Raw genomic sequence first — 113,946 nt, 5'->3', positions numbered from 1 at the left:
TGCCCGCCGCGCTCGCCGCCGTCCAGGCGTCGTTTGCCGACGGGGCGCAAGCGGCGGCGCGCGGCGCGATCCAGGACATCGCGTATCGCGCGGTGCGCCGTCGCGGCACGGCTGAATGGCTGATCGCGCAATTCGTCGCGAAGGCGCCGCATGCGCATGTGCATGCGCTTCTCGTCTGCGCGTTCGCGCTCCTCGTCGACGACGACGAACACGCCGCGTATGCGCCTTTCACCGTTGTCGATCAGGCGGTGAGCGCGATCGGCGCGCGCCGCGAGTGCTCGTTCGCGAAGGGGCTCGTCAACGCGGTGCTGCGCCGGTTCCTGCGCGAACGGGCCGCGTGGCTCGAGCGGATGCAGTCCGATCGCCGCGCACGCTGGAACTACGAGACGTGGTGGATCGACGCGGTCGAGCGCGCATGGCCCGACGCGTGGCAGCGCATTCTCGCCGCGGGCGACGCCCCCGGCCCGCTGACGCTGCGCGTGAACGCGCGCCGCATGACGGCCGACGCGTATCTCGATCTGCTGCGCGCCGAGCGGATCGACGCCGAGAGGATCGGCCGGCACGCAATACGACTCGCGTCGCCGCTGCCGGTCGAGCGCATTCCGGGCTTCGCGGACGGCGTCGTGTCGGTACAGGATGCGGGCGCGCAGCTCGCGGCCGAATCGCTCGGCGCGCGCGACGGCATGCGCGTGCTCGACGCGTGCGCGGCGCCCGGCGGCAAGACGGGCCATCTTCTCGAGCTCGCGGACGTCGAAGTCGTCGCGCTCGAAAGCGATTCGGCGCGCGCGCCGCGCATCGGCGAGAATCTCGCGAGACTGTCGCTCGCGGCCGACGTGCGCGTCGGCGATGCGGGCGATCCCGCGCAATGGCACGACGGCCGCCCGTTCGACCGGATTCTCGCGGACGTGCCGTGTTCCGCGTCGGGCATCGTGCGCCGTCATCCGGACATTCGCTGGCTGCGCCGCGCGGCCGACATTCCCGCGCTCGTCGCCGAGCAGCGCCGCATTCTCGCCGCGCTCTGGCCGCTCCTGAAACCGGGCGGCGAGCTGCTGTATGCAACCTGCTCGATCTTTCCGGAAGAGGGCGAGCAGCAGGCGCGCTGGTTTGGAGACGCCCATCAAGATGCGGTACGATTGGACGCGCCCGGGCAGTTGCTGCCGCAGGGGGCGTCAGGCGGGGCGCCGGCCGCCGGGGGATCGGGCGAGCCCGGCCGGCATGTCGATCACGACGGATTTTTCTACGCGCGCTTTCAGAAACGGTGACGATCAAACGCTTCTTTCCACTCCGGCTCGCGGCCGTGCTCTGGGCCGCGCTGACGCTGTGTCTCGCTGCCGTTCCCTCCGCGCACGCCGATCCGATCGCCGTGCAGCGCGCGTCGCTGCAGTCGGACGGCAACGGCTGGAGTCTCGACGCGCGTTTCGACTTCGAGCTCAACAGCAGCCTGGAGGATGCGGTCAACAAAGCCATCCCGCTTTATTTCACGACCGATTTCGAACTGAGCCGCGCGCGCTGGTATTGGTTCGACGAGCAGCCGGTGTCGGTGTCGCAGACGATCCGTCTGTCGTTTCAGCCGCTCACGCGCGAATACCGCGTGTCGACGGGCGGCTTGCAGCTCGGCTTTCCGACGCTGAAGGAGGCGCTCGCGGTGGTCAAGCACGTGACGTCCTGGCATGTGATCGACAAGAGCCAGGTGCGCCCGGGCGAAACGTACACGGCGTCGGTGCGGATGCAGCTCGACACCGCGCTGATGCCGAAGCCGTTCCAGGTCGACGCGGTGAACAACCGCGACTGGAACCTCGTTTCCGATTGGAAGCGCTTCACTTTCACGGCGGCCGAACGTGCTAAGTAAAATGCGCGTCCGCCGCGCGACGAGCGGAAAGAGCCTCCTCATACGCGTGATCGTGTCGACCGTCGCGATCACGGCGATTCTGTTGCTCGTGCTGCTCGCGGCCGCGAGCGCGAACACCGAGTTCTTCGATCGCTACTACTCGTGGCTCTACTCGGCGAACATCATCGTCGCGCTCGTGTTCATGCTCGTCGTGCTCGGGCTCGTCGGGATGATCGTCGCGCGGCTGAGGAAAGGCAAGTTCGGCACGCGGCTGCTCGCGAAGCTCGCGGTGTTCTTCACGCTCGTCGGCGTCGTGCCGGGCGGGATCATCTATATCGTGTCGTATCAGTTCGTGTCGCGCAGCATCGAGTCGTGGTTCGACGTGAACGTCGAGACGGCGCTCACCGCGGGCCTGAATCTCGGCCGCGGGATGCTCGACACGTCGCTCGCGGATTTGCAGACGAAGGCGCGCCTGATGGCCGAGCAGCTCGCGAGCGCCGACACCAACACGAACGGCACGACGCTCACGCTTCTGCGGCTGCGCGAGCAGATCGGCGTGCAGGACGCGACGATCGTCGAGCCGGGGCGCAGCACGGGCGCGTCGCCCGACGTGCACATCGTCGCGCAGGCGTCGGGCAACTTCGCCGCGCTGATCCCGGACGACATGCCGACGCCGCTGATGCTGAGCCAGGCGCGCGAGCATGGCGGCTATGCGGCGATCGAAGGCGAAGTGGACGGCGATCCGCACGCGCACGGCTCGAAAGGCGCGCTGCGCCTGCGCGTCGTGCAGCGCATTCCCGATTCGTCGACGTCGCTGCTGCAGCCCGACGAGCGCTTCCTGCAGCTCACGCAGCCGGTGTCGCCGACGCTTGCGCGCAACGCCGACGCGGTGCAACGCGCGTATCGCGAATATCAGGAGAAGGCGCTTGGCCGCAGCGGGCTGCGCAAGATGTACATCGGCACGCTCACGCTCGCGCTCTTCCTCGCGACGTTCATCGCGATGATGATCGCGCTCGCGCTCGGCAACCAGCTCGCGCGGCCGTTGTTCCTGCTCGCGCAGGGCACGAAGGAGGTCGCGGAAGGCGATTACACGCCGAAGCGCGAAATCAAGACGCGCGACGAGCTCGGCTTCCTCACGCAGTCGTTCAACGCGATGACGCGGCAGTTGTCGGAGGCGCGCCTCGCGGTCGAGAAGAACCGCGTCGCGCTCGAGCATTCGAAGACCTACCTCGAGAGCATTCTCGCGAACCTGACGGCGGGCGTGTTCGTGCTCGACCGCCAGTTCCGCCTGACGACCGCGAACCGCGGCGCCGAGCGGATTTTCCGTCAGCCGTTCAATTCGCTGATCGGCACGACGCTCGATCAGGTCGGCGTCGTCGCGGAATTCGGCGCGATGGTGAGAAAGGCGTTCGCCGATCGCGAGGCGGCGGGCCGGGGCAGCGGCGAGGATCGCGGCCACTGGCAGCAGCAGTTCGCGGTCGAGGTGCCGGGCGAGGCCGATCCGCTGACGCTGCTCGTGCGCGGCACGCGGCTCGTGTCGACGGCGGCCGCTCCGGGGCAGCCCGACGATCCGCAGACGTCCGGCTACGTCGTCGTGTTCGACGACATCTCCGACGTGATCTCCGCGCAGCGTTCGGTCGCATGGGGCGAGGTGGCGCGGCGGCTTGCGCACGAGATCAAGAATCCGCTCACGCCGATCCAGCTGTCGGCCGAGCGCCTGCAGATGAAGCTTTCCGACAAGCTCGCGCCGCCCGACGCCGACGTGCTCAAGCGCGGCGCGACGACGATCGTCAATCAGGTGGCCGCGATGAAGCGGATGGTCGACGATTTCCGCGATTACGCGCGCACGCCGCCCGCGGTGCTCGTCAATCTGCAGCTCAACGATCTGGTGAGCGAAGTATTGACGCTCTACGGCGTCGGCGAAGGCAAGAACACGATCGTCGTCGAGCAGGCGCCGCTTCCCGTGATCCGCGGCGATGCGACGCAACTGCGTCAGGTGATCCACAATCTGCTGCAGAACGCGCAGGATTCGGTCGCCGACGTCGAGCATCCCCGTGTGTTGCTCGAAACCAAGACAGTAGAATATGGCGATCCCGACGCGGACGGCAAAACGCGGGTCGCGGTTCGGTTGACCGTCTCGGACAACGGTCCGGGTTTTCCGGCGCGCATCCTGACGCGCGCGTTCGAGCCTTACGTGACGACGAAGGCGAAGGGCACGGGGCTCGGTCTCGCGACGGTGAAGAAGATCGTCGACGAGCATGGCGCGCGGATCGATTTGCGCAATCGCATGCACGGCGACGTCGTGGAAGGCGCGCAGGTCTCGATCCTGTTCCTGCAACTCGCGGACGATGCGGCGGGCGCCGGGGGCGGAGCGAACGGCGGCACGGCACCCGCCAAGACAAGAGCAACTGTGCAGACAAAGGCAGCGTAAATGGCAACCATCCTGGTGGTAGATGATGAAATGGGCATCCGGGAATTGCTCTCGGAGATCCTCAGCGACGAAGGGCATGTCGTCGACGTAGCGGAGAACGCGCAGGCCGCGCGCGACTACCGGCTGCGGCATGCGCCCGATCTCGTGCTGCTCGACATCTGGATGCCCGATACCGACGGCGTCACGTTGCTGAAGGAGTGGGCGAGCCAAGGACAATTGACGATGCCCGTCATCATGATGTCGGGGCACGCGACGATCGACACGGCCGTCGAGGCGACGAAGATCGGCGCGCTCGATTTCCTCGAGAAGCCGATCACGCTGCAGAAGCTGCTGAAGTCGGTCGAGCACGGCCTCGCGCGCGGCGCGGCGCCGCTGCCCGCGAGCACGGCGGCGAAGCCGGCGGCGGGGCCGTCGTCGGTCGCGTCCGCGGCCGCGCTGCCGACGTTCAACGACGACGCGTCCGCGGCGTTCGAGGGCCAGACGACAGCCGCGATTCCGTTCGACATTCCGCTGCGCGAGGCGCGCGACGCGTTCGAGCGCGCGTACTTCGAATATCACCTCGCGCGCGAGAACGGCAGCATGACGCGCGTCGCGGAGAAGACGGGCCTCGAGCGCACGCACTTGTACCGGAAGCTGAAGCAGCTCGGCGTCGAGCTCGGCAAGAAGCCGGCCGAAGGCGCGGTATAAATTTTTGCGCAAAGGGCTTGATCGGTGTTTTGCGCATTGCTATAATTTTTTTTCTTCGTGGCCCGGTAGCTCAGTTGGTAGAGCAGCGGATTGAAAATCCGCGTGTCGGTGGTTCGATTCCGCCCCAGGCCACCAGCAGTATTCCACCCCAAGAATCGCCAGATTCTTGGGGTTTTTCGTTTGTGGAGCGGCATGTCCGGCCTTCGGCCGATTTTGGGGCGGCGTGATAAAATCTCCGTCGACTCAAAGACTTAGAGGGCTTGAGGGCGCGCCCGAGCGGCGCCGCAAGTCCTTTTTTGTTTCGGCGCCCGAGCACGGCGCGAGAGCGTGCGCCGCCGCAGCGCGGCGCGATGAGCGACATAAGCGCCGCGCCGTTTCGGGCCGCGCGCTGCTGCCTATACTGGGTGGGCCGGCACTGCCGGCGCGCGTCGGGCCGCCGGCGCGCTCGCTCATCATTCACGGAGTATCACGGTGATTCGGACAGACGCTAAGGACGGCGCGCTCGTATTGTTTTCCGGCGGCCAGGATTCGGCCACGTGCGTTGCCTGGGCGCTCGAGCGCTATCAGAGCGTCGAGACGCTCGGCTTCGATTACGGCCAGCGTCATCGCGTCGAGCTCGAGTGCCGCGAGGGCGTGCGCGACGCGCTGAAGCGGCGTTTTCCGCAGTGGGCGCACAAGCTCGGCGACGATCACATGATCGATCTGTCGGTGCTGGGCGCGATCAGCGACACCGCGATGACGCGCGCGATCGAGATCGAGACGGCGTCGAACGGCCTGCCGAACACGTTCGTGCCGGGCCGCAATCTGCTGTTCGTGACGATCGGCGCGGCGATCGCGTATCGGCGCGGGCTGCGCGCGCTCGTCGGCGGCATGTGCGAGACAGATTTCTCCGGTTACCCGGATTGCCGCGACGACACGATGAAGGCGCTGCAGGTCGCGCTCAATCTCGGCATGGATGCGCGCTTCGTGCTGGAGACGCCGCTGATGTGGCTCGACAAGGCCGATACATGGCGGCTTGCCGAGCAGCTCGGCGGCCAGCCGCTCGTCGAGTTGATTCGCGTCGAGACGCACACGTGCTATGTCGGCGAGCGCTCGGAGCTGCACGACTGGGGTTTCGGCTGCGGCGAGTGCCCGGCGTGCAAGCTGCGCAAGCGCGGCTACGAGGCGTATCTGCGCGGCGAAAGCGTGACGGAGGCGCCCGTCTGAGGCGCGCGGCGCTCGCGTGGGTGCGCGGGTGCCGGTGGGATTCATCGAGTAATGGAAGGCGAACGGCGCAAGCCGGAACGAAGCGGCATGACGTACACGGTCAAGGAAATCTTCTATACGTTGCAGGGCGAGGGCGCGAACGCCGGCCGTCCGGCCGTGTTCTGCCGGTTCGCCGGCTGCAATCTGTGGACGGGGCGCGAAGAGGATCGCGACGGCGCGGTGTGCCGTTTCTGCGACACCGATTTCGTCGGCGCCGACGGCGAGAACGGCGGCAAGTTCAAGGATGCGGAATCGCTCGCGGCGAAGATCGCGTCGCTGTGGCCGCCAGGCGAGGCGCATCGCTTCGTCGTCTGTACGGGCGGCGAGCCGATGTTGCAGCTCGATCAGCCGCTCGTCGACGCGCTTCACGCGGCGGGCTTCACGATCGCGATCGAGACGAACGGTTCGCTGCCCGTGCTCGAATCGATCGACTGGGTCTGCGTGAGCCCGAAGGCGGACGCGCCCCTCGTCGTCACGAAGGGCAACGAATTGAAGGTGGTGGTGCCGCAGGACAACCAGCGCCTTGCCGATTACGCGAAGCTCGACTTCGACCATTTCCTCGTGCAGCCGATGGACGGCCCGTCGCGCGAGCTCAACACGAAGCTCGCGATCGACTGGTGCAAGCGCCATCCGCAGTGGCGGCTGTCGATGCAGACGCACAAGTACCTGAACATTCCTTGAGCCATACGCCTCATTCATCGTGCTGATTACCCGAAAACTCGAATTCGACGCGGGCCACCGCATTCCCGATCACCGCAGCCAGTGCCGCAATCTGCACGGGCATCGCTACGTGCTCGAAGTCACGCTGCGCGGCGATCTCGTCGAGACCGAGGGCGCGCCCGACCGCGGGATGGTGATGGATTTCGCCGACGTGAAGGCGCTCGCGATGGAGCACCTCGTCAGCAAGTGGGATCACGCGTTCCTCGTCTATGCGCGCGACGAGGTCGTGCGCTCGTTCCTCGAGAAGATGGCCGATCACAAGACGGTCGTTCTCGATCGGATTCCGACCGTCGAGAATCTCGCGGCGATCGCGTTCGACATCCTCGCGAACGTGTATGACGCGCATTACGGCGTGAATTTGCGGCTCGAGCGCGTGCGTCTGTACGAGACGCCGAACTGCTGGGCCGACGTCGAGCGCGAATCGCGCGCGTGATGCGGGCGGCGCGCGGCGCGATTGCGCCGTTGCGCGCGCTTCGACATGCATGCCGCACCGCGCGGCGGCCGATTGCGCCGCGCGTATCCTTTTCTTCGCCGAACCTGTCGGCTTCTCCGATTGCGCCGCGAGTCGCCCGGTCTTGCGCCGATATTCTCCGAATCCGCGTGCGGGCCGCGATCACGGTATGATCGACTCGTGAATCGTCCGCCGCGACGAACGAGCCGCGCCCCCGCCTGTTGCGGCGCAGCGCCCCGCCCGGCGGCCGCTTGCCCCCTCTTCCGAATCGCAGTCCGCTCGTGCGCAGCACGACAGGAGGCCGCCGATGAGCACGCTCACCAATTCCCTCAAGGCGCGCCTGCGCGACGGCGACGAGCCGCTGCTCGGCCTCTGGCTCACGCTCGCGAGCGCGGCGGCGACCGAGGCGCTTGCGCATGCAGGCTTCGACTGGCTGTGCATCGACATGGAGCATGCGCCGAACGATAGCCGCGACGTCGCCGCGCAGCTGCGCGCGCTCGCCGCCGCGCATTTGCCGAGCGAGCCCGTCGTGCGGGTGCCGGCGCGCGAGCCGTGGCTCGTCAAGCGGGCGCTCGACGCGGGCGCGCGCACGCTGATGTTTCCGAACGTCGAGACGGCCGACGAGGCCGCGCACGCGGTGCGGCTCACCCGCTTTCAGGCGCCCGATGCGCCGGACGGGCTGCGCGGCGTCGCGGGCATCGTCCGCGCGGCCGCGTACGGGATGCGGCGCGATTATGTGCAGACCGCGAACGCGCAGATCGCGACGATCGTGCAGATCGAATCGGCGCGCGGGATCGACGACGCCGAGCGGATCGCGGCGACGCCGGGCGTCGACTGCGTGTTCGTCGGGCCTGCCGATCTGTCGGCGAGCCTCGGGCATCTCGGCGATACGAAGCATCCGGACGTCGCGGCGGCGCTCGAACACGTGCTCGCGGCCGGACGGCGCGCCGGCGTGCCGGCCGGCATCTTCGCCGCCGACGCGGCGGGCGCGCGCCAGTATCTCGAAGCCGGCTTTCGCGTGATCGCGCTGTCGGCGGACGTCGTGTGGCTGCTGCGCGCGACGCGGCAGGCATTGCAGGAGGTGCGGGGATGAACGGGAAGCGTCGCGGCGCGCCGTGGTTCGCGCGCACGCGGCATGCGCATCGCGGCGCGGCGGTCGGCTCGCTCGTCGTCGCCGCGGCGTTCGGCGCGGCGGCGGGCGGCGCGTTCGCGCAGGCGTCGGGCGCGCAGAAGCGGCCGAATCCGGAGCGCGAGACGGAAGCGGCGGTCGCCGACTACAACGCGGGCAATCTGCGCGCCGCGCTCGTGCAGTTTCACGACGCGGCGACGCGCGGCAACCGCCTCGCCGCGTTCGATTACGCGATGATGCTGATCACGGGCGAAGGCGTGACGGCGAACGTGCCGGAAGGGCTGCGCTGGCTCAAGCGCGCGGCCGACGCGGGCATGTCGCAGGCGCAGTACGTGTACGGCCGGATGCTCGACGACGGCGAGTTCGTCGCGCGCGATCCGGCGGCCGCGCACGGCTGGTTCCTGAAGGCCGCGCGGCAAGGGCACGTACAGGCGGAGCTCGCGCTCGCGAACCAGTTTCTCGACGGGCGCGGCACGCCGCGCGACAACCGCCAGGCGTTCGAATGGTACAAGCGCGCGGCCGATGCGGGCGAGCCGGTCTCGCAATACGTGACCGCGTCGTTCTACGAGCGCGGCGGCGACGGCGTCGTGCGCAATCTCAACATCGCGCGCGCGTACTACGCGGCGGCCGCCGCGCAAGGCGACGACGCCGCGGCGCTCAAGTACCGCGAGCTGACGGCCGTGCTGAAGGCGGGGCCGGGCGGCGCGTCGGCGCCGAAGGCGCCGGCTCCGTCGAATTGATCGCGCGGGGAACCGCGAATCGACAGAGCATTCGAACCGGTGAACGGTGAACGGTGAACGGTGAACGGTGAACGGTGAACGGTGAACGGTGAACGGTGAACGGTGAACGGCGAACGGCGAACGGCGAACGGCGAACGGCGAACCGAGAACCGAGGTCCGCTCGACTTCGAGGCTTACCCGTTCGACATCGCGACACGCCGACGGCAACGGCACGCCGTCCAGCGGCCGTACATCGCCTCGATCCGCCCCATTCACCGCGCCGAGCGCCGCGCCCAGCGCCAGCCCGAACCGAAGCGGCACATAAAAAAGCGGCGCATCGCGCGCCGCTTCGATCAGCTTTTCATCAGCCGTTTTTGCCGTCCGACGCTCATGATGAGCCCGACGGCGATGCCGAGCGTCGTGAGCGCGGTGCCGCCGTAGCTCATGAACGGCAGCGGCACGCCGACGACGGGCAACACGCCGCTCACCATCCCGATGTTGACGAACGCGTAGACGAAGAACGCGAGCGTGAGCGAGCCGGCGAGCAGCCGCCCGAACAGCGTCGCGCCCTGCGCGGCGATGTAGAGCCCGCGCACGATCAGCGCCATGTAGAGCGTGAGCAGCACGAGCCCGCCGACGAGCCCGAATTCCTCGGAAAACACCGCGAAGATGAAGTCGGTGTGCTTTTCCGGAATGAATTCGAGGTGCGCCTGCGTGCCCTTCAGATAGCCCTTGCCGAGCGGGCCGCCCGAGCCGATCGCGATTACCGCCTGGATCGTGTGGAAGCCCTTGCCGAGCGGGTCGGACGTCGGGTCGAGCAGTGTGCAGACGCGGTGCTTCTGGTAGTCGTGCATCAGCGGCCAGACGACGTCGGGCTGGCAGATGCGCTCCTCGAACACGGCGATCGAGCCGACCGCGATCACGCCGGCAACGAGCACCGGCACGATCAGCCTGAACGACAACCCCGCCAGATAGATCACGAAGAGGCCCGCCGCGAATACGAGGACGGCGGTGCCGAGGTCCGGCTGCTTCGCGATCAGCCCGACGGGCACCATCAGGATTACGAACGCGACGACGAAGTCGTACCAGCGCAGGCTGCTTTCGCGGCGCTGGTAGTACCACGCGAGCATCAGCGGGGTCGCGATCTTGAGGATCTCGGACGGCTGGATCACGACGCCGACGTTCAGCCAGCGCTTCGCCCCCTTCTTCGTCATCCCGAATAGCGCGACCGCGACGAGAAGCGCGACGCCCAACGAATAGAGCGGCACCGCGAAGCGCATCAGCGTCTGCTGCGGGATGTTCGCGATCACCCACATCAGCACGAACGTCAGCATGATGTTGCGCAGCTGGTCCTCGACGCGGCCGGGCATGTCGATGCTCGCGCTGTAGAGCGTGACGATGCCGACGCACAGCAGCAGGAACACGATGAGCGCGAGCGGCCGGTCGAAGCCCTCGAACATCTGCTTGATCTTGTCGAGCGAGGCGCGCTTGTCGAATTGCATGCCTGTCTCCGTTACTCGTCGATGCCGCCCGCCGCCGGCTTGGCGGCGGTGGCGGCGCGGTTGTCGTCCCTCGGGGACTTCCGTTGGTCGGCTGGCGCGGCGGCGGTGGTCGCGGCGTCGCTCGCCGGCGCGCGGCGCGGCTTGCGCGGCGGCAGCCGGCGGGGCGCGGGCGGCGCGCTCGCGGCGCTGCCGGCCGTGGCGGCCGCGCTCGACGCACCGCCGACGGCGCTTGCTGCGCCCATCGCGCCCGCCGTGCCGGCGGCGCTCGCGCCCGTTGTGCGTCCGCTCGCGCTCCCTTGGCCGACATCCGTCCCGCTCGCGCCCGACGTCGAGTCCGCCCCGCTCGCCGCCGCGGGCGCCGGCAGCGGCAGCGCCCTGAAACCGGCCGCGACGCCGACGGGCCTCGTCGCGTCGCCGATCACGGGCGCGTTGACGGGCTCGGTCGCCGACGCGGCCGCCGCGACGGCCGCCGCTTCCGTCGCCGGATTCTTGCGGTCGAGCAGATGGAAATCGAGCACCCGCCGCGCGATCGGGCCCGCGGACTGCGCGCCCCAGCCGCCGTTCTCGACGATCAGCGCGATGGCGATCTGCGGATGGTCGACGGGCGCATATGCGATGAAGAGCGCGTGGTCGCGCAAATGCTCGGCGAGCAGGTGCCCGCGGTAGTTGCCGCCCTGCAGCGAGAACACCTGCGCGGTGCCGGTCTTGCCCGCAGCGAGATACGGCGCGCCGCGGAACACCTTGTATGCGGTGCCGGACGGGCTCTCGACCACGTTCTCCATCCCGCGCTTCACGACGTCGAGATCGTTCTGCTTGAGCGGGATCACGCCGCTTTCCTTCGGCACGGTCAGGTGCCGCGCGCGCGAGATCGGGTTCTCGATCTCCTTCACGAGGTGCGGCTTCATGATGACGCCGTTGTTCGCGAGCGTCGCCGTCGCGTGCGCGAGCTGCAGGATCGTGAACGAGTTGTAGCCCTGGCCGATCCCGAGGCTGATCGTCTCGCCGTCGAACCACTTCTGCTGCGCGGCCTTCTTGAACGTCTTCTTCTTCCATTCGGGCGACGGCAGAATTCCGCGCGCCTCGCCCTGGACATCGATGCCCGTCAGCTGGCCGAAGCCGAACGGCTTCATGAAGTTCGCGATCGCGGTCACGCCGAGATCGCGCGCGAGCATGTAGAAGTACGTGTCGTTCGACACCATGATTGCCCTGTTCATGTCGACCCAGCCCTGGCCCGAGCGCACGTCGTTACGGAACGTGTGGCCGCCGAACGTGAAGTAGCCGGGGTCCTGGAAGCCCCAGCCGGGCGTGCGCTTGCCGAGCGAGAGGCCCGCGAGCGCCATGAACGGCTTGTACGTCGAGCCGGGCGGATAGGTGCCGTGCAGCGGGCGGTTCAGCAGCGGCTTGTCGGGCGAGTTGTTGAGCTCGTCCCAGGTCTGCTGGTCGATGCCGTCGACGAACGAATTCGGATCGAAGCTCGGCGACGACACGAACGCGAGCACGTCGCCCGTCTTCGGCTCGATCGCGACGAGCGCGCCGCGCTTGCCGGCGAACGCCTGCTCGGCGACCTGCTGCAGCCCGATGTCGATCGACAGCACGAGGTTGCTGCCGGGCGTCGCCTGCGTGCGCGACAGCGTGCGCACGGGCCGCCCGCCCGCCGTCACCTCGACTTCCTCGAAGCCCGTGATTCCGTGCAGCTCCGTCTCGTAGCTCTGCTCGACGCCCACCTTGCCGATGTAGTCGGTGCCCTTGTAGTTGTTCGCGTCGCGGCGCGGATCGTAGGTTTCCGGATCGCTGTCGTTCTCGTCGCTCATCGCGTCGATCTTGTCCTGGTCGCGCTTCGAGATCCGGCCGATGTAGCCGATCACGTGCGCGGCCGTCGGGCCGAGCGGATATTGGCGGAACAGGCGCGCGCGCACGTCGACGCCCGGGAAGCGCCAGCGCTGCGCGGTGAAGCGCGCGACTTCGTCGTCGCTCAGGCGCGTGCGGATCGGCAGGCTCTCGAAGTTCTTCGAGTCTTCCTGCAGCTTCTTGAAGCGGCGGCGGTCGCGCGCGTCGATCTGCACGACTTCGGAGAGCGCGTTGATCGTGTTTTCGAGCGTGTCCGTGAGCTTCGACGGCGTGATTTCGAGCGTGTACGCGGAGTAGTTCTTCGCGAGCACGACGCCGTTGCGGTCGGTGATGATTCCGCGGTTCGGGACGATCGGCGCGACCGAGATCCGGTTCTCCTCGGCCTGCAGCGCGTACTTGCCGTGCTGCCAGACTTGCAGGTAGAAGAATCGCGCGGCGAGCAAGCCGAAGCAGACGAACACGAACACGCCCGCCGCCGCGACGCGCAGGCGGAACTTCGAGAGCTGCTGTTGAGTGTCCTTGAATTCGGTCATGCGATTACGGATGAAGGGGCGCGCTTTCGCCTCCGCGCCGGCGCGCCGGACATTGCCGAACACGGCCGGCGCGGTGCGCCCGCCAGGCCTGCGCGAGCCGCCGGGCCGGCGCGCTGCGGCCGCGGTGCGCAGGCGGCGAGCGGGCGGGCGGTTGGTCGGCGGGCGTTCAACGCGAAAATCCTGGCGGCGCGGCGCGTCAGATCGGCCGCGTGTCGTCCGGGTCGACCGGGCGGCGCTGCGGCATCAGCAGCAGCTGGCTCGCGATCGGCCACAGCGCAGCTTCGACGAAGCCGTCGACGAGATAGCTCCAGCCGGGGAACGCGGCGCCCATCAGCAGCCGGATCACGAACGGCACGAGCTGCGCGATCACGAGCAGCGGCGCGACGTAGAAGATCTGCACGCCAAGCGGCAGCCACAGCACGCGCCGGTGGATCGTGATCGCGCCGTACGACAGCAGCGTGTACGCGAGCGCGTGCTCGCCGAGCAGGCCCGCGTCGTGGACGTCCATCAGGATGCCGAGCATGAACGCGACGCCCATGCCGACCTTGCGCGGCTGATGGATGTTCCAGAACAGCACGACGAGCGCGACGAAATCGGGCACGCCCGGAATCCGCCCCCACGGCATCAGGTTCAGCAGGAACGCGGCCGCGAGGCTGAAGACGATGAAGTACGGGTTGACGGGCTGCAGGATGTACTGAGGGCGGCTCATCGCGGCGCTCCTTGCGACGGCGCGGCCGCGGGTTTGAGCGGCGCGGCGGGCTGCGCCGCGCCGGCCGGGCGATTCTGGGCGGCCGCGGGCGGCGGCACCGCAGGCTTCGCGCCCTTGTCGGCGCCCTTGCCCTTGTCCGCGCTTTTATCGGCGGCCTTCGCGTTCTTGTCCGCGCCCTTCGCCGCCTTCTTGCCCTTCGCCGGCTTCGCGTCGCTCGCGGCGTCGTCGGTGGCGGGCCGCGGCGGGATGTCGTTGCGGTAGTGCAGTACGAGCATCTCGCGCGCGCCGCGCACCGCCGCGATCGGCGCGCAGACGACGTGCGCGAAGGCCGTATCGGCGAGCTTGTCGACGCGCACCACCTTCGCGACCGGCAGCCCGGGCGGATAGACGCCGTCGAGGCCGCTCGTCACGAGCTCGTCGCCGGCGAGCAGATCGGCGCTCGTCGGCACGAAGCGCAGATCGAGCGCATCGCCCTTCGGGGTGCCGTAGATCACGCTGCGCAGGCCCGTGCGCAGCACCTGGACGGGAATCGCGAGGTCGCGATCGGTGACGAGCGTGACTTCCGACTGCAGCGGGAACACGCGCGTGACCTGGCCGATCACGCCGTCCTCGTTGACGACGGGCGCGCCGTCCTGGATGCCCGCCTGCGAGCCGTGGCCGATGATGATCTTCTGCGAGAACGGATCGCCCGTGTCGTACTGGATCTCGACGGGCGTCGCCTGCGCGGCGATCTGCTGGCGCAGCTCGAGCACCGCGCGCAGGTGCGCGTTGTCGGCGGCGAGCTGGCCCGCCTGGTTCGCCTGCAGCGACAGCTTCAGGTTGCGGTCGCGCAATTGCTGATTCTCGTGCCGCAGCGCCGAGCTCGTCGTCGCGAGCTCGGTGGCGCCGACGAACAGATCGCGCGGCACGAGCGCCGCGCGCTGCAGCGGATAAAGCACGGTGCCGAGTACGCCGCGGACGATTTCGAGCGTGTTGAAGCGCGCGTCCGAGACGAGGAGCGCGATCGCCAGGACGACGAAGAAGATCAGCCGCGCCAGTGCGGACGGACCTTGTTTGAAGAGGGGCGGCGGACTGTATTCCATGGTCGGCGCCGGGCGCGTGATCGATTTAGATGTTGCTCAGACGCGCGAACGGCGCGGCGGTTCGTTCTAAACGAGCGAGCCTGCCACGCCGCACGAGCGACATACGGATGCCTAGACGATCACTCGTACGAGAAGATGCTGCCGAGCTTGTCCATCCGTTCGAGCGCCATCCCCGAGCCGCGCACGACGCAGGTGAGCGGGTCCTCGGCGACGAGCACGGGCAGGCCGGTTTCCTCGGCGAGCAGGCGGTCGAGGTCGCGCAGCAGCGCGCCGCCGCCCGTCAGCATCATCCCGCGCTCGGCAATGTCGGCGCCGAGTTCCGGCGGCGTCTGCTCGAGCGCGATCTTCACCGACGACACGATCTGGTTCAGCGGATCGGTGAGCGCCTCGAGGATTTCGTTGCTGGAGATCGTGAAGCTGCGCGGAATGCCTTCCGACAGGTTGCGGCCCTTCACTTCCATTTCCTTGACTTCGGAGCCCGGGAACGCGGAGCCGATCTCCTTCTTGATCGCCTCGGCGGTCTGCTCGCCGATCAGCATCCCGTAGTTGCGGCGGATGTAGTTGACGATCGCTTCGTCGAACTTGTCGCCGCCGACGCGCACCGAGCCCTTGTACACGATGCCGCCGAGCGAGATCACGCCGACTTCGGTCGTGCCGCCGCCGATATCGACGACCATCGAGCCGGTGGCTTCCGACACCGGCAGGCCGGCGCCGATCGCGGCCGCCATCGGCTCCTCGATCAGGTAGACCTGCGACGCGCCCGCGCCGTGGGCCGCTTCCTTGATCGCGCGGCGCTCGACCTGCGTCGAGCCGCACGGCACGCAGATGATGATGCGCGGCGACGGCGAGAACATGCGCGACTCGTGCGCAGTCTTGATGAACTGCTTGATCATCTGCTCGGTGACGGTGAAGTCGGCGATCACGCCGTCTTTCATCGGACGAATCGCCTCGATGTTGCCCGGCACCTTGCCCAGCATCTGCTTCGCTTCCTTGCCGACTGCTTGAATCGTTTTCTTGCCGTTCGGGCCGCCTTCCTGGCGGATCGACACGACGGACGGCTCATCGAGCACGATGCCCTTGCCGCGCATGTAGATCAGGGTGTTTGCGGTGCCGAGATCGATCGCGAGATCGTTGGAGAAATAGCTGCGCAAAAAACCGAACATTCAGAATCCTGTTTCGCTCTGGGGCCGGCCCCATGCGGACATGGCGCGAAGGGCGGCAGCGGAAAAATAACAGCCTCGGATCGGGCGGGAGCGGCCGCCTGAAAACCGCGAAGCTGCGAATGAAATCTTCCGGGACCGGCGCGAAGCCCGCGCGGCTTCGTCAAAGCGGCGGCGGCGCGGCAAGGGCAGTCCGGGTCTGGGTCGAACGCGTAATGATACCTTATAATTTCGCTGTATTTGAACCGAAACAGGCTGTATTTTCGCCGCTTCGCCCCCGATTTTTGAGGGTTCGATCGAGCCTTCCAACCCCTGACGCAACGCAAGTTTCACGCTGCGCCAAGCCCTTGTTTTCCGGTGACCGCATGGCTTTGACCCTGACCGATGTGAAACGCATCGCGCACCTCGCGCGGCTCGAAATGGCCGACGCCGACGCCGAGCACACGCTGGCCCAGCTCAACGAGTTCTTCGGCCTCGTCGAGCAGATGCAGGCTGTCGACACGACGGGCATCGCGCCGCTCGCGCACCCGATCGAGCAGATCCAGGCCGTCGCGCAGCGACTGCGCGACGACGCCGTCACGGAGCGCGTGAATCGCGACGACAATCAGCGCCCGGCCCCGGCCGTCCAGGACGGCCTGTACCTCGTGCCGAAGGTGATCGAGTAAACGCTCGAATTCGGGCCGCATCCGTCGCCGCAATCGCAACCGCAATCGCGCCTTCGGCCCGGCCGCCCGATTCGCCAGCTTGTTCGCCCGGGCGCGCGCTTCTCGCCGCGCGCCGAAGAATCCAGGAAACCCACGCAATGCACGCAAAAAGCCTGACCGAACTGCGCGCCGCGCTCGACGCCAAGGAATGCTCGGCCGTCGAGCTGGCGCAGCACTATTTGAAACGGATCGACGCCGCGCGCGATCTGAACGCGTTCGTCCACGTCGACGCGGATCTCACGCTCGCGCAGGCGAAGGCCGCCGACGCCGCGCTCGCGCAGGGCGCGGCCGGCCCGCTGACGGGGCTGCCGATCGCGCACAAGGACGTGTTCGTCACGCGCGGCTGGCGCTCGACCGCCGGCTCGAAGATGCTCGCGAACTACACGAGCCCGTTCGACGCGACCGTCGTCGAGCGCCTCGCGAAGGCGGGCATGGTCACGCTCGGCAAGACCAACATGGACGAGTTCGCGATGGGCTCGTCGAACGAGAACTCGGCGTTCGGCCCGGTGAAGAACCCGTGGGACACGAGCGCGGTGCCGGGCGGCAGCTCGGGCGGCAGCTCGGCCGCCGTCGCCGCGCGCCTCGCGCCCGCCGCGACGGGCACCGACACGGGCGGCTCGATCCGCCAGCCGGCGTCGTTCGCCGGCGTGACGGGCATCAAGCCGACGTACGGGCGCGTGTCGCGCTACGGAATGATCGCGTTCGCGTCGTCGCTCGATCAGGGCGGCCCGATGGCGCAGACGGCCGCCGACTGCGCGCTCATGCTGAACGCGATGGCGGGCTTCGACGAGCGCGACTCGACGAGCCTCGAGCGCGATGGCGAGGATTTCGCGCGCCACCTCGGCAAGACCTGGTCGGCCGGCGGCGATGCGGGCAAGCCGCTCGCCGGCCTGCGCATCGGCCTGCCGAACGAGTATTTCGGCGCGGGTCTCGCCGACGACGTGCGCGCGGCGATCGACGCGGCGCTCAAGGCTTACGAAGCGCTCGGCGCGACGCTCGTGCCGGTGTCGCTGCCGAAGACGGAGCTGTCGATTCCCGTCTATTACGTGATCGCGCCCGCCGAGGCGTCGTCGAACCTGTCGCGCTTCGACGGCGTGCGCTACGGCCACCGCGCGGCGGAATACCGCGACCTGCTCGACATGTACAAGAAGTCGCGCGCGCAAGGCTTCGGCCCCGAGGTGAAGCGCCGGATTCTGGTCGGCGCGTACGTGCTGTCGCACGGCTACTACGATGCGTATTACCTGCAGGCGCAGAAGATCCGGCGCATCATCGCTCAGGATTTCCAGGAAGCGTTCAAGTCCTGCGACGTGATCATGGGCCCGGCGTCGCCGACCGTCGCATGGGACATCGGCGCGAAGGGCGACGACCCCGTCCAGATGTATCTCGCGGACATCTACACGCTGTCGGTGAGCCTCGCGGGCCTGCCCGGCATGAGCGTGCCGTGCGGCTTCGGCGCGAACGCGAAGCGTCCGGTCGGTCTGCAGATCATCGGCAACTATTTCGACGAGGCCCGGATGCTGCAGGTGGCCGACGCGTTCCAGCGCGCGACCGACTGGCATAAACAGAAACCGGCAGGAGTGTGAGCATGACCCAGTGGGAAGTCGTTATCGGCCTCGAGACGCACGCGCAGCTGTCGACCGTCTCGAAGATTTTCTCGGGCGCGTCGACGCAGTTCGGCGCGGAACCGAACACGCAGGCTTGCCCGGTCGACCTCGCGCTGCCGGGCGTGCTGCCCGTGCTGAACCGCGGCGCGGTCGAGCGGGCGATCCGCTTCGGCCTCGCGATCGGCGCGACGGTCGCGCCGCGCAGCATCTTCGCGCGGAAGAATTACTTCTACCCGGATCTGCCGAAGGGCTATCAGATCAGCCAGTACGAGATCCCGGTCGTGCAGGGCGGCCAGATCACGATCCAGGTGCCCGCCAACGAAAAGGCCGGCAAGGACGCGTATTCGAAGACGGTCAACCTGACCCGCGCGCATCTGGAAGAAGATGCGGGCAAGTCGCTGCACGAGGACTTCGCGGGGATGACGGGCATCGACCTGAACCGCGCGGGCACGCCGCTGCTCGAAATCGTCACCGAGCCGGAAATGCGCAGCGCGGCTGAAGCGGTCGCGTATGCGAAGGCGCTGCACGGCCTCGTCGTGTGGCTCGGCATTTGCGACGGCAACATGCAGGAAGGGTCGTTTCGCTGCGACGCGAACGTGTCGGTGCGCCCGGTCGGCCAGGAGAAGTTCGGCACGCGCGCCGAGATCAAGAACCTGAACTCGTTCCGCTTCCTCGAGGAAGCGATCAACTTCGAGGTGCGCCGCCAGATCGAGCTGATCGAGGACGGCGGCGAAGTCGTGCAGGAAACGCGCCTGTACGACCCGGACAAGCGCGAGACGCGCTCGATGCGCAGCAAGGAAGACGCGCACGACTACCGCTACTTCCCCGATCCGGACCTGATGCCGCTCGTGATCGGCGCGGACTGGGTCGAGCGCGTGAGGGGCGAGATGCCCGAGCTGCCGGCCGCGATGCAGCAGCGCTTCGTCGAGCAGTACGGCGTGTCCGCCTATGACGCGGGCGTGCTGACGTCGAGCAAGGCGATGGCCGCGTACTTCGAGGCGGTGGTCGCGAAGGCCGGCGCGGCGAACGCGAAGATCGCCGCGAACTGGCTGATGGGCGACGTGTCGTCGCAGTTGAACCGCGACGGCATCGAAATCGATGCGTGCCCGGTGTCGGCCGCGCAGCTCGCGCTCGTGCTGCAGCGGATCGCCGACGGCACGATCTCGAACAAGATCGCGAAGGAAATCTTCGTGACGATCTGGGACGAGAAGGCGGCCGACGAAGGCGCGGCCGACCGCATCATCGACGCGAAGGGCCTGAAGCAGATTTCCGACACGGGCGCGCTCGAGGCGATCATCGACGAGGTGCTCGCCGCGAACGCGAAATCGGTCGAGGAATTCCGCGCGGGCAAGGAAAAGGCGTTCAACGCGCTCGTCGGCCAGGCGATGAAGGCGACGAAGGGCAAGGCGAACCCGCAGCAGGTCAACGAGCTCCTGAAAAAGAAGCTCGGCTGAGCGGGCGGCGCCGGATTGAAGCCGAACTGAAGCAAGCGGGCCGCCGCCGAACCGGCGTTCGGGGCGGCCCGCTCGCGTTTCGCGAAGCGCCGGGCCGCGCTTCGTGCAACACGAAAGGAGGTGCCGATGGCCAAGCAACCGTCGCTTGACGACTACTGCGTGCCGTATCACACGCGCGAAAAAGAAGCCGCCGCATTCGCGCTCGACGCGTTCGATCCGGCCGCGAAGCCGTTTTCGAGCGGGGCGAAGGAAACCGACCGCGAGCGGCTCTCCGCCGTCGCGTTGCAGCTCGACGCGCTGCAGGAGCGCCTGCATACGCAGCGGCACAAGCGGATGCTGCTCGTGCTGCAAGGGATGGACACGAGCGGCAAGGACGGCACCGTGCGCGCGGTGTTCCACGAAGTCGATCCGCTCGGGCTGCGCATCGTGTCGTTCAAGGCGCCGACGTCGGTCGAGCTCGCGCACGATTTCCTGTGGCGCGTCCACGCGCAGGTGCCCGCCGCGGGCGAGCTGACGATCTTCAATCGCAGCCATTACGAGGATGTCCTCGTGCCCCGCGTGACGGGCGCGATCGACAAGGCCGAGTGCGAGCGGCGCTACAAGCAGATCCGGCAGTTCGAGGAGATGCTCGCCGAATCCGGCACGCGGGTCGTCAAATGCTTCCTGCACATCTCGAAGGACGAGCAGCGCGCTCGGCTGCAGGCGCGCATCGACGATCCGAACAAGCACTGGAAGTTCGATATTTCGGATCTCGAAGCGCGCAAGCACTGGGACGCGTATCAGGCCGCGTACCGCGACGCGCTCGTCGCGACGTCGGCCGAGCATGCGCCGTGGTACGTGATTCCGGCCGATTCGAAGACGCATCGCAACGTGATGATCGCCGAGCTGCTGCAGCGCGAGCTGACCGCGATGAAGCTCGAATATCCGCCCGCGAAGCCCGAGCTCGCCGGCATCAGAATCCAATAAACCGCAACGAAATCACTGGACGGAATTCACCATGCTGCGTGTCATCACCGCGAATCTGAACGGCATCCGCTCGGCCGCGAAAAAGGGCTTCTTCGACTGGCTTGGCGAGCAGAACGCCGATTGCGTTTGCGTGCAGGAAATCAAGGTGTCGGCGGACGATCTGCCCGCCGAGTTCGTCGGGCCGCACGGCTTCAGGAGCTACTTCCACCACGCGGAGAAGAAGGGCTACAGCGGCGCGGGCCTTTACTCGCGCCGCGAGCCCGACGACGTGATCATCGGCTACGGCAGCAGCGAGTTCGATTCGGAGGGCCGCTATGTCGAGGCGCGCTTCGGCAAGCTGTCGGTGGTGTCGGTGTACGTGCCGTCCGGTTCGAGCGGCGACGAGCGCCAGCAGGCGAAGTATCGCTTCATGGACGAGTTCATGCCGCACCTCGCCGAGCTGAAGGCGAAGCGCGAAGTGATCCTGTGCGGCGACGTGAACATCGTCCACAAGGAAATCGACATCAAGAACTGGAAGAGCAATCAGAAGAACTCCGGCTGCCTGCCGGAGGAGCGCGCGTGGCTCACGAAGCTGTTCGACGAAGTCGGCTATGTCGACGTGTTCCGCACGCTCGATTCGCGGCCCGAGCAGTACACGTGGTGGAGCAATCGCGGCCAGGCGTACGCGAAGAACGTCGGGTGGCGGATCGATTACCAGATCGCGACGCCGGGCATTGCCGGCACGGCGAAAAGCACGTCGATCTTCCGCGACGTCAAGTTCAGCGATCACGCGCCGCTCACGGTCGATTACGACTACAAGTGACGCGGCGGGCGGTCGCGCCGGCTCGCTTCTGCGAGAGCGGGCCGGGCGATCGTCGCGAGCGGGTGGCGACGACGGAAAGAAAAACGGGCCGCGCGTGCGGCCCGTTTTTTTTGCGGCTTGCGTTGCGGTGAGATGGGGGCGATGCTGCACGACGCACGACGCACGACGCACGACGCACGACGCACGACGCACGACGCACGACGCACGACGCACGACGCACGACGCACCGCGCCCGGCGTCTCGAACGGCGCGCGACGCGCCGGATCGATTCCGCTACGCGCCGGCGCGCCGGTCGGGCGAGCAGCCGCTCGTCACGCCGCGAGCTTCGGCTTGATCGACCCGATGTCGATCACGAAGCGGTACTTCACGTCGCTCTTCAGCATCCGCTCGTACGCTGCGTTGAGCTGCGACATCGGAATCACTTCGATGTCCGACGTGATTCCATGCCGCGCGCAGAAATCGAGCATCTCCTGCGTCTCGGCGATGCCGCCGATCAGCGAGCCCGCGAGGCGGCGGCGCTTGTAGATCAGGTTGAAGACCCGCGGCGACGGATGATCGTGCTCCGGCGCGCCGACGAGCGTCATCGTGCCGTCGCGCTTCAGCAGGTGGAGGAACGGATTCAGATCGTGCTGCGCGGCGACCGTGTTCAAAATGAAGTCGAAGCTGTTCAGATGCGCATTCATCTGCGCTTCGTTCTTCGAAATGACGACTTCGTGCGCGCCGAGCCGCTTGCCGTCCTCGATCTTCGGCGGCGATGTCGTGAACAGCACGACGTGCGCGCCCATCGCGCGCGCGAGCTTCACGCCCATGTGGCCAAGGCCGCCCAGGCCGACGATGCCGACCTTCTTGCCGGGCCCCGCGCCCCACTGGCGCAGCGGCGAATACGTGGTGATCCCCGCGCAGAGGAGCGGCGCCGCGCCCGCCGGATCGAGCGTGTCGGGCACGCGCAGCACGAACGCCTCGTCGACGACGACCTGCGTCGAGTAGCCGCCGTACGTGATGTCGCCCGTCGCGCGGTCGCGGCCGTTGTACGTGCCGACGAAACCGTTCTCGCAATACTGCTCGAGCCCTTCCGCGCAGCTCGGGCACGTGCGGCACGAATCGACGAGGCAGCCGACGCCGACGAGCTCGCCCGCCTTGAAGCGCGTGACCTGCGGGCCGACGGCCGTCACGCGGCCGACGATCTCATGGCCCGGCACCACCGGGTACGTCGTGTTCTTCCATTCGTTGCGGGCCTGGTGGAGATCGGAATGGCAGACGCCGCAGTAGAGGATCTCGATCTGCACGTCGAGATCGCGCAGCGCGCGGCGCTGGAATTCGAACGGCGCGAGCGGCGTCGTGGCGCTCGTTGCCGCGTAAGCGTAAGTCGTGCTCATGAAGGCTCCTGACTCGAAAAGACACGCGCCGCGCGCGGCCGCGGAATGCGGAGGCGCAGCGGCACGGGGCACATCGTAAGCACGGGGGTACGCGCGCGGAATACCTGAAGATCTCGAAGGTTTGCCTATTTCTCTCGAATGCCGGGCAAAGTGCGGAAAAAAGGCTTGTCCGGTGCTAGATAGCAAGCCTGATTCTCTTGCAGTCCGAAGGAAGTCCGATGAGCTTCGAACCCCTTTTCCACGACGGCGGCGCGCATCTGCGGCGTCGCATCCTCGCGCTGTTCGACCGGCTCGCGCCGAACGAAGGCTATACGCACGCCGCGATCGACGGCGTGCGCTTCATTCGCTCGAACCGGCCGGTGCCGCGAATGCCGGTGCTGTACGAGCCGAGCATCGTCGTCGTCTGCCAGGGGCGCAAGCGCGGCTATGTCGGCGAGCAGACCTTCGTCTACGACGCGCAGCAGTATCTGGTGCTGTCGGTGCCGCTGCCGTTCGAATGCGAGACGTTCGCGACGCCGGAGGAGCCGTTCCTCGCGCTGTCGATTCGCATCGATCTCGCGGTGATCGCCGAGCTCGCGATCCTGCTCGACGAGACGCACGGCGCGTCGATCAGCGAGCCGCGCGGCGTTTACTCGACGCCGCTCGACGCGCCGCTCGCGGACGCGGTGCTGCGCCTGCTCGAGACGCTCGCGTCGCCCGCCTACACGCGCGTGCTCGGCCCGGCGATCATGCGCGAGATCGGCTACCGCGTGTTGACGGGCGCGCAAGGCGACGCGATTCGCGCGGCGCTCGCGCAGCAACATCACTTCGGCCGCGTCGCGAAGGCGCTGCGGCGGATTCACGCGGACCTGAGCGGCGAGCTCGACGTGGAGACGCTCGCGAGCGAAGCGGGGATGAGCGTCGCCGTGTTTCATGCGCAGTTCAAGAGCGTGACGGCGAGCTCGCCGATGCAGTACGTGAAGGCGACGCGGCTTCATCATGCGCGGCTGATGATGGTGCAGGACGGATTGAGCGCGGGCGCGGCGGCGGCGCGGGTGGGCTATGCGAGCGCGTCGCAGTTCAGCCGCGAGTTCAAGCGGCTGTTCGGACGCAGCCCGAGCGACGAAGTGCGCTGGGTGCAGGCGGGCGGCCGGCAGCCGATCGCGCTCGAGGCGGGGGAATGACGGAGGGGCGTGACGGGCGGCGCGAACGCGCTGGGGGACTCGCGCAAGCGGCTCGACCAAGGCGGCCTGCCGGCCCGGGCTGCGGGCGCAAACCGCGGAGCCGACCGCGGGCGCGACGCGGTGCGGGAGAGTTCGTGAGGCGCGTTGCCCGGCCTTCGCCGATCAGCCGCGGCCGTTCAACTTTCGCCGTTCAACCTTTGCCGTCTGGCGATTCACCGTTCGGCGATTCATCGCCTAGCGATTTCCCGCCGCGGTGCCGCGCTGCTTCGCGCCGTCCGCGCCCGCGGCGCTCGCGTCGGCATGCTTGTCGAGCGCTTTCTTGTAGAGCGGCATCAGGTCCGCAAGGCGCTTGCGCAGATCGTTGCGGCGTCGCGTATCGTACGGATGCGCGTAGATGAAGCCGCTTTCCTTGTCGGCGCGCGTCGCGACCGCGAGCTTGTCCCACAGCGTGATCGCCGCGCGCGGATCGAAGCCCGCGCGCGCGGCGATGTCGCCGCCGATCACGTCGGCTTCGGTTTCGTCGGTCGGATCGTAGCGGACCGATGCGAAGCGCTCGACGACGCCGAGCGGCGCGGGCAGCGGGTCCGACAGTCCGAAGAGCGGCGGCAGCGGCGTCGCGCCGGTGCCGAGCGACGCGGCCTGCTGCTCGCCGAGGCTCGAGCGCGCGTGCTCGCGCAGCGCGTGCGCGATCTCGTGCGCGAACAGCACGCCGAGTTCGTCGTCGGTGAGGCGCAGCCGGTCGAGCAGCCCGCTGTCGACGAGCACCTTGCCGCCCGGCAGGCAGAACGCGCGAATCGAGCGCGAGCGCAGCACCTCGATTTCCCAGCCCCAGCCCTTCACGCGCTCGCTCCACTTGACCGCATACGGCGCGAGCCGCGTGACGATCGCGCGCAGCCGCTTCACGCGCGCGCTGTTCGGCGGCAGCAGGCGGTCGCGCTGCGCGGCGTCCTGCACGGTCTGCCGGTATTCGTTGTCGGTCAGCTGCTCGAGCAGCGGCGACGGAATCAGGCTGCGGAACACGATCGCATTGCCGTAGCGCACCTGCTGATCGCCGAGCCCGTACGGCTGCGGGCTGCCGGCTGCGGGCGCCGCGGCCGGAGCCGCGGGCGTGGCGACGAGCGGCGCGCTCGGCGGCGGCGCGGACGGCGCGCCGTTGTCGGCGACGATGACCGGCTCGGCCATGCACAGCTCGAGCCCGAGCGCCGGGCCGGCTACGCCGAGCGCGACGCCGCCCGCGAACGTGAGCGCGGCGCGGGCGGCGCGCAGCTTAGCCTGCACGGGCGGCCTCGTTGCGGGGCATGCTGCCGTTCCACGGCGCGATCTTGAACAGCAGCAGCATGCCGGGGATGCCGAGCGCCGCGCAGACGAGGAAATAGTCGAACCAGCCGATCTGCGACACGATGAAGCCGCTCGACGCCGACGCGAGCGTGCGCGGCACCGACGCGAGGCTCGTGAACAGCGCGAATTGCGTCGCCGTGTAGCGCGGGTCCGTCGTGCTCGCGATGTACGCGGTGAACGCGGCGAGCGTGAGGCCCGTGGAAAATGTCTCGAAGCCGTAGATGGCCGCCATCAGCACGGCGTCCGGGCCCGCCTTCGCGAGCCACGCGAAGCCGAGCGTCGACACGATCTGCAGGACCCCGAAGATCCACAGCCCGCGCGCGATGCCGATCTTCACGAGCCACACGCCGCCGATGATGCCGCCCGCGAGGCTCGCCCAGAACGCGGTCGTTTTCGCGATCACGCCGATCTGCGTCTTGTTGAAGCCGAGGTCGAGGAAGAACGACGTCGACAGCGTCGTCGCCATCGTGTCGCCGAGCTTGTAGAGGAAGATGAAGCCGAGCACGAGCAGCGCGCCGCGCCAGCCGTCGCGGCCGATGAATTCGCGAAACGGCAGGACCACCGCGTCCGACAGGCTCTTCGGCGGCGCGCCGTGCACGTCGGGTTCGCGCACGACGAGCGTCATCAAGATGCCGGGCAGCATGAACGCGGCCGTGAGCGCGAACACGGCGTCCCACGGCAGGTGATCGGACAGGATCAGCGACAGCGAGCCGGGAATCAGCGCCGCGACCTTGTACGCGTTCACGTGCACCGCGTTGCCCAGGCCCTGCTCGGTATCGCGCAGCAATTCGCGGCGGTATGCGTCGATCACGATATCGGCGCTCGCGCCGAAGAACGCGACGAGCGTCGTCAGCGCGGCGACCGTCCAGATCGATTCGCGCGGCGACACGAAGCCGAGCGCCGCGATCGCAACGGCGACGAGCAACTGCGTGACGAGCATCCAGCCGCGCCGCCGCCCCGGCCGCCAGCCGGGCAGGCGCGGGATGAAGCGGTCCATCAGCGGCGCCCACAGGAACTTCCACGTGTAGGGGAACTGAATGAGCGCGAAGAGGCCGATCTCCTTCAGGTTCACGCCTTCCGAGCGCAGCCAGGCTTGCACCAGGTAGACGAGGGTGAAGAGCGGCAGTCCCGACGTGAAGCCGAGAAAGACGCAGATCAGCATGTGCGTGTTCAGAAACGCGCGCCAGCCCGGGTGGTCCTCGTGGGCGTTGAGGGCGGGCGCGTCGTGCGGTGGTTTGGTCATCGAACTAAATACTAGGGTTGTCTCCGCTTGACGCGGTAGACCGCAAGACTACCACGCCAGTTCACTCCCCATCGAATCGGCTGCCCTTCGTGCAGCACCGCGCGGTCGAGAATCTCGACGCCGACTTCGGGCGCGAGCGCCTCGAAATCCTTGATCGTCAGCACCCGCACGTTCGGTGTGTTGTGCCACTGGTAAGGCAGCGATTTCGATACCGGCATGCGGCCGCGCAGCACCGACAGCCGGTGCGCCCAATAGCCGAAGTTCGGGAACGACACGATGCATTCGCGGCCGACGCGCGCGGTCTCGCGCAAGATCGCGGCCGTCTGGTGGATCGTCTGCAGCGTCTGCGACAGGATCGCGAAATCGAAGCTGTGATCCTCGAAGAGGCGCAGGCCGTCCTCGAGATTCTGCTGGATCACGTTGATGCCGTTCTTCACGCTCGCGAGCACGCCGGCATCGTTGATCTCGACGCCGTAGCCCGATACTTCGAGCTCCTCGGAGAGGAGCGACAGCAGCGACCCGTCGCCGCAGCCGAGATCGAGCACCGTCGAGCGCGGCTCGACCCAGCGCGCGATCGCGCGAAAGTCCGCGCGTGCGGACAGCGTGTTCAGCGCCTGTTGGTTCATGCGCCCACCTCCTCGGCAATTCGTTCGTAATAGGCGCGCACCAGGTTGTGATAGCGCGCGTCGTCGAGCAGGAACGCGTCGTGCCCGTGCGGCGCATCGATCTCCGCGTACGACACCGCGCGCCGGTTGTCGAGCAGCGCCTTCACGATCTCGCGCGAGCGCGCGGGCGCGAAGCGCCAGTCGGTCGTGAAGCCCGCGACGAGATACTTCGCCTTGGTATGCGCGAGCGCCGCCGTCAGGTTGCCGTCGAACGCCTTCGCCGGATCGAAGTAGTCGAGCGCGCGCGTGATGAGCAGGTACGTGTTCGCGTCGAAGTAGTCGGCGAACTTGTCGCCCTGGTAGCGCAGGTACGACTCGACTTCGAACTCGACGTCGAAGTTGAAGTTGTACGCGTCGAGCGCGCCGTCCGAGCGGCGCAGCGCCCGGCCGAATTTCTCGGCCATGTCGTCGTCGGACAGATACGTGATGTGGCCGATCATCCGCGCGACGCGCAGGCCCCGCCGCGGCTTCACGCCATGCGCGTAGTAGTCGCCGCCGTGGAAATCGGGGTCCGACAGGATCGCCGAGCGCGCGACCTCGTTGAACGCGATGTTCTGCGCGGACAGCTTCGGCGTCGACGCGATGTCGATGCAATGCGCGACCCGCTCCGGATACAGGAGGCTCCACGCGAGCGCCTGCATTCCGCCGAGGCTGCCGCCCATCACCGCGGCGAAGCGCTCGATGCCGAACGCGTCGGCGACGCGCGCCTGCGCATGCACCCAGTCCTCGACCGTCACGACCGGAAAGCGCGCGCCGTACGGCGTGCCCGTTGCGGGATCGATGCTCATCGGCCCGGTCGAGCCGAAACACGAGCCGAGATTGTTGACGCCGATCACGAAGAAGCGGGTCGTGTCGAGCGGTTTGCCGGGGCCGACCATGTTGTCCCACCAGCCGGTGTTGCGCGGATCGTCCGCGTAGACGCCCGCGACGTGGTGCGACGCGTTGAGCGCGTGGCAGACGAGCACCGCGTTCGAGCGCGCGGCGTTGAGCTCGCCGTAGGTCTCGACGACGAGCTGATAGTTGCCGAGCACGCTGCCGCTTTGCAGGCGCAGCGGTTCGGCGAAATGCATGGTTTGTGGAGCGACGATGCCGATCGATTCCATTCGTTCCGCCTTATGACTGGGCGGCTAAATGGTTGTCGGGCGTGCGCGGGAAGCGGGGAGCCGGCTGACGACCTCTTTAGCCGCATTTGTACTGAACCGCCGGGACGGAGCCCCGGCCGGTTCGCGCGCCCGCAATCGAGTCAGCAAATCGGCGCGCTTTCCGAGCATCGCCGCGAAGCGACGACGACAACAACAACAATCGGGCAAGTATAACGGAAAAACTTCGGCGTCGCGGCGAGGGCGTGCCGAGCGCCAGGCGTTTGGCTTCGGGCGCGAAGCGCGGTAATGCCCGCCGTTTCCCTCGTGCTCGCCGCGTCCTCCATGTTCTTCATGTTCTCCATGTTCGCGGCGGCTTCGCGCCTGCGCCGCTGCAGCGCTACTGCAGGATCAGCCGCAACTGCGCGTCGGCGTGTTCGCCCGGCGCTTTCGTGAAGCCGCTCTTCGCATAGCGGTGCCAGCGGCCGAGCACATAGCTGACGACGAGGCTCGCGCGCAGCGCCGGATCGTAGTCGTCCGGCAGCGGCACGGAGGGCGGCGGCGCGGCGGCACCGGCGGCGTCGGCGCGCGCGCTCGCTTCGAGAAGCGCGACGCGCAGGCTCTGCTTGATCGACGCCTCGATCCGCTCGAGCATCTGATTGACGCGCTCGGCGAGGCGCTCGTGCTCGCCGACGAGCGCCTCGCCCGTCAGCACGCGCGTCATGCCGGGATTCTTCGCCGAAAAATTGAGCAGCATCAGCGCGATCGAGCGCGCCTGCAGCACGCCGTTCGGCTCGTTCGCGGCGATCTGGTTGACGAGCCCGAAGAACGTCTCCTCGATGAATTCGATGAGGCCTTCGAACATCTGCGCCTTGCTCGCGAAATGCCGGTAGAGCGCGGCCTCCGACACGTCGAGACGCGCGGCGAGCGCCGCGGTCGTGATCTTCTCGCTCTTCGGCGATTCGAGCATCGACGCGAGCGTCTGCAGAATGTGCACGCGACGCTCGCCCGGCTTCAGGCGCACGCGGGTGCGGGAGGCGGGGTTGCGTTCGTCTTCCGCCGCTGCGGTTACTGCCGGGTCCTGCGGGTGAGTCGGCTGCATTTTCGTCGCCCCGATCGAGTGCCCAATCGCAGCGATTTTAGCGAACCAATGCGACGATCGACATAGTGCGGCCGCCCGTAGCTTGGCAGATGACCGGGCAGGTGCCCCGTGATCCAGACCGTTCGGATGCCGAGCCGCTTGTAGCGCTTCAGGTGGCCGCGCGTATCCTCGACGAGGATCGCGTCGGACAGGCGCACGTGCGCGGCGCGCATCGCCCGGCGCAGCATCGTCGCGTCGGGCTTCGCGCGCCACGCGCGGCGGTCGCGCATGTGCTCGATCGCGATCACGCGCTCGAACAGGCGCTCGATCTTCAGCTCGCGCAGCACCGCGCGCGCGTACGCCTCGGGCGCGTTCGTCAGCACGATCTTGCGGCCGGGCAGCGCCGCGACGAGCCGCGCGAGCCCGCGCTCGGCGCGCACCATCGACGGCAGGTCGGCGAACGTGTGGACGACCTTCAGGAAATCGTGCGGATCGATCGAATGATGGCGCGCGAGGCCGAGGAGCGCCGCGCCGTAGCGGCGCGAGTAGTAGGTGCGCAGGTGATCGGCGTGCGCGCGCTCGACTTTCAGCGTGTCGGCGATGTATTGCGTCATCGCCTGGTTGATCACCGGGAAGATCGCGTGCGACGCGTGATGCAGCGTGTTGTCGAGATCGAAGAGCCAGACGGGGCTGCCCGCGTGCGGACGGGCGCGCCGCGCGCGACGGCGTCCGGGCGTCTGCTCGCCGGCTGGCGGCAAGGCCGCGCGGGGCGGCTGACGGCGCGCGCTCAATGCGAGCGGATCATCGTGCCGAACGGCTGCTCGGTCAGGATCTCGAGCAGCACCGAGTGCTCGATGCGGCCGTCGACGATGTGGACCGACTTCACGCCGCTCTTCGCCGCGTCGAGCGCGGACGAGATCTTCGGCAGCATGCCGCCCGAAATCGTGCCGTCTTCGAAGAGGGCGTCGATCTCGCGCGCGGACAGGTCGGTCAGCAGGTTGCCTTCCTTGTCCATCACGCCGGGGATGTTCGTCATCATCACGAGCTTCTCGGCGTTCAGCACGGTCGCGAGCTTGCCGGCGACGAGGTCGGCGTTGATGTTGTACGACAGGCCGTCCTCGCCGAAGCCGATCGGCGAGATCACCGGGATGAACGCGTCGTCCTGCAGCGCCCTCACGACGGCCGGGTTGATCGCCTCGACCTCGCCGACCTGGCCGATATCGACGTACTCGCCCGGGTTGTCGCGGTCCGGCATCATCAGCTTGCGCGCGTGGATGAGGCCGCCGTCCTTGCCCGTCAGGCCGACCGCATGGCCGCCGAAGTGGTTGATCAGCGTGACGATGTCCTGCTGCACCTCGCCGCCCAGCACCCATTCGACGACTTCCATCGTCTCTTCGTCGGTGACGCGCATCCCCTGAATGAACGTGCCCTGCTTGCCGATCTTCTTGAGCGCCTGGTCGATCTGCGGGCCGCCGCCGTGCACGATCACCGGATTGATGCCGACGAGCTTGAGCAGGATCACGTCGCGCGCGAAGCCTTGCTTGAGCCGCTCTTCCGTCATCGCGTTGCCGCCGTATTTGATCACCACGGTCTTGCCGTGGTAGCGGCGAATGTACGGCAGCGCTTCGGCGAGAATTTCGGCTTTCAGGACGGGGGAGATCTGCGAGAGGTCGATCGGCTCGGACATGGCGGCGGCTCTGGTGCGAAACGGTTGAAACAGGCGGAATTGTACAGGAGTGGCGCACCGCAGCATGGGGTTTTTGGCCGTTCGGACGATGGGCGGCGCGGGTGCCGCAAGCATGCGCCGTCGCCGGAAAAGTGACGTTTTCCTGCGCGATCCGCATGCAAATTCCGCGCGCGGCGCTTATGCTTGGCACGTGGTGCTCGGCTGCCCGCCGCGAGGCGGTGGCCGGGCAGCCGCCTCGCGGCGGCGAACCGGCTGTGCCGGCCGCCGGCGCTCGCTTTTTGTCCCTTTCTGCCCTTTCCGGCTTGACCCGGCCTATTCGAGATGACCGAGCCCGCCGCTACGTCCGGCCTGATCAGCAAGCGTTGCCCGCGCTGCGGCAGCGCGTTCGACTGCGGCGCCCGCACGCGTCCGTTCACCTGCTGGTGCGCGGCGATGCCGAGCCTGCCGCCCGGCGCGCAGCCCGCGACGGGCGCGCGCTGCCTGTGCCCGGAATGTCTCGCCGTCGAGATCGCCCGGCGCGTCGCCGCGGGCGCGGGGGCCGGCCGGCCCGAGCGCGAAGACTGAGAAGGTAAACTGCGCGGATGCAACGAATCACCACCACCGGACGCGTCAACCTGAGCCATCTGTTCTGGCTGCGCAATCTCGCGATCATCGGCCAACTCGTTACGATCGCCGTCGTACAGACCTATTTCGGCGTCCATTTGCCGTTACCGGCGATGCTGATGGTAATCGCGCTCGAAATCGTCTTCAACGCGCTGACGTGGGTGCGCGTGCTGCGTGCGCGGCCCGAGACCAATTTCGAGCTGCTCGGCCAGCTATGGGTCGACCTGGGCGCGTTGTCGGCGCTCCTGTTCCTGTCCGGCGGGACGACGAACCCGTTCGTGTCGCTGTATTTGCCGTCACTCGCGATCGCGGCCGCGGTGCTGCCGTGGCACCTGATGATCTGGCTCGCGGCGTTCGCGGTCGCGTGCTATCTCGCGCTCGGCTTCGATTCGGTGCCGCTCAACCTGGATAATCCCGCGAATCTGTTCGATTATTTCCGGGCGGGCATGTGGGTGAACTTCATGGTGAGCGTCGGGCTCATCGCGTGGTTCGTCGCGCGGATGTCGAGCGCGCTGCGCCAGCGCGACGCGGCGCTCGGCGAGGCGCAGCAGGCGCTGCTGCGCGACGAGCGCGCGGTCGCGCTCGGCGTGCAGGCGGCCACGGTCGCGCACGAGATGGGCACGCCGCTGTCGACGATCGCGATGCTGACCGAGGAGCTGCGCGAGGCCGCCCGCACGGATGCGGGGCTCGCGCGCTACGATGCGGACCTGAAGGTGCTCGAGGAGCAGATGTCGCAATGCACGTCGGCGCTCGCGCGCCTCAGGAGCCGCGCGTCGGAGCGGCCGAGCAGCGAGCCGGTCGGCGAATGGCTCGACACGTTCGTCGAGCACTGGCGGCTGCGCCATCCGCACGTGCTGTTCGAGCAGTTGGGGCCGCAGCCCGCGGGCGTCGCGCTCGACGATACGGTCGCGGTCGGCCAGATCCTGACCATCCTGCTCGACAATGCCGCGCGCGCGAGCCGCGATCGCGTTACGCTGGCGGCAACGATCGCGCATGACGGCGCACGCGACGAAATCGAGTTCGAAGTCTGCGACAACGGGCCGGGCATCCCGGCCGCGTTGCGCGACGCGCTCGGCGCGGCGCCCGTCGACAGCACGCAGGGCGGCCACGGGGTTGGCCTGTATCTGGCGTTCAGCGCGGCGGCGCGCCTCAGCGGCTCGATCGAGCTCGCCGACGCGCAGCCGCGAGGCACGCGGGCGATCCTGCGGCTGCCGGTCGCGCGCCAGGTGGCGGCCGAGATGGCGAACGGTAACGGATAGACAAGACGGAGTGATGCAAATGAGCGACAAGAATTTCCTCGTGATCGACGACAACGAAGTGTTTGCCGGCACGCTGGCGCGCGGGCTCGAGCGCCGCGGCTACACGGTGCGGCAGGCGCACAACAAGGACGAGGCGCTCAAGCTCGCGGGCGCCGAGAAATTCCAGTTCATCACGGTCGATCTGCACCTCGGCGACGATTCGGGCCTGAGCCTCATCGCGCCGCTGTGCGATCTGCAGCCCGACGCGCGAATCCTCGTGCTGACGGGCTACGCGAGCATCGCGACCGCGGTGCAGGCGGTGAAGGACGGCGCGGACAACTATCTCGCGAAGCCGGCGAACGTCGAATCGATCCTCGCCGCGCTGCAGACGAACGCGAGCGAAGTGCAGGCCGAAGAGGCGCTCGAGAATCCGGTCGTGCTGTCGGTCGACCGGCTCGAATGGGAGCATATCCAGCGCGTGCTCGCGGAGAACAACAACAACATCTCGGCGACCGCGCGCGCACTCAACATGCACCGCCGCACGCTGCAGCGCAAGCTCGCGAAGAAGCCGGTGCGGCAGTAAGAGCGGGGCGCGCGCCGCGGACGCCGGGCGTCGCGCGGCGCTTGCACCGCGCGTTGCGGTGGCGGCGAGGCGCGCCGGGCAATCGGCTTGGCAGTCGGCTTGGTAGGCGGCTTGGTAGTCGGCTGGTAGTCGGCTGGTAGTCGGTCGGCGGTCGGCATGCAATCGGCCGGCGGTCGGTCCGTGGTCGGTCCGTGGTCGGTCCGTGGTCGGCGCGGCCGGCTTCGAGCGATCGACGCGAAAGATTCGCAGCCGGCGGCGGGCGATAGATGCCGAGCCGCAAGCGGCCGAGATCGATGCCGCGCCGCGCGCCGAAACGAAAAACGGGCAGCCCCGCAAGGGACCGCCCGTTTTTTTCGGTCGGCAAAGCCGCTTCGCGTTACAGCACGTAGCGCGACAGATCCTCGTCCTTCGACACCTCGCCGAGCGCACGGTCGACGTACGCCGCATCGATCGTCACGCTCTGGCCGGCGTGGTTGCCCGCCGCGAACGACACTTCCTCGAGCAGCTTCTCGATCACCGTGTACAGGCGCCGCGCGCCGATGTTCTCGGTCTTCTCGTTGACCGCGTATGCGATCTCGGCGAGCCGGCGGATGCCGTCGTCGGCGAACTCGAGCTTGACGTCCTCGGTCGCGAGGAGCGCCTGATACTGCTTGACGAGGCTTGCGTCGGTCGCGACGAGAATCGCTTCGAAATCCTTCACCGACAGCGATTCGAGCTCGACGCGGATCGGGAAGCGCCCTTGCAGCTCGGGGATCAAGTCGCTCGGCTTCGCGAGATGGAACGCGCCGCTCGCGATGAACAGGATGTGATCGGTCTTCACCATCCCGTACTTCGTGTTGATCGTCGTGCCCTCGACGAGCGGCAGCAGATCGCGCTGCACGCCCTGCCGCGACACCTCGCCGCCGCCGCCTTCGTGGTTTCTCGACGTGATCTTGTCGATCTCGTCGAGGAACACGATGCCGTTCTGCTCGACGTTCTGCACGGCCTTCGTCTTCACTTCCTCGTCGTTGAGCATCTTCGCCGCTTCCTCGTCGGTGAGCAGCTTCAGCGCTTCCTTGATCTTCACCTTGCGGCGCTGCTTCTTGCCGCCGCCCAGGTTCGAGAACATCGAGCGGATCTGCTCGGTCATCTCTTCCATGCCCGGCGGCGCCATGATGTCCATGCCGACGCTCGGCTGCTCGATGTCGAGCTCGATTTCCTTGTCGTCGAGCTGGCCTTCGCGCAGGCGCTTGCGGAACGTCTGGCGGGTTGCGTTGTTGTCGTCGTTCGCGTGCTCGGCGTTCGCGCCGAAGCCGACCGCTCGCGGTTGCGGCAGCAGGGTGTCGAGGATGCGGTCCTCGGCCTGGTCGGTCGCCTTGCTGCGCACCTTGCGCATCTCCGCTTCGCGCGTCTGCTTGACCGAGATCTCGATCAGATCGCGCACGATGCTGTCGACGTCGCGGCCGACATAGCCGACTTCGGTGAACTTCGTCGCTTCGATCTTGATGAACGGCGCGTCGGCGAGCTTTGCGAGGCGGCGCGCGATCTCAGTCTTGCCGACGCCCGTCGGCCCGATCATCAGAATGTTCTTCGGCGTGATTTCCTGGCGCAGCGGCTCGGCGACCTGCTGGCGGCGCCAGCGGTTGCGCAGCGCGACCGCGACGGCCTTCTTCGCGTTGTCCTGGCCGATGATGTGCTTGTCGAGTTCCGAGACGATCTCGGCAGGGGTCATGGTGCTCATTGCTTCGTCCTTACTCGATAGTCTCGATGACGCGATTGTGGTTCGTGTAGATGCACATGTCGCCCGCGATCTCGAGCGATTTTTCGACGATCTCGCGCGGGGACAGATCGGTGTTCTCCGCGAGCGCGCGCGCGGCGGCCTGCGCGTAGGCGCCGCCCGAGCCGATCGCGCAGATCCCGCCTTCCGGGTCGAGCACGTCGCCGTTGCCGGTGATGACGAGCGTCGTGCTCGCATCGGCCGCGATCAGCATCGCTTCGAGGCGGCGCAACATGCGGTCGGTGCGCCAGTCCTTCGCGAGCTCGACGGCGGCGCGCGTCAGGTTGCCCTGGTGCTTTTCGAGCTTTGCCTCGAAGCGGTCGAGGAGCGAGAAGGCGTCGGCCGTGCCGCCCGCGAAGCCGATGAGCACCTGGTTGTTGTAGATGCGGCGCACCTTGCGCGCACCGCCCTTCATCACGATATTGCCGAGCGTGACCTGGCCGTCGCCGCCGAGCGCGACCTTGTCGCCGCGCCGCACGGAGACGATCGTGGTGCCGTGAAATTGCTCCATCTGTAATCCTCGAGAAAGACGGGGGATGCGGGGCGCGCGGGCGCCGCCGCGTGATGCGGCGCGCGCAAGCCGTGGCGTGGCCTGCCGGCTTGACGCGCATGGACTTCATTTTAGGGCGGGCGCCGCGATATCAAGAGCGGCGTGCGTCGAGCGCCGTCGCGAGGGGGAAGCGGGCGGCAGCGGAAAAACAAAAGCGCGCGGCAGGCCGCGCGCTTTGTGCAAAGCGTGTGAGGCGCGGAAGGCGGGCCGCGCCGGGAAGGTCAGTCGCCGAACAGCTTCTGACGCAGCTCGCGGCGCTCTTGCGCCTCGAGCGACAGCGTGGCCGTCGGACGCGCGAGCAGACGCGGAATGCCGATCGGCTCGCCCGTCTCTTCGCACCAGCCGTATTCGCCCGATTCGATGCGGGCGAGCGACTGCTGGACCTTCTTGAGAAGCTTGCGTTCGCGGTCGCGCGTGCGCAGTTCGAGCGCGTGCTCTTCCTCGATCGTCGCGCGATCGGCGGGGTCCGGCACGATCACCGTTTCGCGCAGATTCTCGGTCGTCTGGCCCGCATTGCGGAGAATTTCCGCCTGCAATTGTTCGAGCCGATTTTTGAAGAAGGCGAGCTGATCCTCATTCATGTAATCCTTGTCGCTCATCTTCAGGATTTCGGCTTCGGTCAAGAGTTTCTTCGTCATCTGCTTGCTTCTTCAATGTGCGGCGAATCTGTAGATATTGCCCGCACTTTGGGATTACCCGCAACAGCCCTTGCAATTGTTTGCCATTCGCTGCGGCGGGGCCGAAAGCCTCCGGATACCGGGCCCATTTCGTTCAGGACTCCCCTTGGGAGGACCGGATTGCGCGCGACCGGCGGGCGGCCATCCCCGGCGCTCCACCGAGCCGCCCACGCTCATGCAAGGATCGGGCCTGCCGCCGCCCTTCGCTCTCCAGCGGGCAGGTATTGTAACTGAATCGCAAGTCCTCGCCGTATCGGGTCGATCCCCTGCCGGTCAAGCGGTATCCTGAAAATATAACCCGCAAATCAGGAAAAAGCGATGACGACTGCACGCCGGCGCGCGGGCGGCGCGGCGGTCTTCGCCGCGGGTGCGGGACGCGACGCGCGCGGGCTCGATAGCGGCGTGCGATCGGACGGCGAGTGTCGGGCGGCGAGTGTCGGGTGGGGCGACGGTGAGCGGCGAGCGCGCGGGCCGCGTCGCCGTCGCCCCGCGCGCAATCGCGCCGGCGCGCCCGGACCGAGCCGCGCGCCGGCCGCGCGTGGGCGCGTTACGCGAGGCAGGCGTCGAGGCCGTCGGTGATGAGGTCGCGCGGCAGGTCGACGCCGATGAACACCATCTTGTTGGTCTTCTTCTCGGCCGGCAGCCACTTCGCGGCGAGATCGCTGCCCATCATCTGGTGCACGCCCTGGAACACGACCTTGCGGTCGACGCCCTTCATGTACAGCACGCCCTTGTAGCGCAGCATCCGCTCGCCATAGATCTGCAAGATCCCGCCGAGGAAGTCCTCGAGCTTGTTCGGATCGAACGGGCGATCGTTGCGGTACACGAACGACTTGATCTTGTCGTCGTGGTGCGCATGGTGATGATCCTGATGGCCGTGCTCGTGATCGTGCTCGCAATGGCCGTGATCGTGATCGCAATGCGCGTGATCGTGCTCGTGGTCGTGGTGATGCGCGTGCTCGTGCTCGTCTTCCGCGAGGAAGTCCGGATCGATCTCGAGCTTCGCGTTCAGGTTGAAGCCGCGCAGGTCGAAGATCTCCTTGATGTCCGCGTCGCCGAAGTTCACGACCTTGATCGCCGCCCTCGGGTTCATGTGCAGCAGGCGGTGCTTGAGCTCCGAGGCCGTCTCGTCGTCGACGAGGTCCGCCTTCGTGATGAAGAGGCGATCGGCGAAACCGACCTGGCGCTGCACGACTTCGTGCTCGTCGAGCTGCATGTCGGCGTGCTTCGCGTCGACGAGCGTGATGACCGCGTCGAGCAGGAATTCGTCGGCGATCTCGCTGTCGATGAAGAACGTCTGCGCGACGGGGCCCGGGTTCGCGAGGCCCGTCGTCTCGATCACCACGCGGTCGAAGTCGAACTTGCCGTCGCGCTTCTTCGCGGCGAGGTCGGCGAGCGCGCGCGCGAGGTCGCCGCGGATCGTGCAGCAGATGCAGCCGTTGCTCATCTGGATGATCTGCTCGTTCGAATCCTGGACGAGGATCTCGTTGTCGATGTTCTCCTCGCCGAACTCGTTTTCGATCACGGCGATTTTCATGCCGTGCTGTTCGTTCAGGATGCGCTTGAGCAGCGTCGTCTTGCCGCTGCCGAGGAAGCCGGTGAGGATGGTGACGGGAATGGCCATGTCGTCGGTCGCCTGTGGTTCGTGAAACGGGGTCAAAACAGTGGGAAAACAGCGCGCCCGGCAACTTCCCGGGCGCTCGATCACTTATTGAAACATATCTGTCAAGCCCCCGCTGCCGGCCGGATGGCCGGCGCGGCGCGGGCGCGCACTGCGCCGCCCGTTCAGATCGGGGCGATCACGCGATTTGCAACAGCAGGCCCTTCAGATATTCCCCTTCGGGGAACGCGGTCAGAAGCGGATGGTCGACGCCCGCGCCGAGCCGCTTCAGGATGCGCGCGTCGACCTTCGCGTCGGCCGCCGCGCCCGCGACGATCTTCTGAAACAGCTCCATGTCGATCGCGCCCGAGCACGAATAGGTGAACAGCAGGCCGCCCGGGCGCAGCAGCTTGAAGCCGCTCAGGTTGATGTCCTTGTACGCGCGCGCGGCGCGCTCGACGCTGTCGCGCGTCGGCGCGAACTTCGGCGGGTCGAGCACGACGAGGTCGAAGCGCTCGCCTTCGTCGACGAGGCGGCGCAGCGTCTTGAATGCGTCGGCGTCGAGCCACTCGGCGCGCGCGGCGTCGAAGCCGTTCGCGGCGACGTTGCGCTGCGCGAGCGCGAGCGCGTCGCCCGACGAGTCGATCGACACGACCCGCTTCGCGCCGCCCTTGAGCGCCGCGAGCGAGAAGCCGCCCGTGTAGCAGAAGCAGTTCAGCACGTCGCGCTCGCGCGCGTACTGCGCGACGAGCGCGCGGTTGTCGCGCTGATCGACATAGAAGCCCGTCTTGTGGCCGTTGCGGACGTCGACGTGGTACAGCACGCCGTTCTCGTTCGCGATCAGCGTGTCGGGCGGCGGATCGCCCGCGAGCACGCCCGTCGTCTGCTCGAGGCCTTCCTTTTCGCGGATCGACACGTCCGAGCGCTCGTAGACGTTCGGGCAGCCGGTCGCGGCGACGAGCGCCGCGACGATCGCGCCCTTCCAGTGCTCGACGCCCGCCGCCATGAACTGGCAGACGAGCTGGCCGCGGCCCGCGCCCTCGCCGGAGGCCGGCGGCTCCGCTGCGTGGGCGGCAGCGCGTTGCGCGGGAACCTGCGCGGCGACGTAGTAATCGACGACGAGCCCCGGCAGCCCGTCCGCCTCGCCGAACACGAGCCGCACCGCGCCCGTGCCGGCGATCATCGTGTTGCGATGCGCAACCGCGCGCTGCACGCGCCGCTTGAAGAACGCATGGTCGATCGGCTCGTTCTCGTCGAAGCTCCACACGCGCAGCCGGATCTGCGAATGCGGGCTGTACGCGGCGCGCGCGAGGAAGCGGCCGTCGTGCGAGCGCACGACGACGGTCGCGCCGGGCGCGGGCTTGCCGTCGACGCGGTCGATCGCATTCGCGTAGATCCACGGATGGCGGCGCAGCAGGGATTTGTCTTTCGACGGCTTGAGCGTAACGGTATGCATGTCGGGATCGAAAAAGCCGCGTCGGACGCGGCGAAGGGTGATTCGTCGATTGGGTGATTCGGTGAGCGCGGCGGCGCGCGTCAGTCACGCTTCTTCGCGCGCGGATGCGCGCTGTCGTAAATCTTCGCCAGATGCTGGAAGTCGAGCGACGTATAGACCTGCGTCGCCGAGATGCTCGCGTGGCCGAGCAGCTCCTGCACCGCGCGCAGGTCGCCGCTCGATTGCAGCACGTGCGTCGCGAACGAGTGGCGCAGCACGTGCGGATGGACGTTCGCCGGAATGCCCGCCGCGAGCGCCGCGCGCTTCACGCGCTCGCGCACGACGCCGGGCGACATCCGGTTGCCGCGCACCGACAGGAAAAGCGGGCGCGGATCGCGTTTCACGAACTCGCCGCGCACCGCGAGCCATGCGTTCAGCGCGTCGATCGCCTTGCGGCCGACGGGCACCTTGCGCTCCTTGCCGCCCTTGCCGTGCACGGTGACTTCCGCTTCGGCGAGGTCGAGCCAGCCTTCGGAGCGATAGTCGCCGTCCTTCGCGTATTCGATGTCCAGACCGATCAGCTCGGCGAGCCGCAGCCCGGACGAATAGAACAGCTCGAGGATCGCGTGGTCGCGCAGGCTCTCGGCGGTGCCGGCCGTCGGCGCGTCCATCAGCGCGGCCGCATCGTCGACGGACAGCGCCTTCGGCAGCGTCTTCGCGCGCTTCGGCGCGCGGACCGCCGCGACCGGATTCGCGTTCATCTCGACGTGCTGCGCGAACCAGCGGTAGAACGCGCGCCACGCGGACAGCCGGTGCGAGATCGAGCGCGCGGACAGGCCGCCCGCATGCGCGCGCACGACCGCGCCGCGCATGTCGACGGCCGTCAGGCTTTCGAGCGGGCGGCCGTTCGCGAGTTTCTTCAGCTCGTCGAGCTCGTGTGCGTACGCGCGCAGCGTGTGGTCCGACAGCTTCCTGACGTGCCGCAGGTTCGACAGGTAATCGGCGGTCGGGTCGGCGATCATGGCGCGTGTCGGGCGGGCGGGCGAGTGGCGATGCGCGCTGCGCGGCCGTCAGTGCGGCAGGAGGCGCGTGAGCGCCGCGCCGGCGAGCGCGCCGATCTGCGTGAGGAAATCGGTGCCCATGCCGTCGTGGAAGCGGCGCGGATCGGGCGAGCCCAGCACGAGGAGGCCGAACGCGCTCGCGCCCTCGCCCGCGGCGGGCGTGCGCAGCGCGATTAGCGCGACCGATTCGGCGGCGCCGCTCGCGGCGGGCGCTTCGCCGTCGCCCGCGGCCGGCGCGGGGGCGACGGGCGCGAGCCACTGCGCGGCCTCGAAGCCGGTGTTCGCGCCGCAATATGGGGTCGCCAGACTGTTCGTGAACAGGCGCACTTCCTCGCCGGCGTTGCGCGCGAAATCGGCTTGCGCATAGGTGTCGGCGACGTCCCAGAGCCTGAGCGCCGTCTGCGGGACGTCGAACACGTCGGCCAGGCCGCTCGCGATCGCGCGCGGCAGCGCGTACGGATCGCGCTCGGCGATCACGCGCGCGGTCCAGCGGTTGAACTTCGCGGCAAGCCCGTCGTTCTCGTGGCCATAGCGCAGCAGCTCGGCGAGCCGGCGTTCGAGATGCTTGTTCTTGTCACGCAGCATCTCCATCTGCCGCTCCTGTAGCGACACCGCGGCCTTGCCGTGCGGATTCGCGAGCTTGATCGTCGCGAGCAGCTCCGCGTGCTTGGCGAAGAATTCGGGATTGGCGAGCAGGTAGTCGGCGACTTCGCGATCGTTCATGGCGCTTCGTTGGGCTTCGGCAAATGAAAGGTCAGACAACAGGAGATCGGACGGGCAGGTCGATCACGCCTTCGAAGACGGTCGTCGCGGGGCCGGCCATCAACAGCGGCGCGCTTTCGTCGCGCGTGCCGTCCCACGAAATCGTCAGCGTGCCGCCATGCGTATGGACCGTGACGGGCGAATCGAGTTGCCCGCGCCGGATGCCCGCGGCGACCGCCGCGCACGCGCCCGTGCCGCACGCGAGCGTCTCGCCCGCGCCGCGCTCGTAGACGCGCAGGTTCACTTCGCGGCGCGACACGATCTGCATGAAGCCCGCGTTCACGCGTTGCGCAAAGCGCGGATGGCGCTCGATCGCGGGGCCGTCGACGCCGACCGGGAACGCCTCGGCGTCGTCGACGATCTGCACCGCGTGCGGATTGCCCATCGACACGACCGAGATCCAGCGCGTCGCACCGTTCACGGGCAGCGGCCAGAGCGTGTCGGCGCCTTCGCGGCGGCCGTCGAGGCCGCTTGCGTCGAACGGCACGCGGGCCGGTTCGAACACGGGCGCGCCCATGTCGACGACGACCTCGCCGTTGGCCTGCATCGTCAACGTGATCACGCCGTGCTTCACTTCGACGCGCACGCTCGCCTTGTCGGTGAGCCCGTGGTCGCGGACGAACTTGACGAAGCAGCGCGCGCCGTTGCCGCAGTGCTCGACCTCGCCGCCGTCGCAATTGAAGATCCGGTACTTGAAGTCGGCGCCTTCGACGGTGGGCTTTTCGACGAGCAGCAGTTGATCGGCGCCGATCCCGAAGTGGCGGTCGGCGAGCGCGCGCACCTGCGCGTCGGAGAGCGGGGGCAGCGCGCGGGTGTAGCCGTCGAGCACGACGAAGTCGTTGCCCGCGCCGTGCATCTTGGTGAACGAGAGTTTCATGGGCGCTATTGTATGCCGGGGGTATGCCGCGGCGGCGGAGTCAATAGAAGCCCGGCTCGCCGGGCGGGCGCGTCTTGAAGCGCTTGTGCACCCAGTAGTACTGCTCGGGCATGAGCGGAATCTGCTCCTCGAGGAACGCGTTCATCCGGCGCGCGTCGAGATCGTCGTCGCCCGTCGGATAATTTTCCCAAGGTTTGAAGACTTTCAGCCGATAACCCTGGTAATTGGGCAGCACTTCGCCGATGAACGGCACCACCTGCGCATGGCCCGTCTTCGCGAGCCGGCCGACCGCGGTCAGCGTGCACGCGGGCACGCCGAAGAACGGCACGAACGTCGAGTTGCGCAGGCCGTAGTCCATGTCGGCGCCGAGCATCACCGGCTTGCGGTCGCGCAGCCAGCGCAGCACGACGCGCGCGCTGTCGGCGCGGCCGACCATCTCGGCGTCGAAGCGGCCGCGCGCGGCCTTGGCGACGGCTTCGAGCGCCGGGTTCGAGAACGGCTGGTACAGCGACCCGCAGCGGCGTTGCAGCGACCGGTTCAGCCAGATCGAGCCCGCCTCGATGCCGACGAAGTGCAGGCCGAGGAAGAGCGTCGGCGGCAGGCCCGGATCGGTGAGATCGATCGCGCTGTCGACCTGGATCAACTTTTCGAGCTTTTTCGCGGAGCCGAACCACTGGACGCTGCGCTCGACGTAGCTGCGGATCGCGTGCCGGAAGTGCAGGCCGGCCACCTCCTCGCGGCGAGCGTCGCTCCAATTCGGGAAGCAAAGTTTCAAATTGATGTGTACGATGCGCTTTCGCCGGCTGGGGATTCGATAGAGCAGCCAGCCAAGGCCGTCGCCCAGGCGCGCGGTCAAGCCGTAGGGCAGGATCGCGAGGAATTTGAGAAACGCGACGGCGAGCTGTGTGCCGAGACGGCCTAGCATGCGAATCCTCCGTCGATCCGGACGGCCGGCGCGATGAAAGCAGGGTTGAAGGACAGCGGAAGGAGCAGCACGATCGACGCTCTGTAACAATTCGAGAAAGCCGCTATAATACGGGCTTCGCCGAGTTAACTGACAACTTGCGGGGCGAAGCCGGCGGGCGCTATGAGCGCTCACGGTGCAGGAAATCCGCTAAAGCGTCGCCGCTTCGGGCCTCTGGAAGCTGGCTACGTGAACTTCAACCGTAACCACAACAGGAGCCTGAGAACGTGGCAAACGATTATCTCTTTACGTCCGAATCCGTATCCGAAGGCCATCCGGACAAGGTCGCGGACCAAATCTCCGACGCGATCCTCGACGCCATCCTCGCGCAGGACAAGTACTCCCGTGTCGCAGCCGAGACGCTGTGCAACACCGGCCTCGTCGTGCTGGCCGGTGAAATCACCACGACCGCGAACATCGACTACATCCAGATCGCACGCGACACGATCAAGCGCATCGGCTACGACAACACCGATTACGGCATCGACTACCGCGGCTGCGCGGTGCTCGTCGCGTACGACAAGCAATCGCCCGACATCGCGCAGGGCGTCGACCGCGCGCATGACGACAACCTCGATCAAGGCGCCGGCGACCAGGGCCTGATGTTCGGCTACGCGTGCGACGAAACGCCCGAGCTGATGCCGCTGCCGATCCACCTGTCGCACCGCCTCGTCGAGCGCCAGGCAAACCTGCGCCGCGACGGCCGCCTGCCGTGGCTGCGTCCGGACGCGAAGTCGCAGGTGACGGTTCGCTATGTCGACGGCAAGCCGCACTCGATCGATACCGTCGTGCTGTCGACGCAGCACGCGCCGGACATCGAACTGCCCGCGCTGCGCGAAGCGGTGATCGAGGAGATCATCAAGCCGACGCTGCCCGCCGACCTGATCAAGGGCGACATCAAGTTCCTCGTGAACCCGACCGGCCGCTTCGTGATCGGCGGGCCGCAAGGCGATTGCGGGCTGACGGGCCGCAAGATCATCGTCGACACGTACGGCGGCGCAGCGCCGCACGGCGGCGGCGCGTTCTCGGGCAAGGACCCGTCGAAGGTCGACCGCTCGGCCGCTTACGCGGGCCGCTACGTCGCGAAGAACATCGTCGCCGCGGGCCTCGCGTCGCGCGCGCTGATCCAGGTGTCGTACGCGATCGGCGTGGCAGAGCCGACCTCGGTGATGGTCAACACGTTCGGCACGGGCCGCGTGTCTGACGAGACGATCACGAAGCTCGTGCGCGAGCATTTCGATCTGCGTCCGAAGGGCATCATCCAGATGCTCGACCTGCTGCGTCCGATCTACGAGAAGACCGCCGCCTACGGCCACTTCGGCCGCGAAGAGCCGGAGTTCTCGTGGGAAGCCGCCGACAAGGCGCTCGCGCTCGCCGAAGCGGCTGGCGTCGAGCCGGCCGTGCAGGTCGCCTGACGCAACGCACGTTCCCGACGGCAAACGAAAACCCCGGCCTTGGCCGGGGTTTTTTATTTCGGTTCTGCATCGGCTTCGCGCGCGTTGCGCGCCGGTGCCGTTCGCGTTCGCCGGGCATGCACGATGCGCGCGGGCGCGGCGAATTGCCGCGCGCGTGTCGCGCTCAGCGCGCGGCGAACACGAACCAGCCGGTGCTCGCCGCGAGGCGGCGCGGCCGGTTGATCCGGCGCGGCGCGGCGCTCGCGCGATGCAGCGACGGCGCGCGCAGCCGCAGCGACGGCTTTTGCAGCAGCGAGCGCAGCGCGATGCGCCGCGCCGCAGCATGGGCGCTCATCAGCGACAGGAATGCATGCAGCCATGCGCGCAGACCATCGAGCCGCGGCTGGTGCTGGCGAGCGCGCTCGGCGAGCACGCTCGCCCGCGCGCTGTGGTGGCGCAACGCGCGCACGATTCGCGGCGGCGCCGACGGCGTGCTCTTCGGGGTGCGGTGAAGACGGGAAGTCAGTCGGAAAGGCATGACGAAAGTAATTCGCTCGTAGATTGCGTCCATTTCAGGGCGCGAATGTCAAAACGGCCGTTGTGCGGCAAGGGTCGAACCCATCGTACCGAAGGCATCGGTGCGCCGCTGCCCGCGAAAACTAGCAGGTGCGTCGAGACTACAGGCGATTCGTGACGCCAGAAAGTCGCGCTAACCCTTGTGCGTCGGGCACATCGCATCCGGGCGGCCGTAGTTAGTGACGTGCGCGCGCCCGACAGTTCCTTTGCGTTACATCAAATTCGCCGCAGCGATTGCGCGCTGTTTTTCACTTCGCGGCATCGTTGCCGAGCATGTCGCACAGGCCGGCTTTACAATCGATCGTTGATAACAATCATGTCGAACTTCCCATGTCTTCCTTGCACCCGGAGTTGATTCACACGCAGGTCCAGACGCTGCGCGCGCGCGGCTTCGTTGTCGCACCGGGGCTCGTCGCGCCCGAGCGGTGCGCGCAGTTGAAGGCGATCGCCGAGCGTCAGCTGCACGAGGCGGCGCAGCCGCTCGAATTCGAAGCGGACTTGCGCTATCCGGGCGCGCCCGAATCGCGACACGCGCCGGGCGGCCACACGGTGCGGCGCCTGCTCGACGCGTACGCGCGCGACGAAGCGTTCGCCGAGCGCGCGACGGCGCCCGAGATCGCCGCGTGGATGCGCGCGTACTTCGGCGAAACGCCGGTGCTCTCGCGCGCGCATCACAATTGCGTGATGACGAAGCATCCGGCGTACGGCAGCTTGACCGGTTGGCATCGCGATGTCCGTTACTGGTCGTTCGAGCGTCCGGACCTCGTGTCCGTGTGGCTCGCGCTCGGGCCGGAGACGAACGAGAACGGCGCGCTGTGGCTCGTGCCGGGCTCGCATGGCGAGGAATTCGGGCCGGAGCGCTTCGACGAAGCGAAGTTCTTCCGCAGCGACGTGCCGGGGAACCGGCGACTGATCGAGCAGGCGGTGTGCCCGGAGCTCGCCGCGGGCGACGTGGTGTTCTTTCATTGCAACACGCTGCATTCAGCGGGGCAGAACCGCACCGATCAGGTGAAGTTCTCGCTCGTGTTCACGTACCACGGCGACAGCAACCGGCCGATGCCGGGCTCGCGCTCGGCGTCGACGCCGGAAGTGCGCTTCTAGTTCGTCGCGCGCGCCGGCGGGATGCGGCGCGATTCGCGATGCGTCGCGTGTCGCGCTTCGTTCGATGCGCGATGAAACGTGCGCGACTTCGCGGCGCGCGCAAGCCGACGATGATCGAAAGAAGCGGGCGGCACGCATGCGCGCCGCCCGCTTTGTTTTTGGGGGGCGAGACGGAATGCGCGGGCGCGTCAGCGCCTGCCGCTCGGCATCGACACGCCGATCAGCCCGATGAGCGTTGCGACGACGCCGCCTGCGATCAGCATGATCGTTTTCGTCGAAGGCGAGCCGGTGAAGAAGCGCGCGACGCCGTCGTTGATCGAATGGAACGACTGGCCGCCGAAATACAGCAGCACGACGCCGCCGACGATGAGCGCAACGGAAATCGCTCGGGTCATGAAAATCCTCGCTGAAACGGATGGTGAAGACGCCGCAGTGTAGGGGAGCGCCGCCGCTGCGTCCATCGCGGCGCGTGTTGCTGCACGATTCGCGATCGTTGGCTAACATGGCCCGCTGAGGTTCGTCCGGCCGGGTCGCACCGGCCTCGTTCAACGTCTCGATGGGAATTCAGATGGCCTACGAAGCAGCTTCCGAACGCTATGCGGACATGCAGTATCGCGTATGCGGAAAATCCGGGCTCAAACTGCCGGCGCTTTCGCTCGGCTTGTGGCACAACTTCGGCGACACGACGCCGATCTCGACGCAGCGCGAGATCCTGCGCACCGCATTCGATCTCGGCATCACGCATTTCGATCTCGCGAACAACTACGGGCCGCCTTACGGCAGCGCGGAAATCAACTTCGGGCGTTTGTTGCGCGAGGATTTCAAGCCGTATCGCGACGAGCTGCTGATCTCGACGAAGGCCGGCTGGGACATGTGGCCCGGCCCGTACGGCAGCGGCGGCGGCTCGCGCAAGTACGTGCTCGCGAGTCTCGATCAGAGCCTGCAGCGCATGGGGCTCGACTACGTCGACATTTTCTACTCGCACCGCTTCGACGCGCACACGCCGCTCGAGGAAACCGCAAGCGCGCTGGCCGCGGCCGTGCAGCAGGGCAAGGCGCTCTACGTCGGGATCTCGTCGTATTCGGCGGCGAAGACGCGCGAGATCGCGAAACTGCTCGCCGAATACAAGGTGCCGCTCCTGATTCACCAGCCCGCGTACAACATGCTCAATCGGTGGGTCGAGCGCGAGCTGCTCGACGCGCTCGACGAGACGGGCTCCGGCTGCATCGCGTTCACGCCGCTCGCGCAAGGGCTCCTGACGTCGAAGTATCTGAACGGCGTGCCGGCCGATGCGCGGGTCAACAAGCCGGGCGGCGGATCGCTGAAGGCGGATCACCTGAGCGCGGAGAACCTCGGGCACGTGCGCAAGCTGAACGAGATCGCGCAGCGGCGCGGCCAGAGTCTCGCGCAGATGGCGCTCGCTTGGGTGCTGCGCGATTCGCGCGTGAGTTCCGCGCTGATCGGCGCGAGCCGCGCGGAGCAGGTGCGCGAGAACGTCGCGGCGCTCGGCAAGCTCGCGTTCAGTGACGATGAGATCGCCGAGATCGACCGCCATGCGACGGAAGGCGGGATCAACTTGTGGGAAAAGCCGTCCACCGATCAGGCAATCTGATCGGTAGTCATCCTGACGATGCGCCTGCCGCCCGCTTTCGGCGCGCCGAAAGCGGTGCGAGCGCGACAGCTAGATCAGCGCAGGGAGCCCTTCGACGAGCAGCACGGCCACGGCCACGCCGAGCATCGCGCCGAGCACGCGCAGCACGTTGTGACGGAATTCGGTCGCGCACGGGACCGCGCCGAGGAACAGCGCGCCGGCGAGCGCCATCGGGATCAGCAGGATGAAGTCGCCAATCGTGAAATAAGTCGACATGCGTGTCTCCTTTCTTATCCGATCCGGCCGCCTGCTGGGCGGCCGGTTGTTTCGAGTATAGGAAACGGCCGGCGTTTTTTGGTTATCCGAAGCTTCGCAGCGCGACGAAAAAGCGCAGATTGCTCCGTTTGTCGCAAACAATCCGACGATATGCTTTCGTAATTGCTTTCTGAATGCTTTCTTGTGTTGCGATGCCATGAGAAAGGCGCCCGCATGCTGCAGTGCGGGTGCTTGTCTTCATGCCGTCGTCACGCGTGCGCGGGGCGCTGGAACACGAGCGCAAGCCCGGCGAGAATCGCGACCGCGCCGACCATCTCGAAGGGCGCGCGGCGATTGCCGCGCCACGCCGTATTCATCGGCGCGGTCACGACCGGTACGAGGTAGAAGAGACTCGTCACGTTGACGAGATCGCCGTGTTGCATCAGCCGCCAGAACAGCAATTGCGTGAACACCGAGATCAGGACGCCGAACCACGCGAGCGGCCGCGAGAGCGACGAGCTCGCTTCGGACGAGAGCGGCTCGAACGGCGCGATCAGCGCACAAAGCCCACGGCCGGCTGCGTTCCGCTGCGGCGGCGCGTCGATCGGCGCCGCGCGCGCGTTTTTGCCGCAGCGCGCCCGTCGGGATCGCGAGCAACGCGCAGAGCTCGGCATGCAGTGCCGGATGCTGGCGTGTCGCCGCCAGCGATGCCGCGGTGGACGACGAGGCTCAGGCCGATCGGAGCGAGCGCGAGCCCCGCGAGACGCACGCCCGATGCTCGGCGTTGGAGCGCGACGAGCGTGAGGATCGGCTGCACGCCGAGTATCGTCGCGAGTATGCCGGGCGCGAGCCCGCGTTCGCGTGCGAGTAGACAGGATCGAATAGTCGCTCGTGAGCAGCAGCCTTGTTGCGACGGTCGCGAGCCGCGCGCCGGGCGACGGCAGCCAGCGGCGTCGCGCGAGTGACAGCAGGAGCAGCAGGAGCAGCACGAGCAACACGAGCAACACGAGCAACACGAGCGCGAAGCCCGCGATCAGGAAAGCGAACGCGCACGCATGCCGCAGGCCGAGTCCGTCGAAGATCGCTCCGCTGCTCCAAGGCAGCACGAACAGCGACGTCGCTCCATGTGCCGCAAGCGCGGGTCTGATTGAGGCCATCTGAAGCCCACTTGTCGATCGAATCGGTACGCTCCGGTTGCGTGCGCACGCGAACACGCCGCGCGCAAATGCACGGAACGGTTCGATCAGCGGCGAACGGCGAGCGAAAGAGGTTTCGCGGCGTTTAGCCGAGCAACGCAGCCGGAGGCGGCGGCACGCCGACGAGCGGCGGAGCGGCAGGCGGACGATGCGCGCACGCGCGCGGCAGCCGTGCGATAGACGGCTTCGATACGGCGCGGGCGGGCAACGAGGGCTTCATCGCAAAGCCTGCGAGCGAAAATTGCGATAGCGTCAAAGGTAACGTGCCGACGCGTGGTTTGGCATCGCGTCGGCGATGTCGTGCGCTCAGGCGGCCCCGGCGCGTTCGCGCGCACGCAGCCACGCCGCAGCAAGAATGCCGAGCGCGAGCAGCACGCCGACGAGCGACGCGACGCCCGGCCAACCGAGCGCGCTCCAGAAGCGTCCGCCGAGCGAACCGACGACGCTCGAGCCGAGGTAGTACGCGAGCAGGTAGAGCGCCGCGGCCTGGCCTTTGCCGTGTTGCGCGAGCCGGCCGACCCAGCCGCTCGCGACCGCGTGGCCCGCGAAGAAGCCGAACGTCACGCATGCGATGCCCGCGGCGATCGCGGCGACAGGATGCAGCAGCGTCAGCGCGACGCCCGCGAGCATCACGGCGAGGCTCGCGATCAGCACGCGGCCGCGGCCGAGCGTATCGGCGAGCCGCCCCGACGACGGCGATGCGACGACACCCACCAGATAGACGACGAAGATCGCGCTGATCGTCGCTTGCCCCATCGAATACGGCGGCGCGAGCAGCCGGTAGCCGATGTAGTTGTAGAGCGTGACGAAGCTGCCCATCAGCACGAACGCCATCGCGAACAGCACGGGCAGCTCACGCCCCTTGCCGAGATGATGCGCGAGCGATGCGCGGTGATGCGCGAGGTTCAGGCCGCGGTGCGGCGTGAAGTGTCGCGACGGCGGCAACAGCGCTCGGAACGCGAGCATCGACGCGAGGCCGAGCACGCCGATCGCGCCGACCGCGATGCGCCACGAGAACAGGCCGGTGAGGATGCCCGTGATCACGCGGCCCGCCATCCCGCCGATCGCCGTGCCGCCGACGTAGAGCCCCATCGCGAGCCCGAGGCCGTCCGGATGCACTTCTTCCGCGAGATACGCCATCGCGACGGCGGGCACGCCGCCGAGCGCGAGCCCCGTCAGCGCGCGCAGGATCAGCAACTGATGCCAGTGCGGCGCGAACGCGGCGGCGAGCGTGAGAAGCGACGATGCGGTGAGCGACGCCGTCATCAGCTTGTGGCGGCTGAGCGCTTCGGACACGAAGCCCGCGACGAACACCGCGGCCGCGAGCGCGGCCGTGGCGAACGACAGCGCGAGACTGCTTTGCGCGGGGCTCACGCCGAACGTCTTGGAGAACTCGGGCAGGAGCGGCTGCACGTAGTAGAGGAGCGAGAACGTCGCGTAGCCGGCGAACAGCAGCGCGACGCTCGCGCGCCAGTAGTTGCGCGAGCCGCGTTCGAGATACGGCACGGGCGATGCGCACGGCGCGTTCGCGGCGGCGCGCGCGTCGGCCTGACACGCGCCGGCGGCGGGCCGCGGCGCGCCGGATGATACAGTCACGCTGAGTCTCCGTCTGAAGCAAACCTCAACGATACGCCGGTTGCGCACCCGGCGTCGTTTCGTCAGACGACGCGTTGGCTTTTGGCCGCACTTCCGAATGAATCATCGGATGTCGGCCATGTGCGTCAGGGTATGATGGAGCGACGCTGCCGCAAAAAAGCGGCGCGTCGCGGCGACGGGATCGACGCATCCCGCGAATTGGCGGCGCTCTTGCCGCCAGCTCGCGCCTTCGCGATTCCATGAGCGGTGAACAATGGGATACGCGCCGCCGTCGTCGCGCGGATGCGCAATTCGGGTATTTCCGGCCGGGCAGCACGCGGCCGGCTTTGAAAGCGGGGAAACATCATGCATGTCGGTTCGATTGTCTGCACCACCCACATTGCCGTGCCGAAGGGCGCGCGCGGCATCGTCCAGCGCATCTTGGGGGACATGGCGATGGTGACCTGGTACGCGGGCGTGCCGGGCGAATCCAAGGAGCTCAATACCGAGCCGTTCTTTCTCGAGGATCTGATCGACACCGGCGAATCCGTGCTCCCCGCGGGCGCGGCGCTGCACTGACCGCTCGTCTTTCGGCCTCGCGCGCGGCACAATGCGGGGCATGAACGACGCCACTTCCGATTCCAACGCAGCCGGCGCAAGCGCCGGCTTGCCTTTTGCAGGCCTCACGCCCGAGCGCGTGCTCGACGCGCTCGACAGCGTGCTGATCCCCGCCGGCTCGCGCACCGACGGGCGCCTGCTCGCGCTCAACAGCTACGAAAACCGCGTCTATCAGGCGGGCATCGAGGACGGCCCGCCGATCGTCGCGAAGTTCTATCGTCCGCATCGCTGGTCGAGCGACGCGATCCTCGAAGAGCACGCGTTCGTCGCCGAACTCGCGGCGCGCGAGATCCCGGCCGTGCCGGCGCTCGCGTTCGACGGCCGCACGCTGCACGAATTCGAGGGCTTTCGCTTCGCGATCTTCGAGCGGCGCGGCGGCCGCGCGCCGGAGCTCGATCGCCGCGACACGCTCGAATGGCTCGGCCGCTTCATCGGGCGCATTCACGCGGTCGGCGCGACGAAGCCGTATGTCGCGCGGCCGACGCTCGACATTCACACGTTCGGCTACGAGCCGCGCGATTTCCTGCTGTCGCACGAGTTCGTGCCGGAAGACGTTCGGCCTGCTTACGAAGCGGCGGTCACGCTCGCGCTGGAGGGCGTCGCGCACGCGTACGAGCGAGCGGGCGACGTGCGGATGCTGCGTGCGCATGGCGACTGCCATCCGAGCAACGTGCTGTGGACCGACGCAGGCCCGCACTTCGTCGACTTCGACGACAGCCGGATGGCGCCCGCCGTGCAGGATTTGTGGCTGCTGTTGCCGGGCGACCGGCCGGGCGCGTCGCACGCGCTCGCCGAACTGCTCGCGGGCTACGAGGACTTTTGCGAATTCGATCCGCGCGAGCTGCATCTGATCGAGGCGCTGCGCACGTTGCGGCTCATTCATTACGCGGCATGGCTCGCGCGTCGCTGGGACGATCCCGCGTTTCCGGCCGCGTTTCCGTGGTTCAACACGCATCGCTATTGGGAAGCGCGCGTGCTCGAGTTGCGCGAGCAGATCGGCGCGATGCAGGAAGGGCCGCTGTGGCCTGTGTGATGCCGCGCTCGTCGCGTCGATCGCGCGCGGCGAGCGTCCGATCGACGTCGCGGCGAAGGCGTGCGCCGCGAGCGGCGATTTGCGCCGTTGCCTCGCGTTTCTTCGGTTTGAGGCAACGTCAGTTTCCCTAACGATTTGTTAATCGCGTTGCGTGCGAAACGACGTATTTCGCACGCGCGCCACCGGCTCTTCGCTCCATCGCAGGACGCCCGGCTGCGCAGGCGCGTAATCCGTCAGCGCCTTTCGGCGAGCGACTTGCGCAACACGTCCTTCAGCGCGCCGAACGCGGGATTGTCGTTGTCCTTGCGATACGCGAGCGTCAGTTCGACGGGTTTCGCGGGCGTCGTGCGCACCGGCCGGTAGACGACCCCTTCGAAGTGCAGCATCGACGCGGCCGCCGGAATCAGCGCGGCGCCGATGCCCGCGCGCACCAGCGCCAGCATCGAATGAATCTGGCTCACGTATTCGACGATGTCGGGCAGCACCTCGGCGCGCTCGAGCAACCCGCTCACCAACTGGTGAAAATAGCGCGCCTCGTACGGCGAATACATCAGGAGCGGCTTGCCTTCGCAGTCGCGCAGCGCCGGGCGCTTCGGCCACGCATCGGCCACCGCTTCCGGCAGTGCGAGCACGAGCGCCTCGCGCACGCACGGTATCGACACGAGCTCGCCGTGCTCGACGGGCGGGCGCAACAGCCCGACGTCGATCAGCCGCGCATCGAGCGCTTCGAGCTGCGCGCCGCTCACCATCTCCTTGAGCGTCAGCCGCACGTCCGGCGACGCCGCGCGCACCGCGCTCACGAGCGACGGCAAGAGACCGTAGCCGACCGACGCGGTGAAGCCGATCGCGAGCGTGCCCGCCGCGCCCGTCGCGACGCGGCGCGCGGTTGCCGCCGCTTCGTCGGCGAGCCGCAGAATGCGGGCCGCATCGGGCAGGAAGCCGCGTCCGGCCGCCGTCAGCTTCACCGATCGGCTCGTGCGCTCGAGCAGCTCGGTGCCGATCTGGTGCTCGAGCAGGCGCACCTGCCGGGACAACGGCGGCTGCGTCATGTGCAGGCGCTCGGCCGCGCGCCCGAAGTGCAGTTCCTCGGCGACCGCGACGAAGCAGCGAAGCTGGCTGAGTTCGAACATCGATTCAAAATATGGATTGATTGAGTCATTCCTTATCTTGGACTTGAATCGTTCGCAGTGCAAGAATCCGCTCACCACTTGTCACGCCGCACCGGCACGAACGCTCATGTCACGCTACACGCCCACCGAATTCGCCCGCCAGATCGGCTCCGGCCTGCTGTCTTTCCCGGTCACGCACTTCAAGCCCGATCTGTCGTTCGACGAGGCCGCCTATCGCGCGAACCTCGGCTGGCTGTTCAGCCACGACGCCGCTGGCCTCTTCGCCGCGGGCGGCACGGGCGAGTTCTTCTCGCTCACGCCCGCCGAAGTCGATAGCGTCGTGCGCGCGGCGCTCGCCGAAACGGGCGGCCGTCTGCCCGTGATCGCGCCGGCGGGCTACGGCACCGCGATGGCGATCGACTATTGCAAGGCGGCCGAAGCGGCGGGCGCCGACGGCATCCTGCTGTTCCCGCCGTATCTGACGGAGGCGTCGGCCGACGGCGTTGCCGCGCACGTCGAGCAGGTCTGCAACGCGACGCGCCTCGGTGTGATCGTCTACAACCGCGCGAACCAGGTGCTCGACGAAAACGCGCTCGCACGCCTCGCCGAGCGCTGCCCGAACCTCGTCGGCTTCAAGGACGGCGTAGGCGACATCGAGCTGATGACGCGCATCTACACGCGCCTCGGCGATCGATTCACGTACATCGGTGGCCTGCCGACCGCGGAGACGTTCGCGCTGCCGTATCTGACGCTCGGCGTGACCACGTACTCGTCGGCGATCTTCAATTTCGTGCCGCGCTTCGCGCTCGATTTCTACGCGGCCGTGCGCGCGCAGGATCATGCGAAGGTGTATGCGATGCTCGATCAGTTCGTTCTGCCGTACATCGCGCTGCGCAACCGCAAGCGCGGCTATGCGGTGTCGATCGTGAAGGCCGGAATGAAGGTGATCGGCCGCGGCGCGGGCCCCGTGCGCGCGCCGCTCATAGATTTGACGGGCGAGGAGCTGGCCGAGCTGTCGGCGCTCGTCGCGCGGATCGCCGAGGTTGCCGAGGTGGAAGCATGTCTCTGAGCGGCGAGCTGATGCTGGGCGGCGAATGCGTCGCACCCGGCGAGCGCACGGTGCGGGCGATCGACCCCGCGACGGGCGCGACGCTCGAGCCGGCGTTCGCGCTCGCGACGCACGCGAACGTCGCGCGCGCGTGCGAGCGGGCCGCCGCCGCGTTCGACGCGTATCGCGACACCGCGCCCGATGCGCGCGCCGCGTTTCTCGACGCGATCGCCACCGAGATCGAGGCGATCGGCGACCCGCTGATCGAACGCGCGACCGCCGAAACCGCGCTGCCGCGCGCGCGCCTCGAAGGCGAGCGCGCGCGCACCTGCAATCAGCTGAGGCTGTTCGCGTCGGTCGTGCGCGCCGGCGATGCGCTTGGCGCGCGCATCGATTCGGCGCTGCCCGAGCGCAAGCCGCTGCCGCGCGCCGATCTGCGGATGCGGCGCATCGCGCTCGGCCCGGTCGCGGTGTTCGGCGCGAGCAATTTCCCGCTCGCGTTCTCGGTCGCGGGCGGCGATACCGCTTCCGCGCTCGCGGCCGGCTGCCCCGTCGTCGTGAAGGCGCACCCCGCGCATCCGGGCACGTCCGAGCTCGTCGGCCGCGCGATCGCCGCGGCGCTCGCGCGGTGCGGGCTGCCGGCCGGCGTGTTCTCGCTCGTGCACGCGGACAACGACGTCGCGGGGGCGCTCGTTGCCGATCCGCGCATTCAGGCGGTCGGCTTCACGGGCTCGCGCGCGGGCGGCCAGGCGTTGCTGCGCATCGCGCAATCGCGTGCGCAGCCGATTCCGATGTACGGTGAGCTGAGCGCGATCAACCCGGTGTTCCTGCTGCCCGACGCGCTCGCGAAGCGCGGCGGCGCGCTCGGCCGGCAATTCGTCGCGTCGCTCACGCTCGGCGCCGGGCAGTTCTGCACGAATCCGGGTTTGCTGCTCGCGATCGACGGCCCCGACGTCAGCGCGTTCGTGAACGCGGCCGCCGATGCGCTCGACACGAGCGCCGCGCAGCCGATGCTCACGCCCGGCATCCACGCGGCGTACGTGCGCGGCGTCGAGCGTCTGGCGGGCGCGGCCGGCGTGCGTTGCGCCGCGCGCGGCGACGCGAGCGACTTGCCGAATCGCGGCCGCGCGGGCTTGTTCGAGACGCACGCGCGGCACTTCATCGAGCAGCCCGCGCTGCACGACGAGATCTTCGGCGCGACGGCGCTCCTCGTGCGCTGCCGCGACGCGGCCGAGCTGAGCGCGGTCGCCGAGACGCTCGACGGCCAGTTGAGCGCGACGCTGCATCTCGATACGGGCGATGCGCCGCTCGCGCGCGCGCTGTTGCCGGTGCTCGAACGCAAGGCGGGCCGCATCGTCGCGAACGGCTGGCCGACGGGCGTCGAAGTCTGTCACGCGATGGTGCACGGCGGCCCGTGGCCCGCGACGACGGATGTGCGCGCGACGTCGGTCGGCACCGCGGCGATCGAGCGCTTCCTGCGGCCCGTCTGTTATCAGGATCTGCCCGCGGAGCTGCTGCCGCCCGCACTGCGGGACGACAATCCGCTGCGGCTGCGCCGCCTCGTCGACGGAAACTGGGTCTGAACGCGATAGTCGCGCGAAGCCGGGCCGCACGGGCCCGGCGCTGAAACGACCGGCGCATAATGGACGCCGGCGGAAGGAGGAGACAATGGACATCAAAGCCCCCGCCGTGGGTGCGCACAGCACGCCGCGCGTCGAGCGCATGAGCCGCGTGCGCTTCATGATCCTCGCGATGCTGTTCGTCGTGACGACGATCAACTACGCGGACCGCGCGACGATCTCGATCGCCGGCTCGGCGATGCAAAAGGATCTCGGCGTCGACGCGGTGTCGCTCGGCTACATCTTCTCCGCATTCGGCTGGGCGTACGTGATCGCGCAGATTCCGGGCGGGTGGCTGCTCGATCGTTTCGGTTCCCGGCGCGTTTATGCGGCGAGCATCCTGATGTGGTCGATCTTCACGTTCGCGCAAGGCGCAATCGGCTTCTTCTCCGGCATGGCCGCGATCGCGGTTGTGTTCGCGCTGCGCTTTCTCGTCGGCGCCGCCGAAGCGCCCTCGTTTCCGGCCAACAGCCGGATCGTCGCCGCGTGGTTCCCGGCCAGCGAGCGCGGCACCGCATCGGCGATCTTCAATTCCGCGCAGTACGCGGCCACCGTGATCTTCGCGCCGCTGATGGCGTGGCTCGTCCACACGTTCAGCTGGCACTACGTATTCATCGTGATGGGCGCGATCGGCGTCGCGGCGGCGTTCGCGTGGCGGCTCTTCGTACGTGATCCGAAGGATCATCCGCGCATGACGCGCGCGGAGATCGAATACATCGAGAACGGCGGCGGCCTCGTCAACATGGATCGCGCGGGCGTCGCGAAGACGGAAGGCCCAGATCTCGGCTACATCGGGCAACTGCTGAGGAACCGGATGATGATGGGCGTCTACGTCGCGCAGTATTGCATCAACGCGCTCACGTACTTCTTCATCACATGGTTCCCGGTGTACCTCGTGCAGGCGCGCGGGATGTCGATCCTGGAGGCGGGCTTCGTCGCGTCGGTGCCGGCCGTGTGCGGCTTCCTCGGCGGCATTCTCGGCGGGATCATCTCCGATGCGCTGTTGCGGCGCGGCGCGTCGCTGTCGGTCGCGCGCAAGGTGCCGATCGTGCTCGGGATGCTGCTGTCGGTCAGCATGGTGGTGTGCAATTACGTCGACGCGCAGGGGATCGTCGTCGCGGTCATGGCGCTGTCGTTCTTCGGCAAGGGCATGGGCGCGCTCGGCTGGGCGGTCAATTCGGATACCGCGCCCAAGCAGATCGCGGGCCTGTCCGGCGCGCTGATGAACACGTTCGGCAATCTGTCGAGCATCACGACGCCGATCGCGATCGGCTACATCGTCAACCGGACCGGCTCGTTCAACGGCGCGCTGGTCTACGTGGGGCTTCATGCGCTTGTCGCTTGCGTCTGCTATCTGTTCGTGGTGGGCGAGATCAAGCGCGTCGAGCTGAAGCCGGCATCGTAAGCGGAGCCATCGGACATGACGTCCAATATGATCGAAGCCGTCGCGTGCGCGCGCACGCCGCGCGTCACGCGGATGCAGGTGATTCCCGTCGCGGGGCGCGACAGCATGCTGCTCAACCTGTGCGGCGCGCACGCGCCGTTCTTCACGCGAAACATCGTGATCCTGAACGATGACGCCGGGCATGTCGGCGCGGGCGAAGTGCCGGGCGGCGAAGGCATTCGCCGCGCGCTGGAGCGCGCGGCGCCGCTCGTCGTCGGGCAGCCGATCGGCCGCATGAACGGCGTGCTCGCCGACATTCGCCGCGCGCTCGCGGGCGACGGCCCCGCCGCGCATCAGGCGACCGTGCACCAGGTGACGTCGGCGTCGGAGGCAGCGGTGCTGCGGCAGCCGCACGAGATCAATCTGCGGATGGACAACGTCGTGACCGCGGTCGAAGCGGCGCTGCTCGACCTGCTCGGGCAGTTCGTCGGCGCGCCCGTCGCCGACCTGCTCGGCGCGGGCCGGCAGCGCGACGCGGTGCCGATGCTCGCGTACCTGTTTTACGTCGGCGAGCGCCGCCACACCGATCTGCCGTATCCGGCGGGCGCCGACGGCGGCGACGCGTGGCTGCGCGTGCGCCGCGAAGCCGCGACGACGCCCGCGCAGATCGCGCGCTTGGCCGAAGCCGCGGCCGATCGCTACGGCTTCGCCGACTTCAAGCTGAAGGGCGGCGTGATGGACGGCGAGGACGAGATGGAAGCGGTGGCGGCGATCAAGGCGCGTTTTCCGCACGCGCGCGTGACGCTCGATCCGAACGGCGCGTGGTCGCTCGACGAGGCGATCGCGCTTTGCAAGGGGCGGCGCGATCTGCTCGCGTACGCGGAAGATCCGTGCGGCGCGGAGGCCGGCTATTCGGGCCGCGAGATCATGGCCGAGTTCAAGCGCGCGACCGGCGTGCCGACGGCGACCAACATGGTCGCGACCGACTGGCGCCAGCTCGGCCACGCGGCATTGCTGCAGGCGGTGGACATTCCGCTCGCCGACCCGCATTTCTGGACGATGCAGGGCTCGGTGCGCGTCGCGCAACTGTGCGACGAATGGGGGCTCACGTGGGGCTCGCATTCGAACAATCACTTCGACATTTCACTCGCGATGTTCACGCACGTCGCGGCGGCCGTGCCCGGCGCCATCACCGCGATCGACACGCACTGGATCTGGCAGGAAGCCGACGAACGCCTGACGCGCGAGCCGCTTTCGATCGAGCGCGGACACGCGGCCGTGCCGGACCGGCCGGGGCTCGGCATCGAACTCGACATGGCGCGCGTGTTCGAGGCGCACGCGCTGTACGAAACCCTCGGGCCCGGCGCACGCGACGACGCACGGGCGATGCAATACCTGGTGCCGGGCTGGACGTACGATCCGAAACGGCCGAGCTTCGGCGCCGCTGCGCGCGCGGCCGCGCGCGGCGCCTGAACGCTTCGATGGAGACACTCGTGAATCAAACCGAATCGAGCCGCACGGCGGCGCCCGTCGTGTCCGACATGCGCGTCGTGCCCGTCGCCGGACGCGACAGCATGCTGTTGAACCTGAGCGGCGCGCACGCTCCGTTCTTCACTCGCAACGTCGTGCTGATCCGCGACAGCGCGGGCCACACCGGCGTCGGCGAGGTGCCCGGCGGAGAAGGCATTCGCCGCACGCTGGAGGATGCGCGCGCGCTCGTCGTCGGCCAGCCGCTCGGCCGCTGGCAGGACGTGCTGAATGCGGTGCGCGCCCGCTTCGCCGATCGCGACGCGGGCGGCCGCGGCCTGCAGACGTTCGACCTGCGCATCGCGATTCACGCGGTGACGGCGCTCGAAGCCGCGCTGCTCGATCTGCTCGGCCAGCATCTCGGCGTGCCGGTGGCCGCGCTGCTCGGCGAAGGCCAGCAGCGCAACCGCGTGCCGATGCTCGGCTACCTGTTCTATGTCGGCGATCGAAACCGCACCGATCTCGATTACCGCAGCGAAGCCGAATCCGACGATGCGTGGTTTCGCTTGCGCAACGAAGCGGCGCTCACGCCCGATGCGATCGTGCGTCTTGCCGAGGCCGCGCACGCGCGCTACGGATTTCAGGACTTCAAACTGAAGGGCGGCGTGCTGTCGGGCGACGAAGAGATCGCCGCGGTGAGCGCGCTCGCAAAGCGCTTTCCGCACGCGCGCGTGACGCTCGACCCGAACGGCGCGTGGCCGCTGCAGGAGGCGATTCGCCTCTGTCGCGGCAAGGACGGCGTGCTTGCGTACGCGGAAGATCCGTGCGGCGCGGAGGCCGGCTATTCGGGCCGCGAGATCATGGCCGAGTTCCGCCGCGCGACGGGGCTGCGCACGGCGACCAACATGATCGCGACCGACTGGCGTCAGCTCGGCCACGCGATCCGGCTCGGCTCGGTGGACATTCCGCTCGCCGACCCGCATTTCTGGACGATGCGCGGCTCGGTGCGCGTCGCGCAGCTGTGCGACGAATGGGGGCTCACGTGGGGCTCGCATTCGAACAATCACTTCGACATTTCGCTCGCGATGTTCACGCACGTCGCGGCGGCCGCGCCCGGCGCCATCACCGCGATCGACACGCACTGGATCTGGCAGGACGGCCAGCGCCTCACGCGCGAGCCGCTGCGCATCGAGGACGGCCACGTCGCCGTGCCGCCGCGCGGCGGGCTCGGCGTCGAGATCGACGAGGACGCGCTCGAAGCCGCGCACGCACTGTATCTGAAGCACGGCCTCGGCAGCCGCGACGATTCGCTCGCGATGCAGTACCTGGTGCCGAACTGGACGTTCGACAACAAGCGGCCCTGTCTCGTGCGTTGAGCGACGCCCGCCCATCACGGAGCATTCGATGCAGGAATCCACCTCGACCGACGACGCGCGCACGCGATCGGACAGCGCGCTGACGATCCGCGTGCACGACAGCGACAACGTCGCGATCGTCGTCAACGCACGCGGCCTGCCCGCCGGCGCGACGCTCGGCGACGGCACCGTGCTGGCCGAAGGCGTGCCGCAGGGCCACAAGGTCGCGCTCGCCGATCTCGCCGAAGGCGACGCGGTGATTCGCTACGGCGAAGTGATCGGCTACGCGGCGAAGCCGCTGCCGCGCGGCAGTTGGGTCAACGAGCATGCAGTGAAGCTGCCGTCGGCGCCCGCGCTCGCCGAGCTGCCGCTCGCGACGCGCGCCGATCCGAAGCTGCCGAAGCTCGAGGGCTACGCGTTCGACGGCTATCGCAACGCGGACGGCACGGTCGGCACGAAGAACGTGCTCGGCATCATGACGAGCGTGCAGTGCGTCGCGGGCGTCACCGACCATGTGGTCGCGCGGATCAGGCGCGAGCTGCTGCCGCGCTATCCGCACGTCGACGACGTCGTCGCGCTGAACCACACGTACGGCTGCGGCGTCGCGATCAACGCGCCGGCCGCGATCGTGCCGATCCGCACGCTGCAGAATCTCACGCTCAATCCGAACTTCGGCGGCGAGGTGATGGTGATCGGCCTCGGCTGCGAGAAGCTCGTGCCCGAGCGCCTCGTGCCGGAATCGCTCGCGCCGGGCGGCCGCATTCCGATCGAGGTCGCGGGCAGCGCCGATTCGCCCGTGCTTCGTCTGCAGGACGAAGCGTTCGACGGCTTCGGCGGGATGGTCGACGCGATCATGGCGATGGCCGAGACGCGTCTCGCGCATTTGAACCGCCGCCGCCGCGAGCCGTGCCCGGCGTCCGATCTCGTCGTCGGCGTGCAGTGCGGCGGCAGCGACGCGTTCTCGGGCGTCACCGCGAACCCGGCCGTCGGCTTCGCGGCCGATCTGATCGTGCGCGCGGGCGGCACCGTGATGTTCTCCGAAGTGACCGAGGTGCGCGACGCGATTCATCTGCTGACGCCGCGCGCGATCGACGAGGACGTCGGCCGCGCGCTGCTGCGCGAGATGGCGTGGTATGACGATTACCTGTTGCGCGGCGAAACCGACCGCAGCGCGAACCCGTCGCCCGGCAACAAGACGGGCGGGCTGTCGAACGTCGTCGAAAAGGCGCTCGGTTCGATCGTGAAATCGGGCACGAGCCCGATCGTCGACGTGCTCGGTCCCGGCGAGAAGGTGCGGCGCAAGGGGCTCGTCTTCGCGGCGACGCCCGCGAGCGACTTCGTCTGCGGCACGCTGCAGCTCGCGTCGGGCATCAACCTGCAGGTGTTCACGACGGGGCGCGGCACGCCGTACGGCCTCGCGATGGCGCCTGTCGTCAAGGTGTCGACGCGCAAGGCATTGAGCGAGCGGTGGCACGATCTGATCGATCTCGATGCGGGCCGCATCGCGACCGGCGAGGCGGGCATCGCCGACGTCGGCTGGGAGCTGTTCCATCTGATCCTCGACGTCGCGAGCGGCCGCCGCAAGGTGTGCGCCGACAAGCTCGGGCTGCACAACGCGCTCGTCCTGTTCAACCCCGCGCCGGTGACCTGATCATGACCGACCTCCTGCGTTCGAACACCGGCGCGCCGACGGCGGACGGCGATCCGCTCGACGGCGTTCTCACGCACTGCGGCCGCATCCTGCTGACGGGCGCGGCCGGCGGTCTCGGCCGCGTGCTGCGCGAGCGGCTGCGCCGCTACGCGGACGCCGTGCGCGTGTCCGACATCGCGCCGCTCGGCGACGCGCGGCCGGGCGAGGAAAGCGCGCGCTGCGATCTGTCGGACGCGGCGGCCGTCGACGCGCTCGTGCGCGGCGTCGACGTGATCGTGCATTTCGGCGGCGTGTCGGTCGAGCATCCGTTCGATGCGGTGCTGCCCGCGAACATCGCGGGCACGTACCACGTGTACGAGGCGGCGCGCCGGCACGGCGTGCGCCGCGTCGTGTTCGCGAGCTCGAATCACGTAACGGGCTTCTACGAGCAGGGCGAGCGCATCGACGCGGCCGCGCCCGCGCGCCCCGACGGCTACTACGGCTTGAGCAAGGCGTTCGGCGAGCAGCTCGCGCGGTTCCATCACGATCGCTACGGAATCGAGAGCGTGTGCATCCGGATCGGCTCGTCGTTCCCGGAGCCGAAGGATCGCCGGATGCTCGTCACGTGGCTCGGCTACGACGATCTGGAGCAGCTCGTGGCCCGCGCGATGTTCGTGCCGCGCGTGGGCTGCACGATCGTCTACGGGGTGTCGGCGAATCGCGACGCGTGGTGGGACAACGCGCGCGCCGCGCATCTCGGCTACCGGCCGACGCAATCGAGCGAGCCGTGGCGCGAGCGGATCGAGCGCACGCAGCCGCCGCTTGCCGACGACGATCCGGTGCGCCGCTATCAGGGCGGCGCGTTCGTGACGGCTGGGCCGTTCGGAGACTGACGCGCATGCACGCGCCCGAAATCATCGAACGAATCGGCGACATGCGCTGCGGCGTCGGCGAAAGCTCCATGCGGCGGGACGGCGGAGCAGCGCTTTGCTTGACCGGCACCGCGGGCCGCGCGCTCCGTCGTTGGGATACCGAAGCGAATCGCGCGCACGCGTGCGCGCTGCCGGAGACGGCGGGCTCGATCGCGCTGATCGCGGGCGGCTGAGCAGGTGCGCCAGCCTGCGCGCATCGCAAAAAGAAAAAGGGCCGCGCTCAGCGGCCCTTCGTTCGCCTTGCATCAGCGAGCGCGCATCAGAACCTCAGCATCAGCTTGAGGATCGCCGCGAAGCGCTTGCCATATGGCGGCGCGATCATCGCGCGCGTGTTCAGGCGCGGCTGCGTGAGCACGGGCTTCATCTTCGAGAACGTGACGAAGCCGTCGTAGCCGTGGTACGCACCCATCCCGCTCGCGCCGACGCCGCCGAACGGCAGCGTGCCGCACGCGATGTGCATCAGCGTGTCGTTGACCGTCACGCCGCCCGAGATCGTGTCGCGCATCACGCGCTCGACGCTCGCGTTGTCTTCGTCGAACAGGTACAGCGCGAGCGGCCGCGGCCGCGCGTTCACGTATGCGATCGCGTCGTCGAGCGTGTCGTACGGGACGATTGGCAGCAGCGGCCCGAAGATCTCTTCCTGCATCAGTTGCGACGCGTCAGGCGCCTGCGTGACGAGCACGGGCGGCAACCGGCGCAGCGCGGGATCGGGCGCCGCGTCGGTGAGCGGATGCAGTTGCGCGCCCGCTTCCTGCGCTTCGCTCGCGAGCCGCTGCAGCCGTGCGAAGTGGCGCTCGGAGATGATCGACGTGTAATCCGGATTCGTCGACAGATTCGGATAGAGCTTCGCCATCCGCTCGCGCGCCCGCGCGACGAATGCCGCCTCCTTGCCGCGCGGCACGAGCACGTAGTCGGGCGCGATGCAGGTCTGGCCCGCATTCAGCGTCTTGCCGGTGACGATCGCGTCCACCGCCATATCGAAGCGCGCGCGCGGCCCGACGATCACGGGCGACTTGCCGCCGAGCTCAAGCGTGACGGGCGTGAGGTTCTCGGCGGCCGCGCGCATCACGTGGCGGCCGACGTTCGTCGAGCCGGTGAAGAGCAGGTGGTCGAACGGCAGCCCGCTGAACGCGGCGCCGATTTCCGCATCGCCGTTGACGACCGCCACGTGATCGCGCGCGAAAGTCTTCGCGATCAGCTCTTCGAACAATTGCGACGTGCGCGGCGTCAGTTCGGACATCTTGATGAGCGCGCGATTGCCGGCGGCGAGCGCGCAGATGAGCGGCCCGGCCGCGAGCAGCACCGGGTAGTTCCACGGCACGACGATGCCGACGACGCCGAGCGGCTGCGGCATCACCTTCGCGCGCGCCGGGCGCAACCACTTGTTCATCGTCCGGCTCTTCGGCTTGATCCAGCGCTTGCCGTGCTTGAGCGCCTCGTCGATTTCCTCTTTCGCGAGCCAGATCTCGGACATCAGCACTTCTTCCTTCGCGCGGTGGCCGAAATCGGCGCTGATCGCGGCCGCGAGCGCGTCGCGGTTCTCGAGCAGCATCTTGCGCAACGCGCGCAGGTGGTCGGCGCGCGTCGCCCACGACGGATACGGCGCGCGCAGATACGCGGCGCGCTGGTCGCGCAGCAGCGCGTCGAGCGTGGCTAAACCGGGCAGATCGTTCTTCATGGCGTCTCCTGTGCGATACGGGTGTGGCCGGCTTCAGGCCGGGAACGCCCGCTCGATGAGCGCGGCGTGATCGATGGTGGCCGGCAGCGTGCCGAATACGCGTCCGGTTTCGCTGCTGGCGTGGCCCAAGCGCGTGGCGGCGAACGCCTCGGCGACGGCGGACGGCCCGTCGCGCAGCAGCAGCGAGGCCTGCGCGACGAGTGCGATGCGTTGCGCGATCCGGCGCGCGCACGCTTCGCGTTGCTCGGGTTCGAGGGACAGCGCGCGCGTCAGTTCCGCGAGCGCGTCGGCAAGCGGCGCGCTGCGCTTCGCCGCGTCCCGCCATTCGTCGAAGAGCGCGGCGGCCGCGTCGGGCTCGCGCTCGATCGCGCGCAACACGTCGAGGCACATCACGTTGCCCGAGCCTTCCCAGATCGAATTGACGGGCGCTTCGCGGTAGAAGCGCGCCATCGGCGCGGTCTCGACGTAGCCGTTGCCGCCCCATACTTCCATTGCTTCGCCCGTGAACTCGAGCGTGCGCTTGCAGACCCAGAATTTCGCGGCCGGCGTGACGATGCGGCGCCAGCCGCGCGCGAGCGGCGAGCGCGCGGCCGCGTCTTCTTCGAACGCGTGCGCGAGCCGCATGAAGAGCGCGGTCGCCGCTTCGGATTCGAGCGCGAGATCGGCGAGCACGTTGCGCATCAGCGGCTGATCGGCGAGCGCGCGGCCGAACGCGCTGCGATGCCGCGCGTGATGGATCGCCTGCACGAGCGCCGCGCGCATCAGCGCCGCGCTGCCGATCACGCAATCGAGCCGCGTGTAGTTCGCCATCTCGATGATCGTCGGCACGCCGCGCCCTTCGTCGCCGATCATCACGCCGTACGCGTTCAGGAACTCGACTTCGCTGCTCGCGTTCGAGCGGTTGCCGAGCTTGTCCTTCAGGCGTTGCACCTGCACCGCGTTCTTGCCGCCGTCGGGCGAAAAGCGCGGCACGTAGAAGCACGAGATGCCCGCGTGTTCGGACGTGCGCGCGAGCACGAGATGCGCGTCGCATTGCGGCGCGGAAAAGAACCATTTGTGGCCGACGAGCCGATACGCCCGGCCGCGCCCGCCCGCGTCGAGCGGATACGCTTGCGTCTCGTTGCTGCGCACGTCGGAGCCGCCCTGCTTTTCCGTCATGCCCATGCCGACCATCATCGAGCGCTTGTGCGGCAGCGGCACGTCGCGCGCGTCGTGCTCGCGCGAGTAGAGCTTGTCGCGCAGCGTCGCAAAAAGGGCCGGTTCGCGTTGCAGCACCGGAATGCTCGCGAACGTCATCGTGAGCGGGCAGAGCGAGCCGGATTCGAGCTGCGCATGCAGGAAATAGCCGGCGCAGCGCGCGGCCATCGCGCCCGGCCGCGGCTCGGAGAACGGCAGCGCATGCAGTCCTTCGCCGCGCAGCAGCGCGAGCAGCCGGTGCCAGCTCGGATGAAATTCGAGTGCGTCGATCCGTTCGCCGCGCGGGCTGTGCGTCGACAGTTCAGGCGCGTGCCGGTTCGCGAGATCGGCGAGCGCGAGCGTATCGGGCGTCGTCAGCGCGGCGCCGTCGCGCGCGAGCGCCGTTCGATGCCAGCTCGCGCCGTACCGTTCAACGGCCTCGACGAGCGCGGCATCTGTTTCAAACGCGTTGTAATCGTGAAGCGGCGGCGCCTGGTTCGTCACCCGGTGCGTCGCCGTCAAAAGGTCCTGCTGCATGCCTTTGTCTCCCATTTCGCGGGGCCCGGCTTCTCTGTCGGCCGCGTCCTCCGCGCGAGGCGAATCCGATCATCTTAAATTTAGTTCACGCCGACGTTTAGAGGAATCGCTCTTGAGTCGGGATGTCCCGGCTCGTTTTGCGTTCCTAAAATGCGCGAACATTACAAGCCAGAATCCGGCTGTCTCGAGTGCGATTCCAGCCGCCGTTGCGTGGACGAAAAAACAGGGAGACGTGACATGCAGTACGACTACATCATCGTCGGTGCCGGATCGGGCGGCTCGAGCCTCGCGGGGCGTCTGGCCGATGCGTGCCCGGATGCGACGATCGCGCTGATCGAAGCGGGCGGCCACACCGAACGCAATCTGCTCGTCAACATGCCGGTGGGAATCGCCGCGCTCGTGCCGTTCAAGCTCGGCACGAACTACGGCTACGAAACGGTGCCGCAACCGGGCCTCGGCGGACGCCGCGGCTATCAGCCTCGCGGCCGCGGGCTCGGCGGCTCGAGCGCGATCAACGCGATGATCTACACGCGCGGCCATCCGCTCGACTACGACGAATGGGAGCAGCTCGGCTGCACCGGCTGGGGGTGGCGCGACGTGCTGCCGTATTTTCGCCGCGCGGAGGGCAACGCGCGCGGCGCGAACGAATGGCATGGCGCGGACGGTCCGCTCACGGTGTCCGATCTGCGCTTCCGTAATCCGTTCTCCGAACGATTCATCGCCGCCGCGCACGAGGCCGGCTATCCGCTGAACGAGGACTTCAACGGCGAGAATCAGGAAGGCGTCGGCTTTTATCAGGTCACGCATCGCGACGGCTCGCGCTGCAGCGTCGCGCGTGCGTACGTGTACGGCCGCACGCGGCCGAACCTGCACGTGATCGTCGACGCGACGGTGCTGCGCGTCGCGTTCGACGGCAAGCGCGCGACGGGCGTCGAGATTTCGCGCGGCGGGCGCGGCGAGCTACTCGGCGCGCGAGCGGAAGTGATTCTGTCTGCCGGTGCGTTCAATACGCCGCAATTGCTGATGTGCTCGGGCGTCGGCCCCGCCGCGCAGTTGCGCCGCCACGGCGTTGCGCTCGTGCACGACGCGCCCGACGTCGGCGAAAACCTGATCGACCACATCGATTTCATCGTCAACAAGCGCGTGAATTCGCCGGAGCTCGTCGGCATCTGCCTGCGCGGGTTCGCGAAGATGACGCCCGCGCTGTTCAGCTATCTGGCGAGGCGCGAAGGGATGATGACAAGCAACGTCGCCGAGGCGGGCGGCTTCATCAAGAGCGAGCCCGGGCTCGATCGCCCCGATCTGCAACTGCACTTCTGCACGGCGCTCGTCGACGACCACAACCGCAACATGCACTGGGGCTTCGGCTATTCGCTGCACGTGTGCGCGCTGCGGCCGAAGAGCCGCGGCAACGTCGCGCTCGCGAGCAGCGATGCGCGCGTCGCGCCGCTCATCGATCCGCGCTTCTTCAGCGACGAGCGCGATCTCGATCTGCTCGTGCGCGGCGCGAAGGCGATGCGCACGATCCTGTCGGCCGCGCCGCTCGCGTCGCAGGGCGGGCGCGAGCTGTACACCGATCCGAACGACACCGACGCCAAGCTGCGCGCGGCGATCGTCGCGCACGCGGACACGATCTATCACCCGGTCGGCACGTGCCGGATGGGCACCGACGCGCGCGCGGTCGTCGATCCGCAATTGCGCGTGAACGGGGTGGAGGGATTGCGGGTCGTCGACGCGTCGGTGATGCCGACCCTCATCGGCGGCAACACGAACGCGCCGACCGTGATGATCGGCGAGCGCGCGGCGGATTTCATCGTGGCCGCGCGCAAGGGGCAGGCCGCGCCCGCTCGCGAGCGGATCGCGGCGGCGCACGGCGGCTGATGCGCGCCGCCGCGCGAAAGGCCGCCGGCGCGGCCGTCAGGCGAACGTGTCGACCAGCCCGACGCTGCGTTGCGTCGCGCCGCTGGACGGCGTCGCTGCGAGTTCGCCGAGCGCGGCGTCGGCCGTCGACGCGCCGGGCGCGCGTCGCGTCGCGGCTCCGTCCGACGATTGTCGTTGCGGGGTCTGCTGCTGCGCGGACGCGAAGCCGCCGTCGCTGACGCTCGCGCTGCCGAGCCCGAGTCCGCCCGCTTCCATCGCTTCGCGCAGCTTCGGCAGCGCGGCCTCGATCGCGTCGCGCACTTGCGCGTGCTGCGACACGAAGAGCGCGTGCGCGTGGCTGTCGGCCACGCGCAGCACGACTTGCAGCGGCCCGAGATCGGGCGGATTCAACGTGAGCTCCGCGCTCTGCTGATGCGCGTTCGACAGGAACACGACCTTCTGGCTCAACGCGTCCGTCCAGTCGGGCGTGCCGACGGGCGGCGCGAGCGCCGCGGCGGCGGCCGCGCCGGCGCTCGCGTTCGTGGCGAGCGCGGCCGGCGCGGCCTGTTGCAGCGCGGCCGGCGCGCTCGAAGCCGCGAGCGTCGCGCGCGCGGAATCGGCCGCGTCCTGCAGCGCGGCGAGCGCGCCCGACGCGTCCGGCTGCGCGGCGTTCGTCGCCGCGTTCGCGATTGCCGTCGCCGGGTTCGCGCCCGACACGTCGGCGAACGCCGCTTGCGCGGCGGGGGCCTGCGCGCCGGCGAGCATCTTGTCGAATGTGGCGCCGTTCGCGGCAAGCGGCGCGGACGCGTTGCCCGTGCCCGCCGATTGCGCGCCTTGCGCCGCCGTCGCGCTCGCCTGGCCGGCGCCCGTGAGCTTGCCCAGCGCCGCGTTCAGCGCGTCGCCGATCGATTGCTGCGCGCTAGCGGGCACGGACGAATCGGCGTCGCCCTGCGGGGCGGCGTTCGTCGCGGGCGAGGTCGACGGATGGGCGACGGCGCCCGCTTGCGCGGCCGCCGCGTCGGCGGCCGTCTGCACCGCCTGCGCATCGGGGCGCGCTTGCAGTTGCGCCTGCAGCGACGCGGCCGCGGCGAGCGCGGCGGCGTTGGCCGATGCCGATTGCGTCGCGGTGTCGTCGTCGTCCTGATCGTCAGGTTTTCCCGATCCTTTCGCGTTGCCCGTGCTCGCCGCCGCCTGCGCGCTCGCGCCGGAGGCCGACGCGCTCGCCGCGTTGCTCGCCGAAGCATTCGTCGCGGCGTTCGCCGCGTTGCCGGCGCTCTGCGCGCATGCGCTCGAATTCGCGTTCGCCTGACGCTGCGTCTGCACGCTTTGCTTGAGCGTTTGCGCGAACGGCGCATCGCCGGGCGACGCAGACGGCGCGTTCGACGCGCCGGACGCGTTCGCCGAAGAACCGGACGACGACTTGACCATCGTGCTCGCTGCGCCGAGCAGCAAACCGATCAGGGGAAGAGGAGGCATGTCGGATCTCGTGTTCGGGTTCGATGTGCGGCGCGGCGCTTACTTCGCCGCTTCCTTCGCCGCTTCCGCGCGCATGCGCAGCACCTTCGCCGCGTGCTCGTCGGCGTCGCGCTGCTCGCGTTTCGCGGCGTGTTTCGCTTCCTGCTGCGCGCCGCGTGCCTGCAGGATTTCGTACGAGCCGAGCGTGCGTTTCTTCGCCTGCCACTCGGGGCGCGCCGCTTCGATGCGCGTCTGCGCGGCGGCGACGACGCGCCGCTGCTGGTCGATCGCCGCGTCGAGCGTGTCGAGGAACGCCTGGAAGTTGCGGCAGTTGCCGGCGGGCATGCCCGATTGCGCGGATTCGGCGAAGCGCACGCGGTATTCGTCGCGATAGCGCAGGAGCGCGTCGAGCTGCGTCTGCGCGTCGGTGCGCTCGTGCTGCGCGCGGCCGAGCTGCTTGGTCGCGGCGTCGAGTTCGTCCTGCGCGCGCTCGAGCAGGAGCTGAAGGGGAAAGGTTTGGGCCATGGCGTTCAGCCTCCTTCGGATTCGAACAGCGCATCGAGCGCGGCGAGGCTCGGCGCGTATGGCGCGCATTCGCGAAAGCCCTGCTGCAGGAACGATTCGATGCGCGGGTACAGCGCAACCGCACGGTCGAGCTGCGCGTCGCGTCCCGCCGCGTACGCGCCGACCGCGATCAGGTCGCGGTTGCGCTGGTAGCGCGACAGCATTTGCTTGAACTGGCGCACGCGGTCGAGGTGCGCGTCGTCGATCAGCGCGGTCATCGCGCGGCTGATCGACGCTTCGATGTCGATGGCCGGATAGTGGCCGGCTTCCGCGAGCGAGCGCGACAGCACGATGTGGCCGTCGAGAATCGCGCGTGCGGAATCGGCGATCGGGTCCTGCTGGTCGTCGCCTTCGGTGAGCACCGTGTAGAACGCGGTGATCGAGCCGCCGCCTTGCGGCCCGTTGCCGGTGCGCTCGACGAGCGCGGGCAGCTTGGCGAACACCGACGGCGGATAGCCTTTCGTCGCGGGCGGCTCGCCGATCGCGAGCGCGATCTCGCGCTGCGCCATCGCGTAGCGCGTGAGCGAATCCATCAGCAGCAGCACGTGCTTGCCCTGATCGCGGAAATACTCGGCGAGCGTCGTCGCGTAAGCGGCGCCCTGCATCCGCAACAGCGGCGACACGTCGGCCGGCGCGGCCACGACGACCGAGCGCGCGAGCCCGTCCTCGCCGAGGATCTGCTCGATGAACTCCTTTACTTCGCGGCCCCGCTCGCCGATCAGGCCGATCACGATCACCTCGGCGCTCGTGTAGCGCGCCATCGTGCCGAGCAGTACCGATTTGCCCACGCCCGAGCCGGCGAAGAGGCCCATCCGTTGGCCGCGCCCCACGGTCAGAAGCGCGTTGATCGCGCGCACGCCGACGTCGAGCACGTGATGGATCGGTTCGCGATCGAGCGGATTGACCGACGGCGCGGTGAGCGGCGCGTCGACCTTCGACGCGAGCGGCCCGAGATTGTCGAGCGGGCGGCCCGACGCGTCGACGACGCGCCCGAGCATCTCCCAGCCGACGGGCAGGCGCTTGGCGCCCGCGAGCGGATCGGCGACGGGCGCGGTCTCGAGCGGCCACACGCGCGCGCCGGGCAGCACGCCCGCGACCGCGGTGGTCGGCATCAGGAAGAGGCGCTCGCCCGCGAAGCCGACGACTTCGGCTTCCGCATACGGCAGCGCGCTGCCCGCGGGCAACTCGATCGTGCATTCGGCGCCCACCGACAGCCTCAGTCCGATCGCTTCGAGCACGAGGCCCGCCGCGCGGGTGAGGCGTCCGCACGGGCGCAGCGGCAGCGCGCGCGCGTTGCGCTCGCGGATGCCGTCGAGATGGGCGCGCCAGTGCGCGAGATGCGGATTGGCGAGCGCCGCGCGCGACGTCGCGGGGCCCGCCGCGAGCGGGCGGTGGTGAGGGGGCTGGGCGAGCGCGCCGTCGCCGATGTCGCGCGCGGCCGCGTCGCCGTGCTCGGGGCCGCGCGACGCGAGCGCGAGCTCGCGCTCGAGCGCGTCGAGTTCGTCGCGGCCGAGCGCGCCGGATGCGTTGCTCACCATGCGCTCACCTTGCCGAGCGCGGCCGCGACGCGCTCCCAGCGGGTCGTGAGCGTCGCGTCGATTTCGCCCGTCGATGCGTGCGCGCGGCAGCCGCCGCGCTCGACGGCCGCGTCGGTGCGCACGCTCCAGCCGAGCGCGTCGAGCTCGTCGTCCAGATAGGCTTCGACGACGGGCAGGTCCGCGGGATTCACGATCAGATGCGGTGCGCCCGCGAGCGCGGGCTCCGCGGCGAGCACCTCGCGCGCGGCCGCGATCAGCGCGGCCGGATCGTGCTGCACGTGCTGGCGCACGACCTGCTGCGCGATCTCGAGCGCGAGCGTCGCGATGTCGTCGGCGAGATCGCGCTCGACGCCCGCGAGCGCGTCGCGAAACGACGCGGCGAGCGCGGCGAGCGCGGCGCTCGCCGCGCGCGCTTCGGCCTGGCCTTCGTCGAAGCCCTTCGCGCGCCCCTGTTCGTAGCCGGCCTGATAGCCGAGCGCCTGGCCTTCGACGTGGCCGGCGGCGATCCCTTCCGCGTGCGCGGCGTCGCGCACGCGCTGCAGTTCGGCGGCGAGCGCGGCGGCCGCCGCCGCGCCGCCGTCGTCGGGCGGCGCGGGCGGCGGCGGATCGAACGAAGCCATCTCCCACCGCTGATACGCGGTGACGGGCTTGCTCGACGCGCTCGTGCGATCAGACATATGCGTCTTCCGCCTTGCCGCCGATCACGATCTGGCCGCTCTCGGCGAGGTTGCGCACGACCTGCAGGATCTTGCGCTGCTGCGTCTCGACTTCGGACACGCGCACCGGGCCGCGCGCGTCGAGATCCTCGGCGAGCAGCTCGGCCGCGCGCTGCGACATGTTCGACAGGAACTTCTGCCGCAGCGCGGGCGGCGCGCCCTTCAGCGCGACGATGAGCGCCTCCGATTCGACTTCCTTGAGCAGCAGCTGGATCGCGCGGTCCTCGAGTTCGAGCAGGTTCTCGAACACGAACATCTGGTCGATGATCTTCTGCGCGAGATCGGGATCGTATTGCTTGACGTTCTCGAGCACGGCTTCCTCGTGCACGCTCGTCATGAAGTTCAGGATCTCGGCCGCGGTGCGGATGCCGCCCATCGGCGCGCGCTTCAGGTTGTCGCTGCCGGACAAGAGGCCCGTCAGCACGTCGTCGAGCTCGCGCAGCGCGGTCGGCTGGATGCCGTCGAGCGTCGCGATCCGCAGCAGCACGTCGTTGCGCAGCCGCTCGGTGAAGCACGACGCGATCTCCGACGCCTGGTCGCGATCGAGGTGCACGAGGATCGTCGCGATGATCTGCGGGTGCTCGTTCTTGATGAGCTCGGCCACGGCCGCCGAATCCATCCACTTGAGCCCTTCGATCCCGCTCGTGTCGCTGCCTTGCAGGATGCGGTCGATGAGCACGCCCGCCTTGTCCTCGCCGAGCGCCTTCGTCAGCACCGAGCGGATGTAGTCGTTCGAATCGAGCGACAGCGCGGTGTGCTTCTCCGCTTCGTGCACGAAATCGTTGAGCACGCCCTCGACCTCTTCGCGCGTGACGTTCTTGAGCGAGGCCATCGCGGCGCCGATCTTCTGCACTTCGCGCGGCGCGAGGAATTTGAATACCTGCGCGGCCTCTTCCTCGCCGATCGACATCAGCAGGAGCGCGCTCTTGTTCAAGCCTTCAGCGTTCATCGGACACCCAGTTCTTCACGACGGTTGCGACGATCTTCGGATCTTGCCGCGCGATCGTGCGCGCGTAGTCCAGATTGCGTTCGTAGCGGTTCTTCTCGCTTTCGAAGGCGAGGAGGGCCGGATGCTCATCGTCCTCTTCGGCAAGCTGTTTCTTGTCGGGGCTCGGCAGGCCGTCGAGCGCGATCGCGTCGTCCGGGCCGTTGAGCGCCGCAACCGCGGCCGCCGCCGGCTGCTCGGCGGGCGGCGGGAACGCGCGGCGCAGCGCCGGGCGCACGAACATGAAGTAGAGCGCGGCGGCCGCCGCGGCGACGCCCAGCCACTTCGCGATGTCCTTGCCGAGCTCGATCATGTCGGGCTGGCGCCACCACGGCAGGTTCGCGAACGGGTCGACCGCCGCCGAGAACGTGCTGTTGACGACGTTCACCGAATCGCCGCGCTTCTCGTCGTAGCCCATCGCGTCCTTCACGAGCTGCTGGACCTGCGCGAGCTTGTCCGCGGTGAGCGGCTGCATCGTCACGTGGCCCTTCGCGTCGGTGGCCGGCTGATAGTTGACGACGACCGCGACGGACAGCCGCTTGATCGTGCCCATCGATTGCTCGACGTGACGCACCGTTCGGTCGAGCTCGTAGTTCGTCGTCGAATCCTTGCGATCGCTGACGGGCGTCGCAGCCGGGCCGGCCGGCTGGCCGTTGCTCGCGACGATCGGCGCGGACGCGGGCTGCGGCGGCGTGTTCGACAGCGCGCCCGGCACGCCCGACGCGCCGCTTTGCGCGAGCTCGGTCGCGGAGCTCGTCTGCTGGCTGCGGATCGCGGCCTGCTGCGGCGCGCCGTTCGGTCCGTAGCTCTCCGAGGTCTGCTCGATCTTCGAGAAGTCGACGTCGGCGCTCACCTGCGAGCGCGCGTTGCCGGCGCCGAAGATCGGCGCGAGGATCGCGTCGATGCGCTTTTGCGTGTTGCGCTCGATCTGCTGCACGTACTTGAGCTGGCTCGCGTCGAGGCCCGTGGCCGACGCGGTCTGCGTGAGCAGGTTGCCGTCCTGGTCGACGATCGTCACGTTCTTCGCGGGCATGTCGGGCACGCTCGACGACACCATCCGCGTGACGGCGAGCACCTGCCCTTCGTCGAGCACGCGGCCCGGATACAGATCGACGAGCACCGACGCCGACGGCGCTTCGCGCTCGCGCACGAACACCGACGGCTTCGGAATCGCGAGATGCACGCGCGCGGCGCGCACCGCGTTGATCGATTCGATCGTGCGCTGCAGCTCGCCTTCGAGCGCGCGCTGATAGTTGACCTGCTCGGCGAACTGGCTGATGCCGAATTTCTGGTTGTCCATCAGCTCGAAGCCGACCGAGCCGCCCTTCGGGAGCCCCATCGAGGCGAGCTTCAGACGCGTTTCGTGAACCTGGTTCGCGGGCACGAGGATCGCGCCGCCCGCGTCGGCGAACTTGTAGGGAACGTTTGCCTGCTGGAGCGCGGTGATGATCGCGCCGCCGTCGCGGTCGGACAGGTTGCTGTACAGCACGCGGTAATCGGGCGCGCGGCTCCAGAGCACGAGCGCGACGATCGCGGCGACGGCGAGCGCCGCGCCGATCAGGAACGGCAGGCGCGGATTCGTCTTCATCCGCGAAAGTCTGGGAATGCGCTCGGCGAAGCCGCCCAGGCCGAAATCCGCGCCGCCCGCCGCCGCGCCCGGCAGCGCGCCCGCCGCGGCCGCGGCTTGCGGCGGCGCGCCCGCAAGGCTCGAACGGGCGTCGGGATTGATCAGCGAGTTGGCCTGCGAGTCCATGCGTCGAGTATCTCCACTGCGGGCTGAGTGCCGGCTCGGCAGAGCAGGCGGACATTGACACGATGCGATTATCCGCAGTGCGGTCAAGCGCGATCGGCCGAATAGAGCGGGGTTTCGCCCGTACTTCTGCGTCTTTCGCCTTCGGGCCGCTGCTATGCTTTTTCGCAATCCGGCCCTTGCAACGCTCGCGGGAAGCCGGAGTTCCCCCCCGCCGGGCCCTCGCGGCCCGGCTCTTTTGCGGAGATCCCATGGTTGCCCCCGTCAACGGAATCGCTTCGGCGCTGCAACAAATGCAGGCGATGGCCGCGCAGGCCGCGGGCGGAGCGGCGAGTCCGACGGCGGCGCTCGCCGGCTCCGGCGCGGCGAGCGCCGGCTCGTTCGCGAGTGCGATGAAGGCGTCGCTCGACAAGATCAGCGGCGACCAGCAGAAGGCGCTCGGCCAGGCCCAGGCGTTCGAGCTCGGCGCGCAGAACGTGTCGCTCAACGACGTGATGGTCGACATGCAGAAAGCCAACATCGGCTTCCAGTTCGGGCTCCAGGTCCGCAACAAGTTAGTGAGCGCCTACAACGAGATCATGCAGATGTCCGTCTGACGGATCTCTCCGCGCGTCATTTTTCTAAAGCTTTCGGGCTTCCTTACCGATAACGTCGGTACAAGCCCGCGCCGTGCCGTGCACGGGGCGGTGATACCGGATCGAATGCACCAAAGAGGAGGAGCGCCATGTTCACCCCAGGACACGCTGGAGCCAGTGCCTATGCGCGCGTCGGCGTCGAAACAGGGGTGATGGGCGCATCTGCGCATCGGCTCATCGCGATGCTTTACCAGGGCGCGCGCCAGGCGATCGCGCTTGCGCGGCTGCATTTGCAGCAAGGCAACGTCGCCGCGCGCGGCGAGGCGATCGGCAAGGCCATCCGCATCGTCGAGAGCGGCTTGCAGCAGTCGCTGAACCTCGAAGCCGGCGGCGAGATCGCGTCGCGTCTCGACGCGCTTTACACGTACATCTGCCAGCGTCTGCTGCAGGCGAACGTCGACGCGAGCGAGCCGCTGCTGATCGAGGCCGACGGCCTGCTCGCGACGCTCGAGGACGCGTGGACGGGCATCGGCCCGGAGGTGGCCAGGATGACCGCGCAAGCCGCAACGGAACAGTCGCGATGAACCGGAAGACCGAATACTTTGCCCGCTACGAAGCGATCGCCGACGTGTCCGGGCGGATGCTCGTCGCGGCCCGCAATGCGGCATGGCATGCGATGGGCGGGCTGCAGGAGGAGTATCTGCGGCTTGTCGACGGGCTGAAAGAGGCCGAGCAGGGCGTCATGCTCGACGATGCGGAGCGCACCCGCAAGTTCGAGCTGATCCGCCGCATCCTCGCCGACGACGCCGCGATCCGCGATCTCGCGAGCCCGGAGGTCGCGCGGCTGTCCGCGTTCATCCGCGCGGGCCGCTCGACGCTGAACGACCTGTACCGGGCGCGCGGCTGAACGCGGGCGGGGCACGCCGCCGCGTTCGTGCGCGCCGGCTCGCGCAAGCGGACGGCGCGCGTCCGTTTGCGCGGGTTGCACGAATTTCATCCGGCGCGCGTCAGGACTCACGATGACCGCTATCGACACCGCTGCCGCCGCCATCCTGGCGAGCCGCATCGACAGTCTACTCGACGCGATCCAGCCCTCGGCGGGCGGCGCGGCGGCGGCACAGGTCGGCACGTCCGGCGCGCCGCCGGCGTCAGCGCCGCCGCAGCAGGCGGCGGGCGGGCCGCCGCCTGCGTCCGCGCAGGCCGTGCTGTCCGAGGTCGGACTCACGCTCGACGCGATTTCCCGTTACGGCGGCGATGCGACGCCCGCGGTCGTCGGCGCTGCGCCGCTGCTGCCCGCGCCGCCGATCGCGTCCGCCGCGCAAGCGGCCGCGTTGGTCGATCCGTTGCTTGTTGTCGCGTCCGATGCCGGCAACCCCGGGCCGTCCGCGGCGGCGCCCGGCGCGCAGGCGGCGCAGGCCGCGCAGGCCGCGGCGCAAGCGTCTTCGGGCGCATCGCCCGCCGCCGCGCTGAGCGCGGCGCTCGCGCAGGCCGTCGCGGAAAGCGGCCTCTTCTACGAATCCCATCTCGCCCAATGGCTCGCGGGCCAGCGCACGACGGCCGAGCTCGCGCGCGAGCCGCAGGCGCGGCTCGCGACGGCCGGCCAGCCGGGCGCGCAGGCCGGCCAGGCGGGCAATGCGCTCGACGACGCGCTTGCCGATCTGCTCGCCGCGCGCCTGCCGCTGCCGCAAGGCGGCCGCGACGCGCCCGCGCAATCGGCGGCGCGCAACCCGGGGCAGCCGGCGGGCGACGCGGGCGAAGGCGCGGCGGCGTCGGGCCGCGCGCCGCCGAACGCGGCGGCGCTCGCACGCTCGGTCGACGCGTATGCGGCGCTCGCCGGCGAAGACGGCAAGCCCGCCGCCGCGCAAGCCGCGCAGACGGCCGGCGCGCGGCCCGGCATGCCGCCTCCGGACGCGGAAGCGCCGGCGTCGGTCGCGGCCTCGCTGCACGCGGCGACGCTGCCGATCGTGCGTCAGCAGCTCGATCTGCTCGCGACCGACCAGTTTCGCTGGACCGGCGAAGCGTGGCCGGGCGCGAGGCTCGACTGGACGATCGAGCCGGACGAGCGGCATGGCCGCGAGCGGCCGTCGTCCGAGGCCGAAGCGCCGGATGCGCGCGGCTGGCGCACGCGCTTGACGCTCGCATTGCCGTCGCTCGGCACCGTCGACGCGGAGCTCGTGCTGAACGGCGAGCAGCTCGCCGCGCGGCTGCGCGTGAGCGAGGCGGGCGCGGCGCGGCTCGCGCCGCACGGCGACGCGCTGCGTGCCCGTTTGCAGGCGCTCGGATTGCAGGTGAGCGGCTTGTCGATCCGCGTGATCGACGGGGTGCCCGACGGTTTCGACGCGACGGTCGCGCGGGCGGCCGCGTCCGCGTACGCGCGCACGGCGGCGAGCGGCGAGCCGGGGGCGGCAGGGGCGACGGGACCGACTGGGGAGAGGGGGGCGGCAGGACCGACAGGGGCGGCCGGTATTGCGAGCGGCGCGGCTGCAGGCGCCGGTGCGGCGGGCGTCGAGCCGCGCATGCCGCCGTCGCCGGTCGAGACCGACGACGATTGGGAGCTCGCGCGATGAGCGGGCCGCAGCGCAAGCGCGCCGCGGTGCTCGCGTACGACGCGAAGGGCGGCGATACGGCGCCGCGCGTCGTCGCGAAGGGCTACGGGCTCGTCGCCGAGCGGATCATCGAGCGGGCGCGCGATGCCGGGCTGTACGTGCATACCGCGCCCGAGATGGTGTCGTTGCTGATGCAGGTCGACCTCGACGCGCGGATTCCGCCGCAGTTGTATCAGGCGGTCGCGGAACTGCTCGCGTGGCTGTACGCGCTCGAACGCGGCGCAGGCGACGGTGACGGTGACGGTGACGGCGGGCAGACGGTTTCTCCGCCGTTGCCGAGGCGGTGAAGACGGACGGCCTGAGGGCGTGACCGGTGTCTCGGGCTCGTGGGACGTGCGTCGGTGCTCGATTGTTCGTTGGTGAGCTGACGGATCGGTGAATCGGCGAGTCGGTGAGTCGGCGAATCAGCGAACGCGCAGCACGATCCTGGCTCCGTCAGCGTCCAGCGACATTGAGTTCGCCGATATTTTATGTAATGATATCCATTCTCATTTAATTAAACGGGCGGCGCGCGACTCGGTTGCGCGCCGCCCGATGTTTTGTGCGAATGGAAATCGAAGCGTGAACGCGCCCGAATCGATCGAAAAACTCACCGGCGTCGTGGTGCCGTATCCGGGTTCGCCGCGCAAGCTCGACGAGACCGAGCTCACCGAGCGCCGCCGCCGCTCGCGGCGCGCGACGTTCATCAAGTGGCTTCGCAAGGTGCATGGCTGGGTCGGCTTGTGGGGGGCGGTGCTGGGCCTGCTGTTCGGCGTGACGGGCGTGCTGCTCAATCACCGCGCGCCGCCGCTCAAGATCTCGTCCGGCGAGCCGCAGGTCAGCCAGCTGCAACTCGCGCTGCCGTCGCCCGTGCCCGATACGCCCGCCGCGATGGCCGCTTGGGTTCGGCGCGAACTCGCGTTCGACGGCCGGCTTGGCCGCATCCGCAAAGATCCGGCGCAGCCCGTCGCGTGGGGCGAACGCCGCGTCACGCAGCCCGAGCACTGGCAGTTCGGCCTCTTCGGCCCGCACAGCAACGTGCAGGTCGAATACTGGAAAGGCAACGGCTACGTGTCGGTGAAACGCACCGACAACGCGATCCTCACGACGCTCAATAACCTGCATCGCGGCGTCGGGATGAACCTGTTCTGGGTGCTGCTGATGGATACGATCGCGGGATCGATGGTCCTGCTGTCGCTGACGGGTGTGCTGCTCTGGACCGAGCTCAACAAGCGGCGCACGGTGGGCGGCGTGCTCGTCGTCGGGTCGGTGGCAGCGGCGCTGGCGGCGGGCTTGTCCTGAGTCGAGCGTCTTCGGCCGCCGCCTTCCGGGCGGTGCGCGCCGCGCGTTCGTCGGGCGTTGTCGCGCCGCGCGCCATTACGTCTTTTCGCGCGGCGCGATGCGCAAGGCGGCGCATTGTGCAATCGGGCCGGCTCGACGGCGAGTCGCGCATGCTTTTCACGATCGCGGGCCGGCATCGTCGGTTCGCCCGTCGAGACAAGCGCACGGTTGCGGCCTGATTTGCGGCGCGCATGTGCGCTGGACTTCGAAAAACAGAAAGTCCGCTGGATGACCGGGCTATTCTGCTTTGCTGACCGCCGACCGCCGACCGCGAACGCGAACAGCGAACAGCGAACAGCGAACAGCAAATCACCACACCCCAAACACCGATCGACGTTCGCGGCCGCCGACCTAAATTCCGCACGCCACGTCGCCGTTCGTCGCGACCTCCCGCGCCGCCTTCGCTCCCTCGACCTGCAGGATCGTCGGCAGCGACACGCCATTCTTCGCCGCCGTCACCTCGGCGAGAATCGACACCGCGATTTCCGGCGGCGTCCGGCTTCCAATGTAGATGCCCGCCGGCCCGTGCAGCCGCGCGAGTTCCGCCGCGCTCAGATCGAATTCCCGCAGCCGCTCGCGCCGCGCCTGGCTGTTGCGCCGCGAGCCGAGCGCGCCGACGTAGAACGCCGGCGTCTTCAGCGCCTCCATCAGCGCGAGATCGTCGAGCTTCGGATCGTGCGTCAACGCGATCACCGCCGAGCGGCGGTCGAGTTGCATGTCGAGCACGGTGTCGTCGGGCATCGTCCGCACGACGTGCGTGCCGGGCACGTCCCACGCGTGCGTGTATTCGTCGCGCGGATCGCAGACCGTCACCTGATAATCGAGCCCCACCGCGATCTGGCACAGATAGCGCGACAACTGCCCCGCGCCGATCACGAGCATCCGGTAGCGCGGCCCGTGGATCGTCACGAGGCGCGCGCCGTCGAAGTGGAGCCCGTCGGTCGCGATCGCGGGCGCGAGCGTCGCTTTGCCGCTGGCGAGCTCGAGCGTGCGCGTGACGAGCCGGCCGCGCTCGACCGCGTCGCACAGCGCCGCGACGCCGCTCGCCGGCCCGAGCGGCTCGAGCACGAGCTCGATCGTGCCGCCGCACGGCAGGCCGAAGCGGTGCGCCTCCTCGGCCGTCACGCCGTATTTGACCGCTTCGGGCCGCGTCCAGCTCGCGACGCCCGACGCCTGCACGCGCGCGATCAGATCGTCTTCGATGCAGCCGCCCGACACCGAGCCGGCGACGAGCCCGTCGTCGCGAACCGCGAGCATCGCGCCCTCGGGGCGCGGCGACGAACCCCAGGTCCGCACGACCGTGACGAGCAGCGCGCGGCGCCCCTCGCCGAGCCAGCGCGCGCTCGTTCGCAGCACTTCGAGATCCACGCTTTCCATGATCCGGTCCTTGCAGCTTCCCGGCCGATGGGATTCCGGCCGCTGAATGGCGCGATTATGGCGCGTCCGATGAAAGCGTGCAGGAGCGGCCGCGCGCACAAAAAAAAGCGCTCCCGGCGATCGGGAGCGCTTGGGCTCGGGCGGCGAGGCGAGCCGTGCGATTGGCCCGCCGCGCGCATGGCGCGAAAAAGCGCGTCAGTGCTGCGCGCCGTGCGCGAGCTTCGAGTGACGGCGCGAGTACGCGAAGTACACGACGAGGCCGATCACGAGCCACGCGCCGAACGCGATCCACGTGACGGGCTGCAGGTTCAGCATCAGGAACAGGCACGCGGCGACGGCGAGAATCGGCACGATCGGCACGCCCGGGCAGCGGAACGCGCGCGGCAGATCCGGGTGCGTGCGGCGCAGCACGAGCACCGCGATCGACACCATCGAGAACGCGGCGAGCGTGCCGATGTTGATCAGCTCGGCGAGCACGTTGAGCGGGATCAGCGCCGCGATGAGGCCGAAGAACAGGCCGACGAGCCAGGTCGTCAGGAACGGCGTCGCGAAGCGCGGATGCACGCGCGAGAGCGCGGCGGGCAGCAGGCCGTCGCGCGACATCGCGAAGATGATCCGGGTCTGGCCGTAGCTCATCACGAGAATCACGGTCAGCATGCCGATGACGGCGCCGAGATCAATGAAGCCCGCGACCCACTTCTCGCCCGCGACTTGCAGCGCGTACGAGATCGGGTGCGAGATGTTCGCGTACTGCGCCCACGGCACGATGCCCGTCGCGATCGCCGCGACCGCGACGTACAGGAACGCGCACACGCCGAGCGAAGCGATGATCCCGATCGGCAGATCGCGCTTCGGGTTCTTCACTTCCTCGGCCGCCGACGACACCGCGTCGAAGCCGATGAACGCGAAGAACATCACGGCCGCCGCGCCGAACACGCCGTTCCAGCCGTGCGGCATGAACGGCTTCCAGTTCGCGGGCGTCACGTGGAAGACGCCGACGGCGATCACGAGCAGCACGACGGCGACCTTGATGAACACCATGATGTTGTTCACGCGCGTCGATTCGCGAATGCCGATCGACAGCAGCGTCGTGATGACGATCATCACGAGGAACGCGGGCAGGTTGAAATAGGTGGCGACGCCCGGCAGCGCGCCAGGCGCGGCGGAGAGCGCCGCGGGCAGCGACACGCCGAAGCCTTGCAGCAGCGATTGCAGATAGCCGGACCAGCCGACCGACACCGCGGATGCCGCCAGCCCGTATTCGAGCATCAGGTCCCAGCCGATGATCCACGCGACGACCTCGCCGAGCGTCGCGTACGAATACGTGTAGATCGAGCCGGCGACGGGGATCGTCGATGCGAATTCGGCGTACGACAGCGCGGCGAGGCCGCACGCGATCGCCGCGATCACGAACGCCAGCATCAGCGCGGGGCCGGCCTGCACGGCGCCCGTGCCGGTCAGCACGAAGATGCCGGTGCCGATGATCGCGCCGATGCCGAGAAAGGTGAGGTCGACCGCGCCGAGCGCCTTCTTGAGGCCGGCCGCGTGCGCGCCGGCGATCATGCGGTCGACGTTTTTCTTGCGGAAGAGAGACATTGCGAAGGGTGACCGGAAACGCGAGGCGCGCGCCCGGATAAGTGGAAAACCCGCCATTTTAGCGGATGTCGCGCGCTTGCCCGCGCCGGACGGCGCGCGTTTGCGACGTGAGTCGCAAAAAAAATCGTCCAATGAAAACAATCGTTTGCGGTCGGCGCGGCGTTGCGCCGCAGGGCGTGCGCGCCGCTTCGGACACGCGCGCCCCCGGCGCTACGCGCCGATCGCCGGGTTCATGTCGACGAGGCGGTTGCTCATCACGTAGAACGTCAGCTCCGCGTTGTTCGACAGCTTCATCTTCTCGAGCAGGCGCGTGCGATAGACGCTGACCGTCTTCACCGACAGCGACAGCGCGAGCGCGATGTCGGTGAGCCGCTTGCCCGACGCGATCATGCAGAGCGTCTGGTACTCGCGGTCGGACAGCTTCTCGTGCGGCAGCGGCTCGTTCTCGAACGACACGTATTCGGCGAGCGCCTCGGCCATCGCCGGGCTCACGTACTTGCGGCCCGCGGCGACCTGGCTGATCGCCGACACCATCTGCACGGCGTTGACGGTCTTCGACAGATAGCCGGCCGCGCCCGCCTTCAGCGCACGCACCGCGAACTGATCCTCGCGGTACATCGAGAACATCAGCACCGGCGTGCGCGCCAGCTTGCGCTTCAGGCGCTTGAGCACCTCGATGCCGTTCATGTCGGGCAGCGAGATGTCGAGGAGGATCACGTCGAACGTGCTCTTCTCGGTGATCGCGAGCGCCTCGCTGCCGGATTCGGCCTCCATGACCTCGCGCGCGATGCCGCGGTCGATCAGCAATTGGCGAATGCCTTGGCGGACGATCGCATGATCGTCGACGAGCAGGATCTGCAGGCTCATCTTGCCTCCCGGCGCATCCTGCGCGCGACGGCCGGCGCGTGCGCGGCTGCGACGAGCGCGTCCCACGCGAAGCGCGCGCGCAGCACGGTGCCCGCGCCGCTCGGGCGCGGCGAGACGAGCTCGAGCGTGCCGCCGAGCGCCTCGCAGCGCGCGCGCATGCTGCCGAGCCCATAGCCGCGGCGGCGCGCGGCGGCGATGCCCACGCCGTCGTCCGCGACGACGAGGCTCAGATGCGTGTCGTCGACGTCGATCCGCACGTCGGCGGCCGACGCGTGCGCGTGCTTCGCCACGTTTGCGAGCGCTTCCTGCGCGACGCGGAAGACGGCGAGCGTGCCGTCGGCGCGAAGCTGCGTGACGCGCGCGTCGGCCGCGCAGACGAAGCTCGTGCGCAGGCCGGTGCGCGCGCCGTGCGCGCCGATCCACGCGGCGAGCGCGCCGACGAGCCCCGCTTCGAGCGCGGGCGCGCCGAAGCCGTCGATCAGGCGCCGATTCGCGGCCGTCGCGGCGTCGAGCGCCTGCTGCGCGAGCGCGAGCGCGCGCCGGCACGCGTCGGGCGCGTCGTCCGGCAGCCAGGTTTCGACGTTCGCGAGCGCGAAGCGCGCGGCGGTGAGATCGGCGCCTAGGCCGTCGTGGAGCTCGCCCGCGAGATGGCGGCGCGCGGATTCGTCCGCGGCGACGAGTTCGGCGGACAGTTGCGCGACGCGCGCGCCGAGCCGCTCGGCGGCGGGCGCACGCGCGGCGGGGCGGGAAACGAAAGGAATGCCGACCTCGGGTGCGAGGTCGCTCGCCGACGCAGCGGCGGCGCTTGCAATCGACGGCGCAATAGACGGCGTATCCATGACTCTCCCTTTCTGTTCAGAAAGCTATTCAGATACCTACTGAAACGATTGCGAACCGCCGCAGCCGGTACGACCTGTCGGCGGCTAAGTCAGCAATGCGCCGTGGAAACACTATTTACATCTTGTAACAATTAGTCTGGCACTGTAACAGCACGTGGGACCGTTTTCACACGCCGCGCATGATATCGCAGAATTATAGGAAAAGTCATACGGGGCGGACGTTTAAAGGCGATCGTTACGCCTCGGGATGTTCCCGATGTAGGACAAACACCGACAGACAATTTCGGCAAAATAACGCGAAGTTGTAACGATGTTGAGATACAAATATGACATTTTGTAACTCTGTTGCAGAGATTCGGCATAAAAAAACCGGAGCGTGAGGCTCCGGTTTTTTTGATCTGGATTAAACGCGGGATCAGTCGACGAACGCGCGCTCGATCACGTAGTGGCCGGGGGCGCTGTTTTTGCCCTCGACGAGGCCCGCCTTCTTCAGCAGCTCGGTCGTGTCCTTCAGCATCGCGGTGCTGCCGCACAGCATCACGCGGTCGTGCTCGGGCGAGAACGGCGGGGTGTCCAGATCCGTGAACAGCTTGCCGGACGAGATCAGATCGGTGATCCGGCCTTCGTTCTCGAATTCCTCGCGGGTGACGGTCGGGTAGTACACGAGCTTCTCGCGGATCACTTCGCCGAGGTACTCGTGGCCCGGCAGGTCGTTCTTGATGAAATCCATGTACGCGAGCTCGCCCTTCAGGCGGCACGTGTGCGTGAGGATCACCTTGTCGAAGCGGTCGTAGATGTCCGGATCGCGAATGATCGACATGAACGGCGCGAGGCCCGTGCCCGTCGACAGCATCCACAGCGTCTTGCCGGGCAGCAGGTTGTCGGCGACGAGCGTGCCCGTCGGCTTCTTGCCGATGAGGATCGAATCGCCGACCTTCAGGTGCTGCAGCCGCGACGTCAGCGGGCCGTTCTGCACCTTGATGCTGAAGAATTCGAGATGTTCTTCATAGTTCGGGCTCACGATGCTGTATGCGCGCGTGAGCGGCTTGCCGTCGACTTCCAGGCCGACCATCGTGAATTCGCCGTTGTTGAAGCGCAGGCCTTGGTCGCGGGTGCAGGTGAAGCTGAACAGCGTGTCGGTCCAGTGGTGGACGGACAGGACGGTAGCGGTGTCGAATTTGCTCATGGATTCGGAAACGGACGCGTATAACGGGCCCCAAAACGGGCAAAAAACCGAGGGCGTCGGCCCGATCGCGGATCGGCCGGCCGGCGCGTCGGACACGCGCCTTCTCGATGAGAGACGATTGAGGAACTTGTTATTTTACCCTGCTTGCGGCACGCGCGGGCTTGCCCCCCGCGAGCGCGCGGATTTGGCGCAACGCATTCTTTCCGGCGACGCTCATCGGTCGGCCGCGAGCTTCGCGCCGAGACCGACGAGCGCCGCCCCGCACAGCGCGTCGAGCGGGCGCCGCACGCGCCGGTAGCCGCGCTGCGCGCGCGGGTTCGCGAACAGGTACGCGACGCCGCAATACCAGCCGCCCGACATCGCGCCGATCGCCAGCAATGTCGCGCCGTCGAACCACAGCGGGACGTGCGAGGGCAGCATCGCCGCGAACACGCTGGTCCAGAACGCGCACGATTTCGGGTTCGTCAGGCACGTGAAGAGGCCCGTGCGGTACGCGTGCAGGTAGTCGCGCATCGCGGGCGGCGGCAGGGCGGCGCAGGCGTCGCCGGCGCTGTCGGATGCGGGCGCCGGCTCGCGCCGCGCGCTCGCGCGCAGCAGCTTGATGCCGAAATACACGAGATAGGCCGCGCCGCCGATCCGGATCGCCTCGTACAGCCATTCGACCTGGTGCAGCACGGCCACGAGCCCGAGCATCGCGAGCGTCGCCCACGTGAGCGACGCGGTGCCGACGCCGAGCGCCGACACCGCGCCGAGGCTGCGGCGGCCCGACAGCGACAGCTGCGAGATCATGAAGATGTTCGGGCCCGGCGTGACGAGCGCGACGAGGTAGACGGCACAGATTTGCAACAGGATCGGCAGCAGGTTCATGGCGGCGCGGGTTCGAAAACGGGGCAAGCCGTTAATGTAGCAGCGCGCCGCCGCGCCGCCGCGCTCACGGCGAATCCAGCCGCAGCCGCGCGATGTACGGCAGATGATCGGACAGCCAGGCGGTTTCCTCGCCGGGCGCGCGCCATTCGATCGGCGTCATGCCGCGCACGAACATCTTGTCGAGCGCGAGCGCGGGCGAGAACGCCGGAAACGTGCGGCCCGATTCGCCGAGCAGCGTCGCGACTTCGGACAGGCCGATGTCGCCGAATAGCGAGATCGAGTCGTTGCGCCAATCGTTGAAGTCGCCGGCGAGCACGAGCGGCCCCGCGCCCGCGTGGCGCTCGATCCAGTGCGCGATCCAGTGCATTTGCCGCAGCCGCGCGGCGCGCGTGAGCGCGAGGTGCGCGCACAGCAGCGTGACGGGCGCGCCGCCCGCGAGCGTCGCGCGCGCAACGAGCAGGCCGCGGCGCTCGAAGCGGTGCGCCGAGATGTCCCAGCGGCCGCCGAGATCGAGCGGGTGCGGCGACAGGATCGCGTTGCCGTGCCGCCAAGAGGGCTTGAACACGTTCGGCCCGAGCGCGATTTGCCAGTCGAGCGCGCGCGCGATCTCGGTCGCCTGGCAGTGCCAGACGTCGTCGACGGGCTCGGCCATCGGCGTGCCGAAGCCGGACGCGAGCACCGGTCGCGGCATGCGCCGCGCCATCGCTTCCTGCAGGAAATAGACGTCCGCGTGCGTCGCTTCCACCCAGCTGCGCATCGCGTCCCACGCGGTGAAGCCGAGCGGCGAGCGGCCCTTGTGCAGATTCCAGCTCACCGCCGTGATCTCGTTCTCGGCCGGCAGCGGCTCGGCGAGCGGCAGGGTGTCGGGCACGTGCATGATCGATCAGTCCCCGACGACGCGCGCTCGCACGCGATAGACGAGTTGCGGGTTGCGTTCGGCGAGGGTCCAGTCTGTCCACTGGGCGGCGCGCGCATCGAGGGCCGGATGGCTCGCGACAATTCGACGCGGCGGCGGGCGCGTGCACGGCGCGCCGGCGGACGGCGCGGCGCCGTCGTCGGCGAGCGTTTCCTGCGCGTCGATCGCGAGCGCGACCGCGTTGCCCTCGACGTACAGCGGCGCGACCGTGATCGTGCGCGACAGGCCGGAGGCGGGGGCGCCCGCGGCCGACGCGGCCGCCGGTGCGGCGCCGCACCCGGCGGCGGGCGCGACGGGAATGCCGTGCGTGTCCGAGCGGGCCTGGCCGACGGTGGTCTTCTGCTCGAACGTGTCGATCGTCTGGCCGTCGCGTACCACCTGGATCTCCCAATCGATCACGGGCTGCGGGCCGCTCTGTGCATGCGCGCCGAACGCGGCGGCGCCGAGCGCGCCGGCAACGCCGGCTTCGAGTACGAATTTTCCGGCGCGGGCGAGCCGGGAGGCAGGGCAGGCGGGCATCTTACGCTTAAACGAAATCATCGAACTTCCGACCGCGCGGGTTTTTGCTCGGTTCATCTTTCGCACGCGGCGCCGTTATCGGGGACATCGACGACATGTGCGCGGCGTGCGGATTTTCAAGCATCGGGCGGCGCGGCAAACGGGCGCGCCGCGCGGGCTCAGGCGCGGGCGCGAGCGGCGAATGCGGCGGCGGCGCGCGCCGCGCGCGCACGCGTTGCGGACCGCGGTTTGCGGCGCGATGCGCACGACGTGAACTCACGATCATACGCGCGGCGCGTGCCGCGTGCAGCATCGCGGGCATGTTAGCAGCAGCCCCAGACGGCTGCTCGCTTGCAGTGGACGCCGGGCTGGCTACACTGAAATCGAAGGGGTCTGATGGGCAGGCAGCAGTAGCAAGGCGAGGTGGGCGATGACGACGGCGATGGTGAAACAGGAACTGGCGGTGGCGTCGTTCAGCACGGTCTACGATCTGGACCGTGTCGAGACGGCGCTGAACGATCTGAACGAAGGTGCGAGCGATGCGCTGCGCGCGACCTACGAGAAGATGCTGAAGACGGGCAATCTGCGCTTTTGCGTGAAGCCGACGCGGATGCCCGCATTCGATTCGCTCGCGGAGGAATTGCCGAACTTCGCCGAGCTGCTCGACGACGTGCGCAAGCAGGTGGCGCTCTGCCTGGAAACCGACGACCGCCTCGAATTGATGCCGATCCTCCTGCTCGGCGAGCCGGGCATCGGCAAGACGCATTTCGCGAAGGCGCTCGCGAAGATGCTCGGGACCGCTTACCACTACGTGCCGATGAGCTCGCTCACGGCGGGCTGGGTGCTCTCGGGCGCGTCGTCGCAGTGGAAGAACGCGAAGCCGGGCAAGGTGTTCGATGCGCTCGTCAACGGCTGCTACTCGAACCCCGTGATCGCGATCGACGAGATCGACAAGGCGGGCAGCGACGCGCAGTACGATCCGCTCGGCGCGCTGTATGCGCTGCTCGAGCACGACACCGCGTGCGCGTTCGTCGACGAATTCGCCGAGGTGCCGATCGACGCGGGCAACGTGATCTGGATCGCGACCGCGAACGACGCGAGCGCGATTCCCGAGCCGATCATGAACCGGATGAACGTCTACGAGATCGAGCCGCCCGACGCGTCGGGCGCGCGCCGCATCGCGCAGACGATCTACGGCGAGATCCGCAACGCGCATGCGTGGGGAAGGCGCTTTCCCGACGCGCTCGGCGACGATGCGCTCGACGTGCTCGCCGCGATGCAGCCGCGCACGATGCGCCGCGTGCTGCTGCACGCGTTCGGCGCGGCGCGGCTCGACGGGCGCGACGCGATCGCGCCGCACGACATCCGCACCGGCGAGAGCGCGGGGCGCCGCCGGCCGATCGGCTTTTGACGGGCGCCACGCGCACACGCTTCGCGCGACGTACAATCGTATGTCCTGCCTTCGAAGCGTGAGCGACGCGAATGACGATGGAGCGGATTGACTGTGTGGTGATCGGCGCCGGCGTGGTCGGCCTCGCGATCGCGCGCGAGCTGGCCGCGCGCGGACGCGAGACGCTGATCCTGGAGGCGGCCGACGCGATCGGCACGGGCACGAGTTCGCGCAACAGCGAGGTGATCCACGCGGGGCTCTACTATCCGCGCGGATCGCTGAAGGCGTCGCTGTGCGTGCACGGGCGCGACCTGCTGTACGACTTCTGCGAGACGCACCACGTGCCGCACCGGCGCTGCGGCAAGCTCGTCGTCGCGACGTCGCCTTCGCAGGTGAAGCAGCTGAAGGCGATCGCCGCGCGCGCGGAGGAAAACGGCGTGCTCGATCTGCTCACGCTGTCGCGCGACGAAGTGCAGGCGCTCGAGCCCGAGCTCGAATGCATCGAGGCGCTGTTCTCGCCGAGCACGGGCATCGTCGACAGCCATCAGCTGATGCTCGCGCTGCTCGGCGACGCCGAGCGCGGCGGCGCGTCGTGCGCGCTGCGCTCGCCCGTCGAATCGATCGACGCGGCGGGCGGCGGCTTCGTCGTGCGCGTCGGCGGCGCAACGCCGACCGAAGTCGAAGCCGCATGCGTGATCAACAGCGCGGGGCTCGGCGCGCAGGCGCTCGCGAGGCGCGTTCGCGGGCTCGATTCGCGCTGGGTGCCGCCCCTTTATCTCGCGCGCGGCAATTACTTCAGCCTAGCCGGCCGCGTGCCGTTCGCGCATCTCGTCTATCCGGTTCCGGACCGGGCCGGGCTCGGCGTGCATCTGACGCTCGATCTCGCCGGGCAGGCGCGCTTCGGGCCCGACGTCGAATGGATCGACGCGCTGCGCTACGACGTCGATCCGCGCCGGGCAGAAGCGTTCTACACGTCGATCCGCTCGTATTGGCCGGGATTGCCCGACGGCTCGCTGCAGCCGGCGTACGCGGGCATCCGCCCGAAAGTCGCCGGGCCGGGCGAGCCCACCGCCGATTTCGTGATCCAGGGCGTCGCGCAGCACGGCGTGCGCGGGCTCGTGAACCTGTTCGGCATCGAGTCGCCCGGGCTCACCGCGGCGCTCGCGATCGCGCAGCGCGTCGGCGAAATGGCCGCGCGCACGTAGCATGCGTAGGTTGCATGACGATTTCTTGTTTTCGATTGGCTTATCTTCGGAATTACCCGCGTCACATTTGGGTGCATGAGCGGTATGCTTGTGCGCTGCTGCCGCTAGAGCAGCGACAACCCACAATGTTGGAGCGAATTCCCATGAAAACGTCCCGCCGGAGTTTCCTGATCACGAGCGTCGGGGCCGTGTCGGCGCTCGCGCTCACGCGCGAAGCGTTCTCGGCCGATCTGCCGATGCTGTCCGAAAGCGATCCGACTGCCGTCGCGCTCGGCTACAGGGCCGACGCCACCAAGGTCGACAAGGCGAAGTTCCCGAAGTACGCGGCAGGCGAAGCCTGTTCGGGCTGCATGCTGTATCAGGGCAAGAAAGGCTCGGCGTCGGGCCCGTGCGGCGCGTTCCCCGGCAAGCAGGTGGCGGCGAAGGGCTGGTGCAACGCGTTCACGAAGATGGCATGACGCAAACCTGAAGCGGCGCGCGGCGGTCTCGCGCCGGCGCGCCGCGTCGCATCGAAGTGCAAAACGCCCGCCGTCCGACGACGGCGGGCGTTTTTTATTGCTTGAAATCGATTCCTCCGCTTTCTACACTCGCTCAACGGCAGTCGGCGCGGCCTCCGCCTTTTTTCGGCGGCGATATCGGCGCGCGACGCACGACGACATCACACAAAGGCACGACGACAGCGAGGGGCGAGGATGGCATCCGTTGCGGCTTCGACGAAAACGGCGGGACAGGCGCTGAACCGGCGCGCGGTGGTGGCGGCCGTGATCGGCAACGCGCTCGAGTGGTACGACTTCATCGTCTTCAGCTTCATGACGGTCGTGATCGCCGAGCTGTTCTTTCCGACCAGCCGCGAGTATTCGTCGCTGCTCCTCACGACCGCGACGTTCGGCGTCGCCTTCTTCATGCGGCCGATCGGCGGCATCGTGCTCGGCCTCTACGCGGATCGCGCGGGGCGCAAGGCGGCGCTGTCGCTCGTGATCCTGATGATGACGTTCGGCATTCTCCTGATCGCGATCGCGCCGCCCTACGCGGCGATCGGCATCGGCGGGCCGCTCCTCATCGTGCTCGGACGCCTGCTGCAAGGCTTCTCCGCGGGCGGCGAATTCGGCAGCGCAACCGCGCTCCTGATCGAAGCGGCGCCGTTCTCGCGGCGCGGCTACTACGGCAGCTGGCAGATGGCGAGCCAGGCGGCGGCGCTGCTGTTCGGCTCGCTCGTGGGCGCGGCCGTCACGCGCGGCCTGTCGACCGAGGCGCTGCACGCATGGGGCTGGCGCGTGCCGTTCCTGCTCGGGCTCGTGATCGGGCCGGTCGGCTTCTACGTGCGCCGCCATCTCGTCGATTCCGAAGCGTTCCTGCATGCGCGCGCACGCGGGCGGCGCGTGACGCTTCGCGACGTGTTCGCGCAGCACGGGCGCGCGGTGACGTGCGGGCTCGGCGCGGTGATCGCGCTCACCGTGACCGTCTACGTGCTCATCAGCTATCTGCCGACGTTCGCCGTCAAGCAACTGAAGCTGCCTTACGCGCAGTCGTTCTACGCCGTGATCGTCGGCAATCTGCTGTTGACGGTGCTGTCGCCCGTCGCGGGCGCATGGTCCGACCGGATCGGGCGCAAGGGGCTGTCGCTGTGGGCGCTCGGGCTGACGCTCGTGATGATCTATCCGCTCTTCCTCTGGCTCGACGCGTCGCCGAGCATCGCGCGGCTGATTCTCGTGCAGGCGATCCTGTCGGTGACGCTCGCCGGCTACTACGGACCGTTCGGCGCGATGATCGCCGAGCTCTTTCCGGCGAGCGCGCGTTCGACGGGCCTGTCGCTCGCGTATAACGTCGCGGTGATGGTGTTCGGCGGTTTCGGGCCGTTCATCGTCACGTGGCTCGTCAAGACGACGGGCACGCCGCTGGCGCCGACCTATTACGTGATGGCGGGGCTCGCGCTGTCGTTCGTCGCGGTCGCGTTCGTGCCGGCGAGAAGCGCCGATCTCGATTGACGGCGGCGGGCCGCGCGGCTGATGTGCGGCTGATGTGCGGTCGATACGTGGCCGATGCGTGGCCGATGCGCGGCTGATACGCGGCTGATACGCGGCTGATACGCGGCTGATACGCGGCTGATACGCGGTCGATACGCGGTCGATACGCAAGACGTCGGCGCGAACGCGCGCCAATAAAAATCGCGCAATCCGTATCAGTCACGTATCGAACCCGATTCATCGCCGAAGACCGTTACGAAAAAACGAAGATATCAGGGATAACGCTGATCGCGGCGAATCGTGCCGAATGAGCTCGGCGGCGCACGCGCCGCGCGCGGCCCGGCAGCGCGTTTCGCGATCGCGCGCGCATGACGAATGGTTTTTTCTCCAGCTTGTTCCTCTTACGAAAGCTCAAGTAATATCCGCGTACGCTGGCCTAGGCCGGCCTTGAACTGGAGACCTGGAGGAAACATGGAACATAATCGTCTGTTGCGCGCGCTGCGTGTTACCGCCATCGCGGGCGTCGCAGCGGCATCGTTCGGCGTCGCGGGCTCTGCATTCGCACAGATCCCGAACAAAACGCTCGTCTACTGCTCAGAAGGCAGCCCGGCGGGCTTCGATTCCGCGCAATTCACGACGGGCGTCGATTTCACCGCGTCGACGTTCCCGATCTACAACCGCCTCGTCGAATTCGAGCGCGGCGGCACGAAGGTCGAGCCCGGCCTCGCCGAGAAGTGGGACATTTCGTCCGACGGCAAGATCTATACGTTCCATCTGCGCCACGGCGTCAAATTCCATAACACCGATTTCTTCAAGCCGACGCGCGAATTCGACGCGGACGACGTCGTATTCACGTTCGAGCGGATGCTCGATCCGAACCAGCCGTTCCGCAAGGCCTATCCGGTGTCGTTCCCGTACTTCACCGACATGGGCCTCGACAAGCTGATCGTCAAGATCGAAAAGGTCGATCCGTACACGGTGCGCTTCACGCTGAAGGAGCCGAACGCGCCGTTCATCCAGAACCTCGCGATGGAGTACGCGTCGATCCTCTCCGCCGAATACGCGGATCAGCTGATGAAGGCGGGCAAGGCGGCCGACATCAACCAGAAGCCGATCGGCACGGGCCCGTTCATCTTCCGCAGCTACACGAAGGACGCGACGATCCGATTCGACGGCAATCCTGATTATTGGAAGAAGGGCGCGGTGAAGATCTCGAAGCTGATCTTCTCGATCACGCCCGATCCGGGCGTGCGCGTGCAGAAGATCAAGCGCAACGAGTGCCAGGTGATGAGCTATCCGCGGCCCGCCGACATCGCGACGCTGAAGGCCGATGCGAACGTCGACATGCCGTCGCTGCCGGGCTTCAATCTCGGCTATCTCGCGTACAACGTGCAGCACAAGCCGGTCGACAAGCTCGAGGTGCGCCAGGCGCTCGACATGGCGATCAACAAGAAGGCGATTCTCGAATCCGTCTACCAGGGCGCGGGCCAGGCGGCGAGCGCGCCGATGCCGCCGACGCAATGGTCGTACGACAAGAACCTGAAGGCTGCGGCCTACGATCCGGCGAAGGCGAAGGCGCTGCTCGCGAAGGCGGGCTACCCGAACGGCTTCCCGATCACGCTGTGGGCGATGCCCGTGCAGCGCCCGTACAACCCGAACGCGAAGCTGATGGCCGAGATGATCCAGGCCGACTGGGCGAAGATCGGCGTGCAGGCGAAGATCGTCACGTACGAGTGGGGCGAGTACATCAAGCGCGCGCATTCGGGCGAGCACGACACGATGCTGATCGGCTGGAACGGCGACAACGGCGACCCCGACAACTGGCTCGGCACGCTGCTCGGCTGCGAGGCGGTGAAGGGCAACAACTTCTCCGAGTGGTGCTACAAGCCGTTCGACGAGCTCGTACAGAAGGGGCGCGTGACGACCTCGCAGGACGGCCGCACGAAGATCTACACGCAGGCGCAGCAGATCTTCGCGCAGCAGCTGCCGTTCTCGCCGATCGCGAACTCGACCGTCTATCAGCCGGTGCGCAAGAGCGTCGTCGACATGCGGATCGAGCCGCTCGGCTATGCGCGCTTCGACGGCGTCAGCGTGAAATAAGCGCGTTGGTGCGCCGTTAGGCCGACTGCACGATAATCACCGGCGACGGGGGGCCATGTGCTCCTCGTCGCCGGTCGCACATTTCCCCCCCAAGAAAATATCGAGAAGCGTCATGTTCCGATTCGTCTTGCGCCGCGTGGGCATGGTGATCCCGACTTTCATCGGCATCACGGTGCTCGCGTTCGCGCTGATTCATCTGATACCGGGCGACCCCATCGAAGTGATGATGGGCGAGCGCGGCGTCGATCCCGCAATGCATGCGGAGGCGTTGCATCGCCTCGGGCTCGACGAGCCGCTGCCCCTCCAGTACCTGCACTACGTCGGCCGCGCGCTGCACGGCGACCTGGGCATGTCGATCATCACCAACACGAGCGTGATGGGCGAGTTCCTCGCGCGCTTTCCCGCGACGGTCGAGCTGTCGGCCTGCGCGCTCGCGTTCGCGCTCGCCGTCGGGCTGCCGGCCGGCGTGTTCGCCGCGCTCAGGCGCGGCACGATCGTCGATCACGGCGTGATGGGCACGGCGCTCACCGGCTACTCGATGCCGATCTTCTGGTGGGGCCTCATCCTCATCATGGTGTTCTCGTCCACGCTCGGCTGGACGCCCGTGTCGGGCCGCATCGCGGTCGAGTACGAGATTCCCCATGCGACGGGCTTCATGCTGATCGACACGCTGCTCTCCGGCGAGGAGGGCGCGTTCGCGTCGGCGGTGAGCCATCTGATCCTGCCCGCGATCGTGCTCGGCACGATTCCGCTCGCGGTGATCGCGCGGATGACGCGCTCGTCGATGCTCGAAGTGCTGCGCGAAGACTACATCCGCACCGCGCGCGCGAAAGGGCTCTCGCCCGTGCGTGTCGTCGTCGTGCACGCGTTGCGCAACGCGCTGATCCCGGTCGTCACGGTGATCGGCCTGCAGGTCGGCACGCTGCTCGCGGGCGCGGTGCTCACCGAGACGCTGTTCTCGTGGCCGGGCGTCGGCAAGTGGCTCATCGACGCGATCGGACGGCGCGACTATCCGGTCGTGCAAGGCGGCATCCTGCTGATCGCGACGCTCGTGATCGTCGTGAATCTCGTCGTCGATCTGCTGTACGGCGTGTTGAACCCGCGCATTCGCCATACGAGGTAATCGAACATGCATCCCCACACTCGTATTCATCCGCTGCCCCGGCGCTCGACCGCCGCGGCCGCAATCGCGCGCGTGGCCACGCGGGAGGCGCAATGAGCGACATGCAAAACGCGATGCCGTCGCAGGGAGCGGCGCTCAGCGGCCGCGTGCTCGCGCTGCGCGAATTCTGGGCGAATTTCTCCCGCAATCGCGGCGCGGTCGGCGCGGGCGTCGTCGTGCTCGTGCTGGTCGTCGTCGCGCTGCTCGCGCCGGTGCTCGCGCCGCACAGCCCAATCGAGCAGTACCGCGACCACGTGAAGATTCCGCCCGCGTGGCTCGAGGGCGGCAACTGGCAATTCGTGCTCGGCACCGACGAAGCGGGCCGCGACATTCTCTCTCGCCTGATGTACGGCGCGCGGATGTCGTTCTGGATCGGCTTCGTGTCGGTCGTGCTCGCGCTGATTCCCGGCGTCGTGCTCGGGCTCGTCGCCGCGTTCTTCCAGAAGTGGGCCGACACGCCCGTGATGCGCGTGATGGACGTGCTGCTCGCGCTGCCGTCGCTGCTGCTCGCGGTCGCGGTCGTGGCGATCATCGGCCCGGGCTTGACCAACACGATGTTCGCGATCGCGATCGTCGCGCTGCCCGCGTACGTGCGCCTGACGCGCGCGTCGGCGCTGGGCGAGCTGCAGAAGGAGTACGTGACGGCGTCGCGCGTCGCGGGCGCGGGCACGCTGCGCCTGATGTTCTCGCAGGTGCTGCCGAACTGCACGGCGCCCCTCATCGTGCAGGCGACGCTCGGCTTTTCGTCGGCGATCCTCGACGCCGCCGCGCTCGGCTTCCTCGGCCTCGGCGTGCAGCCGCCGACGGCCGAGTGGGGCGCGATGCTCGCGTCGGCGCGCGATTACATCGACAATGCCTGGTGGATCGTCACGATGCCCGGCCTGTCGATCCTGATCTCGGTGCTCGCGATCAACCTGCTCGGCGACGGGCTGCGCGACGCGCTCGATCCCAAACTCAAACGGATGGCGTGACATGAGCGATTTATTGACCATCCGCAATCTCGCGGTGAACTTCAACGGGCTACCCGCGGTCGACAGGATCAACCTGTCCATCGCGCGCGGCGAAGTGGTCGGCGTGGTGGGCGAATCCGGCTCGGGCAAGAGCGTGACGATGATGGCGCTGATGGGCCTGATCGACGCGCCCGGCATCGTCACCGCCGACGAAATCGCGTTCGACGGCGTCGATCTGCTGAAGGCGAGCCCGAAGGCGCGCCGCGGGATCATCGGCAAGGACATCGCGATGGTGTTCCAGGACGCGCTGACGAGCCTGAACCCGAGCTACACGGTCGGCTATCAGATCAAGGAGGTGCTGAAGCTGCACGAGGGCCTGCGCGGCGACGCGCTGAACAAGCGCGCGCTCGAACTGCTCGACCAGGTCGGGATTCCCGATGCGAAGAACCGCATCGGCACGTTTCCGCACCAGATGTCGGGCGGCATGAACCAGCGCGTGATGATCGCGATGGCGGTCGCTTGCAATCCGAAGCTCCTGATCGCCGACGAGCCGACGACCGCGCTCGACGTGACGATCCAGGCGCAGATCATGGATCTGCTCGTCACGTTGCAGAAGGAGCGCGGGATGGCGCTCGTGCTGATTTCGCACGATCTCGCGGTCGTGTCGGAAGTCGCGCAGCGCGTCGCGGTGATGTACGCGGGCGAGATCATCGAGACGAATCGCGTGCCGGACATCTTCGCGCATCCGCATCATCCGTACACCGAAGCGTTGCTCGCGGCGATACCCGAGCACAACGCGGGCGCGAAGCGGCTCGCCGCGCTTCCCGGGATGGTGCCGGGCCGCGACGACCGGCCGAGCGGGTGCCTGTTCGCGCCGCGCTGCAAGTACGTCGTCGACGACTGCACGAAGGCGCGCCCCGCGCTCGCCGAGCTCGTGCCGGGCACCGGCATGCGCGTGCGCTGCATCAAGCCGCTCAATCTGCAAGCGGCGCATACGGAAGGAGGCGCGCGATGAACGCAGTCTACGAAACGCGCGAGTCCGCCGCGCGCGACGACATCGTGCTCGTCGCCGACCATCTCGCGAAGCACTACACGGTTCGGCGCGGGATGTTCGGGCACGGCACCGTGAAGGCGCTGAACGGCGTGTCGTTCTCGCTCGTGCGCGGCAAGACGCTCGCCGTCGTCGGCGAATCCGGCTGCGGCAAGTCCACGCTCGCGCGCCAGTTGACGATGATCGAGCAGCCGACGTCCGGGCATCTGTCGATCGACGGCCGCGACGTCGCGGGCGCGGATCGCGAGACGATCGCTGCGCTGCGCCGCCGCGTGCAGATGGTGTTCCAGAATCCGTTCGCGTCGCTGAATCCGCGCAAGACGGTCGAGCAGACGCTCGCCGAGCCGCTCGCGATCAACACGCATCTGACGGCCGCCGAGCGCGCGCAGCGAATCGCGCAAATCATGCGCACGGTGGGCTTGCGCCCGGAGCACGCGAAGCGCTATCCGCACATGTTCTCGGGCGGGCAGCGCCAGCGCGTCGCGATCGCGCGCGCGATGATCCTCGATCCGCAGATCGTCGTCGCCGACGAGCCGGTGTCCGCGCTCGACGTGTCGATTCAGGCGCAGATCCTGAATCTCTTCATGGATCTGCAGGAACAGTTCAAGACGAGCTACGTGTTCATCTCGCACAACCTCGCCGTCGTCGAGCACATCGCCGACGACGTGATGGTGATGTACTTCGGCAGCGTCGCGGAGCTCGGCGACAAGAAGACGATCTACGCGCGGCCGAGGCATCCGTATACGCGCGCGCTGATGTCGGCGACGCCCGCGATCTTCGAGGCGGACCGCAAGATCCAGATCAAGCTGCAGGGCGAGCTGCCGTCGCCGCTCAATCCGCCGTCGGGCTGCGCATTCCATCAGCGCTGCCCGTACGCGGTCGAGCGGTGTCGCGCCGAGGAGCCGAAGCTGCGCGAAGTCGACGGCCGGCTCGTGGCCTGCCATCGCGCCGAGGAGGTGGGGGAGGCGAATGCCTGAGGCAGTGGCGGCGCGCGAAGCCGCGCGCCGCTCGCGTAACGGCGTGCGGCGCGCGGCTTCGCGAGCCGCACGCAATCCCCGGCGCTGGCGCGCGCGTGCGCTCGCGGGCGCCGTGCTTGCCGGCGCGTGCGCGGCGGGCGGGCTCGCGTGGCCGACCGTCGGCGCGCTGGCGGCGGGCGGCGTCGCGGCCGCGCCGGTGCCGCAGTCGCCGATTCCGACGCCGAGCATGTTGCTGCCGGGCTTTCACGCGCCGCCGCCGTCGACGTCGAACGGCACCGTCGCGAGCGGCGCGGTGCGCACGCAGCCCGCGCGCATGCCGTTCTACGTCGCGACGAAGGGCAAGGTCACCGTCTACGTGCTCGGCACGCTGCACGTCGGCGAGCCTGCCGACTATCCGGCGAACCAGCCGTTTCGCCGCCCGATTCTCGCGGCGCTCGCCGCGTCGCCGACGCTCGCGCTCGAGCTGTCTCCCGACGATCTGCTCGAATCGCAGGACGACGTGTCGAAGTACGGCGTGTGCAACTATGCGTGCCTGCCGCGCCTGCTGCCGGGGCCCCTCTGGCAGAAGCTCGCGAACCGGCTGCGCGGCAATCCGGCCGCGCTCGCCGGCATCCGCCACATGCGGCCTTGGCTCGCGTCGCTCGTCGTCGAAACGTACGATTCGCTGTCGGCCGGCCTGCAGACCGAATACGGCACCGAGGCGCAATTGCAGAACGTGTTCCTGCGCAAAAAGGGCGGCAAGGTGGTCGGGCTCGAGACGCTCGCCGAGCAGATGCGCGCGTTCACGGGGCTCACGCTCGCGCAGCAGCGCGAGATGCTCGCGCAGGACATGGCGCAGACGCCCGCGCAGAACGCCGACGACGTGCGCGCGCTGCACCGCCTCTGGCGCATCGGCGATGCGGACGCGATCGCCGCATGGGCGAGCGCGAAGACGGAGCGGCTCACGCGCGTGCGATCGATCGCCGATTCGATCGACAACAAGATCGTCTACGAGCGCAACCGCCGTTTCGTCGCGCGCATGGCGGCGATCGCCGCGCCGAACAAGCCGCTTTTTGTCGCGATCGGCGCATTGCACCTGGGCGGGCCGAAGGGCGTGCTCGAGTTGCTGCGGCAGCAGGGCTATCGTGTCGACGCCGGGTGATCGGGAATTCCGAACGACTAGGGATTAACCCAAATTTTGCGGTGTTTGGCGAGCGGAGCGTGTTCCGACGATTGACACTCCGTGGGGCTAAATCTATTCTCCTTTCACCAAGTCGTAAAAAAGAAAATGCGCTACGGGGAACAATAAAAACAGCGCGGGGGTAGCGTTGCCGGCGCGCGTCGAGCGTGTCGGCAGCGGTTGTCTGCATGCACGACGGGGCCAATCACCACAACAAGCCAACATGCAGGCACATACGCCTACTCAATGGACGTTCCGCCGTTCGGCCGGGGGAAGCAGATGCGGGCGGCGGCGGACGCATTTTTTATCCAAAGCGTCGGGCTTCGTTGCGACGCGCGCGGCGGCTGACGGGCCGCTGCATCAAGCGGGCGGCCGCTGGCCGAACCGCTCGGCCGGTTAATCGGGCCGGTTAATCGGCCGGTCGATCGGCCGGTCGAAGAAAAAGCGCCCGAGGGCGCTTTTTTCATGGCCCGCATGCCCGCGCGCCCGCGCCCGTTCACCGAAACATCAGGATATTCAGCAGCACGATGTTCGCCGCGAGCAGCGCGAGCGCGGTCGGGATCTGCACCTTGATCACGCCGTTCTTGTCGGGCAGCTCGAGGAGCGCGGCGGGCACCATGTTGAAGTTCGCGGCCATCGGCGTCATCAGCGTGCCGCAGTAGCCGGAGAACATCCCGATCGCGACCATCACGGCCGGATCGCCATGGAACACGTTGACGAGGATCGGCACGCCCACGCCGCCCGTCATCACCGGAAACGCGGCGAAGCCGTTGCCCATCACCATCGTGAAGAGCGCCATGCCGATGCAGTACACCGCGACCGCGACGAACCGGTAGTCGAGGTTCACGTACGCCGTCGTCACGTGCGCGACCGCCTTGCCGACGCCCGCATCCGAGAACACGAGCCCGAGCATGCCGAGCATCTGCGGCAGCACGGCCGCCCACGACAGCGCGTCGATGAGGCGCCGCGCCTCCTGCAACGACTGGCCGACCGAATCGCGCGTGATCCGGCACGCGAAACCGAGCGCGATCACGCAGCCGATGCCGAAACCGATCAGCGTGACGTTTTTCGGATCGACGAGCGGCGCGCCGCCGACGTGCAGATGGCTCGCCGCGAGCGTGATCGCGACCGTCACGAACGGAATCGTGAGCGCGGGCACGAAGAGCCGGTTGCCGATGTGCGCGGCGCTCGCGCGGCGGATTTCGTCGGCCGGCAGCTTCGGCTTGGCCGCCGTCACGCCGCCGAAGCCCGCGATCAGCGCCATCGCGATCACGAGCGCGCCGACGAGCTCGACGGGCAGCGTGTCGCCGACGATGAAGACGAGCGCGTAGAGCAGCCAGAAGCCGCCCGTGGTGAAGCGGCGCGGGTGCGCGCGGTCGGTGACGATCGTCGCGCCGACGGCGAGCAGCACGAGGCCGACGAGCCAGAACAGGTAAGTAATCGTGAGCGTCATGCGCGGCCTCCGTGGTCGGCGGCGGTGGCGGCGGCGGCGGTGGCGGCGGTGAGCGGCGCGGCCAGCGCGCGCAGTTCGCGTTCGAGCCGGCGATCGAGAAGCCACAGCCGGAAGCCGTGGATCAGGAACGCGGATACGGCGGTCGGAATGCCCCAGAGCGCGACGTGCATCGGTTCCACCGCGATGCCCGCTTCCTTCAGGAACGTCACCATCAGCACGATCGCGCCGAACGCGACGAAGATGTCCTCGCCGAAGAAGAGGCCGACGTTGTCGGTCGCGGCGGCGAACGCGCGCAGCCGGTGGCGGATCGCGTCGGGCAGCGGACCGAAACGATTCTCGGTCGCGCCCTCGGCCATCGGCGCGATCAGCGGCCGCACCATCTGCGGATGGCCGCCGAGGCCCGTCAGGCCGACGGCCGCGGTCAGCTCGCGCACGAGCAGATAGATGATGAGAAGGCGTCCCGCCGTGGCCGCCCGGATGTTCGCGATCCACGCCTGCGCGCGCTCGCGCAGCCCGTGCCGTTCGAGGAGGCCGATCACGGCGAGCGGCAGCAGGAGGATGAGCGGGATGTTGCGGGTCTTGAGGAAGCCCGCGCCGATCGCGGCGAGAATCCGCTCGGGCGGGAAGTGCGCGCTCGCGGCCGTCGCGATCGCCGCGGTGGCGACGATCAGCATCGGATTGAAGCGCAGCGCGAAGCCGACAACGATCACGGCGACGCCGATCAGCGGCCATAGACTTACGGTGCCTTGCATGAACATTCTCCTGACATGGGTTGACGCGCGCCGTCTTGGAGCGGCGCGCGGGCGGCTTGCGATCGGCGCGCGGCCGGCGCGCCGATGGGCCTTTGCGGCTCTCGTGGCCGCTCGGGACTGCAGGGCGGGCGCGCGTTCGTTGCGCGCGTCCGCGCGATCCGGGCGAAGGCGGCTCGCGCGAGCATGCGCGCGCGCCGGCCTTCGCCGCGTCGGCGAATGGTTCTTGCGGCGGGCGCGGCCCGCCGCATGCAAGGTGTCGTGTGCGCCCGGCGCGTGGCGCGCGCCGGGCGGAGTTCATCGTTCGCGGCCGTTCGGCGCGCGGCGGCCGTCGGTCAGACGCCGGCCTGCTCGCGTCAGTCGTGCGCTGCGCCGCGATTTGCGCGATGCTCGGGCCCGCAGGGCGTCCCGCGCGTCGAGCCGCGCATCCGAATGCGCGCGATCGCGGCGAACCGTGTGCGCCGGGCCGGGTCGCTGCGCACACGCGCGCGCCGCCGGCCGGGCGTCGGACCTCGGGCCTCGAACCTCGAACCTCGAACCTCGAACCTCGAACCTCGAACCCTTCGGGCCTTTGAACCTAGCGCCCTTAAGCGCGCGCTCCCGCATGCTCCGCGCCCGGCGCGTGCATGTCGATGCCGGCCGCCTCGAGCGCCGCGCGAATTCGCCTGGCGAACGCGAGCGCGTGCGGACCGTCGCCGTGCAGACAGACCGTCTGCGCGTTGAGCGGCACCCATTCGCCTGTGACCGCGCGCACGCGCTGGCCGCGGACCATTTCGAGCGTGCGCGCGAGCATCTCGTCCTCGTCTTCGACGAACGCGCCCGGCTGGTTGCGCGGCACGAGCGAGCCGTCCGCGCGATAGCCGCGGTCGGCGAACACTTCCTCGACGGCGACGAGCCCGGCTTGCCGCGCGGCTTCGACGAAGCCGCTCTTCGCGAGGCCGAACACCGCGAGCGACGGATCGAAATCGTGGATCGCGGACACGACCGCGTCGGCGATCTCGGCGTCGCGCGCCGCCTGGTTGTACAGCGCGCCGTGCGGCTTCACGTGCGCGATGCGCCCGCCTTCCGCCTGCGCGATCGCGGACAGCGCGCCGAGCTGATACAGCACGCCCGCGTAAATTTCGCCCGCGGGCAAGTCCATTTCCTTGCGGCCGAAGTTCTCCGGATCGTGAAAGCTCGGATGCGCGCCGATCGACACGCCTTTTTCCACCGCCCAGCGCACGCAGTCGCGCATCGCCTGGGCGCCGCCCGCGTGCCAGCCGCACGCGATGTTCGCCGACGTGACGAGGTCGAGAAGCGCCTCGTCGGAGCCGCAGCCTTCGCCGAGGTCGGCGTTCAAATCGATTTCCATGATGTTTCTGCCTAAAGCGTTCGCGACCGGCCGGCCGCGCCGCGGCCCTCGGTCCTCCAGAATCTCATGCGGCCACCCCGCGCGCGGCGCGCGTGCGCTGCAGCGCCTCCTCGCGCATCTCGATCGCGATGTCGATCTGCCGCAGGTACGCGCGCTCGGCGGCGAGCGCGTCGCGCGCGGCCGCCGCCGTCACGCGGACGAAGCGGATCGGCAGGTTCAGGCGCGCCTGCGCGAGCTTCCAGAGGTCCGCGCGGATCACCGCGCCGATCCGCGGATAGCCGCCCGTCGTCTGCGCGTCGTTCATCAGCACGATCGGCTGGCCGTTGCCCGGCACCTGGATCGTGCCCGGCAGCACCGCGTGCGAGAGCAGGTCGCCCGATTCCGCGCGTTCGAGCTTCGCGCCCGAGAGCCGGTAGCCCATCCGGTTGCTGTTCGGCGTCACGATCCATTCCTCGTCCCAGAACGCCTGTTGCGCCGCCGGCGCGAAGCCCGCGTATTGCGGGCCGGGCAGCACGCGCACGGGCATCGCCCATGCGGCGTGCGTGTGCTTGTGGCGGCGCGGATGCTCGTCGACGCGCGCGAACGCACACCACGCGGGCGCCTTCACGCCGAACTCGGGCGCGTCGGGCGCGACGCACGCGGACGCGCCGGCGGGCGGCATGCCGACGGGCAGGCGATCGCCGTCGCGCAGCATGCGCCCGCCGAGGCCGCCGAAGCGCGACGCGAGATCGGTGCTGCGCGAGCCGAGCATCGGCAGCACGTCGATGCCGCCCGCCACGCACAGATAGCCGCGCATCCCACGCTTCGCGACGGGCAGCGCGAGCGTCTGGCCGGCCGCGACGGGCACGCTCCACCACGAGTAGACGGGCACGCCGTCGAGCGTCGCGCCGAACTCGGTGCCGGTGATCGCGACGCGTGTGGCGCGCGGAAAGCGGAACGACGCGGGGCCGAGCGTGATTTCGATCGCGGCGGCGTCCGGCCGGTTGCCGACGAGGCGATTGCCGACTTCGAGCGCGAGCGAATCGAGCGCGCCGCTTTGCGCGACGCCGAGATGGCGATAGCCGCGGCGGCCGAGATCCTGGATCGTCGAGAGCGGGCCGGCGCGCAGCACTTCGATGCCGCCTGTTCCTTGGCGTGAAGTCATCCGCTATGCACTCCTGCGACGGTGAAGCGCACGCGATCGCCCGGCTGCAGCAGCGTCGGCGGCGTGCGCGCGGGATCGAAGAGCGCGAGCGGCGTGCGGCCGATCAGCTGCCAGCCGCCCGGCGCGGCGGCCGGATAGATGCCCGTCTGCTCGCCGCCGATGCCGACCGAGCCGGCCGGCACTTCGAGCCGGGGCGCGGCGCGCCGCGGCGTGTGCAGCGAACCGTCGAGGCCGCCCATGTACGTGAAGCCCGGCTGGAAGCCGAGGAAGAACACGACGTAGGTGCCCGCCGAATGGCGCCGCACGACTTCGTCGCGCGCAAGCCCCGTGTGCTTCGCGACCGCGTCGAGATCGGGGCCGAACGCGCCGCCGTACTCGACGGGGATCTCGACCTCGCGCCTGCTTTCGGCGACCTGGTCCGCATCGCGCCACGCGGTCTTCATCAGTGGCGCGAGCGCGTCGGCCGTCGTCTCGAGCGGATCGAACACGATCGTCAGATTGTTCATGCCGGGCACGACGTCGACGACGTGCGGCCAGCCCGCCGCCGCGCTCGCGACCGCCCACACGCGGCGCTGGCATTCGAGCGTCGCGGGAGGGGGCGCCTCGCAGACGAGGGCGGTATCGCCAAGCGGATAGATGCGTGGAGTGATCATCGATGGCAAGCAAACGGCGTTGGGCCGGGTGAAGAATACATTATCAATAAAATGTCGATAACTTCTCGTCGAAAAATTTCGGCGGACGCCGCGCGGACGATCTTGGCGTACACTTTCGCGCACCTTCGCTCCACCTTCGCCGATTCGCCATGCAGCGTCATCCGACCAAGATCGTATCGTCCGAACATCTCGTTTCCGAGACGAGCGCGGAGCTGTCCGAGCTCGAATATGCGCTCATCATGGCGGGAAACGCGTTCAATCGCTGGATGGTCCGGTGCATGGCTGCTGCGGGGGCGAAGGACATGACGGCCGTCGAAGTGTCGCTGCTGCACCACGTGAGCCACCGGGACCGCAAGAAGAAACTCGCCGACATTTGCTTCGTGCTCAACATCGAGGACACGCACGTCGCGACGTATGCGCTCAAGAAGCTGGTAGCTAGAGGGTACGTAAAAAGCGAAAAGACAGGCAAGGAGGTGTTCTTTGAGGCGACCGGCGCGGGCCGCGCGCTCTGCCTCAAGTATCGCGACGTGCGCGAGCGCTGCCTGATCGAGACCCTGAAGGACAGCGGGCTCACGAACGAGCAGATCGGCGACGCCGCGCAACTGTTGCGCCACGCGTCCGGGTTGTACGACACCGCGGCGCGCGCGGCCGCTTCGCTCTAGGCGGGCTTGGCGGCGGCCCGACGGGCGGCGCGCCCGCGTGTCGGGCGCGTCGATATGTCGGCGTGTCGGGCTTGGCGGCCGCGTCAGGCGCGTCGATGTGCCGCCGTGCCGCCGTGTCGCCGCCTCAGTCGCCCGAGCGGTAACTCCGCGATTCGGTGACGATCCAGTCGAGCGGCAGATCGTGCGCTTCGCGCGGCAGCTCGCGCACCCCGCACGCGTCGTAGGCGAGCCCGACCGTCACGGGCCGCGCGGCGCCGGGCCACGCGGCGAGCGTGCGGTCGTAATACCCGCCGCCGTAGCCGAGCCGGAAGCAGCCGTGATCGAAGCCGACGCACGGAATCAGCAGCAGGTCCGGCACGAGCCGCGCGCCCGCCGCGGGCTCGGGAATCCGATGGCGGCCCTCGCGCATCGGCGCATCGGGCGTCCACGCGTGGAATTCGAGCGGCGTGCGGGGCTGGCCGATCACGGGCAGCGCGGCCTGCCGGCCCGCGTCGCCCGCGAGCCACGACGCGATCGCGTCGCGCGCGTCGAACTCGCCCGCGAGCGGCCAATAGAAGCCGACCGTGCGCGGCGCGCTGTCCGCGAGGATCGCGAGCACGCGCTGCGCGAGCGCGTCGTGCGCGAGCGCCGAGCGATTCGCGTCGAGGCGGCGCTGCGCAAGCGTTTCGCGCAGCGTTTGCTTCGGATTCGGCGCCGGGGCGCGTGCTATGCTTTCGCTCACTAGAGTGCTCCGTTCACAACGATGTCCACCAGCCTTTTTCGAGTATATCGCGCGGTCGCGGCGCCCCTTGTCGCCGCCGTGCTGGCCGTCGGGGCGGCCGCCTGCGCCGCGCAGACCGCCGACGAAGCGTCGTCGAACGACGATCAGGCCTTCGTCCAGCTGCGCGAAGCCGCGCGCAAGAACGATCCGGTGCGCGCCGCGCAACTCGCGGCGACGATCCCGAATTATCCGGCGCCGTCGTATCTCGAATACTTCCAGATCAAGCCGCAGCTGTTCGATTCGTCGGGCCATGCGCGGCTCGACGCGCCCGACGCGCCGGTGCTGTCGTTCCTGTCGCGCTACGACGGCCAGGCGATCGCCGACCGGATGCGCAACGATTACCTGCTCGTGCTCGGCGCGCGCCACGACTGGCGCAATTTCGACGAGCAATACAAGCGCTTCGTGCTCGACGACGACACGCAGGTCAAGTGCTATTCGCTCGAATCGCGCGCGGCGCACGGCGAGAACGTCGCGGACATGGCGCGCGAGCTGCTCGTCGAGCCGAAGTATTACGGCGACGCGTGCGTCGATCTCATCACCGCGCTCGCGGCGAACCAGCAGTTCTCGAGCGACGACGTGTGGGCGCAGGTGCGCCTCGCGTACGAGCAGAACTACACGACGCTCGGCGGCAAGATCGCCGACGCGCTCGGCCCGCGCCCGGCCGCCTTCGACCAGGTGACGAGCGCGCCGCCGCTCTTCCTCGCGCGCGGCGTCGGCGCCGACGCGGCGTCGCGGCAGCTCGCGCTCGTCGCGATCACGCGGATGGCGCGCAACGATCCGGAGGCGGCGGCGGGCCAGCTCACGTCGCTCGCGTCGACGCTGTCGGCCGCCGAGCAGGCGATCGGCTGGGGCGAGATCGGCTATCAGGCGGCGGTGAAGCGCTTGCCGCAGGCGTCGTCGTGGTATCGCAAATCGATGGACGCGCCGCTCTCGAATTCCGCGTACGAGTGGCGCGTGCGCGCGGCGCTGCTCGCGGGCGACTGGCCGATGGTGCGCCGCTCGATCGACCAGATGCCCGAGCGGCTGCGCGACGACACGACGTGGATCTACTGGCGCGGCCGCGCGCTGAAGGAGACGGGCGACACGCTGAAGGCGAACCAGGAATTCGAGCGGATCGCCGGGCAGTTCAACTTCTACGGCCAGCTCGCGGGCGAGGAGCTCGGCCAGAAGACGGTGATCCCGCCGCGCACGAAGGTGACGGACGCCGAGATCGACGCGATGAGCAAGGTGCCGGGCTTCGCGCTCGCGCAGCGCTTCTACGCGCTCAATCTGCGGCTCGAGGGCAATCGCGAATGGAACTGGTCGCTGCGCGGGATGACCGATCGGCAACTGCTCGCGGCGGCTGAGTACGGCAAGCGCGTCGACCTGCTCGACCGCACGGTCAACACGGCCGATCGCACGACGGCCGAGCACGATTTCTCGCTGCGCTATCCGTCGCCGTACCGCGACGTCGTCGAGCGCTACGCGCAGACCAACGGGCTCGACATCGAATGGGCGTACGGGCTGATCCGCCAGGAGTCGCGCTTCATCACGAACGCGCGCTCGTCGGTGGGCGCGGGCGGCCTGATGCAGCTGATGCCGGCAACCGCGCAGCTCGTCGCGAAGAAGCTCGGCCTCGGCACGGTCACGCGCGCGCAGATGCACGACATCGACACGAACGTGCAGCTCGGCACCTGGTATTTGTCCGACATCTATCAGAAGTTCGACAACTCGGCGGTGCTCGCGACGGCGGGCTACAACGCCGGGCCGGGCCGGCCTGCCCAGTGGCGGCAGGCGCTCGCGCGGCCGGTCGAGGGCGCGATCTTCGCCGAGACGATCCCGTTCAACGAGACGCGCGATTACGTGAAGAACGTGCTGTCGAACGAGACGTACTATGCGGCGCTCTTCGAGAAGAAGCCGCAGTCGCTGAAGGCTCGCCTCGGCTTCATCGCGCCGTGACGCGCGCCGCGCGTGAGCGTCGCGCAAGCGCAAGCGTTTTGCGGGCGTAGCCGGGGTTTCGTGTGGGTTTCGCCGCCGCGCGTCGCGCGGCGGCGCGCTTTGGTGGGGCACGATCATGCAGGGCCAGACCATCGCCGTACTCGGCGGCACGGGCTTCATCGGCAGCCGCCTCGTCAACACGCTCGTCGAAGCGGGCGCGCGCGTGCGGATCGCGACGCGCCGCCGCGAGCATGCGCGGCATCTCGCGATGCTGCCCGTCGACATCGTCGAGCTTTCCGCCTTCGACGTGCGCGCACTTGCGCGCTTCGTGGCGGGCGCGAGAGCGGCCGTCGATCTCGTCGGCGTGCTGCACGGCGGGCGCGGCACGCCGTACGGCGAGGGCTTCGAGCGGCTGCACGTCGCGCTGCCCGCGGCGCTCGCAGCGGCGTGCATCGAAGCGCGCGTGCCGCGCGTGCTCCACGTGAGCGCGCTCGGCGCCGATCCGCGCGCGCCCAGCATGTACCTGCGCTCGAAAGGCGACGGCGAGGCCGCGCTGCACGCGCAGGCCGCGGCGGGCGCGCTCGGCGTCACGGTGTTCCGGCCGTCGATCGTGTTCGGCCCGGGCGACGCGTTCCTCAATACGTTCGCGCGGCTTCAGCGGATCTTTCCGGTGGTGCCGCTCGCGATGCCCGATGCGCTGATGCAGCCGATCTACGTCGGCGACGTCGCGCAGGCGATCGCGAACGCATGCGCGCGCGACGCGACGCGCGGCAAGACCTACGAGCTCGGCGGGCCGCGCACGTATCGGCTCGAGGAGCTCGTGCGCTATGCGGGCCGGCTCGTCGGCCGCCACGCGCGAATCGTCCGGCTGCCCGACGCGCTTGCGCGGCTGCAAGCCTGCGTGTTCGAGATGCTGCCGGGCGAGCCGCTCATCACGCGCGACAATCTCGCTTCGCTGTCGGTGCCGAGCGTGATGACGGGACCGATCTCGCCCGAGCTCGGGATCACGCCCGCGAGCCTCGAAAGCATCGCGCCGACCTACATCGGCGACGCCGCGCTGCGCTCGCGCTTTTCCGGCTGGCGCTCGCGCCGGTGAGCATCCGCAACGATGGCGGCCGCCGCCGGTCGGCCGGACAATCGACAACTACAGGAAGAACCCCATGAAACTCGTGATCGGAGACAAGAACTACTCGTCGTGGTCGATGCGCCCGTGGGTGCTGATGAAGCACTTCGCGATTCCGTTCGACGAAGTGATGATCGGGCTGCGCCTCGACGACACGACGGCGCGTATCCGCGCGCACTCGCCGTCCGGCAAGGTGCCGTGCCTCGTCGACGACGACGGCGGCGCGGTCTGGGATTCGCTCGCGATCCTCGAAACGCTCGCCGAGCGCTTCCCGCAATACGCGCTGTGGCCGCGCGACCCGGCCGCGCGGGCGCAGGCGCGCAGCGTGTGCGCCGAGATGCACGCGGGTTTCGGCGCGCTGCGCAGCGACATGCCGCTCAACGTGCGCGAATCGCACCCGGGGCGTGGCGCGACGCCCGCCGCGCTTGCCGACGTCGCGCGCATCGACGAGCTGTGGCGCACCTGTCTCGCCGCGTCGGGCGGCCCGTTCCTGTTCGGCGAGTTTTCGATCGTCGATGCGATGTACGCGCCCGTCGTGCTGCGCTTCAAGACGTACGAGCCGCCGCTGTCGGCCGAAGCGAGCGCTTATGCCGCGCGCGTCGCCGAGCTGCCGGCCGTGCGCGAATGGATCGAGGGCGCGCGCGGCGAAACCCGTGTGATCGACATCTACGGGCCGTCGCGATGAATGTCTACGCGGTGGGCGGCGCGATCCGCGACGAATTGCTCGGCCTGCCGGTGCGCGACCGCGACTACGTCGTCGTCGGCGCGACGCCCGAGCAGATGGCCGCGCAAGGCTTCAAGCCGGTGGGCAAGGATTTTCCGGTGTTCCTGCACCCGGACACGCACGAGGAATACGCGCTCGCGCGCACCGAGCGCAAGACGGCGGCCGGCTATCACGGCTTCCGGTTCCATTACGCGCCCGACGTGACGCTCGAGCAGGATCTCGCGCGGCGCGACCTGACGATCAACGCGATGGCGCGCGAAGTGAGCCCGGGCGGCGCGCTCGTCGGGCCGGTCGTCGATCCGTTCGGCGGGCAGGCGGACTTGCGCGCGAAGGTGTTCCGGCACGTCGGCGACGCGTTCGTCGAGGACCCGGTGCGGATTCTGCGCGTCGCGCGCTTCGCTGCGCGCTTCGCCGATTTTTCGGTCGCGCCGCGCACGGCCGTGCTGATGCGCGAGATGACCGAGGCGGGCGAGGTCGACGCGCTCGTGCCCGAGCGCGTGTGGCAGGAGCTCGCGCGCGGGCTGATGGAAGCGAAGCCCGCGCGGATGTTCGCGGTGCTGCGCGAATGCGGCGCGCTTGCGCGAATCCTGCCCGAGATCGACGCGCTGTTCGGCGTGCCGCAGCGCGCCGACTATCACCCGGAAGTCGATACCGGCGTCCACGTGATGATGGTGATCGATCACGCGGCGAAGCAGGGCTATTCGCTGCCCGTGCGCTTCGCGGCGCTCACGCACGATCTCGGCAAGGCGACGACGCCCGCCGACGTGCTGCCGCGCCACATCGGCCACGAGGGGCGCAGCGTCGAGCTGCTGAAGCCGCTGTGCGAGCGGCTGCGCGTGCCGAACGAGTGCCGCGATCTGGCGCTCGTCGTCGCGCGCGAGCACGGCAACCTGCATCGCGTGATGGAGATGGGCGCGGCCGCGCTCGTGCGGTTGCTCGAGCGCGCCGACGCGCTGCGCAAGCCCGCGCGCTTCGCCGAGGCGCTGCAGGCGAGCGAGGCCGATGCGCGCGGCCGCCTGGGCCTCGAGGCGACGCCCTATCCGCAGGCCGAGCGGCTGCGGCAGGCGCTCGTCGCCGCGCGCTCGGTCGACGCGGGCGCGATCGCGCAGGCTCACGCGGGCGAGCCCGCGAAGATCAAGGATGCGGTGCACGGGGCGCGCGTGCGCGCGGTCGCGGAGGCGATCGGGGAAGGGAGATGAATGCGGCGAGCGGCATCGGCGGCGAGCCCGCCGATCGGGCGCTTGCACCGATCCTTCAGCCGCGTTGCAGGTTGCTTGCGCGAGCGGCGCCGAAGCGAGGCGTCCCAATCTCGCAGAACCTCACCATCATTCGAGCGACCCCGTCGACCGTCGAACCGCCTTTTCGGCAGCCTCGGCCGACATGATCCATTCGACGATCGACAGTTCGCCGGGATGCGCCGATTGAACGCATGCCGGGCGCGGGCGCGCACAAGGCCGCGCGCGGGCGCGCCCAAGGCTGCGCGCGGGCGGCCGATCCGATTTCGGCGTAGACCGCCGATCACCGGCCCGTGGGGCGGGAAATGCGGGCCGATCGCCGCGCTGCGCCGGCGGCGCAGGGAACGGCGATCCAGGTCGCATCCTTCGCGCGCGACATCCGCAAGGCCATCGGCGGCCTGAAGGGCGATTTTTCACGGATACGGACCGGCGTCGTCGAATCGCCGCGCTTGCTGGCGCGCGAGAGCGCCCCGACGCACGGTCGCCTTGCGCCTGACGGCGCCCCGCCTCGCTTTGGCCGATCCGTTATCCGCTTGCATAGCGCGGCTCAATGAATCGGCGCGCGGCACGATCGGGCCGCATGATGAATCGATCATGCCGATTCATTCCGAAAGACTTGATTAAGGCGCGTATCGTTTCGCCCGCGGTATTCCGGATATCCCTCTTCATTGCGCAAACGAAATCTTTCCCGAATTGCGGTCCGGGGCGGACGGCTTCGTTATTCGCCTGTTTTCAGGCTCCGGCAATCGACGGAACCGGCCTTCAATCTTCCGTTTCGGTCTCGACATCGTTTTTTCCGGATCGGGGTCATGGGTTCGTGAGCACGGCAGGGCGGGCGCGCCGCGATTCTCGCCGTGTTTTCGGCTCGTGATTCCTCGATCTCGAAAACGAATGCTGCCATCGATTCTTTCAGCTCTTAAAATTCCAGCTGGCCAGCCCGACCCGCATGCCCGACGGGTATTGCTTAATCAGAACAACTATGACTGCCGACATGCTGAGGGGCGTAATTCCTGAATTTGTCGACGCGGAAACCGAACAGACCTTCCGCCGATGCCGCGTGTCGGAAACCGTATATCAGGCGCGGGCCGCGATATGGGTTGCGGTCATTGCCGCGCTCTCTTTTGCGCTCAACGACATCAGGCAGGCCGGATTCGAGCTCGAGTCGGCCATCCAGTTCGGGCTGCGCCTCGCCGCGGTCGTGTGGTCGGCATGGCTGCTGTTGCGGTTGCGCCGGCCGATAGAGGCCCCCGCGCTCCATTGCCTGCTGCTGGCTTGGGCGATCGTCATCGATCTGCAGGCGATCGCCGAGGGTGTCGCGAGCCCGTCGAACTTGCTGGTCATGCAAACCGTGCTGTTCGGGCTCGTGACTTTCCTGCCGCTGCGCTTCGTGACGAGCGCGATCAACGGCGCGTGCTTTGCGGTCGGGCTCATCGCGATACTGCGATGGCGGTGCGCGGCGATGTCGCCGCTGCTCTATCCGATGTCGATCGCGATGGGTTTCGCGCTCGCGACGGGTTTGCAACAGCTCTGGCGTGTCGAGCGAATGCGCCGACGGGAATTCGCCCGCGTGCGCAGCGACGCCCATCAACGCGAGGCGCTGCAGCGCGCCAAGGACGCGGCCGAAGCCGCCGACCGAGCCAAGACGAGATTGTTGGCCGTAGTCAGTCATGAGGTCCGCGTGCCCATGAACGGCGTGCTCGGCTCGCTGCAACTGCTCGAGGGCTCGCGGCTGGACGCGATACAGCACCGTCAGGTCACTATCGCGCGAGATTGCGCCGAACATCTGATCGGCCTGCTCGACAGCATGATCGATTACGTGCGGCTGGGCGTCGTGGTCGAGGCGCCGGTTTCGACCGATTTCGATCCTCGGCAACTGGTTCAAGGCGCCGCCGAGTTGATGCACGCGCGTGCGCTGGCCCGGCAGACAACCATCGACGTCGTCGTCAGTCGTGACGTGCCGCAAGCGCTGCACGCCGACGCCGGCCGCCTGCGCCAGGTGCTGATGAATCTGTTGAGCAACGCGGTCAAGTTCACCGAGCGGGGGCGCGTCGGCGTTTCGTTGGCCATGCGTGGCCACGCGGCGGACGAGCTGCAACTGGAGATCGCCGTCGAGGAC

At 68.5% G+C, this 113,946-nt stretch carries 102 protein-coding genes, 1 tRNA gene and 1 pseudogene (2 of these 104 running past the window's edge); 54 read left to right on the top strand and 50 right to left on the bottom strand.

The window, feature by feature from the left end:
* The 10 genes from rsmB to X946_RS14330 form a co-directional block, all read left to right on the top strand.
* Positions 1 to 1,262 carry the 3' portion of a 16S rRNA (cytosine(967)-C(5))-methyltransferase RsmB gene (gene rsmB / locus X946_RS14375; protein WP_038748586.1) on the top strand. 151 nt of this gene lie to the left of the window's left edge, so 1,262 of the gene's 1,413 nt are visible here — the last part of the coding sequence; the start codon falls outside the window, past its left edge; its stop codon occupies positions 1,260 to 1,262.
* A complete protein-coding gene (locus tag X946_RS14370) occupies positions 1,259 to 1,849 on the top strand; it encodes a DUF4390 domain-containing protein (protein ID WP_038748585.1) in 591 nt (196 codons plus the stop codon). The genes rsmB and X946_RS14370 overlap by 4 nt, the downstream gene beginning before the upstream one ends.
* Before the next feature lies 1 nt (position 1,850).
* Positions 1,851 to 4,259 carry a sensor histidine kinase EsaS gene (esaS, locus tag X946_RS14365; RefSeq protein ID WP_038748584.1) on the top strand — a complete coding sequence of 803 codons (2,409 nt, stop codon included), beginning with the start codon at positions 1,851 to 1,853 and terminating at the stop codon, positions 4,257 to 4,259.
* Positions 4,260 to 4,946: a response regulator transcription factor EsaR gene (gene esaR, locus X946_RS14360; RefSeq protein WP_038748583.1), complete on the top strand. Its 687-nt coding sequence runs from the start codon at positions 4,260 to 4,262 to the stop codon at positions 4,944 to 4,946.
* A gap of 59 nt (positions 4,947 to 5,005) precedes the next feature.
* A tRNA-Phe gene (locus X946_RS14355) sits at positions 5,006 to 5,081 on the top strand.
* Positions 5,082 to 5,417: 336 nt separating this feature from the next.
* Positions 5,418 to 6,152: a 7-cyano-7-deazaguanine synthase QueC gene (queC, locus tag X946_RS14350; protein ID WP_038748582.1), complete on the top strand. Its 735-nt coding sequence runs from the start codon at positions 5,418 to 5,420 to the stop codon at positions 6,150 to 6,152.
* Positions 6,153 to 6,239: 87 nt separating this feature from the next.
* Positions 6,240 to 6,872: a 7-carboxy-7-deazaguanine synthase gene (queE, locus tag X946_RS14345; protein WP_038748640.1), complete on the top strand. Its 633-nt coding sequence runs from the start codon at positions 6,240 to 6,242 to the stop codon at positions 6,870 to 6,872.
* A gap of 19 nt (positions 6,873 to 6,891) precedes the next feature.
* Positions 6,892 to 7,344, top strand: a complete 453-nt coding sequence (gene queD / locus X946_RS14340; RefSeq protein ID WP_038748581.1) for a 6-carboxytetrahydropterin synthase QueD — start codon at positions 6,892 to 6,894, stop codon at positions 7,342 to 7,344.
* 325 nt (positions 7,345 to 7,669) lie between these two features.
* Positions 7,670 to 8,455 carry an HpcH/HpaI aldolase family protein gene (locus X946_RS14335; protein ID WP_038748580.1) on the top strand — a complete coding sequence of 262 codons (786 nt, stop codon included), beginning with the start codon at positions 7,670 to 7,672 and terminating at the stop codon, positions 8,453 to 8,455.
* A complete protein-coding gene (locus X946_RS14330) occupies positions 8,452 to 9,231 on the top strand; it encodes a tetratricopeptide repeat protein (RefSeq protein WP_038748579.1) in 780 nt (259 codons plus the stop codon). The genes X946_RS14335 and X946_RS14330 overlap by 4 nt, the downstream gene beginning before the upstream one ends.
* A gap of 332 nt (positions 9,232 to 9,563) precedes the next feature.
* Here X946_RS14330 and rodA read toward each other — a convergent pair whose 3' ends face one another.
* The 5 genes from rodA to X946_RS14305 form a co-directional block, all read right to left on the bottom strand.
* The gene (gene rodA / locus X946_RS14325; protein WP_038748578.1) at positions 9,564 to 10,712 is read right to left on the bottom strand and encodes a rod shape-determining protein RodA; all 1,149 of its coding nucleotides are present in this window, start codon (positions 10,710 to 10,712) and stop codon (positions 9,564 to 9,566) included.
* A gap of 11 nt (positions 10,713 to 10,723) precedes the next feature.
* Positions 10,724 to 13,093: a penicillin-binding protein 2 gene (mrdA, locus tag X946_RS14320; RefSeq protein WP_038748577.1), complete on the bottom strand. Its 2,370-nt coding sequence runs from the start codon at positions 13,091 to 13,093 to the stop codon at positions 10,724 to 10,726.
* A 196-nt stretch (positions 13,094 to 13,289) separates the two neighbouring features.
* Entirely contained in the window at positions 13,290 to 13,802 is a 513-nt protein-coding gene (gene mreD / locus X946_RS14315; RefSeq protein ID WP_038748576.1) for a rod shape-determining protein MreD, read from the bottom strand.
* On the bottom strand, positions 13,799 to 14,884 hold the full coding sequence (mreC, locus tag X946_RS14310; protein ID WP_038748575.1) for a rod shape-determining protein MreC: 1,086 nt from the start codon (positions 14,882 to 14,884) through the stop codon (positions 13,799 to 13,801). Before mreC ends, mreD begins: the two co-directional genes overlap by 4 nt.
* 119 nt (positions 14,885 to 15,003) lie before the next feature.
* A complete protein-coding gene (locus X946_RS14305; protein WP_004189550.1) occupies positions 15,004 to 16,047 on the bottom strand; it encodes a rod shape-determining protein in 1,044 nt (347 codons plus the stop codon).
* 362 nt (positions 16,048 to 16,409) lie between these two features.
* On the opposite strand from X946_RS14305, the gene gatC reads away from it, so the two are divergent.
* The 5 genes from gatC to X946_RS14280 all read left to right on the top strand — a co-directional run bounded on the left by gatC (position 16,410) and on the right by X946_RS14280 (position 21,574).
* A complete protein-coding gene (gatC, locus tag X946_RS14300) occupies positions 16,410 to 16,709 on the top strand; it encodes an Asp-tRNA(Asn)/Glu-tRNA(Gln) amidotransferase subunit GatC (RefSeq protein WP_038748574.1) in 300 nt (99 codons plus the stop codon).
* Positions 16,710 to 16,846: 137 nt separating this feature from the next.
* The gene (gene gatA, locus X946_RS14295) at positions 16,847 to 18,331 is read left to right on the top strand and encodes an Asp-tRNA(Asn)/Glu-tRNA(Gln) amidotransferase subunit GatA (protein ID WP_038748573.1); all 1,485 of its coding nucleotides are present in this window, start codon (positions 16,847 to 16,849) and stop codon (positions 18,329 to 18,331) included.
* 2 nt (positions 18,332 to 18,333) lie between these two features.
* Positions 18,334 to 19,806, top strand: coding sequence for an Asp-tRNA(Asn)/Glu-tRNA(Gln) amidotransferase subunit GatB (gatB, locus tag X946_RS14290; RefSeq protein ID WP_038748572.1), 1,473 nt, complete (start codon positions 18,334 to 18,336; stop codon positions 19,804 to 19,806).
* Between the two features lie 126 nt (positions 19,807 to 19,932).
* Positions 19,933 to 20,772 carry a PPK2 family polyphosphate kinase gene (locus X946_RS14285; RefSeq protein ID WP_038748571.1) on the top strand — a complete coding sequence of 280 codons (840 nt, stop codon included), beginning with the start codon at positions 19,933 to 19,935 and terminating at the stop codon, positions 20,770 to 20,772.
* A gap of 31 nt (positions 20,773 to 20,803) precedes the next feature.
* Positions 20,804 to 21,574 carry an exodeoxyribonuclease III gene (locus X946_RS14280; RefSeq protein WP_038748570.1) on the top strand — a complete coding sequence of 257 codons (771 nt, stop codon included), beginning with the start codon at positions 20,804 to 20,806 and terminating at the stop codon, positions 21,572 to 21,574.
* A gap of 311 nt (positions 21,575 to 21,885) precedes the next feature.
* Here the strand turns inward: X946_RS14280 and X946_RS14275 are convergent, their stop codons facing one another.
* On the bottom strand, positions 21,886 to 22,950 hold the full coding sequence (locus X946_RS14275) for an NAD(P)-dependent alcohol dehydrogenase (RefSeq protein ID WP_038748569.1): 1,065 nt from the start codon (positions 22,948 to 22,950) through the stop codon (positions 21,886 to 21,888).
* A 218-nt stretch (positions 22,951 to 23,168) separates the two neighbouring features.
* Between X946_RS14275 and X946_RS14270 the strand changes: the two genes are divergently transcribed.
* Entirely contained in the window at positions 23,169 to 24,113 is a 945-nt protein-coding gene (locus X946_RS14270; RefSeq protein ID WP_038748568.1) for an AraC family transcriptional regulator, read from the top strand.
* Between the two features lie 234 nt (positions 24,114 to 24,347).
* On the opposite strand, the gene X946_RS14265 is transcribed toward X946_RS14270, so the two are convergent.
* The 7 genes from X946_RS14265 to argB all read right to left on the bottom strand — a co-directional run bounded on the left by X946_RS14265 (position 24,348) and on the right by argB (position 31,206).
* Positions 24,348 to 25,391 carry a M48 family metallopeptidase gene (locus tag X946_RS14265; protein ID WP_038748567.1) on the bottom strand — a complete coding sequence of 348 codons (1,044 nt, stop codon included), beginning with the start codon at positions 25,389 to 25,391 and terminating at the stop codon, positions 24,348 to 24,350.
* Positions 25,381 to 26,694 carry an AmpG family muropeptide MFS transporter gene (locus X946_RS14260; RefSeq protein WP_038748566.1) on the bottom strand — a complete coding sequence of 438 codons (1,314 nt, stop codon included), beginning with the start codon at positions 26,692 to 26,694 and terminating at the stop codon, positions 25,381 to 25,383. The genes X946_RS14265 and X946_RS14260 overlap by 11 nt, the downstream gene beginning before the upstream one ends.
* 11 nt (positions 26,695 to 26,705) lie before the next feature.
* A complete protein-coding gene (gene metW / locus X946_RS14255) occupies positions 26,706 to 27,320 on the bottom strand; it encodes a methionine biosynthesis protein MetW (RefSeq protein ID WP_038748565.1) in 615 nt (204 codons plus the stop codon).
* The gene (metX, locus tag X946_RS14250) at positions 27,317 to 28,462 is read right to left on the bottom strand and encodes a homoserine O-succinyltransferase MetX (protein ID WP_038748564.1); all 1,146 of its coding nucleotides are present in this window, start codon (positions 28,460 to 28,462) and stop codon (positions 27,317 to 27,319) included. The genes metW and metX overlap by 4 nt, the downstream gene beginning before the upstream one ends.
* Before the next feature lie 376 nt (positions 28,463 to 28,838).
* Positions 28,839 to 29,540: a nucleoid occlusion factor SlmA gene (gene slmA, locus X946_RS14245; RefSeq protein WP_038748563.1), complete on the bottom strand. Its 702-nt coding sequence runs from the start codon at positions 29,538 to 29,540 to the stop codon at positions 28,839 to 28,841.
* Complete coding sequence (locus X946_RS14240) at positions 29,507 to 30,310, bottom strand: pyrimidine 5'-nucleotidase (RefSeq protein ID WP_081989568.1); 804 nt, start codon at positions 30,308 to 30,310, stop codon at positions 29,507 to 29,509. The genes slmA and X946_RS14240 overlap by 34 nt, the downstream gene beginning before the upstream one ends.
* The gene (argB, locus tag X946_RS14235; protein ID WP_038748561.1) at positions 30,307 to 31,206 is read right to left on the bottom strand and encodes an acetylglutamate kinase; all 900 of its coding nucleotides are present in this window, start codon (positions 31,204 to 31,206) and stop codon (positions 30,307 to 30,309) included. Before argB ends, X946_RS14240 begins: the two co-directional genes overlap by 4 nt.
* 321 nt (positions 31,207 to 31,527) lie before the next feature.
* Between argB and X946_RS14230 the strand changes: the two genes are divergently transcribed.
* The 3 genes from X946_RS14230 to X946_RS14220 are packed head-to-tail and all read left to right on the top strand — an operon-like array spanning position 31,528 to position 33,630.
* The gene (locus tag X946_RS14230; protein WP_038748560.1) at positions 31,528 to 31,770 is read left to right on the top strand and encodes a cysteine-rich CWC family protein; all 243 of its coding nucleotides are present in this window, start codon (positions 31,528 to 31,530) and stop codon (positions 31,768 to 31,770) included.
* 17 nt (positions 31,771 to 31,787) lie between these two features.
* Positions 31,788 to 33,068, top strand: coding sequence for an ATP-binding protein (locus tag X946_RS14225; protein ID WP_038748559.1), 1,281 nt, complete (start codon positions 31,788 to 31,790; stop codon positions 33,066 to 33,068).
* Between the two features lie 19 nt (positions 33,069 to 33,087).
* Positions 33,088 to 33,630: a response regulator transcription factor gene (locus tag X946_RS14220; protein ID WP_038748639.1), complete on the top strand. Its 543-nt coding sequence runs from the start codon at positions 33,088 to 33,090 to the stop codon at positions 33,628 to 33,630.
* 376 nt (positions 33,631 to 34,006) lie between these two features.
* Here X946_RS14220 and hslU read toward each other — a convergent pair whose 3' ends face one another.
* From hslU to X946_RS14175, 9 genes are all read right to left on the bottom strand, one after another.
* Positions 34,007 to 35,350: an ATP-dependent protease ATPase subunit HslU gene (gene hslU, locus X946_RS14215; RefSeq protein ID WP_038748558.1), complete on the bottom strand. Its 1,344-nt coding sequence runs from the start codon at positions 35,348 to 35,350 to the stop codon at positions 34,007 to 34,009.
* Positions 35,351 to 35,360: 10 nt separating this feature from the next.
* Positions 35,361 to 35,897 carry an ATP-dependent protease subunit HslV gene (gene hslV, locus X946_RS14210; RefSeq protein WP_038748557.1) on the bottom strand — a complete coding sequence of 179 codons (537 nt, stop codon included), beginning with the start codon at positions 35,895 to 35,897 and terminating at the stop codon, positions 35,361 to 35,363.
* 260 nt (positions 35,898 to 36,157) lie between these two features.
* A complete protein-coding gene (dksA, locus tag X946_RS14205; RefSeq protein ID WP_006024133.1) occupies positions 36,158 to 36,574 on the bottom strand; it encodes an RNA polymerase-binding protein DksA in 417 nt (138 codons plus the stop codon).
* 586 nt (positions 36,575 to 37,160) lie between these two features.
* Positions 37,161 to 38,237: a CobW family GTP-binding protein gene (locus X946_RS14200; protein ID WP_038748556.1), complete on the bottom strand. Its 1,077-nt coding sequence runs from the start codon at positions 38,235 to 38,237 to the stop codon at positions 37,161 to 37,163.
* Positions 38,238 to 38,412: 175 nt separating this feature from the next.
* The gene (locus X946_RS14195) at positions 38,413 to 39,669 is read right to left on the bottom strand and encodes a class I SAM-dependent rRNA methyltransferase (RefSeq protein ID WP_038748555.1); all 1,257 of its coding nucleotides are present in this window, start codon (positions 39,667 to 39,669) and stop codon (positions 38,413 to 38,415) included.
* An 80-nt stretch (positions 39,670 to 39,749) separates the two neighbouring features.
* Entirely contained in the window at positions 39,750 to 40,670 is a 921-nt protein-coding gene (gene xerC / locus X946_RS14190; RefSeq protein WP_038748554.1) for a tyrosine recombinase XerC, read from the bottom strand.
* A gap of 48 nt (positions 40,671 to 40,718) precedes the next feature.
* Positions 40,719 to 41,432, bottom strand: coding sequence for a DUF484 family protein (locus X946_RS14185; protein ID WP_038748553.1), 714 nt, complete (start codon positions 41,430 to 41,432; stop codon positions 40,719 to 40,721).
* A gap of 31 nt (positions 41,433 to 41,463) precedes the next feature.
* The gene (gene dapF / locus X946_RS14180) at positions 41,464 to 42,348 is read right to left on the bottom strand and encodes a diaminopimelate epimerase (RefSeq protein ID WP_038748552.1); all 885 of its coding nucleotides are present in this window, start codon (positions 42,346 to 42,348) and stop codon (positions 41,464 to 41,466) included.
* 40 nt (positions 42,349 to 42,388) lie between these two features.
* The gene (locus tag X946_RS14175) at positions 42,389 to 43,273 is read right to left on the bottom strand and encodes a lipid A biosynthesis lauroyl acyltransferase (RefSeq protein ID WP_038748551.1); all 885 of its coding nucleotides are present in this window, start codon (positions 43,271 to 43,273) and stop codon (positions 42,389 to 42,391) included.
* Positions 43,274 to 43,539: 266 nt separating this feature from the next.
* Here X946_RS14175 and metK point away from each other — a divergent pair, with 266 nt between their 5' ends.
* Positions 43,540 to 44,727, top strand: a complete 1,188-nt coding sequence (metK, locus tag X946_RS14170) for a methionine adenosyltransferase (protein WP_038748550.1) — start codon at positions 43,540 to 43,542, stop codon at positions 44,725 to 44,727.
* Positions 44,728 to 44,890: 163 nt separating this feature from the next.
* Here metK and X946_RS14165 read toward each other — a convergent pair whose 3' ends face one another.
* Entirely contained in the window at positions 44,891 to 45,244 is a 354-nt protein-coding gene (locus X946_RS14165) for a hypothetical protein (RefSeq protein WP_038748638.1), read from the bottom strand.
* A gap of 368 nt (positions 45,245 to 45,612) precedes the next feature.
* Here X946_RS14165 and X946_RS14160 point away from each other — a divergent pair, with 368 nt between their 5' ends.
* Complete coding sequence (locus tag X946_RS14160; RefSeq protein ID WP_038748549.1) at positions 45,613 to 46,383, top strand: phytanoyl-CoA dioxygenase family protein; 771 nt, start codon at positions 45,613 to 45,615, stop codon at positions 46,381 to 46,383.
* A gap of 188 nt (positions 46,384 to 46,571) precedes the next feature.
* Here X946_RS14160 and X946_RS14155 read toward each other — a convergent pair whose 3' ends face one another.
* Positions 46,572 to 46,778 carry a DUF3185 family protein gene (locus X946_RS14155; protein WP_038748548.1) on the bottom strand — a complete coding sequence of 69 codons (207 nt, stop codon included), beginning with the start codon at positions 46,776 to 46,778 and terminating at the stop codon, positions 46,572 to 46,574.
* A 173-nt stretch (positions 46,779 to 46,951) separates the two neighbouring features.
* On the opposite strand from X946_RS14155, the gene mgrA reads away from it, so the two are divergent.
* Positions 46,952 to 47,995: an L-glyceraldehyde 3-phosphate reductase gene (gene mgrA / locus X946_RS14150; RefSeq protein WP_038748547.1), complete on the top strand. Its 1,044-nt coding sequence runs from the start codon at positions 46,952 to 46,954 to the stop codon at positions 47,993 to 47,995.
* Between the two features lie 69 nt (positions 47,996 to 48,064).
* On the opposite strand, the gene X946_RS14145 is transcribed toward mgrA, so the two are convergent.
* The 3 genes and pseudogenes from X946_RS14145 to X946_RS14135 all read right to left on the bottom strand — a co-directional run bounded on the left by X946_RS14145 (position 48,065) and on the right by X946_RS14135 (position 51,021).
* Complete coding sequence (locus X946_RS14145; protein ID WP_038748546.1) at positions 48,065 to 48,250, bottom strand: hypothetical protein; 186 nt, start codon at positions 48,248 to 48,250, stop codon at positions 48,065 to 48,067.
* Positions 48,251 to 48,498: 248 nt separating this feature from the next.
* A pseudogene (locus X946_RS14140) lies at positions 48,499 to 49,386 on the bottom strand (EamA family transporter).
* Positions 49,387 to 49,731: 345 nt separating this feature from the next.
* Positions 49,732 to 51,021, bottom strand: a complete 1,290-nt coding sequence (locus X946_RS14135) for an MFS transporter (RefSeq protein WP_038748545.1) — start codon at positions 51,019 to 51,021, stop codon at positions 49,732 to 49,734.
* Positions 51,022 to 51,366: 345 nt separating this feature from the next.
* Between X946_RS14135 and X946_RS14130 the strand changes: the two genes are divergently transcribed.
* Positions 51,367 to 51,579: a hypothetical protein gene (locus tag X946_RS14130; RefSeq protein ID WP_004198969.1), complete on the top strand. Its 213-nt coding sequence runs from the start codon at positions 51,367 to 51,369 to the stop codon at positions 51,577 to 51,579.
* A gap of 40 nt (positions 51,580 to 51,619) precedes the next feature.
* A complete protein-coding gene (locus X946_RS14125; RefSeq protein ID WP_038748544.1) occupies positions 51,620 to 52,651 on the top strand; it encodes a serine/threonine protein kinase in 1,032 nt (343 codons plus the stop codon).
* Positions 52,652 to 52,884: 233 nt separating this feature from the next.
* Here X946_RS14125 and X946_RS14120 read toward each other — a convergent pair whose 3' ends face one another.
* Entirely contained in the window at positions 52,885 to 53,781 is an 897-nt protein-coding gene (locus tag X946_RS14120; protein ID WP_038748543.1) for a LysR substrate-binding domain-containing protein, read from the bottom strand.
* Between the two features lie 106 nt (positions 53,782 to 53,887).
* On the opposite strand from X946_RS14120, the gene kdgD reads away from it, so the two are divergent.
* The 7 genes from kdgD (at position 53,888) to X946_RS14085 (ending at position 63,156) form a co-directional block, all read left to right on the top strand.
* Positions 53,888 to 54,829 (top strand): 5-dehydro-4-deoxyglucarate dehydratase, encoded by a 942-nt coding sequence (gene kdgD / locus X946_RS14115; RefSeq protein ID WP_038748541.1) that lies wholly within the window; start codon positions 53,888 to 53,890, stop codon positions 54,827 to 54,829.
* Positions 54,820 to 56,391 (top strand): aldehyde dehydrogenase (NADP(+)), encoded by a 1,572-nt coding sequence (locus tag X946_RS14110; protein ID WP_038748539.1) that lies wholly within the window; start codon positions 54,820 to 54,822, stop codon positions 56,389 to 56,391. Before kdgD ends, X946_RS14110 begins: the two co-directional genes overlap by 10 nt.
* Before the next feature lie 85 nt (positions 56,392 to 56,476).
* Positions 56,477 to 57,832 (top strand): MFS transporter, encoded by a 1,356-nt coding sequence (locus X946_RS14105; protein WP_038748537.1) that lies wholly within the window; start codon positions 56,477 to 56,479, stop codon positions 57,830 to 57,832.
* A gap of 15 nt (positions 57,833 to 57,847) precedes the next feature.
* Positions 57,848 to 59,284: an enolase C-terminal domain-like protein gene (locus X946_RS14100; RefSeq protein ID WP_038748535.1), complete on the top strand. Its 1,437-nt coding sequence runs from the start codon at positions 57,848 to 57,850 to the stop codon at positions 59,282 to 59,284.
* An 8-nt stretch (positions 59,285 to 59,292) separates the two neighbouring features.
* Positions 59,293 to 60,654 carry a glucarate dehydratase gene (gene gudD / locus X946_RS14095; RefSeq protein ID WP_038748533.1) on the top strand — a complete coding sequence of 454 codons (1,362 nt, stop codon included), beginning with the start codon at positions 59,293 to 59,295 and terminating at the stop codon, positions 60,652 to 60,654.
* Positions 60,655 to 60,682: 28 nt separating this feature from the next.
* The gene (garD, locus tag X946_RS14090) at positions 60,683 to 62,284 is read left to right on the top strand and encodes a galactarate dehydratase (protein ID WP_038748531.1); all 1,602 of its coding nucleotides are present in this window, start codon (positions 60,683 to 60,685) and stop codon (positions 62,282 to 62,284) included.
* Between the two features lie 2 nt (positions 62,285 to 62,286).
* Positions 62,287 to 63,156, top strand: a complete 870-nt coding sequence (locus tag X946_RS14085) for an NAD-dependent epimerase/dehydratase family protein (RefSeq protein WP_038748530.1) — start codon at positions 62,287 to 62,289, stop codon at positions 63,154 to 63,156.
* A gap of 298 nt (positions 63,157 to 63,454) precedes the next feature.
* Here X946_RS14085 and X946_RS14075 read toward each other — a convergent pair whose 3' ends face one another.
* On the bottom strand, positions 63,455 to 64,873 hold the full coding sequence (locus X946_RS14075; RefSeq protein ID WP_038748526.1) for a coniferyl aldehyde dehydrogenase: 1,419 nt from the start codon (positions 64,871 to 64,873) through the stop codon (positions 63,455 to 63,457).
* 33 nt (positions 64,874 to 64,906) lie between these two features.
* On the bottom strand, positions 64,907 to 66,586 hold the full coding sequence (locus X946_RS14070) for an isovaleryl-CoA dehydrogenase (RefSeq protein ID WP_038748524.1): 1,680 nt from the start codon (positions 66,584 to 66,586) through the stop codon (positions 64,907 to 64,909).
* A gap of 237 nt (positions 66,587 to 66,823) precedes the next feature.
* Between X946_RS14070 and X946_RS14065 the strand changes: the two genes are divergently transcribed.
* Positions 66,824 to 68,467 carry a GMC family oxidoreductase gene (locus X946_RS14065; protein WP_038748522.1) on the top strand — a complete coding sequence of 548 codons (1,644 nt, stop codon included), beginning with the start codon at positions 66,824 to 66,826 and terminating at the stop codon, positions 68,465 to 68,467.
* Between the two features lie 36 nt (positions 68,468 to 68,503).
* Here the strand turns inward: X946_RS14065 and X946_RS14060 are convergent, their stop codons facing one another.
* From X946_RS14060 to fliF, 6 genes are read right to left on the bottom strand one after another with little or no spacing between them, the layout of a single operon-like run.
* Positions 68,504 to 69,922 (bottom strand): flagellar hook-length control protein FliK, encoded by a 1,419-nt coding sequence (locus tag X946_RS14060; RefSeq protein WP_038748521.1) that lies wholly within the window; start codon positions 69,920 to 69,922, stop codon positions 68,504 to 68,506.
* A gap of 39 nt (positions 69,923 to 69,961) precedes the next feature.
* Complete coding sequence (gene fliJ, locus X946_RS14055; protein WP_038748519.1) at positions 69,962 to 70,426, bottom strand: flagellar export protein FliJ; 465 nt, start codon at positions 70,424 to 70,426, stop codon at positions 69,962 to 69,964.
* A 5-nt stretch (positions 70,427 to 70,431) separates the two neighbouring features.
* Positions 70,432 to 72,003, bottom strand: coding sequence for a flagellar protein export ATPase FliI (gene fliI, locus X946_RS14050; protein ID WP_038748516.1), 1,572 nt, complete (start codon positions 72,001 to 72,003; stop codon positions 70,432 to 70,434).
* Positions 71,997 to 72,680 (bottom strand): flagellar assembly protein FliH, encoded by a 684-nt coding sequence (gene fliH, locus X946_RS14045; RefSeq protein ID WP_038748514.1) that lies wholly within the window; start codon positions 72,678 to 72,680, stop codon positions 71,997 to 71,999. The genes fliI and fliH overlap by 7 nt, the downstream gene beginning before the upstream one ends.
* Complete coding sequence (gene fliG / locus X946_RS14040; protein WP_038748513.1) at positions 72,673 to 73,668, bottom strand: flagellar motor switch protein FliG; 996 nt, start codon at positions 73,666 to 73,668, stop codon at positions 72,673 to 72,675. The genes fliH and fliG overlap by 8 nt, the downstream gene beginning before the upstream one ends.
* Positions 73,658 to 75,457, bottom strand: coding sequence for a flagellar basal-body MS-ring/collar protein FliF (fliF, locus tag X946_RS14035; protein ID WP_038748511.1), 1,800 nt, complete (start codon positions 75,455 to 75,457; stop codon positions 73,658 to 73,660). Before fliF ends, fliG begins: the two co-directional genes overlap by 11 nt.
* A 248-nt stretch (positions 75,458 to 75,705) precedes the next feature.
* Between fliF and fliE the strand changes: the two genes are divergently transcribed.
* From fliE to X946_RS14005, 6 genes are all read left to right on the top strand, one after another.
* A complete protein-coding gene (gene fliE, locus X946_RS14030; protein ID WP_038748509.1) occupies positions 75,706 to 76,050 on the top strand; it encodes a flagellar hook-basal body complex protein FliE in 345 nt (114 codons plus the stop codon).
* Positions 76,051 to 76,178: 128 nt separating this feature from the next.
* Complete coding sequence (gene fliS, locus X946_RS14025) at positions 76,179 to 76,613, top strand: flagellar export chaperone FliS (RefSeq protein ID WP_038748507.1); 435 nt, start codon at positions 76,179 to 76,181, stop codon at positions 76,611 to 76,613.
* On the top strand, positions 76,610 to 76,936 hold the full coding sequence (locus X946_RS14020) for a flagellar protein FliT (RefSeq protein ID WP_038748505.1): 327 nt from the start codon (positions 76,610 to 76,612) through the stop codon (positions 76,934 to 76,936). The genes fliS and X946_RS14020 overlap by 4 nt, the downstream gene beginning before the upstream one ends.
* A gap of 112 nt (positions 76,937 to 77,048) precedes the next feature.
* Positions 77,049 to 78,596: a flagellar hook-length control protein FliK gene (fliK, locus tag X946_RS14015; RefSeq protein ID WP_038748504.1), complete on the top strand. Its 1,548-nt coding sequence runs from the start codon at positions 77,049 to 77,051 to the stop codon at positions 78,594 to 78,596.
* Positions 78,593 to 78,922, top strand: coding sequence for an EscU/YscU/HrcU family type III secretion system export apparatus switch protein (locus X946_RS14010; protein WP_038748502.1), 330 nt, complete (start codon positions 78,593 to 78,595; stop codon positions 78,920 to 78,922). The genes fliK and X946_RS14010 overlap by 4 nt, the downstream gene beginning before the upstream one ends.
* A 274-nt stretch (positions 78,923 to 79,196) precedes the next feature.
* Positions 79,197 to 79,916 (top strand): PepSY-associated TM helix domain-containing protein, encoded by a 720-nt coding sequence (locus X946_RS14005; RefSeq protein ID WP_038748500.1) that lies wholly within the window; start codon positions 79,197 to 79,199, stop codon positions 79,914 to 79,916.
* Positions 79,917 to 80,306: 390 nt separating this feature from the next.
* On the opposite strand, the gene X946_RS14000 is transcribed toward X946_RS14005, so the two are convergent.
* The 8 genes from X946_RS14000 to X946_RS13965 all read right to left on the bottom strand — a co-directional run bounded on the left by X946_RS14000 (position 80,307) and on the right by X946_RS13965 (position 88,143).
* Positions 80,307 to 81,332, bottom strand: a complete 1,026-nt coding sequence (locus X946_RS14000) for an XdhC family protein (protein WP_038748499.1) — start codon at positions 81,330 to 81,332, stop codon at positions 80,307 to 80,309.
* A gap of 195 nt (positions 81,333 to 81,527) precedes the next feature.
* Positions 81,528 to 82,928 (bottom strand): amino acid permease, encoded by a 1,401-nt coding sequence (locus X946_RS13995; RefSeq protein WP_038748497.1) that lies wholly within the window; start codon positions 82,926 to 82,928, stop codon positions 81,528 to 81,530.
* A gap of 210 nt (positions 82,929 to 83,138) precedes the next feature.
* Positions 83,139 to 83,795: a response regulator transcription factor RqpR gene (gene rqpR / locus X946_RS13990; protein ID WP_038748495.1), complete on the bottom strand. Its 657-nt coding sequence runs from the start codon at positions 83,793 to 83,795 to the stop codon at positions 83,139 to 83,141.
* Positions 83,792 to 84,634 (bottom strand): sensor histidine kinase, encoded by an 843-nt coding sequence (locus tag X946_RS13985; protein ID WP_038748494.1) that lies wholly within the window; start codon positions 84,632 to 84,634, stop codon positions 83,792 to 83,794. The genes rqpR and X946_RS13985 overlap by 4 nt, the downstream gene beginning before the upstream one ends.
* 415 nt (positions 84,635 to 85,049) lie before the next feature.
* Positions 85,050 to 85,820, bottom strand: coding sequence for a ferredoxin--NADP reductase (locus tag X946_RS13980; protein ID WP_038748492.1), 771 nt, complete (start codon positions 85,818 to 85,820; stop codon positions 85,050 to 85,052).
* Between the two features lie 213 nt (positions 85,821 to 86,033).
* Positions 86,034 to 86,687: a LysE family translocator gene (locus X946_RS13975; protein WP_038748490.1), complete on the bottom strand. Its 654-nt coding sequence runs from the start codon at positions 86,685 to 86,687 to the stop codon at positions 86,034 to 86,036.
* A 64-nt stretch (positions 86,688 to 86,751) separates the two neighbouring features.
* On the bottom strand, positions 86,752 to 87,564 hold the full coding sequence (locus X946_RS13970) for an endonuclease/exonuclease/phosphatase family protein (RefSeq protein WP_038748489.1): 813 nt from the start codon (positions 87,562 to 87,564) through the stop codon (positions 86,752 to 86,754).
* Between the two features lie 6 nt (positions 87,565 to 87,570).
* On the bottom strand, positions 87,571 to 88,143 hold the full coding sequence (locus X946_RS13965; protein WP_038748487.1) for a hypothetical protein: 573 nt from the start codon (positions 88,141 to 88,143) through the stop codon (positions 87,571 to 87,573).
* Positions 88,144 to 88,531: 388 nt separating this feature from the next.
* On the opposite strand from X946_RS13965, the gene X946_RS13960 reads away from it, so the two are divergent.
* From X946_RS13960 to X946_RS13915, 10 genes are all read left to right on the top strand, one after another.
* Positions 88,532 to 89,512, top strand: a complete 981-nt coding sequence (locus X946_RS13960) for an AAA family ATPase (RefSeq protein ID WP_038748485.1) — start codon at positions 88,532 to 88,534, stop codon at positions 89,510 to 89,512.
* A 71-nt stretch (positions 89,513 to 89,583) separates the two neighbouring features.
* A complete protein-coding gene (locus tag X946_RS13955) occupies positions 89,584 to 90,696 on the top strand; it encodes an NAD(P)/FAD-dependent oxidoreductase (protein WP_081989565.1) in 1,113 nt (370 codons plus the stop codon).
* A 143-nt stretch (positions 90,697 to 90,839) separates the two neighbouring features.
* On the top strand, positions 90,840 to 91,154 hold the full coding sequence (locus X946_RS13950; protein WP_038748484.1) for a high-potential iron-sulfur protein: 315 nt from the start codon (positions 90,840 to 90,842) through the stop codon (positions 91,152 to 91,154).
* 234 nt (positions 91,155 to 91,388) lie between these two features.
* Entirely contained in the window at positions 91,389 to 92,681 is a 1,293-nt protein-coding gene (locus X946_RS13945; RefSeq protein WP_038748482.1) for an MFS transporter, read from the top strand.
* Positions 92,682 to 93,131: 450 nt separating this feature from the next.
* The gene (locus tag X946_RS13940; RefSeq protein WP_038748480.1) at positions 93,132 to 94,760 is read left to right on the top strand and encodes an ABC transporter substrate-binding protein; all 1,629 of its coding nucleotides are present in this window, start codon (positions 93,132 to 93,134) and stop codon (positions 94,758 to 94,760) included.
* A 112-nt stretch (positions 94,761 to 94,872) separates the two neighbouring features.
* Positions 94,873 to 95,883 carry an ABC transporter permease subunit gene (locus tag X946_RS13935; RefSeq protein WP_038748478.1) on the top strand — a complete coding sequence of 337 codons (1,011 nt, stop codon included), beginning with the start codon at positions 94,873 to 94,875 and terminating at the stop codon, positions 95,881 to 95,883.
* Positions 95,884 to 95,975: 92 nt separating this feature from the next.
* The gene (locus tag X946_RS13930; RefSeq protein ID WP_038748476.1) at positions 95,976 to 96,893 is read left to right on the top strand and encodes an ABC transporter permease subunit; all 918 of its coding nucleotides are present in this window, start codon (positions 95,976 to 95,978) and stop codon (positions 96,891 to 96,893) included.
* A gap of 1 nt (position 96,894) precedes the next feature.
* Positions 96,895 to 97,887, top strand: a complete 993-nt coding sequence (locus tag X946_RS13925) for an ABC transporter ATP-binding protein (protein ID WP_038748474.1) — start codon at positions 96,895 to 96,897, stop codon at positions 97,885 to 97,887.
* On the top strand, positions 97,884 to 98,900 hold the full coding sequence (locus X946_RS13920; RefSeq protein ID WP_038748472.1) for a peptide ABC transporter ATP-binding protein: 1,017 nt from the start codon (positions 97,884 to 97,886) through the stop codon (positions 98,898 to 98,900). The genes X946_RS13925 and X946_RS13920 overlap by 4 nt, the downstream gene beginning before the upstream one ends.
* Entirely contained in the window at positions 98,893 to 100,041 is a 1,149-nt protein-coding gene (locus tag X946_RS13915; protein ID WP_038748470.1) for a TraB/GumN family protein, read from the top strand. The genes X946_RS13920 and X946_RS13915 overlap by 8 nt, the downstream gene beginning before the upstream one ends.
* A 514-nt stretch (positions 100,042 to 100,555) precedes the next feature.
* Here X946_RS13915 and X946_RS13910 read toward each other — a convergent pair.
* From X946_RS13910 to pxpB, 5 genes are all read right to left on the bottom strand, one after another.
* Positions 100,556 to 101,512 carry a DUF979 domain-containing protein gene (locus X946_RS13910; RefSeq protein WP_038748467.1) on the bottom strand — a complete coding sequence of 319 codons (957 nt, stop codon included), beginning with the start codon at positions 101,510 to 101,512 and terminating at the stop codon, positions 100,556 to 100,558.
* A complete protein-coding gene (locus X946_RS13905; RefSeq protein WP_038748636.1) occupies positions 101,509 to 102,264 on the bottom strand; it encodes a DUF969 domain-containing protein in 756 nt (251 codons plus the stop codon). The genes X946_RS13910 and X946_RS13905 overlap by 4 nt, the downstream gene beginning before the upstream one ends.
* A 583-nt stretch (positions 102,265 to 102,847) precedes the next feature.
* Positions 102,848 to 103,612 carry a 5-oxoprolinase subunit PxpA gene (gene pxpA, locus X946_RS13900; protein WP_038748465.1) on the bottom strand — a complete coding sequence of 255 codons (765 nt, stop codon included), beginning with the start codon at positions 103,610 to 103,612 and terminating at the stop codon, positions 102,848 to 102,850.
* 64 nt (positions 103,613 to 103,676) lie between these two features.
* Positions 103,677 to 104,756: a biotin-dependent carboxyltransferase family protein gene (locus X946_RS13895; RefSeq protein WP_038748463.1), complete on the bottom strand. Its 1,080-nt coding sequence runs from the start codon at positions 104,754 to 104,756 to the stop codon at positions 103,677 to 103,679.
* The gene (gene pxpB, locus X946_RS13890; RefSeq protein ID WP_038748462.1) at positions 104,753 to 105,409 is read right to left on the bottom strand and encodes a 5-oxoprolinase subunit PxpB; all 657 of its coding nucleotides are present in this window, start codon (positions 105,407 to 105,409) and stop codon (positions 104,753 to 104,755) included. Before pxpB ends, X946_RS13895 begins: the two co-directional genes overlap by 4 nt.
* A gap of 149 nt (positions 105,410 to 105,558) precedes the next feature.
* Here pxpB and X946_RS13885 point away from each other — a divergent pair, with 149 nt between their 5' ends.
* A complete protein-coding gene (locus X946_RS13885) occupies positions 105,559 to 106,071 on the top strand; it encodes a winged helix DNA-binding protein (RefSeq protein ID WP_038748460.1) in 513 nt (170 codons plus the stop codon).
* Between the two features lie 124 nt (positions 106,072 to 106,195).
* Here X946_RS13885 and X946_RS13880 read toward each other — a convergent pair whose 3' ends face one another.
* A complete protein-coding gene (locus X946_RS13880) occupies positions 106,196 to 106,792 on the bottom strand; it encodes a 5-formyltetrahydrofolate cyclo-ligase (protein ID WP_038748458.1) in 597 nt (198 codons plus the stop codon).
* 21 nt (positions 106,793 to 106,813) lie between these two features.
* Between X946_RS13880 and X946_RS13875 the strand changes: the two genes are divergently transcribed.
* The 5 genes from X946_RS13875 to X946_RS13850 all read left to right on the top strand — a co-directional run.
* The gene (locus X946_RS13875) at positions 106,814 to 108,769 is read left to right on the top strand and encodes a lytic transglycosylase domain-containing protein (protein WP_038748456.1); all 1,956 of its coding nucleotides are present in this window, start codon (positions 106,814 to 106,816) and stop codon (positions 108,767 to 108,769) included.
* 115 nt (positions 108,770 to 108,884) lie between these two features.
* Complete coding sequence (locus X946_RS13870; RefSeq protein WP_038748454.1) at positions 108,885 to 109,844, top strand: complex I NDUFA9 subunit family protein; 960 nt, start codon at positions 108,885 to 108,887, stop codon at positions 109,842 to 109,844.
* Between the two features lie 64 nt (positions 109,845 to 109,908).
* A complete protein-coding gene (locus X946_RS13865) occupies positions 109,909 to 110,556 on the top strand; it encodes a glutathione S-transferase family protein (RefSeq protein WP_038748452.1) in 648 nt (215 codons plus the stop codon).
* Positions 110,553 to 111,794 carry a multifunctional CCA addition/repair protein gene (locus X946_RS13860; protein ID WP_038748450.1) on the top strand — a complete coding sequence of 414 codons (1,242 nt, stop codon included), beginning with the start codon at positions 110,553 to 110,555 and terminating at the stop codon, positions 111,792 to 111,794. Before X946_RS13865 ends, X946_RS13860 begins: the two co-directional genes overlap by 4 nt.
* Positions 111,795 to 112,809: 1,015 nt before the next feature.
* Positions 112,810 to 113,946, top strand: partial view of an ATP-binding protein gene (locus X946_RS13850; RefSeq protein ID WP_038748447.1) — the 5' portion only. It continues 1,068 nt past the right edge of the window; 1,137 of the gene's 2,205 nt are visible here — the first part of the coding sequence; its start codon is at positions 112,810 to 112,812; its stop codon lies off the right edge, out of view.

Source organism: Burkholderia sp. ABCPW 111, assembly GCF_000773065.1.
GTDB lineage: Bacteria > Pseudomonadota > Gammaproteobacteria > Burkholderiales > Burkholderiaceae > Burkholderia > Burkholderia savannae.
The sequence above is the reverse complement of the archived record's forward strand: the minus strand, read 5'-3'. Positions and strand labels throughout refer to the sequence as shown.

Coding starts and splice junctions, on each gene's coding strand:
- esaR (WP_038748583.1), top strand. CDS start 4,260: ATGGCAACCATCCTGGTGGTAGATGATGAAATGGGCATCCGGGAATTG.
- pxpB (WP_038748462.1), bottom strand. CDS start 105,409: ATGATCACTCCACGCATCTATCCGCTTGGCGATACCGCCCTCGTCTGC.
- X946_RS14010 (WP_038748502.1), top strand. CDS start 78,593: ATGAGCGGGCCGCAGCGCAAGCGCGCCGCGGTGCTCGCGTACGACGCG.
- X946_RS13920 (WP_038748472.1), top strand. CDS start 97,884: ATGAACGCAGTCTACGAAACGCGCGAGTCCGCCGCGCGCGACGACATC.
- esaS (WP_038748584.1), top strand. CDS start 1,851: ATGCGCGTCCGCCGCGCGACGAGCGGAAAGAGCCTCCTCATACGCGTG.
- X946_RS14270 (WP_038748568.1), top strand. CDS start 23,169: ATGAGCTTCGAACCCCTTTTCCACGACGGCGGCGCGCATCTGCGGCGT.
- X946_RS14145 (WP_038748546.1), bottom strand. CDS start 48,250: ATGTCGACTTATTTCACGATTGGCGACTTCATCCTGCTGATCCCGATG.
- X946_RS14200 (WP_038748556.1), bottom strand. CDS start 38,237: ATGGCCATTCCCGTCACCATCCTCACCGGCTTCCTCGGCAGCGGCAAG.
- fliE (WP_038748509.1), top strand. CDS start 75,706: ATGGTTGCCCCCGTCAACGGAATCGCTTCGGCGCTGCAACAAATGCAG.
- fliK (WP_038748504.1), top strand. CDS start 77,049: ATGACCGCTATCGACACCGCTGCCGCCGCCATCCTGGCGAGCCGCATC.
- X946_RS13940 (WP_038748480.1), top strand. CDS start 93,132: ATGGAACATAATCGTCTGTTGCGCGCGCTGCGTGTTACCGCCATCGCG.
- X946_RS14120 (WP_038748543.1), bottom strand. CDS start 53,781: ATGTTCGAACTCAGCCAGCTTCGCTGCTTCGTCGCGGTCGCCGAGGAA.
- queE (WP_038748640.1), top strand. CDS start 6,240: ATGACGTACACGGTCAAGGAAATCTTCTATACGTTGCAGGGCGAGGGC.
- X946_RS13910 (WP_038748467.1), bottom strand. CDS start 101,512: ATGACGCTCACGATTACTTACCTGTTCTGGCTCGTCGGCCTCGTGCTG.
- metX (WP_038748564.1), bottom strand. CDS start 28,462: ATGGAATCGATCGGCATCGTCGCTCCACAAACCATGCATTTCGCCGAA.
- X946_RS14280 (WP_038748570.1), top strand. CDS start 20,804: ATGCTGCGTGTCATCACCGCGAATCTGAACGGCATCCGCTCGGCCGCG.
- X946_RS13950 (WP_038748484.1), top strand. CDS start 90,840: ATGAAAACGTCCCGCCGGAGTTTCCTGATCACGAGCGTCGGGGCCGTG.
- garD (WP_038748531.1), top strand. CDS start 60,683: ATGCAGGAATCCACCTCGACCGACGACGCGCGCACGCGATCGGACAGC.
- X946_RS14000 (WP_038748499.1), bottom strand. CDS start 81,332: ATGGAAAGCGTGGATCTCGAAGTGCTGCGAACGAGCGCGCGCTGGCTC.
- X946_RS13955 (WP_081989565.1), top strand. CDS start 89,584: ATGACGATGGAGCGGATTGACTGTGTGGTGATCGGCGCCGGCGTGGTC.
- X946_RS13980 (WP_038748492.1), bottom strand. CDS start 85,820: ATGAGCAAATTCGACACCGCTACCGTCCTGTCCGTCCACCACTGGACC.
- fliS (WP_038748507.1), top strand. CDS start 76,179: ATGTTCACCCCAGGACACGCTGGAGCCAGTGCCTATGCGCGCGTCGGC.
- fliH (WP_038748514.1), bottom strand. CDS start 72,680: ATGTCTGATCGCACGAGCGCGTCGAGCAAGCCCGTCACCGCGTATCAG.
- fliI (WP_038748516.1), bottom strand. CDS start 72,003: ATGGTGAGCAACGCATCCGGCGCGCTCGGCCGCGACGAACTCGACGCG.
- X946_RS13865 (WP_038748452.1), top strand. CDS start 109,909: ATGAAACTCGTGATCGGAGACAAGAACTACTCGTCGTGGTCGATGCGC.
- X946_RS13970 (WP_038748489.1), bottom strand. CDS start 87,564: ATGCACGTGCCCGACACCCTGCCGCTCGCCGAGCCGCTGCCGGCCGAG.
- X946_RS14165 (WP_038748638.1), bottom strand. CDS start 45,244: ATGCCTTTCCGACTGACTTCCCGTCTTCACCGCACCCCGAAGAGCACG.
- X946_RS13925 (WP_038748474.1), top strand. CDS start 96,895: ATGAGCGATTTATTGACCATCCGCAATCTCGCGGTGAACTTCAACGGG.
- hslU (WP_038748558.1), bottom strand. CDS start 35,350: ATGAGCACCATGACCCCTGCCGAGATCGTCTCGGAACTCGACAAGCAC.
- gudD (WP_038748533.1), top strand. CDS start 59,293: ATGGAGACACTCGTGAATCAAACCGAATCGAGCCGCACGGCGGCGCCC.
- X946_RS14065 (WP_038748522.1), top strand. CDS start 66,824: ATGCAGTACGACTACATCATCGTCGGTGCCGGATCGGGCGGCTCGAGC.
- X946_RS14260 (WP_038748566.1), bottom strand. CDS start 26,694: ATGACCAAACCACCGCACGACGCGCCCGCCCTCAACGCCCACGAGGAC.
- mreC (WP_038748575.1), bottom strand. CDS start 14,884: ATGGAATACAGTCCGCCGCCCCTCTTCAAACAAGGTCCGTCCGCACTG.
- X946_RS14175 (WP_038748551.1), bottom strand. CDS start 43,273: ATGCTAGGCCGTCTCGGCACACAGCTCGCCGTCGCGTTTCTCAAATTC.
- X946_RS14110 (WP_038748539.1), top strand. CDS start 54,820: ATGTCTCTGAGCGGCGAGCTGATGCTGGGCGGCGAATGCGTCGCACCC.
- X946_RS13895 (WP_038748463.1), bottom strand. CDS start 104,756: ATGACTTCACGCCAAGGAACAGGCGGCATCGAAGTGCTGCGCGCCGGC.
- mreD (WP_038748576.1), bottom strand. CDS start 13,802: ATGAGCCGCCCTCAGTACATCCTGCAGCCCGTCAACCCGTACTTCATC.
- X946_RS13995 (WP_038748497.1), bottom strand. CDS start 82,928: ATGTCTCTCTTCCGCAAGAAAAACGTCGACCGCATGATCGCCGGCGCG.
- X946_RS14285 (WP_038748571.1), top strand. CDS start 19,933: ATGGCCAAGCAACCGTCGCTTGACGACTACTGCGTGCCGTATCACACG.
- gatC (WP_038748574.1), top strand. CDS start 16,410: ATGGCTTTGACCCTGACCGATGTGAAACGCATCGCGCACCTCGCGCGG.
- slmA (WP_038748563.1), bottom strand. CDS start 29,540: ATGCAGCCGACTCACCCGCAGGACCCGGCAGTAACCGCAGCGGCGGAA.
- gatA (WP_038748573.1), top strand. CDS start 16,847: ATGCACGCAAAAAGCCTGACCGAACTGCGCGCCGCGCTCGACGCCAAG.
- X946_RS14060 (WP_038748521.1), bottom strand. CDS start 69,922: ATGCCTCCTCTTCCCCTGATCGGTTTGCTGCTCGGCGCAGCGAGCACG.
- X946_RS13870 (WP_038748454.1), top strand. CDS start 108,885: ATGCAGGGCCAGACCATCGCCGTACTCGGCGGCACGGGCTTCATCGGC.
- hslV (WP_038748557.1), bottom strand. CDS start 35,897: ATGGAGCAATTTCACGGCACCACGATCGTCTCCGTGCGGCGCGGCGAC.
- X946_RS14075 (WP_038748526.1), bottom strand. CDS start 64,873: ATGAAGAACGATCTGCCCGGTTTAGCCACGCTCGACGCGCTGCTGCGC.
- X946_RS13960 (WP_038748485.1), top strand. CDS start 88,532: ATGACGACGGCGATGGTGAAACAGGAACTGGCGGTGGCGTCGTTCAGC.
- xerC (WP_038748554.1), bottom strand. CDS start 40,670: ATGATCGCCGACCCGACCGCCGATTACCTGTCGAACCTGCGGCACGTC.
- X946_RS14305 (WP_004189550.1), bottom strand. CDS start 16,047: ATGTTCGGTTTTTTGCGCAGCTATTTCTCCAACGATCTCGCGATCGAT.
- X946_RS13985 (WP_038748494.1), bottom strand. CDS start 84,634: ATGGATACGCCGTCTATTGCGCCGTCGATTGCAAGCGCCGCCGCTGCG.
- X946_RS14335 (WP_038748580.1), top strand. CDS start 7,670: ATGAGCACGCTCACCAATTCCCTCAAGGCGCGCCTGCGCGACGGCGAC.
- fliF (WP_038748511.1), bottom strand. CDS start 75,457: ATGGACTCGCAGGCCAACTCGCTGATCAATCCCGACGCCCGTTCGAGC.
- pxpA (WP_038748465.1), bottom strand. CDS start 103,612: ATGGAAATCGATTTGAACGCCGACCTCGGCGAAGGCTGCGGCTCCGAC.
- fliJ (WP_038748519.1), bottom strand. CDS start 70,426: ATGGCCCAAACCTTTCCCCTTCAGCTCCTGCTCGAGCGCGCGCAGGAC.
- X946_RS13885 (WP_038748460.1), top strand. CDS start 105,559: ATGCAGCGTCATCCGACCAAGATCGTATCGTCCGAACATCTCGTTTCC.
- X946_RS14100 (WP_038748535.1), top strand. CDS start 57,848: ATGACGTCCAATATGATCGAAGCCGTCGCGTGCGCGCGCACGCCGCGC.
- dksA (WP_006024133.1), bottom strand. CDS start 36,574: ATGACGAAGAAACTCTTGACCGAAGCCGAAATCCTGAAGATGAGCGAC.
- X946_RS13860 (WP_038748450.1), top strand. CDS start 110,553: ATGAATGTCTACGCGGTGGGCGGCGCGATCCGCGACGAATTGCTCGGC.
- X946_RS14085 (WP_038748530.1), top strand. CDS start 62,287: ATGACCGACCTCCTGCGTTCGAACACCGGCGCGCCGACGGCGGACGGC.
- metW (WP_038748565.1), bottom strand. CDS start 27,320: ATGAACCAACAGGCGCTGAACACGCTGTCCGCACGCGCGGACTTTCGC.
- X946_RS14070 (WP_038748524.1), bottom strand. CDS start 66,586: ATGCAGCAGGACCTTTTGACGGCGACGCACCGGGTGACGAACCAGGCG.
- X946_RS14330 (WP_038748579.1), top strand. CDS start 8,452: ATGAACGGGAAGCGTCGCGGCGCGCCGTGGTTCGCGCGCACGCGGCAT.
- X946_RS13875 (WP_038748456.1), top strand. CDS start 106,814: ATGTCCACCAGCCTTTTTCGAGTATATCGCGCGGTCGCGGCGCCCCTT.
- X946_RS14125 (WP_038748544.1), top strand. CDS start 51,620: ATGAACGACGCCACTTCCGATTCCAACGCAGCCGGCGCAAGCGCCGGC.
- X946_RS13935 (WP_038748478.1), top strand. CDS start 94,873: ATGTTCCGATTCGTCTTGCGCCGCGTGGGCATGGTGATCCCGACTTTC.
- argB (WP_038748561.1), bottom strand. CDS start 31,206: ATGTCCGAGCCGATCGACCTCTCGCAGATCTCCCCCGTCCTGAAAGCC.
- X946_RS14160 (WP_038748549.1), top strand. CDS start 45,613: ATGTCTTCCTTGCACCCGGAGTTGATTCACACGCAGGTCCAGACGCTG.
- rodA (WP_038748578.1), bottom strand. CDS start 10,712: ATGCAATTCGACAAGCGCGCCTCGCTCGACAAGATCAAGCAGATGTTC.
- X946_RS14275 (WP_038748569.1), bottom strand. CDS start 22,950: ATGAGCACGACTTACGCTTACGCGGCAACGAGCGCCACGACGCCGCTC.
- X946_RS14225 (WP_038748559.1), top strand. CDS start 31,788: ATGCAACGAATCACCACCACCGGACGCGTCAACCTGAGCCATCTGTTC.
- mgrA (WP_038748547.1), top strand. CDS start 46,952: ATGGCCTACGAAGCAGCTTCCGAACGCTATGCGGACATGCAGTATCGC.
- X946_RS13965 (WP_038748487.1), bottom strand. CDS start 88,143: ATGATTTCGTTTAAGCGTAAGATGCCCGCCTGCCCTGCCTCCCGGCTC.
- X946_RS13905 (WP_038748636.1), bottom strand. CDS start 102,264: ATGCAAGGCACCGTAAGTCTATGGCCGCTGATCGGCGTCGCCGTGATC.
- X946_RS13930 (WP_038748476.1), top strand. CDS start 95,976: ATGAGCGACATGCAAAACGCGATGCCGTCGCAGGGAGCGGCGCTCAGC.
- X946_RS13915 (WP_038748470.1), top strand. CDS start 98,893: ATGCCTGAGGCAGTGGCGGCGCGCGAAGCCGCGCGCCGCTCGCGTAAC.
- X946_RS14155 (WP_038748548.1), bottom strand. CDS start 46,778: ATGACCCGAGCGATTTCCGTTGCGCTCATCGTCGGCGGCGTCGTGCTG.
- mrdA (WP_038748577.1), bottom strand. CDS start 13,093: ATGACCGAATTCAAGGACACTCAACAGCAGCTCTCGAAGTTCCGCCTG.
- fliG (WP_038748513.1), bottom strand. CDS start 73,668: ATGAACGCTGAAGGCTTGAACAAGAGCGCGCTCCTGCTGATGTCGATC.
- dapF (WP_038748552.1), bottom strand. CDS start 42,348: ATGAAACTCTCGTTCACCAAGATGCACGGCGCGGGCAACGACTTCGTC.
- X946_RS14230 (WP_038748560.1), top strand. CDS start 31,528: ATGACCGAGCCCGCCGCTACGTCCGGCCTGATCAGCAAGCGTTGCCCG.
- X946_RS14195 (WP_038748555.1), bottom strand. CDS start 39,669: ATGCATACCGTTACGCTCAAGCCGTCGAAAGACAAATCCCTGCTGCGC.
- X946_RS13945 (WP_038748482.1), top strand. CDS start 91,389: ATGGCATCCGTTGCGGCTTCGACGAAAACGGCGGGACAGGCGCTGAAC.
- X946_RS14185 (WP_038748553.1), bottom strand. CDS start 41,432: ATGAACGATCGCGAAGTCGCCGACTACCTGCTCGCCAATCCCGAATTC.
- X946_RS14130 (WP_004198969.1), top strand. CDS start 51,367: ATGCATGTCGGTTCGATTGTCTGCACCACCCACATTGCCGTGCCGAAG.
- X946_RS13975 (WP_038748490.1), bottom strand. CDS start 86,687: ATGAACCTGCTGCCGATCCTGTTGCAAATCTGTGCCGTCTACCTCGTC.
- kdgD (WP_038748541.1), top strand. CDS start 53,888: ATGTCACGCTACACGCCCACCGAATTCGCCCGCCAGATCGGCTCCGGC.
- X946_RS14105 (WP_038748537.1), top strand. CDS start 56,477: ATGGACATCAAAGCCCCCGCCGTGGGTGCGCACAGCACGCCGCGCGTC.
- X946_RS14020 (WP_038748505.1), top strand. CDS start 76,610: ATGAACCGGAAGACCGAATACTTTGCCCGCTACGAAGCGATCGCCGAC.
- gatB (WP_038748572.1), top strand. CDS start 18,334: ATGACCCAGTGGGAAGTCGTTATCGGCCTCGAGACGCACGCGCAGCTG.
- X946_RS14220 (WP_038748639.1), top strand. CDS start 33,088: ATGAGCGACAAGAATTTCCTCGTGATCGACGACAACGAAGTGTTTGCC.
- rqpR (WP_038748495.1), bottom strand. CDS start 83,795: ATGAGCCTGCAGATCCTGCTCGTCGACGATCATGCGATCGTCCGCCAA.